We start from the raw sequence: 111586 nt of genomic DNA, 5'->3' as shown, positions 1-111586 counted from the left end.
GTGGACGCGGCGGCAACCGTAGGTCCCGCGTGAGGTGACGTTCTCTTCCCGGATCAACCCGGTCAGCCACCGCCGGCGCAGCGCGGACTGGGTCACGGGCTTCCGTTTGACGCGGTAGGAGTGCTGCCGGGCGACTCCGAGGTCGCGGCAGCAGTAGTCGATCGGGAGCCCGGGATCGGCGGGGCGGTCGATCACCGGGAAGAGTATTTTGGACGGAGACGCTCCTTGTCGGGGAAGCTTCGCCGCTTGCCGGACGATCAGCAGCTCAGTCCCGAGCTCTCGGATGCGACGTTTCGCTACCGAAGCTCAGCCGATTCCGGCGATGGGACACCGGATCGCCGGCCGTTGTCGATGTCGTCCTGGCGGATTCAGTTCGAGAGCGCGACAGCGCGAGCACGAAACTCCGACGGATAGGGACGTGGCATGAGGATGAGCCTTCCGGATCAGGTCACCAGCCAGCCACCGAAACTGGAACCCCTTCCGTGGAGCAGGACAAGATGTCACCTCTCCGTGCATCAGACCCGAACGCCGACTTGACCGTTGTCCTGAGGCGCGAGTGGGATTCCAGTATGGTCGGGCAAGAAAAGCACGGCCACGAGCCCGAGCGTCGTCATCCCGGAGAGATATACGGTCACGGCAAGCGTCGACCCCGTAGCTTGGACGAGGGCTGTGGCGATCATAGGAGCGAATGCTCCGCCGAGGATCGACCCCAATGCATACGAGACGGAGGCACCCGAGAAGCGCACCCGTACGGGGAAGAGTTCCGCGAAGAAGGACGACAGAGGGCCGTAGATGATTCCGTTTCCGATCGACAGGAACGCCAGGGCAACGACGAGTCCGCCGAGCGTGGCCGTGTTCAACAGGGGGAACAGAGCCAGGACGCCGACGAAGAGAGCGACCGATCCGATGGCCATGGTCCGACGGCGGCCGAGTCGGTCGCTGACCCACCCGCCGAACAGCGTCGACAGCAACCAGACCACCGAGGACACCGCTACCGCCCACAGCACCGGTCCACGCTCGAGCGCCACCGGCCCATCGGGGTTGGTCGCATAGTTCTGAACGAACCCGCCCGTGGTCATGTAGCCCACGGCGCCGGACCCGGCGAACACGACAGCTGCCAGGATCACGGTGCCCGAATGCCGCCGGAAGAGCGTGATCAGCGGCGTGCGAACCTGATCCTTGCGCTGCGCGAGCGCGGTGAAGACAGGGCTCTCCTGCACGCCGCGGCGAACGAAGTACCCCACCGCGATGAGTGGCACGGAGATCAAGAAGGGCACGCGCCAACCCCATTCGCTGAACGCGTCCCCCGGCGCGATGGCGGTCATCGCGGCCATGACCGCCGAAGCCGCCAGCAATCCCAGAGGCACCCCGACCTGCGGAGACGATCCGTACAGCCCGCGGCGCTTGACGGGAGCGTGCTCCACCGACATCAGGGCGGCGGCCCCCCACTCCCCGCCCGCGGAGACGCCCTGGAGGATGCGGAGCAGAACCAGGAGGATCGGCGCGCTCACCCCGATCATCTCGTATGTCGGCAACAGCCCGACCAGCGTGGTGGCCGCGCCCATGAGGACGAGCGTGAACGTCAGCACGATTCGGCGGCCGTAGCGATCGCCGAGCGATCCGGCGAGGAACGCGCCGAGGGGGCGGAAGAGAAAGGAGACTCCCACCGTGGCGAACGCGAGGAGCGTGGCCGCCGCGGATCCCGCGGGGGCGAAGTACAACTGACCGAACACGAGGCCCGCCGCCGCTGCGAAGATGAAGAAGTCGTACCACTCGATCGTCGTTCCGATGACGGTGGCAGCGACGACGCGGCGTCGCTCGGATGGCTTCGTCGTCGCCGGATAATCGATGTCCGTCATCGATGCCGAACTGTCAGGAGAGGTCATTCTCAGGCCTTTCGTATACGCGGGTTGGCCCGTGCTGTCTGGTCTGACGTCGATGTCAGCGACGTTCCTCGTCTTTGAGGTCGCTTCGGCACGGGTGGCGCAGTCCACACTCCCCGCGATCCGCCGACGAATATAGAACTCTGGTGCCAGAACGTGTCATATGTGTGCCCGGTCAGCGGGCCCCGAGCGCGAGTCTCAACTGCTGTGCACGCCCGAGGTGCGCCCCGCACTCATCCCAGGCATCGGCGACCTCCGTCACCCATCCGCCGTCCTCGGCCGCGAGGGTCGTGGCCTGTACCAGCACCCACGGCGATGATGCCGGTCTCGACGAGAGGTGTGCGGAGAGCTCCAGGGTCGGAACCGCCCGACGTTCTCGGATCACGGCCGAGTAGGACGGCGGAAGAGCGTCGAGGAAGAAGAGCACGGAACGCTGCGAGGCCGGCGTGGGCAACTTTCGTACGCGCATCCAGGCGCACATCATCGCCGTCGGACCGCCATGGTACGGGCGCAGGTCCCCCAGAGGACGCACCTCGACGCTGTCCATGACCGGCGACTTGCCGAGCACGTCATCGTACGGCTCGACAGAATCCGGCGTGGGCACGGCTGGCATCGGGGGAGTGATCTCGACCCCGATCGGCTGCGGTGGTCCGAAGGTGGCTGTCGCAGTCACGCACAGACCATCGGGGCTCGTGGCTGCACACTCCACGGATTGTGCGCTGCGGCCAGCCCGTACGACGCGGGACGATAACGCGAGCTTCTCGCGCACAGCACGGTGAAAGTGACCCGTGATGCCGCGCAGCGCCAGACCGGGCGCCTCGCGAGCGGCCGACGCCGTCATCAGCGACAGCGTCAAGCCGCCGTGCAGGCCACCGAACCCCCACATCTCCGGCGAGACGGCGATCTCCTCCGCGGGATCGCCGAAGATCAGTCTCGCCAACTCGCCGGTGCTCGCGAGGTGCGAGTCGGATGCATTCATGTCGAGCTCCCCGTCATCCTCGTGTCGCCACACGCGCTCCGCCGCAGGTGGGGCCAGGATATCGAGAGGGGTCCGATGCCGGGTAGGACCAAGGCGTCGCGCGCCGGGATCGCGATGCCAGACGCGAGGATGGTGCGCGACGACGGTGCGCGACGGACCCAGGCAGTGGCCGCGGGCCGAACGTGGCGCGCGGGTAGAAGAGTTCTGCCAGCTTCTGGTACTGAAATGCCGCCATCGCCGGTCCTCGGTTGGGGTGCTGTGGCCCTGGTTAGGGTTTGTCGCGATCTAGTTCATCGAGGAACAGCGCGACTGTCGGGGCGTGTGAGACCCTCCAGATCGTCCGCCTCAAGTAGAGAGGTGTGGAATGAGTTTGCTGCAGACGATGGATGCGACCGTCGACATGTCGATGGGGTATTCGGTGGGAGAGCGACCGATCCCACCGCAAGACGTGGAACGTCGCCTCGTTCCGCTCGAGATCACGACGATCGATCCGACCCGCCGTACCCTCACCACGACGAGCGGGGATCTCGGCGACCTGCTGGTGACGGACTGGGTCTGCACGGCGAGCGAGGGGACGGTGTGTGCCGACCGCCTTGCCGATCAGGCCGAGTCCCTGCTGGTGCTCGCTCCCCTGGCCGGGCGGCAGCACCTGCGCACCGGCGACGAGACCTTCGTCCTGCAGCCGGGGAACATCCTGTTGCTGAACAACCGAACCGCCGCGGCGTTCACGATTCCCGACCATCTCACCAAGCGGACGATCAAGGTGCCTGCCGTGGCGCTTTCGGGATTCGGCCTCACGCATCGACTCCCGGATCACTTGCTGCTGGAGACAGCCTCGTCCCCGCTGACCCTCGTCTTCTATGACTTCCTGATGAGCGTCAATCGACGACTCCCGGGGATGTCCGGGGGAGAGATCGAGAGCACACGTTCTGCGCTCCTGGCATTGCTTGCCGGTCTGATCAGCGGTACCCGCACCGACACGGCTTCCAACGACCTGCTGTCGGTCCTGCGCCGGCAGATGGAGCAATGGATCGCCGAGCACCTCGATAAAGGCCCCATCCGTCTGGCCGACATGGCGCGGGCGCACAATGTCGCGCCGCGAACCGTCCATCGGGCGTTCTCCTCGACGGGCGACACCCTGGGCGAGGTCGTGCGCGCACGACGGCTCGCTGCAGCACGCGACGATCTGGTCCGTAGCGCGTCGACGATCTCGGCCATCGCCCACCGCTGGGGCTATTGCGATGCCAGCCATTTCGGACGCGAGTTCCGGCGCGGTTTCGGCTCGGCGCCCGGAGCCTACCGCGAGGCCTTCGGCACCCCCCTCGCGCAGGCGGCCGGGCGGAGCCGTCGCACCCACTCCGCACGCCGGGCGCGAACGTCGTGATCCTGAGTGAACGGGTCGCGGATGTCGCGAGCGCAAGCTCCTCGGGGGCGTCCCGACGGGCCCCGCGGAGGCGATCACGAAAACGACTGCCGGCTGCGAGCGATCACCGCCTGCCCTGCTGACCTGGTCGGACGGTTCGAGTTGCACCCGCTGCTCGATCGGATCCCGCGAAATGCCGCCCGGCTGCTCAACTGCCGCTCGGGCTCCGTCTGTCTCGTTGACGAGGATGCGGGCACCTGCACCAAGCACGTGGATTTCGGTGTGGGGTGCCAGGAGGTGCAGACGTTCTCGCTCGAGGAAGGAGCGACCGGTGCGGTCGTGCGGAGCCGCGGAGCGGTGATCGCCGAATTGTGTCCCTCCATCGCCGGAAGTCACATTCCGCCACGTGATCCCCGCTACCTGTGCCCCGTGATCGGGGTGCCGATCTGGTGGGCCGATCAGCTCGTGGGCGCGTGTGTGATCGTCCGCGATGAGCCCGGGGAATCGTTCACCGCGGCGGACGTGCAGATCCTGGATCTCTTCGCGCGCCACGCCGCGATGGCGATTGAGACAGCGCAGCTGCACGCCCGAGCGACGGCCCGCGAACGCGAACTGGCGGTGGTCAACGTGCGCGAGCGCGCCGTGAGCGACATCTACAACACCATGGGCCGATCCTTGAAGTCGGTCGTCCGTCACATCGGTGATGGGCGACGACGGCTCGGCGACGGTCATGACGTGCAGATGCATCTGCAGGCAGTATACGACGGTGCCATCGAAGCTCTCTCCGACGCACGGCTCGCAGCATCGGGCCTTCCACGCCGGAAGGCCGCACGCACGAGCAGGGCCTGGTGCTCGAGCTTTACCGGGCTGAGGCGGAGGCTCGACTCAATACGGACCTCACGGTGAGCGGCGAGGTACATGATGTCTCGAGCGAGATCGCGCTTCACATGTGCTGAGTCACGCAGGAGTCGTTCGCCAGCGTCGTCGCGCATGCGCAAGCGAGCCTCGTCCCGCTCGGGTTCATCTACGGTTCGCGGATTTATCACCCTGCTGGTCGATGACAACGGGCGTGGTTTTGTGATCCCCGGTGACCAGCGCAGCGAGGGTTCGAGCGATGCGCAAGAGCATTGTACTGTGCGGCATGACCTCGCGTGGGATGCACGTGGGCGCGAAATCTCGATCGAGTCGATCTCTCGTTGGGGTACGAAGATCAGGGCGGTATTCTCCGACGAGGATTCGGCGGCGCGGTGCGCGCGATCGCATCGCGGTCGAGCAAAGTCGCCGTCGTCTCCGGAAGCGTGGCGGGGCACTACCCGGCGTTTACCGGGGTGGATCGGCCAGGGGCTGCTTGTCGGGGCCGTGACGGACAACATCTTCTCCTCGCCCAGCGCTTCGCCGCCAAGAGGATCGTCGAGGGTGGCGCGGGTAGTGTCACGCATGGATGCCACGAGCATCGAAGCTCGGTGACCTGGATGCGATCGCCAGCGATGGAGACCACGGCATCGGGATGACCCGCGGCGCTGCTGTCGCAGACCGAGCAGACGTGGCGCTCGGCGGAGAGCGCGGCGGCCGTGGCGAGTGAGATTGCTCAGGCGACGGCGGTCCTGACGTCTCGTTTCGGGCGTGCTCGGGTGCTCTCGCAACGATCCATGGGTCACTTCGAACCCGGCGCCGTCCTGTCCGCGTTGGCGGCTCGGGCGGCGGCGGAGGTCGCCGTCGGTGCCTAGAATCGGCGCGGCTCGCATAACCGATGAAACCTCGCACCTCGGTGAGGGAGATCCCTACGCCACGGACCTTCTGCCGCCTGGATCCTCGAGTGTGGCGCATCGATCCTCATCCATGGCGTCGATGTTCTACGCGCCCGTGGCCTCCCGAACTTACCTTGGCTTCCTACCTACCGGCGCGTGTGCCGGGCGGACCAGCGATGACGCTGGCAGTCGCGAGAGGAACCCGAAATGCCGTACTTCAAAATCAGCACGCCCATCGGCGCGTATACCGACGAGGACAAACAGGCCATCGCAAAGGCGATTACGGACGCATGCACCCTCTACGTGCAGATCCCCGCGTTCTTCGTGAACGTCTACTTCGACGAGATCGCGCCCAACAACACCTATACGGGCGGTGAGTCGCGCGACAACTTCGTGCGCATCATGGCCGACACGTCGGCCCGTCAGATGCCGACGGCGGAGATGCGTGCAGGTGCGATGTCCGTCCTCGTTGAGGCAATGCGCCCGTTCATCCAAGACCGCGGGTATCACAGCGAGATCAATCTGGACGAGACGCCGCTCGATCTGTGGCGGGTGGACGGTATCGTCGCGCCGGTCGATTCCCCCGAGATCTTCGACAGGTGGATCAAGGAGAACCGCGCCGTGCCGTGGGAGGTGCCCCAGACGGCCTGATCGAAGCGCTCTCATCATGGCCCGGCGGTCTGCCGAGCGTCGGGCGATGGTGAGATATCCGCCCGCCACCTCCTCTCCCTGCGTTCCCACACAACACCTGAGGAACAGACGAGTGCCATCACCAAGCTCCAGCCCGCGGCCGCCTTGGGTTCGGCTCACTACGACGCAGACGGACTGGTGCGAAGCCGATCCGCACCTGTCAACCGCGATGTTCGCCCAGATCCACCTCGTACCCACCTTCGAGGAGGCGGTGCTCGTTCGCGCCGGCCAGGGCCTCATCAACGACCCGGCCCACTCCAGCGTCGGTCAGGAGGCGGCCCCGCCGGCTCGATCCGCTCGCTGACGGCCGCGGATAAGGTCAACTGTTCGCACCGTGGACACCATCAGTTCTCGGCCAAGACGTTCGGTGCCGTTGTCTCGGAGGGTCCTGCGGCGCAGCCTGTCGGAGATCCGAGGGCTCGCGGACCGGCTACGGCTCGCAGCAATCGATGGACACCGCCGGTTTCATGGCGACCTCCGCCGGATGAGGAATCGCTCCGCCTTCCACGCCGATGGATTGCATCGGAATGATGAACACCGCGCTGCGCAGGGAGGACCCGATCGACGTGCTGGAGAACGACGCGGACTTGTATCGCACGGAGGGGCCGTTCCACTGACCGATCGCGCCTTCTTCATCCCGATCAGCAAGGCGGCCGTGAGGCGCGAGGGTGCGGTGGTGACCGTCCTGGCCTTTCTGTCGATGGCTCAGGCGTCCGTGGACGCGGCCGAGGCCTAATGAGGAGGCCGTCGACCTGCGATGGCTAAATCTCGTGAGCATTGACTGGGTGACCGTCGAGGCGAACGTGGAGAAGAGCAACCGAGTGCTGATCGTCGAGCAGGGATTGCAGCAGATCTCCTACGGCGTAGTCCTGGCCTACGCGATCCGGCGTCGACTGTTCGAGCGACTCGACGCGCCCCTGGAACGTTTCGTCGGTGCCGAGGTGCCGCCGAGCGTCAGCCGTGTTCCGGAGACCACAGCGCTCGCGAACACCGACTCCGTGAGGGCTGCACTTGTCCCGATCACCTCTGACGGTCATGGGGCGCGCTGATGGCGACGATCGTGCGTATGCCCAGGGCGACGGCCGACGCCACTGAGGCGGCGCTCGTGGAGTGGACGATGGAGGTGGGGTCGACGCTGCAAGCCGGTGACGCGATTGCCGTCGTAGAGACCCAGAAGGCCAACGTTGACGGAAACGGTTATCCCCCCCCATTCCCGAACGCGTCGCGCGATCGCTTCGGTGCTCGTAACGAGAGAGCAGACGGTGCCGCACGTCTCGTTGAGTGCCACTTTGCGCGTCGATGCGCACCTTGCTCTGCGCTCGCAGATCAACGCAGTGGCGCCGATCAAGGTCTCCATCGACGACCTCCTCGTCAAGGCGGCCGCGCATGCGTGCCCTTCCGTGCCGGGCATGAAGGTGAGGTGGGCCGCCGATGCGGTGCGACGCTTCGAAAGCGTGGGCATCTCGGCGGTTATCGGCTCCGATCGTGGTCTGGCCACTCCGCTGGGGAGGGGGCGATAGATGGAACGCGACGAACATTGGCCGGCTCGTGCGCGACTTCGCGCAACGTGCGGACGCGGGGGCGCTGAGGCAGGACGAGATCGTCGGCGGATGCTTCACGATCTCGGACTTCGGAGTGTGCGGCGTTGAGAGCTTCTCGGCCATCATCAATCCGCGGCAGGTGGGTATCTTGGCGGACGGAGCGGCCGTCGAGGGCCCAGCGATCGCGGACGTACGAGTGGAGATCCGGACACATGTCTCGGTGACTGCGTCCTTCGATCATCGACGCGTCGACGGGGTGCTCGACGCTGACTGGCTCGCAGCCTTCCGATTCCTGGTCGCTCGCCGTCGTAACGCGACCCGAAGAGAGGCGAGTGCGTCGCGGGCGCGGCGCACGTGTCCCACTCGCGGACGTGGTGGTTCTATCCACAGGACCGCCGTCTTCGTAGCGTGGGGAATGACACATAGTCCGACCCCACGATCCGGAGGCACATATGCCCAATCTGCCGTCAGCCGTCACTCCTCCTCCCTCGTTGCGTGCAACCGTCTTCCAGGGAGAGTGGCCGCGCATCCCGTCAGAGCCTGGCGAGGTTCCCGAGGGGACCTTCGGCCCGGCCAACGCGACCCTCATCAGCGGCCCGTCTGAGATCGTCCTCATCGACGCCGGTCATCTGAAGAAGGACGTCGAGTCGCTGGGAGACCTCATCGAGAGCACGGGAAAGACGCTCACAACGATCTATGTCACGCACGACCACGCCGACCACTATCTCGGCATCGGTCCGCTCCTGGAGCGCTTCCCGGGAGCCAAGGCCGTGACGCTCCCCTCTGTCCTGGCGTCGATGAGAGAGACCTGGGAGGCACAGCGAGCACAGTGGAAGATGTTCTTCGGTGACCGCTGCGTCGAGCACGGACCGATGCCTGAGGAGCTCGTGGGTAACACACTCTTTGTCGACGGCTACGAGGTCGAGATCATCGAAGTGCCCCAGGCCGATATCCATCCGACGAGCATCGTCCACGTCCCCGAGCTCGATCTCGTGGTCGCTGGCGACGGCATCTACAACGAAATCCACCCGATGCTGGCCCTCGGGACCCCGGATGAGTGGAAGGACTGGCTGCGGACCATCGACATCGTCGAGGCTCTCAAACCGCGAATGATCGTCGCAGGTCACCGTCGTCCCGACAGCGACGATCGCGCGGTCGAAGCCATGATCTCCCAGACGCGTTCCTACATCAAGGACTTCGCGGCGGCGTATGAGGCATCCACAACGATCGAGGAGCTCATCGGAACGATGATGGCGAAGTACCCGACCCACGGGAACTTCTGGAGCCTGCAGGTCTCTGCCGCGGCTGCGCTGGCCCGACGGAGCGACGAGGGCTGAACCCGCCCGTCCTGACGCCCAAACGGCCGATCCCCTCACTCATGGACGTGAGGGGGATCGGCCGTTTCGTCAGCGGTTTTCGACCTCGGTGACGAACGCGTCGATGAGCATGGCCGTCTCCCGTGGGTGCGAGACATACGGAGAGTGACCCGAGGGCAGGTGCTCGACGCGGACGTCCGGGATGTGTCTCGCCAGCTCGGCCTCCCATCCGGGCTCGAGCAAGCGGTCGTGATCTCCGACGACGAGCATGGTGGGGCGGGTGCCCGCCGCCAGGGCCTCGGGGAAGTCCCATGAACGGGCATCCTCGGGTGCGGCCGGATTGCGCAGAGAGGGAGCCATCATCGACTCCCAGTGTCCGGGGCGCATGCTGCTCTCCAGTCGCGCCCGCGAGTGCTCCTCGTCCTCGACTCCGGATGGCAGGATCCACGCGTCGATCCGGCGTGCATCTTCGATACTCGGTGTGTAGGTAGCCATGTCAGCGGCGGCCTCCGGGATGCGAAAGGGCCCACCTGTTCCCGAGATGCTCGTGACCGACCTCATGCGCCACGCGGTCTCCTCGCGGATCGACATCCGCAACGCCATCCCGCCTCCGAATGAGCTCCCGACGACGTGAATGTCGCGAAGGTCGAGGGCATCGAGGAAGGACGCCAGGTGACGCAGGCGTGGCTCATAGGGGTTCTCGCCGAAGAAGACGGCCTTGTCAGTGCCGCCGAACCCCAACATCTCGGGAATGACCAGGCGGAATCCCGAGAGCGGTTCGATCATGCGGTGGTAGGTGTTCTCGGCGTCGCCGCCGTATGCGCCCTCGTGTAGCAGTACGATGATCGGTCCGTCGTCGGAGCCCTCGTCGAAGTACCGAGTCCGGACCGGTCCCAATTTTATTCGGCGCGCAGCCATCATCTCGTTTTCCCTCCGGTGAAGCGACGCTGATCGCGCCTGTCCACACGTTAGGAGGGCCCGACCAACCGACCTAGAACGATTGCGACCGCGGGTGGTACCCGCACGCCCGGTGTGTGTGGGTGGCGCGAGCGTACCTCCACGGGGCGCGGGCGTTCTATGGGGGGTGGCCGCAGGCGCGCATCCTGGAGGGGTACCACGATCCAACGAGACCGGAGATGACCATGGCACGTGAAGACATCGAGTTCCGAGGCGAGGGCGGCGCACTTCTTCGCGGGTGGTTCTACCCGGCGGAGGGCGTCCAGGGCCCTGCACCGGCCATCGTGCTCGCGCACGGCCTGTCGGCCGTCAAAGAGATGCACCTCGACTCGTTCGCACGGTATTTCGCTGCGGCCGGGTTCGCGGTTGTCGCCTACGACCACCAGAACTTCGGGGCCAGTGAGGGCACCCCCCGTCAGGAGGCCGACCCGGTCTTGCAGTCGCGTGACATACGCAACGCCATCACCTACGCAATGACGCGCGATGAGGTGGATGCCGATCGGATCGGGATCTGGGGATCGAGCTTCGCCGGTGGTCAGGTCATCATGGTGGCCGCAACGGACCGCCGTGTGAAGGCTGTCGTGGCGCAGGTTCCCGGCGTCTCGGGATCCGCCATGCTCATGCGCAATCTGCGGCCCGACTTCGTCTCGCACGCGCTGGCACAGCTGGACGCGGACCGCATGCACCGCTTCAACGGCGGTGAGCCGAACGCGATGCCCGCCGTAGCGCCGAACCCGTTCGATCAGGCCGTCATGCCGCAGACCGAGACGTACGAGTGGTTCACGGAAGCGGCCAAGTCGGCCCCCAACTGGCGCAACGAGCTCACGGTCCGCTCCATGGAGTTGGTCCTGGGCTTCGAGCCCGGTTCGTACATCTCACGCGTGTCGCCCACACCTTTGATGATGGTCGTCGCCGACAATGACACCGTCGCACCGTTCCAGATCGCACTCGACGCATACCACGAGGCGCGCGAGCCGAAGGATCTTCGCCTCTTCCACGGCGGGCACTTCGACGTGTACGAGGGCGAGGGTTTCGACTTCGCCGCCGGGGCAGCGCGCGAGCACTTCCTCACGCACCTGAAGTGAACGCGATGCTGACATCCGACATCGATCGGTTCATCAAGGACGGAGAGCTCATCCCGTTGCTGTGCGCGGTCGCGGAACTGACGGGTGACCGCGAGCTCATCGACCCGTCGTTCCGCCCCCGGCTGGAACGGGAAATGGTCACCATACCCGAGCATGCGGGCCTAGATCCTGAGACCGCCCGCACCGCCTACGCGCGCGCCGCACACGCGCTGCGTACCTATTTCGACAGTGGCGCCGCTGCCGCCGAAGCCATTCCCGCCGAGAAGATCATCGACTTCCTGACGGCGGGCGATGGTGACCATGCCGAACTGATGCGGCATGAGCTCGGGGATGTCGAGGAACCCGGCTGGGCGAAAGCCGAGGCGGCCCCCGGCCGTTCGTTCGTCGTGGGGATCGTGGGCGCCGGCCAGTCGGGACTCGCGATGGCTTCGTCCCTCCGCCGCCTGGGAATCGACTTCGTCATGTTCGAAGCCGCCGACCGGGTGGGCGGGACATGGCGCTGGAACGCGTACCCCGGGTGCCGTCTCGACACGAGCACACTCGCCTACAGCTTCTCATTCTTCCAGCGCAACGACTGGAATCAGCACTTCGCGGTGCGCGAGACGTTGGAGGATTACTTCTCGGAATTCGCCGATCGCGAAGGGCTGAGCGGTAGTGTGCGCTTCCGCACGCGGGTCACGCGGGCGACCTGGCTCGATGGACAGTGGCAACTGGCGGTCGAAAGCCTGGACTCGGGCGACATCTCGACCGTCCGGGTGGATGCGCTGGTCAGCGCGGTTGGATTCCTCAACCAGGCGAAGATCCCAGACTTCCCGGGACTTGACGATTTCCGTGGCGAGACGGTCCATTCGGCCGAATGGCACCCGGATGTCGAATATCGGAACAAGCGCGTCAGCGTCATCGGGACGGGCGCGAGCGCTTACCAGATCGCCCCCGCGATCGTCGATGAGGTGAGTTCGCTGACGATCTACCAGCGAAGTGCGCCTTGGATGCTCCCGGCGCCGCTCTACCAGGCCGAAGTCACCGAGGGGCGACGCTGGCTCATGGAGAACGTCCCGAGCTATCATCGGTGGTTGCGCCTGTGGGAGGTGTGGCACTCGACGATCGGAAAGTACGCCCTAGCGAAGGTCGATCCGGATTGGACGACGGAGGGGTCGGTCTCGGAGCCGAACCAGCGGTTCCGAGACGCTTTGGTGGCCAATGTCCGGAGCCAGTACGAGGGCCGCGAGGATCTGCTCGACGCCGTGATCCCCACGTATCCGGTCGGGGTGAAGCGGATGCTCCGCGACAACGGCGTGTGGGCCCGAACGCTGAAGCAGTCGCACACTGAGCTCGTCACGGCGGGAATTGAGTCTTTCGACGCGGACGGCATCCGGACCGTCGACGGTGTGCACCATCCAGCCGACCTCGTGGTCTTCGCGACGGGCTTCTACGGCACCAATCACCTCGGGACGGTCGAGGTGATCGGCCGCGACGGACAGAGCCTGCGAGAGTTGTGGGGCGATGAGTCCCGGGCCTACAACGGCATCACGGTGCCCGGCTTCCCGAACCTGTTCTGCCTCAACGGGCCGAACACCGGATTGGTAGCGATCGGCAGCCAGACCTTCATGACCGAGAGTGCTCTGCATTACGTGTCCGAGTGTCTGCGACTGCTGCTGGAGACCGGCTCGGAGTCGATCGAGCCGACCGAGAAGGCCTACCGCGAGTACATCGACTGGATCGAGGAAGGGAACCGTCAGATGGCGTGGGGTTCCGGCTCCGAGCGCAGCTGGTATCGCAACGCTCGCGGCACGAACACCGTGGTCTGGCCGTATTCCCTCCTGACGTACTACGAGATCACCCGCCACGTTTCGCCGGAGGACACCGTCCTCGTGGAGCGGCCCATCCGGGCGGTGTCTGCGTGAGCCCGAATTGGCGAGGGTACTTCGCCGCCGCCCCGACGCCATTCGATCGCGAGGGAGCCCTGGACACGGGGCGCCTGCGCGCGGTCCTGGCGTGGTTCCTGGCGCAACGCGCACACGGAATCGTCGTCAACGGTACGACGGGCGAATGGGTCGCACAGTCGATAGACGAGAGGCAGAGGGTGCTGCGGGTTGCGCGTGATGCCGTACCCGCCGATGTTCCGCTGCTGGTCGGGATCGGTGCGATCCGGGCGGAGGAGTCCGTCGCGCTCGGCAGGCATGCCGCGGACAGCGGTGCGGATGGCGTCATGCTCACGATCCCGCCGGCGCGGTGGCTCCGCGACGACGAAATCGTCACCTTCTATACCGAGATGGCCCGGCAGATCCCGCTGCCCATGCTGGTGTACAACGTCCCGGTCGTCACAGGCGTAGATCTGCCGGTTCCGCTCATGACACGATTGCTTCGCATAGACGGAGTCGTCGGTATCAAAGACAACACCCCGTCGCTCGAGCGGCGATCTCAGACGCTCAGGGATCTGGGTGCGGACAGCGAGATCTTCTCCGACGTCCTCGACCCCGATACGTTTCCCGTTTTCGCCCGGGAGCATCGGGGCCGGGGTCAGATCGGCAGCGGAATGCCACTTGGCGGGAGGCTATCGGACGCGTTCGAACATGTCTGGGCCGGACGGGTCGATCAGGCACAGCCGATCGTCGACGACTTCGCCGAGTTCAAGAGATCGGTGCAGGGCGTTCTCGGCCCCGGACAGCCGTGGCATGCGCAGAGCAAGGCGCTGATGGTGGCGGCTGGTGTCGATGCCGGTTATCCCCGCTTTCCCGCCGCATCCATCCGAGACGACGCGCCCGCGATGGGCCGGCTGATCGACATCGTTCACGAATACCTGAGGTCCTGATGAATGCTATCGCCTACACTGCTTCCCGCCCGGAGGGCTCCCCGACCATCGTGCTCGCTTCATCGCTGGGCACCGACCGCACCATGTGGCGTGACCAGCTCGAGCTGTTCCCGAGCGATTGGAACGTCGTCGCATTCGATCTTCCGGGCCACGGCGAGTCCGCGCTCAGTCCGTCCACACCGACCATCGACGATTTCGCGGACGGCGTGATCTCGGTGGTCGACGAACTCGGAGTCGACACCTTCGCCTTCTGCGGTCTTTCGATCGGTGGCGCGATCGGACAGAGCCTCGCGGCACGCTACCCGGCGCGAGTGGACTCGCTCATCCTCGCATCTACGGGCCTGACGATCCTCACCCCGACGGGCCTGCGTGACCGTTCGGCGAGGGTCCTGCGGGAAGGCACCGGGTGGATCGCCGACCTGTCGGGCACCCGATGGTTCGCCGAAGCATTCCAGCAGAGCCACGAAGAGACGGTCGCCGCGCACCTCGATCATCTACGCCGTATGGATCCGCGCGCGTACTCCGACGCGTGCCTTGCTCTCGCGGGTTTTGACGGCAGCGACTATGCGGCCGCCATCACCGCATCGACTCTGGTCATTGCGGGGGAGGTGGACCATGCCACGCCCCCGGAGAAGAGCGAAGAACTCGCGGCGAGTATTTCCGGCGCACAGTTGCGCCTCATCCCGGGTGCGGCCCACATCTGCAACGTCGAGAAGCCGGTCGAGTTCACAGAGCTGGTCCGCGATCACATCGTCCGGAGCCGATGAGGCGGTCCGATCGACGGTAGTCCCTTCCGCAGCCTCCCCTCACCAGAAAGACCGAACAATGACGTCCACACCCCTCGCTGCGCGCGCTGGCGCGCCTCGACCGAAGACGGTCCTCGATCTTCTCGAGGCCCGGGCGAGCGATTCGCCGACCGCGCCTGCATTGTCGTGGTTGGATGGCGATGAATTGCACACCTCGACCTGGGCGGAGTATGCCGACGCCGTGACATTGGTCGCTCGAGGACTCCTCCAGCTTGGGGTCCAGCAGGGTGGGACGGTCGCTCTGCTCGTCGGAAACACCCCGGAGCACGTCATCGCCGATCTCGGTGCCGTCTCGTGTGCCGCCGCGACCGTCAGCTTGTACCCGACGATCGCCGACGAGCAGCTCGAGCAGATCCTCGTCGACGCGCGCCCGACGGTGGTTGTCGTGCCAGATCGCGTTCAGGCCGAGCGCGTGCGGAATCTCGGGCGGGGACTCGATCTGAAGACGATCGTGTTGTCCGGGGTCGACGGCCCCGAGATGACGTGGGGTGCGCTGCTGGACCTTGGGCGGTGTGCGCCACCCGAGAGCGCGCAGACTCTCCGAATCCGCCGCAAGGCGATCGCCGGCGACGATGTCGTCACGTGCATCTACACATCGGGCACGACCGGGGCGCCCAAGGGTGTCCTCCTGACCCATGCCAACGTCCTCTGGCAACTCGGCGCGTGGGATGCGATGGGCATCTTCCGATCGGCCTACCGCGCCGTGTGTTATCTGCCCCTGGCTCACATCGCCGAGCGGTTGTGGAGTCTCTACTTCCCCCTCGCCGCGGGCGGGCACGTCTACTTCTGCGCCAACGCGAGCGACCTGATGGACAGCCTCGTGCGTCACCGACCGAGCTACTTCATGGGCGTGCCGAGAATCTGGGAGAAGTTGGCGGATGCGTGGCGGCAGACCGTGGAGGGCCCGGAGTTCGACTCGCGCAGCGACGAGATCGAGCGCGACCGGGCGTCGTTGTTGGCGTACTGGGAGGCCGTGAGACGCGATGAGATCACCTCGCCGCGCCTGCGGGCGGACGCGATCCGTGCGAGGGAAGGTGTGCTCCGCGAGGTTCTGGCGGTGCTGGGTCTCGACAAAGTCACCACAGCCACGTGCGGCGCGGCGCCGCTCTCCGACGAGGTCAAGCGCTTCTTCGCCTCGGTGGGTATATCGCTCGCAGAGGCCTACGGTCTGACCGAGACCACGGGCATCGCAACGTGGGAGCGCCACGACGGCACGGTACCGGGCAGTGCGGGTTTCCCGCTTCCCGGTTGCGAGATCGCCATCACGGACGAAGACGAGATCTTGGTGCGCTCGCCGGGAATCACACCGGGATATCGGAACGTGGATCGGGCGAAGGATGCCTCTTTCCGGGGTGATTGGCTCGTCACGGGAGACATCGGCCGAATCGGCGACGATGGTCGACTCTACGTCGTCGATCGCAAGAAGGAAATTATCGTCACAGGGTCGGGCAAGAATATTGCACCGACCGCGATTGAACCGCGCATCGCACTTCGTGGATTGGTTGACCAGGTCATGGTCGTGGGCGACGGCCGCCCCTACTTGGTTGCAATCATGACGCCGAATACTCGGGCGCTCGCGGCTTTCGCCGCACAGCGGGAGATTTCCGGCGACATACACGAACTTGTGCAGCACCCCGAGGTCCTGGCCGAGGTCGAACGTCAGGTGGACGAGGCGAACCTCGCCCTGTCGCGGCCCGAGCAGATCAAGCGGTTCACGCTCCTCGGTCACACCTGGTCAGTTCAGTCGGGAGAGCTCACGCCCACCCTAAAGCTGCGCCGGAAGGTCGTTGAAGCCGCATACGCGCCGCTCCTTGATTCTCTTTACGGTAGTTGAGAAGCGGCTTCGATTGCGACGAACACCTCGGACCAGAGCTCCGAGGCATCCCGCGGTAGGGAACACGGAGCCACCTTCGATGGACAGGAGGATGGTGGCTGCGGTCTTGGCCCCGCGACTCCTGGCATCGGGCTCTTCAAAGCCACGCGAAGAGGGAGCGCGTCGACCAGCTCCTCGGCCTTAGTTCAGGGCCGTGACGCGAGAGTGATCGTCTCTGCAGCGGCGGTGTCGATCAACGCGACCACGGACCGCCTACCCAACGCGTCGAAGATCACATCGATGAACGTGTCGACGCCGCGGTGGCTGCTCCTGCGTGCCAAGTTCGTTCCTCGCGCTCGTCCTGCTTTGGCGAGTGCGGTACGAAGAAGTCTTCGCTCTCACGAGCGGGGTCGCGTCCATATCAGCAGCCCCCCGACGTGTCGCTGCGGTCGGTGACAACACCCCGGATCATGCGAACGACTGGGCGCGACAGCCAGGCCGACCACAGCGGCCAACCACGGCGACCGGGGTCACCCAAGAGAATAGTGGGTGCGGCGCGCACGCGCGCCGCACCCACTGAAGATCTCATCGAGCCAGGATCGGCTCGACGTCATACCACGGCACGGGCTTGTTCTCGCGGTACCACAGCTCTGCGGCTTCGGTCCCCTGATCGGGGGCGATCAGGCCCTGTACGCGCCAGAGATCGCGCGGTGTCTCGTCGAAATGAAGTTCCCAGTCGTACCCCTTGTCCTTGATGAACGGAGCCAGGAATGCCTCGGTTCCGCTCATGGCCGCGGCACGCATCTCGGTCGTCGGCATGGCCACGGCAATGGTGTCCGTCACTATGCGGATGAAGTTTGTTGTGACCTTCCCGCCGACGAACATCGTGCCTTCCGGCATCTCGTGGAAGAAAACGTTCACGAAGAACCTCGGGATGTGGACGAACTCGTGATTGGACTCGGTTATCGCGTTAGCGATGCCCTCGCGATCTTCTTGCGTGAGCGAGTTCTCGGGATGAAAGATGCGCCACAACGGCATGGCCTGCTCCTTCGTTGGAACGGGTGGAAAATGGACTACCATCAGTGTAGAATTTGCGAGCGGCGGCTCATAGGACGTGCCTGACTACGGTGCGGGACCATGGTGCCAACACTTGTCGCGAGGCTCACCTCGCAGCTGGGCCGATCGCCATGCTCCCCCTGATCGACTCGGTTGAGCCGTCGTGCGCTTCGCTGTACATGGCGTCCACGAGGTGCGCGTAGCGCTCTGTCACGATCTTCCGCCGTAGCTTCATGGTGGGCGTGAGCTCGCCCGAATCGACCGTCCACTGCCGCTCGAGAAGAAGGAAGCGCTTGATCTGCTCCGGCCGGGAGAGACGCTGGTTCCCTGCGTCGACGAGACGTGAGGCCTCCTGCAGGATCTCGGGGTGTCGCACCAGGTCGGCGAGGTCGCCCTCGATTCCGCGTTCGCGAGCGAACGAATGCAGAAGGTCGGGGTTCACGGTGATCAGACTGACGAGGTACGGACGGCCGTCACCGATCACAATGGATTGGCTGAGGAAGCCTTTGCCCGTCACCTTCTCCTCGACCCAGGACGGCGCGATGTTCTTTCCCGCCCCGTTGACGATGATCTCCTTCTTGCGGTCCGTCACATACAGCCGGCCGGCCTCGTCAAGGTGACCGATGTCACCGGTGGAGAACCATCCGTCCTCGCTGATGCCGGACTCGGCAGCGCTGAGTCCTCGATAGCCCGGTGTGATGGTCGCGCCGCGCACCAGGATCTCGCCGTCGTCGGCGATGGCGACCTCGCACCCGGGGGCGGCGAAACCGGAGCTCCCACGGTGGCTTCCACCCATGCGCTCCCAGACGGCGACCGCCGTCGTTTCGGACAGGCCGTAAGCGTTGATGAGGTACACGCCGAGAGACGCCCAGAAGTCTCGGAGGTCGTCCGATAGGGGTGCCGCGCCGCTGCCAGGATTCACCGCCCATTCCAACCCGAGGTCACGGCGGATGTCGGCGAGGACACCCTCTCGTGCCTGCATCTCGCGGATCTCCTGCTCTGCAGACAGGGGACGATCCTGCTTCTGAGCCCAGCTCTGCGCCAGTACGGCGCGGTCCGCCTCGATCTCGGTCGCGCGTGACAGATAGGGTTCGCTCGCAAGCATCGTGTTCACCCGATCGCGTAGCTTCTCCCAGATCCGGGGGACGCCCATGAAAAACGTGGGGCGCTGCATGTGGACATACTTCTCCAGGTTCCTCTGATCGGGGCACAGCAGCACCGAGCCCCCGCTGGCAAGGGGGAAGTAAAGGCTCCAGAGCCGCTCGGCGACGTGCGCGAGCGGAAGGTAAGAGACCGTGCGATACCCGCCGCGGAAGAACCCCATCCGGTCGAAGGAGTCGATCTGCGAGAGCAGGTTCCGATGTGTCAAAGTGACGCCCTTCGGCATTCCCGTCGTGCCGGAGGTATATACGTACACCGCCGGGTCATCGTCGCCCCGCTGACATCGTCGCGCCTCAAGCTCGGAGCGCGCGGACACCACCTGTTCCTGGGTGCCTCCGCCGAGCTCGGCCCACGCGATGTAGGCAGACTCCGCCCCTTCGGCCACCGACTCGAGGCACACGATCTCGCACTGCAGGTCGCCCGGGAGCGATCGAGCGATACGCTCGGCGTCTGCTCGGGTGGCCGTCACCACGACGGATGGACGCGCGTCGCCCAGAATGTGCGCCAGCTGATCCTCGGCCAGGGTGGGGTAGAGGCTGACGGTGGCGGCGCCGCAGGAGAGAGCTGCGAGGTCGGCCACGTAGTGTTCGACGACGTTGGGCGCGAGTAGGGCTACCGTGTCGTCGGAGCGTACGCCCAGACCGAGGAAACCGGTGGCCACGAGTTCCACCTGTGAGCGATACTGCTCCCACGTGAGGCTGCGCGTGCCGTCCGGGTCGATCCACGAGATCGCCACGTGCTGGGGCACCCGGGCCACCTGCTCGTCGAGGAGTTCGAGAACATTGCGGCGGGTGAGCGGTGCTGTCATGAGATGTTCCTTCGTCGCGTCATCAGGGCCCGGGCATACGCCGCGGCGGTCAACCTCTTTGCTCGATCTCGTCGAAGAAGCGCCGCAGGATCGCGGCCGTTTCGACGGGATGCACGATGTTCGGTGCGTGGCCCATCGGCACCCGCTCGACGCGCACGTGCCGCAGGTGCGCCGCGATGCGGGTCTCCCATCCTGACTCGAACATCTTGTCGAGGCTGCCCGCCACGAGGAGGGTCGGGACTCGGCTCTGAGAGAGGGATTCGGGGTAACCGTCGGGGGCAGGTGCGTGCGCGACGGGGCTCTGCAGCGTTCCGGCCGTCATGGCCTCCCACTGCCCCGGACGGAGGCTGCTCTCATAGCGGTCGCGCGAGTGTGCTTCGTCCGTCGTGCCAGGGTCGAGGACCCACTCGTCCGCACGGCGGGCTCCTTCGATGCTCGATTCGTACCGTGAGGTGTATCGCACGGCCTCCTGGGTGCGATAAGGACCGCCGGTGCCAGAGATGCTCGTCGCCGAAGCCATTCGCCACGATTCCTCTGGGTCGATCGACAGGCGAAGCACGATGCCCCCGCCGAACGAATTCCCGACGAAGTGCGCGTGCCTCACATCGAGGGCGTCCAGGAACGACGACAGGTGTCGCAAACGCGGGGCATAGGGGCTCTCGCCGAAGAAGACCGCCTTGTCAGTCCCGCCGAAGCCCAGCATCTCCGGCAGGAGCATGTGGTAGTCCTGTTCCAGGTGCTCCGTCATCCGTCCGAATGTGTTCGGCGCGTCGCTGCCGAAACCGCCCTCATGGATGAGCACCACTGTGGGGCGCTCCGAGTCACCTGCCTCGAAATAGCGGGTGCGCACAGGGCCGAGTTTGATGTTTCGTTCGAGCACGGAGTAGCAGACTTCCAAGTTCCAGGCGGATGAGATGTGGGTGGCGACCGTCACAGAATTGACGGTCGTTAGCGATGCTAGAACGCAAGGTCGGGCCCGAGGTAGGACGAGCGCGACTGGTCGCGTGGAACCTCACTGCCAGCGCACTCGCCCCGGACGAGACGTCCGCTACGCCGACGCGGGCGTCAGCAGGATCCGTCCCATTGTCGCGGGATCCTCCAAGGCGGAGAAGTGGCCGGTACGGGCGAGCGTGATCACTTCCACGTTTCGCAAGGCCTTCGCCACTCGTTCCCGCTCGTGCGGCTTCGACCAGTCGTTCTCGCTGTAGACGAGCGTGACGGGGGTCGAGATCCGTCCATAACGCTCCCGCGCCCGATCGAAACTCTCGAGACTCCGAAAGATCGCCCGCGACACGCGCCAGTAGTCGTGTCGGCGACCGCTCCGGGAGAGTTCGTCCACGAAGTGCTCCGGCAGCTTGGACGTGTCGACATAGCCACCGCGAAGGATGTCCCGCAGGATGTTCCGTGGTTCCATACGCCCGGCGATCGCCCCGAGCACCGGCGCGCGAACCGCGGTCATCACCGCTCGCGCTATGCCATTGCCTCGCATCCCTCCCTCGGGGTAGTCATAGCTGTTGAACGCCACTATTCTGCTCGTTCGGTCCTCGAGATCGATCGACGCCGTCAACGAAAGGGCGGCGCCCAAAGATTCCCCGGCGAGCGTCACATCGCGAAGGTCCAGTCCGGTGACGAACTCCACGAGGGCCGCCCGCAGCTGCGGTTCCTCGTAGCGGGCTCCGGGCACGATGTCCGACCAGCCCATCCCGGGCAGATCGAGTGCGTAGACGGTGTAGTGATCCCAGAGCAACGGAATCACCCGTTGGAAATAGTCGAGCTGGCCGCGCACCGTGTGCAGCAGCACGAGTGGGCGGCCGGTGCCGGCGACCAGGTAGCGCAGTCGGGATCCATCAGATCTTGTGAAGAATCGGACCTCACCTCGTCCTCCCGCCCACGTTCTCGTGTATTGGTCGTCGGGTCGGCTGTCGTTGCTCATTTCTCTCCTTCAGGGCCATTCGTAGAGTGAAACCGATCGGTACACCTCAACTATACACCGATCGGTTTCCACTCGTCTCGCATCGGGCTATCATGTACGCATGACCGCTCAGGATCGCTCGACCAGGGAGCGGCTGCTCGAGGCCGCGGCGAGACTGACTTACGAGAAAGGGTTCGGAGTCGGCATCGCCGAGCTGTGCAGCGCTGCAGGAGTGTCGAAGCGGTCGATGTATCAGATGTTCGAGAGCAAGGATGAACTCCTCGCCGCGAGCTTGCGCTGGGGAGCGGCAGCGTATGTGGCCGACCTCCTCCCGCGGTCAGACGACGAGATGACGCCGCGCGATCGCATCCTGCACGTCTTCGACCGGCTCGAACTGCAGGCGTCGAGGCCGAGCTTCTTCGGCTGTCAGTACCTGGGGGCGCAGATTGAACTGAAAGACCCGGAGCACCCGGCGCGCAGGGTCGCGGGTGACGTGAAACAACAGCTGACGGACTTCATCCGTGACGAGGCCTCGCGAGGAGGTGCAGAGGACCCCGATCTCGTGGCACGACAACTCAGCATCGTTTTCGACGGTGCCAGTGCGCGTGCGGGGGTGCGCGCCGACGTGCTCACCGGGCTCGTCCGGCCCACCGTCTCTGCCCTGCTCGACGCCGCGGGCGTGGACTGAGGTCGTTCGGCCGCTCAGCCGAGTGAGGCCCGGAGATGAGCGAGGCGGACGAGCGCCTCGTCTCGCCGACGGAGCAGGGTCTCGCGCTCCGCGGGGTCGACGCTCCGCAGCCCTCCCCCCGATTTCAGACCCACATCCCCCGCTTCGACTCGCGCGATCAGAGACGGGGGTGGTGCGAACCGGGCGCCGTAGACCGCCTCGAGCGATGCGAAAGCCGCGGCGTAGACGTCGAGTCCCGCCATATCGCCGGCGAGCAGGGGGCCGAGAAAGGGAAGGCGCATCCCGAACGACGCCGTGACCACTGCATCGACTGTCGCCGCGTCGACGAGACCCTCTTCGACGATGAGAGCCGCCTCCCGATACAGCGCGAGTTGTAGACGGTTGCCGATGAAGCCCGACACGGCCGGAACGCGCAGAGGGAGCTTGCCGATCCCGGTCAGCACGACTTCGGCGCGGACGGTCGCATCTTCTGATCCGCCCGCCACCTCGACGAGCGGAACGAACGGCGCCGGGTTGAACCAATGAGCGGCGAGCATGTGGTCCCGCCCGCCGATCGCGGCGAAGAGGGGGTCGAGCTCGATGGCTGACGTGTTCGTGGCGATCACGGCGTCCGCGGATGCCGCGGCGATCGCGCCCAGCACCTCGCGTTTGAGATCGATGGATTCCGGTACGGCTTCACTGATGTAGATCACGCCGTCAACGGCTGCCCGGATGGAGGGAGTCGGCTCGATCAGGTCACCCGCGTTTCGTGCATCGGAGATCTGGCCCGACGCCACGTACTCCCGCAGCTGTCGACGGGCTCTCTCGACGGAATGCGCGGTGCGCTCCGGATCCGCGTCGACCAGGCGTACCGGATGCCCCGCCAGTGCGAACGTCTGGGCGATTCCCACCCCCATGTAGCCCCCGCCGATCACGGCCACCGGATCCTTCGTCATGAGCGTCTCCTCAACATGCCGTATAGCCCCCGTCCACGCGCAGGGTGTGACCCGTGACGAGCCCGGCGGCGTCGCTCAGGAGGAACGCGACCGGCCAGGCGACGTCATCCGCTTCGCCGAATCTTCCGAGGGGGATCCGATCGAGCAGGCGAGCTGCGCGGACGGGATCTGCAAGCGTCGATTCGGTCATGTCCGTGCGCACGAACGTCGGTGCGACGGCGTTGACGCGGATGCGATGGGGCCCCCATTCCAGCGCCAGTACCTTTGTCACCTGGTCGAGTCCGGCTTTGCTGGCGCCGTAGGCCGCGCGATCCGCGACGGCAACGACGCCGGCCTGGGATGTCACGCTCACGACCGCAGCTGCGGTGCCCTCGGCGATCCAGCGTCGACCGAACGCTCGCGTGAGAAGGAACGTGCCGCGGAGGTTGGTGTCGAGAACCGTGTCCCAATCGATCGCCGATACGTCGGTCGCACGTCGAGGTATGTTCACTCCCGCGTTGTTGACGAGGAGGTCCACGTCGAGTTGCGATGCGAGGGGTTCGAATGCCGACGTGTCCGCCAGGTCCAGGACGATGCCAGTCGTTCCCCGCCGTTTCCCGATCTCGTCGGCTGCGTCGCGGGTGCGAGCGGTGCCGTACACCTCGGCACCCAGTTTCACCAGGGTTCGCGCGATTTCCGCGCCCAGCCCGCGCCCGGCGCCGGTGACGAGCGCCCGGCGCCCATCGAGGCGGAGCGGATCGGGCATGCTGCTCACACTCTCCTTCGAGTACAACCGGGATGGATACTCGAACGTATACGTATACACTCAGGCTCGCAAGCACCAACATCTCGCCGACGACTCACGATGGGAGTGAAGATGGTCCCTTCCGGCCGCGAAGACGGCGTGAAGAGCGCACTAGCAAGCGATGACGAAACCCCTGTGTTCGACCTGTACAGGGAGGATCACCCCGGTGCCCGGGGAACGGCTGTTCTGCTGCACGGCTGGCCCGGCGATCACGGCGACTGGCGACAGGTCGTGCACGGGCTCGCGGGTCGGGTTCGTACGGTCACACCCGACCTCCGCGGGTTCGGACGGACGCGTCCGGTCGGCGCGGTTTCAGTCGAGGCTTTCGGTGTTCAGGGGCAGGCGGACAGCGTGATCGGTCTGATCGAGAGCCTGGGAGGTGCTCCGGTCGTGCTCGGCGGCTACGACATCGGCTCGCGCATCGCCGTGCGGGTCGCGACGATGCGGCCGGACCTGGTTCGGGGGCTTGTGCTGGCGCCACCCCTCCCGGGAGCGGGAGCGCGTGTTCTCAGTCCCACGGCCCAACCGAACTTCTGGTACCAGACGTTTCATCAACTCGATCTCTCGGTCGATCTGCTCGACGGGTCGCCGGCGGCCGTTCGCCGCTATCTCGCGCACTTCTGGGACGGCTGGTCCGCCCCGGATTTCTCGCTTCCGAGCGAAGAGCTGGACCGCCTGGCCGCTCTCTACGCCCGCCCCGGCGCTTTTCGGGCATCCGTCTCGTGGTACCGGGCCGGTGCCGGAACCGTGGCGACGTCACCCGGCGAGATCCTCCCTCCGCTGGCGGAGCGCCTCGCGACGCCCTCGAAGATCCTCTGGCCGGACTGCGATCCTCTCTTCCCGTCGGCCTGGTCCGATCGGCTGGACGGCTGGTTCGTCCAGGCCGACCTTCGGCATGTCGAGGGCGCCGGACACTTCCTTCCCCGGGAAGCGCCCGGCGCATTCGTCGAAGCGGTCCTCGAACTGATGGATTCGGCGTGCTGACGGCGCCATCGGATGCAGCGGGCCGGTGCCTGCCGCGGGCGGCTCCACGGCAGGACGTCAGGGGTGCGGCGAGCTTCGTAGTTTCGAGGGCGTCGTCTGAAACCATCGGCGAACTGCTCGCGTCAGACTGGATTGCTCGCGCATGCCCAACCGGATGGCGACCTGTGCGAATGGGAGTTCGGTCTCGGTAATCAGATGGACGGCTCGTTCCCGGCGCACCTCGTCCAACAGGCGGGTAAGTGTGGTGCCTTCCGCGGCGAGCAGCCGTTGCAGCGCGCGTGGGTGGAGGTCCAGCGCAACCGCCACCGCGGCGAGATCCACGTCGATCGCGCCGAGCTGGTCGACGATCGCCGCTGACGCGAGCCGTGACATCGGTGGGCGCAGGTCGCCGAATCGCGCCTCGAGATGCTCGATCGCGAGCTTGCGGATCATCGGGTTCCCGCCGGGCACCGTCGCCGACAGTCCGGCGGTGTCTGCCCGCAGAACCGTGTGCGGCATCTCAAACATGACGGCCGCACCGAAGAATTCCCCGTATGCCCAGGAAGACGCCAGGGGAGGGTGTGGCAGGTGTACGCCCCGCAAGCCGTATGGCGATCCGCCGTTCACATGGATCAGGAACCTGTGAACGATTCCGACGCCGTAGTCGATCGACTGAGTGAACGCGGCGCCCGCGCCCGGCGATACCGCGTAGCGGAATGCCGTGACGTGGGGATCACCCTCAGGGTCGTCCACCTCGTAGAGGGCGATCGAGGGACTGTAGATGGATAGGTATCGACTCACGGACTGTATCGCTTCGGCCAGGCTTCGAGAGTGGATCATCGCCAGCGAAAGCTCGTCCAGGATCGTCGGTTCCTGCCGCTCGGCGAGTCGTAGACCGAGGTCCGGGATCGAGAACCTGCGCGCGCAATCGTCCAAGATCTCTGCCACCTTTCGGTAGCTCAAAAAGGTGTCTCCCGCGAGGATCTGCTCGGGAGAGCAGCCCTGGGATCGCACGTAGCCGTCGCCGTCGCCCCCGGCGGCGTCGACCATCTCGGCAACACCCCTCAAGATCGAGGACCGGATCGGCATGGCGCTATTGCTCATCGCATGGGCCGCTCACGACGCGAGCGGCGTGCTCCCTCGTACGAGAAGTGTGGGCTGGAAGCTCCGCCGACGCGGCGGTAGCGCCGGGTCGTTGACCCTGTCCATCAACATCTCCACTGCTACGGCGGCCATCTCACGGATCGGCTGCCTGACCGTGGTGAGGTCGAGCGTCTCCCATGACGCCATCGCGACGTCGTCGTAGCCGACCACCCAACACTCCTCGGGGGGGAGGGCGCGGCGAACCCGCGTATCCAGCGCCCCGAACGCCATGAAGTCGTTGGCGCAGAAGATCGCGGACGGCCGCGGTAGGCGCCCGAGTAGCTTGTCGGCGACGTGTGCGGCTGCATCGTGGGAGAAGCTCGCCTCGGCGACGAGGTGCTCGGGGAGGGGATGCCCGAGCTCGGCCATGCGGTCGACGAACCCCCGGGATCGATCCTGAGCGGTCTTCGCCTCGGGCAGGCCTCCGATGAAAGCCACGTCGGTGCGGCCGTTGCCCACGAAGAAGTCCGCCACCGCCGCAGCGCCCGCGTAGTTGTCGCTCACGATCCGGTCGCTGTCGAGGCCCTCGACTTCGCGGTTGACGAGCACTACGGGTCGGCGTCTGTCGACCGCCGCCGCCAGCTCCACGCTCGACGACGTTGCCGTGGTGAAGATCAGGCCGTCGATGGCGGAGGTGCTGATGGATTCGAGCGCCGCCGTGTGATTGCTGCTGGCACTGCTCCAGATCACCACCTTCTGTTCGACGCGTTCCAGGGCCTCGACCAGCTCGCCCAGAAGCTCAGTGTAGAAGGGATTCGAAAGGTCGGCGACCACGACTCCGACGGTGTTGGAGCGCCTCGTCTTCATGGCGCGAGCGCCCGAGTGCGGTGAGTATCCGAGCGAGGCGGCCGCTGCCATGACCTTCACGCGAGTCTCCGTGGCGACGGAATCCGGCGACGAAAGCGTGCGTGAGACCGTCGCCTGGGACACGCCGGCCAGGCGTGCGACATCTCTACTCGTGGGCATGGCGCCTCTCCCGCCTCGACGGCGACCTAGGGACCGCGGACATCAATGGCAACAGTACCCGCCATCCTGCGCGCGTTCAGCGCTTGCATGCGAAGATGTATACGTATACAGTGGTTTGATCATCGTCGATCTACTGGAGTTCTCATGGCCGTCGGACCCGTCCCGCACTACATCAAAAGAAGAATCGCGAGCCTGCGAGAGGCGGACGGGGACCGATTGCGGAAAGTTCGAGAGACGGTCCTCGAGGTCATCGCCGACGTGCGGGAGCGTGGCGACGTCGCTGTACGCGAGTACTCGGAGAAATTCGACAAGTGGTCGCCGGAGAACTTCCGACTGAGCGAGGACGACATCGAGCGGATCGTCCACGGCGTCCCCTCGCAGGTGATCGAAGACATCACGGCGGTGCAGCGACGCGTCCGTAACTTCGCGCAGCATCAAAGGGACTCCTTGCGGGACTTCGAGGTCGAAACGGAGCCCGGGGTCCATCTGGGTCAGAAGAACATCCCGGTCGGTTCGTCCGGAGCGTACGTACCCGGCGGGCGCTACCCGCTCACCGCCTCCGCTCACATGACCGTAGTGACGGCGAAGGTGGCCGGGGTGGAACACGTGACGGCCTGCACGCCGCCGATCCGCGGCGAAGTCCCGGCCGCGACGGTCGCCGCCATGCACCTCGCCGGTGCCGACGAGATCTTCCTGCTCGGAGGCACCCAGGCAGTTGCCGCGATGGCAATCGGGACCGAGACGATCCGCAAGGTCGACATGCTCGCCGGCCCGGGCAACGCTTTTGTCGCTGAGGCGAAGCGCCAGCTCTTCGGTGAGATCGGAATCGATCTGCTCGCCGGTCCGACTGAGACGATGGTGATCGCGGACCACACCGCTGACCCGTTCCTCGTTGCAGTCGATCTGCTCAGCCAGGCGGAGCACGGACCCGATTCGCCGTGTGTGCTGATCACCACCTCGGCGTCGGTAGCGCAGCGTGCGCTCGCGCACATCGACGAGATCCTCGTCGGTATGCCCACGGCGGATTACGCCGGACCCGCGTGGGCCGATCACGGCGAGGTCGTGGTGGTCGAGGACCTGGACGCCGCATACGCGCTCGCGAATGACTACGCATTCGAGCACGTTCAGGTGCTCACTGCGAATCCCCGCGATGCCCTTGCGAAGATGCGCAACTATGGGGCGCTCTTCCTGGGAGAGGGTACGTGCGTGTCATATGGCGACAAGGTGATCGGTACGAATCACACGTTGCCGACGCGGGGTGCGGCGAAGTACACGGGGGGCCTGTGGGTTGGAAAGTACCTCAAGACGGTCACGTATCAGGAGGTCACCGATCCGGCTACGAGCGCTGCGCTCGGCGAGTTGTGTGGTCGAGCGGCGCGAGTCGAGCAGTTCGAGGCGCACGCTCGTTCCGGCGACCTGCGCGCTCACAAGTTCGCGGGCGCGCCACTGGCGTGGGCGCCCACGGGTGTGTGACCGGCATCGAATTCGGAGGTGGGCACCTGAGGACAAGAAGTGGCACCTGAGGGCAAGAAGTTGTCACGCTGCGACGTGATCGACCTGCTCCTCATGAGGAAGGATGACCGCGTCGACCGGTTCTGATGTTCGGGCTGTTCGGCCAATCCTGGGAAAGGACAAAGACGTGACGACTGGGAGGCTGGTGGATCAGCGACGATCCACTGACGACACCACCAATGCTACAGCGGGCCGGCGAAACGGGGAACGCCACCTCGCCGCCGTGGGCGGCCATCGCGCCGGAGGGGGACAGCGTCCGCCGGGCGAGCGCACGCGCACGCTCGGGGATGTGAGCGTGATGAATTCCGTAGCCCCGCGCGTCGCCTCGGGGCGTTCTCCGCATCTCCCGGCAGACGAGGAGGAGTCCCTCCTCGTCGTCACCATTGCCGAGGGACGGCAGATCGTGGAGGCACCACAGGGAACCCTTATCGCAAGGCCGGCGAATCTGCTGCTGATAACGTCCCGGCACGCGGGCAGAATCGGTTCCGACCGAGACGTGAAGAAGCGTGTCGTGCACATTCCGTTGCAAGCTCTCCGGACGTTGGACACCGGGGGTGCAGTGCCGGACGTCCTGTTGCTGGATACACAGGAGAACGTTCTGGCCGCGCTGACGATGGATTACCTCGCCGGAATGGACAACTGGCTCGGGGCGAGGTCGTCGGCCGAGACGGATGCTGCGCGCAACGCGCTCATGGTCCTAGTGGCCGGATGCATCCGTTCTGCGCGCACGGACATCTCCGGTCCTTCCGATCTCTTGCCGCTCCTGCGGCGGCGACTTGAGTCGTGGATCGTCGCGCACCTCTCGGACGGATCCATCAAGGTTGCAGAGCTCGCCGCGGCTCATAACGTCGCTGTGCGGACGGTGCACCGCGCGTTCGCCTCGACCGGTGACACGGTCGGGTCGGTCACACGCGCCCACCGCATCGCGGCGGCGCGCCAGGACCTCGTGACAACCTCACTGCCCGTCACAGCGATCGCGCATCGTTGGGGCTTCTGCGACCCGAGCCACCTCGGTCGACTGTTCCGTGAGGTCTACTCCATGTCGCCCGGCGACTACCGCGAACGGTTCGCGGAGTCGGCGATGCGAGAGGAGCGGATGCCATGGGGCGCATGAGCGGAAAGCGGGTCCTCATCACCCAGACGAGCGCGTTCATGGGAGCCGACCTCGTTGAGACGTTCCGCGCGGAAGGCGCTGAACTCATCCTGGATGATCGGGACCTTTCGGTTCCGGGGGCGGCGACGGCACTGATCGAGGGTGCGGGCCGGGTGGATGTGCTACTCGCCAATCTGGCTGCGGAGCAGCCGCGAACGACGGTGCTCGAGACGGACGACGACGTATTCCGATCCATGTTCGAGGCGCTCGTCTTCCCTTTGCACGCTCTCGTGCTGGGTGTCCTGCCTCAGATGATCGAACGACGAGCGGGGAAGATCGTGGTGATGGGCAGCGCCTCGGCTCTTAAGGGGATGCCGAAGTACTCCGCATACGGGTCGGCACGCGGTGCACAGTTGTCCTACGTGCAGGATGTGGGTGTGGAGGTCGCCCCGCACAATGTCCAGGTCAACGCGATCGCACAGACCTTCGTCGAGAACCCGACCTATTTTCCACCCAGCTATCAGGCAACCGAAGAGTTCGCGGAGCGCATCAAGGGCGCTCCGATCGGTCGTCTTGCACACGGCTGGGAGTCCGCTGCGCTCGCGCTCTTCCTCGCCGGCAAAGAGAGCGACTTCTTCGTGGGCCAGGTCGTTCCGTTCGCGGGTGGCTGGGTCACCCGATAGCGCGGGTCTGGTGCAGGAGCGCCTGCTCGGCGCCGTGAACGCCGACGTCACACGCGACGACGGCGAGCACGGCGCCTCTCCACGACTCGTCTGAACAAGACAGGCCGCCGGAAGAATCTGTCACGACTCGTGACGCCACGCACGGTCATTGTCGTCGGAGCAGCAGTCATCATGGCCACACGAAGATGACTTTGCCGTCGCGCGCCGAGCGTGCGGCGTGGGTGAGGGCGTCTTCGTAGCGATCTATGGGGTACGAGGCCTCGACAGGTGCATGCAGATGTCCGCTCGCGACGAGCGGCACGAGGTCCGCGTATGCCGCAAGCACCTCGGCGCGAGGTGCGGTCTGCACCCATGCCTTCTGCCAGAACCCGCGCAAGTGGATGTCGCGGAAGATCAGGTCGGCCGGGGAGATCACGGCGGGGGACCGGCTGAGAGCCGCATAGCTCACAACGGTGCCGCCATCCTCGAGGCGCGACACGAGCCCCGTCTCGCCGCCGACCGCGTCGAGGACGAGCGCGAGCCGACGCGTGCCCAGGACGGAATCGATCTGGGCGCCCAGATCCGCCCCGGCCACCACGACGGCATCCGCTCCGGCCGCGATCAGCGGGGAGGCCGCTTCCGGACGGCGCACGACGTTGAGCGTGCGGACGCCGGCGCGTCGGGCCAGAGCCACGACGTATCGTCCGACCGCGGAGTTTGCCGCTGTCTGGCCGATCCACGCGCTCGGCGGGAGCGAGACGAATCGAGTGAGCAGCAGGTGCGCGGTGACGGGATTGATCCCCAGCATCGACAGCTGCTGAGGGTCGCCGGTGCCGTCGACCGGCACCGTGCCCTGCTCGTCGACGATAACGCGATCCTGCCACGTCCCGTGTTCCAGCGTCGGCAGAATCATGACGCGGTCGCCGACGCGATCTGGATCGACCCCTGGACCGACATCGGCGATACGCCCCACGCCTTCGGTTCCCAAGGTGTGCGGAAGTCGCGGCTGGTGGCCGTATCGACCCGCGATCAGCAGCAGGTCGGACGGATTGATGGGCGCCGCCTCCATCGCGACCGAGACCTGTCCCGCCGCCAATGGAGTGGGTTTCGTCCGTACGAGCCCGACCGATTCTTCGGGCGAGCCGAAAGCGTTCAACCGCAGCGCACGACCTCGGGTCGCGCTCATGGCGCCGCGCCCGGCACAGGCAATCTCAGCTGGCGAGCGGACGCGAGATGGGTCCCCAGCTCGTCCCAGATATCAATCGTCTCCGAGCCCCACCCGTCGTCGACCTCTCGAGTCGAGCGCGCCCGGACCAGCACCCATTCCGTCGCCGGCGCCGGGCCCGCGAAATGGGCCGAGAACTCCACGGTCGGCACCGGAGTGCCCCTCTCCATGAACGCGGTGTGAGAAGGGGGGAGCACGTCGAGGAAGAAGGCGAGGCTCGCGACGCTGGGAGGGGCGCTCTGAGCCTTCAGACGTACCCATGCCATCAGGCTCGAACGGTCGTCGGGGGAGTCCGCCGCCGCGGTGTCGACGAGTCTCACCTCGACGTCCTGCAACACGGCGACCGGGATCGTCCAGTGCTTCTCGGCATGGTCGAAGGGAGGATGCACCGTGGGTGGGATGGGCGCACGATTCCGCGTCTGATCGCCAACCGCGGCCAGCCCGGCAGATGTGCCCAGAATGCTCGTGATCGTCGCGCAGGGGCGAGCGCGGTCCGTGATCGTCGCCTCGAACATGGCCACGCGTCGACCAGCATGGGTGCGGCGGACATCCAGTGCGAACGATTCTCGGATGGGTCGATAGAGCTGGCCGGTCACCGAGCGGAGCACGTACCCTGGCAGAGCGCGTTGCGCCGCTGCTGCGGCGACGGACATCGCGAGACCCCCGTGCAGGCCCCCGTACCCCCAGACGCTTGTGGGGATGCTGAACGATGACGGCGCGTCGAGGCCGAGCAGAGTCTCCAGGTCGGGGACCCGGGGTTCCGTCGAATCCGTGGTCACCTGCTTACCGTCCGACGAACGTGACAGGACCACCGGGCTCCCGGAACGATGCGATGCCGGCCTGGCCGTCGACTGAGGTGAAGGAGTCCCTCGCGCGCAGAAGCATCTCGATCTCCGCCGCTGCCTCTCCTTCGCGTACTGCGCGGCGCGCATTCTGCAAAACACCGCTGATCGCGAGGGGCGCCTGCCGTGCGATCTTCTCCGCGATCTGCATCGCTCGGGTGAGGTGGTCACCTTCGTCGACGATCTCTTGAACGACCCCGATGCGGTACGCCTCCTGGGCGTCGTACTCATCCGCAGTCAGGAGCCAGCGCATGGCATTGCCCCACCCCGCGCGCTGTGGCAGTCGGATCGTGCCGCCGCCGAAGGGGAACAGCCCCAGACTGGGTTCGAGGGTGGCGAAGCTCGCCGTGGAGGTGCATACGACGACATCGGTCGCCAAGATGAGTTCCACGCCGAGCGTCAGACATTTGCCGTGCACAGCGGCGATGACGGGCTTGCGCAGCTTTCGGCCGGACACCTGCCAGGGATCGATCCCACCGGTCGCGACCAGCGACTCGCCCGACTGCACCAGCGGGGCGACTTCTCGGAGGTCCATCCCGCCCGTGAAGTGGCGTCCGACTCCGTGAATCACCCCGACGCGGATCGACTCGTCGTCGTCCAGCTCAGCGTATGCGAGTGAGAGCTCCCGGAAGGTGGCGATGTTGAACGCATTCGCCTTATTGGGCCGATTGATCCCGATGATCATCACGGGCCCGACCCGCTCGACGCGGATGTACTCGTAGCTCATCGCCGTACTCCTTCGTTCGTGTTCCGAGATGAACGCCGCTGTGCCTCGCTCATTGGCCGCGGAAGGCAACGAGCGAGCGATCGGCCATGAATTCGCGCGAGCCCGCTGTCTGAATCACATCGATCGCGGTCTGCATGTCGGAGGTCTCTACCAGCGCCGGCGCAAGCTCCAACACGCGGGCGTCGGCCTTGGCCAGTCCCTGCGTCTGGGCCGTGCGCAGGACCTCCTTCGTTACGCGATGAGCCGCCGTGGGACCGTGAGCGAGCATGTGCGCCAGCGCCCGCGCTTTGTCCTCGAAGTTGTCGGCGTCGACCACCTGGGTAACGATGCCCCATGAGGCGAAGGCGTCGGCGTTGTACAGGGCGCCGGAATAGCTGATGTCGAGGGCCCTCGATGAGCCGCACCGCTCAGCCAACCGCGCGGTGCCGCCGATGAAGGTGGCACCGCCGAGGCGAGCCTCCACCTGACCGAACATCGTCCCCTTCTTGGCGACGATGAGGTCGCAGGCGAGGCTCAGCTCGAGCCCGCCGCCCAGACACATGCCATGCACGGCCGCGACGGTCGGTACCGTCAGGCTCTGGACCTCGTGGATCACGGCCATAAAGCCCGTGAACATCTTCCGCGCTTCGGCCTCGCTGATTCCTTTGAGATCGGCGGCGTCCGCGCCGGCTAGGAAAGCCGGCCCCACGGCGCGAATCAGGAGTCCACGGCAGTCGTCCTTCCGGGCGTGTTGAACCTGCTCGAGCAGTTCGGCCATGAGTTCACGGCTGATCACCGGCGCCTTGTCATGGACGATTGTGAGCACAGCGAGCGCGCCGTCGAAATCGTAATCAACGTGGGGCATGGGAGCAAACCTTTCACAGAGGAGATGCGAAACACGCCTGCCGGCAGTTCTCCGTCGCACAGGCGCCCTGACTTCAGGCTAGGAAGATCTCACGGCGCAGACCTAGGACGAACGCGACGCCCACTCGTATCCCTGTGCCTGGAGCGGATGATTCCTTCAGCGCGTGCGGAGGCTGGTGACATCCATCTGCTGACCGGACCGCGCCATGAGCGCTCAGTGGAATATGGGCTGTCGCTTCGCCAAGAAGGCATCGACTCCTTCGATGCCATCCGGATGGACGATGGCATGCGCGATCGTCGCCGCCTCGGCCTCCATCTGCTCATTCATCGTCCGTCGACTCGAGTCGAGCAGAAGGCGCTTGGTCTCGACGATGGCGTCGGCCGCGCCGCCGCGGAGGTTGCCGACGACGGCATCGACCTCGGACGGCAGGTCCTCGCCTGCGACGGCGCGGCTAACGAGGCCCCACTGGGCCGCTTCCATTCCAGTGAGAACGCGGTTGGTGAGAGCGAAGTCCATAGCACGTGCCGCAGGCAGCACATGCGGAATCACCCAGCTCAGCCCGCAATCCGGTGTCAGACCCGCCGCCGTGTAGGCCACCACCAACCGAGCTTCGGCGGCTGCGATCACGATGTCGCCTACGAGCGCGACACCGAGCCCCGCCGCTGCTGCTGTTCCGTCGATCACCGACACGACCGGCACGTCTAGCGCGCGGAGCGTCGTAAGCCCCGCGTGCAGACGGCCGGCGGTCGCGGTGACCTGGCCGCCGCGATCTGGGGACCCGGCGAACTCACTCAGATCCCCGCCGACGCTGAACAACTTGCCCCGCGCGCTGACGACGACGACGCGGACGCCGCCGCTCGCAGCATCTCGTGTCGCGCGGTCGGCAGCATCGCACAGTGCCTCGGCCATGAGCTGGTCAAGACTATTCACCGGCGCGTGTGCCAGTTCAATGCGTGCTACGCCGTCGACGACGTCGTAGTCGATCCGGTCGCTGATGTTCACAGAGGCCTTCTCCTGCCGTTGAAAGCGGTCAATCGGTTGGGACAGGGTTAAACGGGAACCTCCCAGGGAATGGGGCGATTCTCCTTGACCCACTGTGCGAAAAGCTCGGGATGGTTCACCGGAGCGACCAGGCCATTCACGCGCCATAGTTCAATCGGGGTCTCGTCGAGATGGATCTCCCAGTCGAAGCCACGATCCTTGATGTGGGGGGCGATGGCATCTTCGATCGCTTCCATGCATGCCGCGCGTTCTTCCGACGTGGGCATCTCGTGCGCAATCGTGTCGGTCACGATTCGCACGAAGTTCTTCGTCGGTTCCCCACCGAGGTAGATCGTGCTCTCGGGCATCTCCTGATACCGCACGTTCACGAAAAAGGCGGGAATTCCAGTGAAGGCGATGCAAGCCTTCGTGATGGCTTTGGCCAGCGCCTGACGCTGATCGTCGGTGTACGCCCCCACGGGCGTGAATACTTCCCAATACGGCATCTCATCTCCCAAATGTGACCAGCTACTCTGCTGGATGGTCCAGCGGTCCTCGCTGGCGGGATCAGGATAGAACGGCGTACAACCCGTCTCTCAGGACCATCACGTCTAAGTGAGGTACCTGCGTGCCATCACCACCTTGCGGGGAGCTACGGAACGCTTCGACCTCGACGTCGTCCCGCATGGGCTTCAGACCGCGCCGGGATGGCGATCCTTGCCAGTGAAAAGTCCCCGATACTCGCCGGGTGACATGGAGTACGTGTCGCGGAACAGCCGCCCGAGATGGCTCGGGTCGCAGAACCCCCATCGATGGGCGATTGCTGTGATGGGAAGTGATGTGTTGACGAGATCATGGCGCGCCGCGGCCAGACGGTGCGCACGCACGACGGATCCCACTGTGTCGCCCGACGCCGCGAACGCTCGATGCACCGTGCGTACCGCTACAGAGTGGGCGTCGGCGAGCTCGGAGACCTTGATGGAGCCCTCGGTAAGGTGTCGAACGATCCAGGTTTCAAGGCGTTGCCGAAGGCGTTGCAGTGGATGTTCTCCCGAGGTGGCATCTACACGAGCGGTCCTGATCGCACCCGCCACGAGAACCAAAAGAGCGCTCCGCGCGCTGTCGATCTCGCCCGCAGCCATGGCATCCCTCGTGATGTCAAGGTCTCCTACGAAGCTTCTCGCTAAACCGGCCAGCGCGTTCTCGTGTGGGTCAAGCAACAGGATGTCCGGGATCGGTCCTGCCGTGTCGAAGCGTGCCATGCCCTGGAGCGGGATCCTCACAACGCGCTTGTCGAGTCCGGCCGGCGCGACGACTCGGCCAGTCAAGCGAGTCGTCACGAGAAGCAACTTGTCGCGTGTTGCGACGACGGTTCCTTCATCGCCTTCGACGATCTGGGTGCCGGAGGAGGCGGAGACCACCAGCAGGGCCTGCTCCCCGGAAGCCGCTAGCTGCGCAGATCGAGTACCTGTGAAGGGACCGCTCTGCCAATCGTAGATCTGAAGGTCGCCGAATGAGCGAACGCGCAGGGTTGGGTTGAGGGAGGCGGTGCCATCCATAGTCTGGATGTCGAGCGCAGCAAGTCGACGCTCTGCATCTTGCCAATTGTCTGCGCGATCGGATGTAACCGGCTTCCTTGAAGACGGTGCAGGGATGCTGATAGTCACGTCATTGTCCTTCCCAGCGGTTCGGCCCCGCCCGCCGCTCTTCTGGAGCCAGCGGGGCACTGTCACAGTGTCCGCGGAACTCGCCTCGGAGTATTGGCTGTGGGTAACACAGATTTGTCTTTGGATGCCATGCTGTGACTCGGTGCTGTTGCCTTGCCAGATCGATCTCGGCGCTCGCGGGCTCGCCGGCCGGCAGGTTCGGGCTTTCGCCAGTGCGGCACTCAGGTACGCAACCGAGGCGCGCCCGTCCTAGTCGTGGGTATCGCCGAGTGCGTATTGTGGTTCGAACCCGCGCGATCAGTCCCGTCTCAACGGACGTTCCAGATCGCCTACCGGGTGCATGCGCGGCCGCCACTGGCGTTGTTCCGCGACTAGCATCCCTTCGAGATTGACGTGGATTCGGGAGTTGGAAGAGAATTGAGCGCAGCAACGGCACGTCGTGTGAGAGCGTATTCGCGTGGCGGCATGACATTCGACGTCGCCGACACCGGCCCGCTGGACGGCGAAGTGATCGTGCTTCTGCACGGATTCCCGCAACGAGCGTCGTCCTGGGCAAAAGCAATGGAGCGCCTCAACGCTGCTGGATACAGAACAGTGGCTCCTGACCAGCGCGGTTACTCTCGACGGGCTCGGCCTCGCGGCCGGTATCAGTATCGGGCAGCGGAGCTGTTCGAGGACGTCGTCGCTCTCATACGCGCCATAGACGTTGGGCCCGTGCACCTCGTCGGACATGACTGGGGCGCAGGAGTGGGGTGGGGAGTTGCCGCGCGGCATCCAGATCTGATTCGTTCGTGGACGGCATTGTCTCTCGGACACCCGTCGGCGTTCTTTGCAGCGATGTTGCGTAGCAAGCAGCTCTTCTCTTCTTGGTACTTCGGTCTATTCCAATTTCCAGCCATCCCCGAGGCGATGCTCGCTCGCACGGTCAAGAAGGGACGTGCGCCTCTGTTGCGTAGAGCGGGTATGGATGATGAGATGCTAGACCGCTTTTCCAAGGAAATCGTCCAGGATGAGGCGCTTTCCGGCGCGTTGGGATACTACCGCGCGCTGCCGTTCTTGGGTCACACCCCTGTTGTGCGAGTCCCCACAACCATGATTTGGAGCGACGGGGACAACCTTCTCGGACGCACATGCGCGCAACTGAGCGCTCGCTATGTGGATGCACCCTATGACTTCGTCGTACTGACGGGAGTCAGTCATTGGATTCCCGATCACGCCCCGGAAGCGTTGGTAGAGCTCGTGATCGCACGGGCCGACTCGGTCAGGGGAGACGCGTAGAGCCCGGTACTCCCGTAGTTGACGTCGTCGGCGGTCGCGACCGCGACGCGGCATTGTGTGCGGACGCTGAGATCGGGTCCGTCGGCTGGGATGTGGTAATTGGCCGCGGACGTGTTGATTGAATCGCCCCGGGGTTAGCGGAGAGCGGGTTGTCCCAGCGGCGGTTGTCGCTGGGAGGTGTTCTCACGGTAGTACTCGTTCTCCTTCTCGATCGGGGTGAAGTAACCGATCGAGGAGTGCAACCGGTTCTCGTTGAACCAGCAGACCCAGGACAGCGTCGCCAGTTCGAGGTCGTCGGCGCTGCGAGGCGACCCGTCGATCTTGACGCACTCGTTCTTGTAGAGCCCGACGACCGTCTCGGTGAGGGCGTTGTCGTAGCTGTCACCGACGGTCCCGATCGACGCGACAGCGCCGACTTCGGCGAGCCTGTCGGAGTAGCGCAACGCGGTGTATTGCGACCCGGCATCCGAATGCTGGATGACGCCGATGACGTCTTCGCCAGCCCGATCTCTGACCCATAGCGCCATCTCGAGCACGTCGAGCGGCAGCTCGGTCTGCATGCGCGACATCGTCCGCCAGTCGACGATCCGTCGCGCGCACACGTCGGTCACGAACGCCCTGAACGCCACTCCCGACCAGGTAGACATATACGTGAAATCGACGACCCAGAGCTCGTTCGGACGGTCCGCACGGAACTGGCCCTGGAGCTGATTCGGCGGCCTCAGCGCGGTCTCGTCAGGTCTGGTCGTGACGAACCGCTTCCCGCGCCGGATGCCACGTCGTCCCTGCCGGCGCATGAGGCGTTCGACGATGCAGCGGGCGACCTCGATGCCCTCGCGGCGCAGCGGACGCCAGACCTTCCGAGCTCCGCTGATCCCGCGGCCGAGTTTCCGGTCCCAGAACACCCGCTCGATCTCGACGACCAGCTCATCGTCGCCGACAGCCCGCGCGGAGACGGGACGTGTCTTGAACGCGTAGTACCCGGACGGAGCGATCTGGACGCCGTGCTCGGTGAGCACGCGGCAGATCGGCTCGACCCCGAACCGGTCGCGATGATCATCGATGAACTGAATCACCATGACAGCCGCGGGTCGAGCTCCCGCGCGAAGAACGACGTGGCCGCCAGCAAGATCTCGTTGGCGCGCTTCAGCTCGCGCACTTCCGCCTCGAGCCCTTTGATGCGCTGGGCATCATTCGTTGTCGTCCCGGGCCGTTCGCCGGCGTCGATCGCGGTCTGCTTGCACCAGCTTCGCAACGTGTCGGCATTCACGCCGGTCCGCTGCCCGATCCGGTCCACGGCCGCGTTCAGCGACAGCTCCGGATCTTCCTTCCTGGCCTCGGCGACAAGCCGCATCGCGCGCTCACGAAGCTCCGGTGGATACTTCCTCGGTGCTGGCATAGTCATCATCCCCTCGGGGAATCAAACCCTCCACCAAACCCGGGGCGATTCACCGCTGAATGCTCCGAGCCGGTCGAACACCAGGTGCAGCACCGTGCGGATTTGTTCGGCTCGGTGCGGGCTGAAGGCGCTGGCTCCGTAGGTCGCTTTCTGTCGCCCAGGGCGTGTCATTCCGCTTGCTGCTGCGGTCTGCGAGCCGGTTGCGGTGTCAGCGTCGCGCGGTCACGGTCGGCGTGGCCGTGCAGTGGTCGCACCCGGAGTCAGCGAGCATGCGAGGCCGACCGTGCGGACAGACGGCGCGGTGCCGCTGAGCATGCCCACGAGCAGTTCCGCGGCGGCTCTGCCGCTCTCGGCGAATGGCTGCGCGATGGTCGTCAGCCGGAGCGCATCGGCGAGCGCGCCGCCGTCGTATCCGGTCACCGAGAAGGTACCGGGCACTTCGACACCGTGTGCGGCGGCGAACCGCAGCAGTTCGGCCGCGAGCGCATCATGGTTCGCGACGATCGCCGTCGCGCCCATTTGCTCGGCGACTGCGAGCACGCCGTCGTCGAGCAGCACCGGCTCGACGGTGCCGCCGGCTGCCGTCATCGCCGCGGCAACCCCGGCGAATCGGCGCATGCCGGCGGAGACGTAGTCGTCGGAGACCTGCCCCTCGTGGGCGTACAGAGCGGTGCGGTGGCCGAGCTCGACGAGATGCGTGCCGAGCAGGCGGCCGCCGTGGGCGTCGTCGACGGTGACCGTCGGCAGCACCTCGCTCATGGCGTCGACGAGCACGGTCGGCGTGCCGCCGCGCTGGATCGACTCCTCCGCGTCGGCGCTGAGGGGCGTGCCCATGATGATGACGCCGTCGAGGTCGCCGCGTACGGGCAGCGCGTCGAGCAGCGGCGCCTCGACTTCGTTCGGCGACGGGAGATCGTGCACGAGCACCTCGACGCCGGCTCCCGCGCAGTGCGCGAGCACGCCGTCGAGCCGTGCGTAGTAGCTCGGCCAGGAGGAGAACGGGGCGGCCACGGCGATCGTCCGCAGCCCTGCGCGCGGGCCGCCGCCGCGACTCCGGTAGCCCTCCGCGTCGGCGGCCTCCGCGACGCGCCTGCGTGTGGCGGCGCTCACACGCTGTGGCTGGTTGATTGCGAGTGACACTGTCGAGATGCTGACGCCTGCACGCGCCGCGACGCTGTAGATCGTCGGCTTCGTCCCTTGCCCCGGCATGGAAGAGAGCTTAGCTCGGCGGCGCTTGCCGGACGCGGTGTTTCGATCTATGCTCATCGCTACCGAAGTGCTTCTATCGAAGTGCTTCGATCTGAATATGTCATCACGGTTCGACGGGGAGCCCATGCTCGACAGCGGTCTCGGCACCGCCGAATGGCTCGCACTTGAAGCGCAGCTCCGCGAGCGTTGGGGGGTCCCCACTGCCGAGGGAACGATCGCCGATCAGCGCGATCGCGCACGGCGGCTCGCCGACACCCTCGCGGGCGCCACCGCCGTCGCGCCCGCGTCCGCGTGCCGCATCCACGAGATCGAGATCGATGCCGACGCACTCGGCACCTATGCGCGCGTCTATGAGCCGCTCGACCGTGGCGCCGCCGTGCCGTCCCAGCTGTTCCTCCACGGCGGCGGCTTCATCCACGGCAGCCCGCGCGAACTCGTCAACGAGAGCATGCTCTCCTGGCGCGCCGTGCGGACGGGCGTGCGCATCGTCTCGATGGCCTACGCGCTTGCGCCCGAGCATCCGTTCCCCGCGGCGCGCGACCAGACGATCAGGGTGCTCGCGGAGCTGCGCGTCCGCGCATCCGAGCTGCGCATCGACATCGATCGCCTCGGTCTCGGAGGCAACTCCGCCGGAGCCTCGATCGCCGCGAGCGCGACGCTCGAGCTCGCACGCCGCGGAGCGTCGGACCTCCACCACCTCTCCCTCGAGGTTCCCGCCGTCTCGCTGCGCGGACTCCACGATCTGCTCGTGGATGCACCACAGGCCCAGCGCGACGAGATCGACACGCTGTTGGAGGCGTACCGCCCGGATACGGACGGTGCCGCGTTCGCGGCCGACGCCGCCGACCTCGGGGGATTCCCGCCGACGCTCGTCGTGGCCGCCGAGCATGATCCGCTGCGCCAGGGCGCGGCACTGCTCGCCGATCGCCTGCGAGCAACGGGCGTCGACGTCGCCGAGCACGTCGTGCCGGGCACCCTTCACGGCTCCCCAGGCATCACGCGCAGCTCGACGAGCGCGCAGCGGTGGCAGCGCCTCGTGGACAGGGCACTGCAAGACGCGTACGGAACTGAGGAGACGAGCGGATGACCATCGACCCAGAGATCCTGCGTCTGCTCGCCGCCGAACGTGCAAGCGCGAAGCGGGAGCGCATCAGAGGCCCAGAACATCGCCGCAGGGTCGCGGCGGCCGTCGCCGAACGCGTCTGGGAACGCGTCGGCCTGCCCATCCCCGACGTCGCGATCGATCGAGTCAGGGTGCCCGTCGAGGGTCATCCCGAAGTGTCGATCCGACTTCATCGTCCGCATGGCGCCGGCGGCGCACTCCCCGCTGTCATCACCTTCTTCGGCGGTGCCTTCCGCCAGGGGGCCAACGACTTCGCCTCGAACCGGTGGATGCACGCGCAGCGCGCGATCGACGCGAACATCATCGTCATCGCGGTCGATTACGCCCAGGCCCCCGAGCATCCGTTCCCCACTGCCATCGAGCAAGGGCTCGCCGTACTTGATTGGACGATGGCCCACGCAGCCGAGCACGGCATCGATGCGGCGCGGATCGCGGTCGGTGGGCAGTCGTCCGGCGGGGCGATCGCGGCGGGCGTCGCGCAGTGGAACCTCGACCGGCACCGGCATCCGCTGCGACTGCAGCTGCTCGAAGTGCCCGCGCTCGATCTGACCGCCGGTCACGCCGACTTCGCGGCGCTGCGTGAGCTGCGCGTTCCGAGGTTCCTGATGATGCGTGAGTTCCGCTCGCTCGCCCGCGACTACCTCGGCGGCACCCGCCGCGCAAAGGACCCGCGGGTCTCGCCGCTGCTGCGTGACGACCTCACCGGGCTGCCGCCCGCCGTCATCCTCGCCGCCGAGCACGACGTGCTGCGCGGCGACGCCGCCGCGTACCACGTACGACTGCGCGCGGCGGGCGTGCCGTCGAGCACGACGATCGCGCTCGGCCAGACCCACGACTCCGGCGGCATGGTGGGCGTCCTGCTGGCAGCGCGGCAGTGGCACGCCGCCGCCGTCAGCGCTCTGAGGGCACTGCACGAAGCCACGAACTCCTGACCACCGACGCGGAAGGCGACGCCGATGTCGACCAACACCCAGCGCACCCACCCGCTCAACGGCGATGAGATCATCGGGACCGGACAGAGTTGGCCGTTCCTGCCGCTGCTCGTGATCGCATGGTTCGGCGCGGGCGTTGTCAACGGCGCGATCGTGGGCGCCTCCTTGCCCAAGCTTCTCGCGCTGCTCGACGAGAGCGCGAAGGAGACGAACCTCGCGATCGTCTCGACGGTCGGGGGCATCATCGTGATGCTCGCGACGCCGCTCATGGGCAGACTCAGCGACCGCACGACGCTGCGCATGGGCATGCGCAAGCCCTGGTACCTCGGCGGACTCATCGTCGGCACGATCGGCTGCGTCCTGCTCGCCGCCGCGACGAGCGTGCCTGCGATCGTGCTCGGCTGGGTCGTCGTGCAGCTCGGCTACGGCGCCGTGCAGATGGCGAACCACACGCTGCTCGCCGACCAGGTGCCCGCGCGCATCCGAGCCCGCGTCTCTGCGGCCGTCGGCGTCTCGACGGGCATCGCCACGATCGTCGCGACGGCGATCGTCGCAGCCCTGCCGATCGACGCGAGTTGGACCTGGTTCTTGGCGCCAGGCGCACTCGGTCTCGTCACGGTGCTGCCGATGCTCGTCGGCTACCGCGACGCCGTGCGCACCGACCGCCCCGCGCCATTGCGAGCGGCGGATCTCGTCTCGACCTACTGGCTGCATCCGGGGAGGTATCGCGACTTCGCATGGGCGTGGATCAGCCGATTCTTCATGACGATGTCGATCTTCTCGATCTCGCTGTTCCTGTTCTTCCTCATCATGGACACGCTCGGCTACACGGCAGAGGAAGCTGGCGGCGTCCAGACCCTCGCGCTCGCGTACTTCTTCGTCGGCAACATCGTCGCCACCATCCTGTTCGGCTGGCTGAGTGACCGGCTCGGCCGCCGCAAGGGCATCATCTGGCTCTCCGGGCTCTGCTCCGCCGCGGGCATCGTCGTGCTCATGACGAGCGACGGCACGCAGGGCTTCCTCGTCGGCACGGTGATCGTCGGCTTCGCGCAGGGCGCCTACATCGCCGTCGACGTCGCGCTCATGACCGAGGTGCTGCCCAGCCGTGAGGATGCGGGCAAAGACCTCGGGATCGTCGCGCTCGCCTACCAGCTGCCGCAGGTCATCGCGCCGGTCATCGCCGCCACCGTCATCGCGCTCGCAGGCGGCACGTACACCGGGCTCTTCGCCTTCTCGATCGTCTGCTCCGCGCTCGGCGGCCTCACGATCATCCCTGTTCGCGGGGTGCGATGAAGGGCCACCTCGGCCAGAGCGCCATCGGAGGAGCGCGGATTCGAGCTGACGTGTCGGCGGGGACGAACCCCACGATGAGGAGGTGACCGTGCGTTGCGGATATACGGACAAGCGGTGGGGTGATTCTCGAGCACGCTCCCCTGAAGTCCACCGAGAATTCCTGATGATCAGGGAGCGTTTCGTATCATCGCTCCTCTCTCAGCCCCGATCCGGCCGCCTGCGGCTGCGCTTGATGTCGGAGCGCTGGCGCTTCGCCTCGAGGCGGCGCCGGCGCGAGCCCCTCGTGGCCTTCGTCGGCCGTCGGACGGCGGGAGGCATGACGGCCTCGCGGAGCAGGTCCGCGAGCCGCTGCCGGGCGGACGTGCGGTTCTGCCGCTGCGAGCGGTGCTCCGACGCGCTGATCATGAGGACGGTGCCGGCCAGGCGCGGGGCGAGCTCGTCGAGCACGCGCCGGCGCTGAGCGTCGTCGAGGGCCGTCGTCGTGCCGAGATCGAGGCTCAGCTGCACGCGCGAGTCGGCGGTGTTGACGCCCTGGCCGCCCGGGCCGGACGAACGCGAGAACTGCTCGATGAGCTCGCCCGCGGGGACGACGAGCCCACGAGGCGCGCCCGGGCCCGGCGCGACGCGCAGGTCGCCCGTCATGCGCGGTGTCGCCGCGGGGGCGCGCCGGCCGGCGGCGTCGAGGGATCATCAGGCACATCCCCGATTGTGCCGTACGCGCCGGGCGCCGCCGAGGTGGGAGGATCGCAGGATGACGGCGACTCTCGTGGCGAGCGGCCTGGCCGGCGGATACGGCCACCGCACCCTCTTCGATGCGCTCGACCTCACGGTCGCGCCCGGCGACGTCGTCGGCGTCGTGGGCCCAAACGGGGCGGGCAAGTCGACCCTGCTGCGCCTGCTGGCCGGCGTCGACCGGCCGCAGGACGGCACGATCGCGCTCGCGCCGGCCGACGCGTTCGTCGGCTGGCTGCCGCAGGAGCACGAGCGGATGGACGGCGAGACGGTCGCCGCGCACATCGCGCGGCGCACGGGATGCGCCGCGGCGACGCGCGCGATGGGCGAGGCCGCCGCCGCGCTGGGCGACCCCTCGCTCGCGGCGGGCGGCGTGGATCCCGGTGACGCCTACGCGTCGGCGCTCGATCGCTGGCTGGCCAGCGGAGCGGCCGACCTCGACGAGCGGATCCCCGTCGTGCTCGCCGAACTCGGCCTCGACGCCGGAGGGATCGACGGAGCGCTCATGACGTCGCTGTCCGGGGGACAGGCCGCCCGGGTCCGGCTCGCGGCGCTGCTGCTCTCGCGCTTCGACATCGCCCTGCTCGACGAGCCGACCAACGACCTCGACCTCGACGGGCTCGAGCGACTCGAGGCCTTCGTGCACGGGCTGCGCGGCGGCGTCGTGCTCGTGAGCCACGACCGCGAGTTCCTCGCGCGCTGCGTGACGCGCGTCGTCGAACTCGACCTCGCGCAGGGCACGAACCGCATCTACGGCGGCGGATACGACGCGTACCTCGAGGAGCGCGCGACGATCCGCCGCCATGCCAGGGAGCAGTACGACGAGTACGCCGACAAGCGGGCCGACCTCGTCGCGCGGGCGCGGACGCAGCGGGAGTGGTCGAGCCAGGGCGTGCGCAACGCGATGCGCAAGGCGCCGGACAACGACAAGAATCGCCGGCGCGCGATGACGGAGTCGAGCGAGAAGCAGGCGCAGAAGGTGCGCCAGATGGAGAGCCGCATCGCCCGCCTCGAGGAGGTCGAGGAGCCGCGCAAGGAGTGGAGGCTGCAGCTCGCGATCGGCGCCGCGCCGCGCTCGAGCTCCGTCGTCTCGACGCTGAGCGGAGCCGTCCTCCGGCAGGGGCCGTTCACGCTCGGACCCGTGTCGCTGCAGGTCGATGCGGGCGATCGCATCGGCATCACGGGGCCGAACGGCGCGGGCAAGTCGACGCTGCTGCGCGCGCTGCTCGGCCGGCAGCGGCCCGATGAGGGATCCGCGAGCCTCGGCGCGAGCGTGCAGATCGGCGAGATCGATCAGGCGCGCTCGCAACTGGCCGGGGCGGCACCGCTCGCCGAGGCGTTCGAACAGCTCGTGCCTGAGATGACCTCCGGTGAGGTGCGCACCCTGCTGGCGAAGTTCGGGCTGCGCGCGGACCACGTGACGCGCGCCGCCGGCGACCTCTCGCCGGGGGAGCGGACGCGCGCGGGCCTCGGCCTGCTGCAGGCCCGCGGCGTGAACCTCCTCGTCCTCGACGAGCCGACGAACCACCTCGACGTCGAGGCGATCGAGCAGCTGGAGCAGGCGCTGGAATCGTATGACGGGGCGCTCCTGCTCGTCACACACGACCGGCGCATGCTCGACACGGTGCGCACCGACCGGCGCTGGCTGGTGGAGGCGGGGCAGGTCACCGAGCGCTGACGGCGTCGCGGCCCGTCCGCGCCGCCCCGCGGATCCGGCGCCGTCCCGGCCGGCGCGGACGTCAGCGCCAGAGCGTGAGCTTGTCGGGATTGCGGACGATGAAGACGTCGGTGATCCGCTCGTGCGCGACCGCGATCGAGACGACGGAATCGGGCTGCCCGTCGACCGACGCGAGGAACGCGAGCCCGCCTGGCGCGATCGCGGAGGCGATGCGGGTCCCGGGCTGAAGGTGCGGCAGCCCCACGAGGAAGCGGGCCACCCGGTCCGCGCCCACGACGGGTCGGCGGGCGGCGGAGGCCTTGCCGCCGCCGTCGGAGCGGAGCACGACATCAGGATCGAGGATCCTGATGAGCCCTTCGAGGTCTCCTGTCGTCGTCGCCTCGGCGAATGCACGCGCGACGGCATCGTGCCGCTCGCGCGTGGCGAGGCCGTCCTGGCGCTCACGGACCTTGCGGCGCGCCTGCGAGGCGAGCTGGCGAACCGCCGCGGGGGTCCTTCCCACGGTCTCGGCGATCTCGGCGAACGGAATGGCGAACACGTCGTGCAGCACGAACGCCACGCGTTCGGCGGGGGTCAGCGAATCGAGCACGACCATCAGAGCCATGCTGATCGAATCGTCGTGCGACACCTGAGCCGCCGGATCCACGGGCGGAGCGCCGGCGATCGGCGCGTCACCGGGGATCGGTTCGGGGAGCCATTCGCCGACGTACCGCTCGCGACGAGCGCGGGCCGAACCGAGCATATCGAGGCACACCCTGCTCACGACGCGTGTCAGCCAGGCCGCGGGGTTGCGCACCTCGGCGCGCTCGGCTTCCGACATCCGATACCAGCGCACATACGTCTCCTGCACCGCGTCCTCGGCGTCCGTGACGGTGCCGAGCAGTCGGTAGCCCACGGCGAGAAGCGCGTCGTGTTCGAGCGTGCGTGCGGTGTCGACGATCAACGGTTCTTCTGCCATCCCTGGAGGTCGTTCGCTTCGGTTGCTCACATTCGACGCGCCTGCGTCGTCGGAGAGGTATGAGCATGATCCTACGGCGCATCCTGTTGGCGACGACCGCGGCCATCGGCGTCTTCGTCGGAGGATGGGCGGCGGTATGGCCGGCCTCCTTCTACACGTCGTTTCCCGGACTAGGGAGGGTTTGGATCGCGGTCGATGGCCCGTTCAACGAACACCTCATCCGTGACGTCGGCGCGCTCTACCTGGCACTCGCCGTCGCGAGCATCGCTGCCGCGTTCTGTCGACGGTCGGAGCCGGGGCGCGTGGTCGGGGTCGCCTGGGCGGTGTTCGGACTGCCGCACCTGATCTACCATGCCTCGCACTTCGCGGAGATGCCGATCATCGACGTGGTCGGCAACGCCATCTCGCTCGGAGGCAGCCTGCTGCTGGGGATCGTGCTCATGCTGCCGGGGCGCCGCGTCGATCGACACGACGCCGACAGAATCGACGTGACGAAGGAGAATCATCGATGAAGATCGCAGTCGCCGGGGGCACCGGCGTCGTCGGGGCCCTGACCGTCGGGGCGGTACGCGCCGCCGGTCATGAGGCCGTGGTGCTGAGTCGATCGCAGGGGGTGGACCTCCTCAGCGGACGAGGACTGGACGACGCACTGACGGGCGTCGACTCGGTGATCGACGCGGCGAACATCTCGACGCTGAAGGCCGATGCCGCGGTCGAGTTCTTCACGACCGCCACCGGCAACCTCATCAGCGCGGCGTCGCACGCCGGCGTCGGCCATCTGGTGCTGCTGTCCATCGTCGGCATCGATCGTGTGCCGCACGACTACTACGCGGGCAAGGTCGCGCAGGAGTCCGTGGTCGAGGCCTCGCCGGTTCCGTGGACCATCCAGCGGGCCACGCAGTTTCACGAATTCGCGGCGCAGATGTTCGCTCGGGCGAAGGCCGGGCCCCTGCACCTCGCGCCGCGAGCGCGGATTCAACCGATCGCCGCGCGAGAAGTCGGCGGGCGTCTTGCAGCGCTCGCCGCGGGCCGTGCTCAGGGCAGGGTCGTGGACATCGCCGGCCCGCAGGAGGAGGCGCTCGACGCCATGGTGAAGGCGTATGCCCGCTCCGAGGGATATCGCGGCTGGGTGCCCTCGGTCAGCCTGCCCACCCCGCAGATGAAGGGCATGCGGGCCGGTCTCGCGCTGCCCGCCCGCGACGCCGATCGTCTCGGAGCTCCTTTCACGGAGTGGCTCGCCTCGCGCTGATACCGCCTTCGGGCTCCATTCGCTCGCGCCGTCGCCGCCGACTCCGGCGGCGCCCTGCTGTTCGCCGTGCTCGACGGGGTCGCGCCCGGGATCCTCGGCGCCGCGCTCACGCTGATCGGCATCGGGATCGGGTTCGCGAACGCGCCCCTCACGAGCACGGCGCTCGCGGGCCTCCCGTCCGCCCGCGCCGGCGTCGCGGGCGGGATGGCGTCGACGGCGCGCCAGCTCGGAGTCGCCGTCGCGACGAGCATCGTGGTGGGTGCGGAGGCCGCGTCATTCGCCGCGGCCGCCGTGCCGATCGTGGGGGTGATCATCGCGTGCGGCGCCGTCGTGCTGGCCGTGGCCGCGCTCAGCCCACACCGGCGCGCCGTAGCCTGAGGGCGCCTACCCCGTCCGCACCTCGCGGCGGTGGAAGCCCACGAGTGCGAGCGCGAAGAGCGCCGCAGTGATGGCCGCGAGCACGATCGGCGGCACGATGTCCGCGTCGTCGAGGAACGCGCCGGAGACGCCGTGGAAGGGCGAGAGCCGGAGGACGGCGTCGGGCAGCTCGAAGAGCGGCCCGAACATCCCGATCGCGAAGGCGACGGCGAGCACCGCCCACGCGGCGCCCGCGGCGCGGGGGACCCACGCGTACAGCGTGGCCGTCGCGGCGAGGAACACGAGCACGGCGGGGGCGGTGAACGCCAGCACGCGCGCGAAGTCGGCGACGCCCGGATCCTCGATCCCGACCACGACGACGCCCGCCCAGAGGGCGCCGATCGACACGGCGATCACCGCGAGCGCGCCGAGGGCGGCGACGGCGAGCTGCGCGGCGAACCAGCCCGCGCGCGAGACGGCGGACGCGGCGACGAGCTCGAGGCGTCCCGACGCCTCCTCGCCGCCCGGGCGCAGGCCCGCGCCGATCGCATACGCCGCCGCGCATATGCCGGCGAAGAGCGCCATGACGCCGAGAAAGCTCGCCGTGAAGGCGGTCGGATCCTCGCCGAACATCGCACCGAACGCCGCGTTCGACGCGACGAGCTCGGACATCATGTCGTCGAGCGTCGACATCATCGTCCCGGCCCCGAACCAGAGCAGACCGAGCCCCGCGGCCGTCCAGGCGAGCGCGGCGCGCTGCTGGCGCCAGGCGAGGGCGAACGGCGAGGAGAGCGCGCGGCTCGCGGCGGCGCGCCCGCGACGGGCGGGGAGGAGCCCGGCGCCGACGTCGCGTCGGGAGGCGATCACCGCGGCGAGGGCGAGCAGAAGCGCCGTCGCGGCGAGGCCGAGCGCGATCGGCCACCAGCGCAGGTCGACGAACGGGCGCGTCTGCTGTGCCCAGGCGATGGGCGAGAACCACGACAGAGGGGATCCGCCCGTCTCCTGCAGGTCGCCCGCCGCGCGGATGACGAAGAAGACCCCGAACACCGCGAGCGCGAGCCCGCTCGCGGCGCGCGCGTGCTCGCTGATCTGCGCCGTGACGAGTGCGACCGCGCCGAAGACGAGCGCGGACACCGCCGATCCGAGCATGAGCGCGACCGCGTCGGGCACCGGCACCTCGTCGCCGAGGGCGACGAGGGCCGCGGCACCGAGCGCCGCGATCACGATCAGGTGGGCCGCGAGCGTCACGAGCGCGGCCACGGCCGCGGCGTGCCGGCCGACGGGCGCCGCGCGGATGAGCTCGGCGCGCGCGCTCTCCTCCTCGGCGCGCGTGTGCCGGACGACGTGCGCGATGCTCATGATCGCGAGGGCGAGGACGATCCAGGTGATCCCCTCGTTCGCGATCGCGACGGGCGCCGTGTAGTCGTCCAGCCCATAGCCCGGCCCGCCCATCACGATGCCCGACGGGGTGCGCATGACGGCGGCGCGCGCCGCGAGCGCGGCGGCGTCGAACACCGTGGTGAGCGCCACCGCGAAGTAGGCGATGAAGGCGGCGATCGACAGCGCCCACACGGTCATGCGCACCCGGTCGCGTCGCACGATGTGTCGGATCAGTGCGCCGACGCCCGTGAGGGTCCCGGGACGCGCGACGGGGCCGCGCAGCGGGAGCGTGTTCGCCGCGAGGGTCATGATGCGAACTCGCGCTCGGCGTCGAGCTCGTCGCCGTAGTGACGCAGGAAGAGGTCCTCGAGCGACGGCGGTGTGGCGGACAGCGACGAGATGCCGTGCTCTGTGAGCGTGGCGAGCACGTCGCCCATCCGGTCATCCTCGACCGTGAACGTCAGCCGCGTGCCGCCCTCGACCCGAGCGACCTCGACGTCGTGCACGCCGGGCGTGGAACCGAGGTCGATGGGGTGCCGCACGACGGCGACGACGCGCGAGCGCGTGAGGTGCCGCAGCTCGGCGAGCGTGCCCTGCTCGACCGACGTTCCCTGGCGGATGATCGTGACGGTGTCGCACACCTTCTCGACCTCGCTGAGGATGTGACTCGACAGCAGCACCGAGGCTCCGCGCTCCTTCAGCCGCCGCACCTCCTCGGTGAAGACGGCCTCCATGAGCGGGTCGAGGCCGCTCGTCGGCTCGTCGAGGATGTACAGCTCGGCGTCGCTCGCGAGGGCCGCGACGAGCGCGACCTTCTGCCGGTTCCCCTTCGAGTAGGTGCGCGCCTTCTTCGTCGGATCCAGCTCGAAGCGCTCGAGCAGCTCGCCGCGGCGCGCCGGATCCACGCCGCCGCGGAGGCGCGAGAGGTAGTCGATCGCCTCCCCGCCCGTGAGGTTCGGCCACAGCGACACATCGCCCGGCACATACGCGAGGCGGCGGTGCAGCGAGACGGCGTCGCGCCACGGATCGCGGCCGAACAGCCGCGTCGTGCCGCCGTCGGCGCGCAGCAGGCCGAGGAGGACGCGGATCGTCGTGGACTTGCCGGCCCCGTTCGGCCCGAGGAAGCCGCGCACCTCGCCGGTGGCGAGCGTCAGGTCGAGCCCGGTCAGGGCGCGGAACGATCCGAAGCTCTTGTCGAGGCCCTGGATGTCGATGGGGTTCATGACTCGTCCTCCCTGTGCGCCAGGTACTCGTCGAGCACCGTGCGGCTCGTGAGCATGCCCTCCGTGTACAGCTCGAGCATGGGGAGCGTCGTGTCCTCCTGCAGGCGCCGACTGACCGCGGCGAGATCGCTCGTGTCGTCGACGGGGCGCAGCAGGAGGGAGAGGAGGAATGTGCCGAGGCCGCTCATGACGAGGAAGCGCACGCGCGCCTTCTCGTCGCGGCTCGGGCGCACGACGCCGCGGGCGACGGCCTCGGCCGTGTACACCTCGGCGTCGGCGATCATGTGCTCGACGAAGTCGCGGCCGAGCTGGCCGCCCTCCATGACCGAGTGCATGACGTAGACGAGCAGGGGGGCGTATTCGTCGGTCGTGGCGAGCGAGGCGAGCAGCTGCCCGTTCGCCGCCGCCTGCATGTTCTCGGCCTTCACCCGCCGGATCCAGGCGAGCACGTAGTCGTCGCACGCGGCGCGCAGCCCGTCCTTCGAGGCGAAGCGCTTCATGATGAGCGCGGCGCTCACGCCCGCGTCGGCGGCCACCTGCCGCAGGGGCGCGGAGAAGCCCTCCCGCGCGAAGCGATGCACGGCGGCGAGGACGATCGGATCCGGATCCGCCGTCGGATCGTCAGAGAGAGGTGAACGCGTGTTCATGCCTGACATGTAAACACGCGTTCACCCCGGGCGCAAGGCCCCCGGCTCAGTCCAGCCCGAGGTCCTTGCGGATGCGGGCGACGTGGCCCGTCGCCTTCACGTTGTACTTCGCGAGGGCGATGTCGCCGCGCTCGTCGACGACGAAGGTCGAGCGGATGACGCCCTCGATCACCTTCCCGTAGTTCATCTTCTCGCCCCACACACCGTAGGCGCGGTGCACGGCGGTGTCGGGATCGCTCAGCAGGGGATAGGTGAGCGCGTCCCGCTCGGCGAACCGCTTCAGCTTCGCGGGCTCGTCGCGCGAGATCCCGATCACCTCGTAGCCGGCGCCCTGGAGCGACGCGAGCGAGTCGCGGAAGTCGCACGCCTCGGTCGTGCAGCCCGGCGTCATGGCCTCGGGGTAGAAGAAGATGACGAGCTTCCTCCCACGGAGGTCGGCGAGCGAGACGGCCGCGCCGTCCTGATCGAGGAGGGTGAAATCGGGGGCGGGGGATCCGGCTTCGAGGCGCGTTTCTGTCATCCCTCCAGGGTATCGGCGGGCGCGCGCAGGGGGCTCACCGCAGAACTCCACCTCAGGGTGGATGCCGCCGGTGCGCCCCGCCCGTAGCGTGGAGGGATGATCGATTCGCCGGATCCTCGCGTCGGCGCCGACGGCGCCCCACTCGTCCTCTCGCTCCGGGGCCTGCGCAAGCGGTTCGGGCAGTTCGTCGCCGTCGACGACCTGTCGCTCGACGTGCCCGCGGGCGCGATGCTCGGGCTGCTGGGGCCGAACGGCGCGGGGAAGACGACGACGCTGTCGATGGCGACAGGCGTGCTGCGCCCCGACGCCGGCACCGCGACCGTGCTCGGGCACGATGTGTGGGCCGATCCCGCCGCCGCGAAGGGGCGCATGGGCGTCCTGCCCGACGGTGTGCGGATGTTCGATCGCCTCACGGGATCCGAACTGCTGCGCTACACGGGCCTTCTGCACGGCATGGCCGACGCCGACGTCACCGAGCGGGCGGGCGAGCTCCTCGAGGCGCTCGGCCTGTCGGGCGCGGACCGCACGCTCGTCGTCGACTACTCGGCCGGCATGCGGAAGAAGATCGGCCTCGCCTGCGCCCTGATCCACGCCCCGCGCCTGCTCGTGCTGGACGAGCCGCTCGAGGCCGTCGACCCCGTCTCGGGCGAGACGATCCGCCAGATCCTGCGCGCCTTCGTCGCGGGCGGCGGCACCGTCGTGATGTCGAGCCACGTCATGGAGCTCGTCGAGTCGCTCTGCGATCGCGTCGCCGTGGTCGCCGCCGGTCGGATCCTCGCCCACGGCAGCCTCGACGAGGTGCGGTCCGGCTCGTCGCTGCAGGACCGCTTCCTCGACCTCGTCGGACGTCACGAGCTCGGGGAGGAGACTCTGGCATGGCTGCGCTCCTCGTAAAGCTGCGGATGCGGCAGCTGGGCCACCAGCTGTCACGGAACCCGTGGATGATCGTCTCGCTCGTCATCGGCATCATGACCGCGCTGGGCCTCCTCGCCGCTCTGGCATCGGGCCTCGTCGCTCTGCGGATGTTCGCGCCCGCAGACGCCGTCACCTCGGTGGTGATCGCGGGATCCGTGCTCACGGCCGGCTGGTGGATCGGCGCGCTCGTCGTCGGGGCGGACGACCTCATGGCGCCCGAGCGCTTCGCCCTGCTCCCCGTGCGCGCGGGCCGCCTGCTGCCGGGCCTCGTGGCCGCGGGCGCGGCGGGGATCGGCGGGATCGCCACGACGGTCGCGCTGCTCGTCACGCTCGTCGGATGGTCGGTCGATCCGCTCGCGCTCCTCGCCGGTGCGATCCTGATCCCGGTCGCGCTCGCCACGTGCATCCTCGGATCACGCGTCGTCGGAGGGCTCGCGGCCCGGTGGCTGGCGGGCCGGCGCACGCGCGACCTCTTCGTCATCGCGGGCGCGATCCTGGTGACCTGCTCGGGCCTGATCATCAGCTCCCTTCTGAACACGGCCATCGTCTTCCGCGGTGTCGGCGCCGGTGCGGCGGCGGTCGCGGACGCCCTGGCCTGGACGCCGATCGGGGCCGCGTACGGGGTGCCGGCGGCGCTCGCGTCCGGCTCGTGGGGCGCCGCCATGATCCGGCTCGCGATCGCCGGGGCGACGCTCGCCGCGCTCTGGCTCGCCGCCCGCGCGATGCTCGCCGCGCGCCTCGTCGCGCCGATCGCGCATCGGGGCGGCGGTCAGATCCGCGGCGGTGCGATCCTCGACCGGATGCTCCCGTCGACGCCCGCGGGCGCGATCGCCGCGCGCGTGCTGCGGTATCGGCGTCGGGATCCGCGGCACATCATCAACGTCGTCACGATGCTCCTGCTGCCCGTGCTGCTGAGCATCCCCCAGCTCATGTCGATGATGCGGGGAGAGTCCGCGGGTCTCGCGCCGGCCACGATCCTGCTCCCCGCGACCGTCGCCGTCATGGTCGCGACCATCGTGCAGATGGACATCGCCTACGACCACGACGCCATCACACTGCACCTGGCGGCGGGCGTGCGCGGCGTCGACGACCGTGCCGGCCGCGTGCTGGCCACGGCGATCATCGCCGTGCCCGCGACGGCGATCCTCTGCGTCCTCGCGTGCCTCGCGGTGGGGGACTGGTCGCTGCTGCCGGCCAGCCTCGGCGCCTCGATCGGCCTCGTGCTCGTCGCGCTCGGCGCGGGCGCCGTCGTCGGACCGTGGCTCCCGGGGCGCGCCCCCGCACCGGAGGCGAACCCGCTCGGCCGCGGCTCCTCGGGTGGCGTGCAGTCGTTCGCCGCCCTCGCCATCATGGCGCCGTCGACGCTCATCGTCGGCGCGCCCGCCCTCGGCTTCGGCATCGCGGGCATCTGGATGCCCTGGGCGGGCTGGGCGAGCCTCGCCTGCGGCCTCGTGATCGGCGCCGCCGCGGCCTGCGCGGGCGTCGTCTGGGGCGGACGGATCCTCGACCGCCGCTGGCCCGAGGTGCTCATCGCCGTCACGAGCGAGGCGTAGGGAAGGGCGCGGGAAGATCCTGCGGACGGCGAAGCCGGATCCGTCACCGACCGAATGAATCCTCTCGCCCCGCGAAGGTGTCGAGGAGTCCGCGGAGGGACGCGAGGCGCGCGGGGGAGATCCGCTCGTCCCGCGCGGCGTCGTCGAGGGCGCAGTCGGGCGCGTCCGCGAGGTGAGTGCAGCCGCGCGGGCAGTCGGCGGCCGCATCGTCGAGGTCGGGGAAGGCCGTGAGGATGTTCGCGGGGTCGACGTGCCCGAGGCCGAACGAGCGCACGCCGGGGGTGTCGATGACCCAGCCGGAGCCCGCCTCGCCGCGGTAGCGCAGCGAGATCGTCGACGACGAGGTGTGGCGTCCGCGGCCCGTGACCTCGTTCACGTGCCCCGTCGCGCGATCGGCGTCGGGCACGAGCGCGTTGACGAGCGTCGACTTGCCGACGCCCGAGTGCCCGACGAACACGGTCGAGTGCCCTGCGAGCGCGGCATCGATCTCGGCGAGGGGCGGCGCGTCCTGCGCTGAGAGGAACACCCGCAGGGCGTCGAGGCCGTCGAAGTGCGCGAGGAAATCGGCCGGATCTGCGAGGTCGGTCTTCGTCACGACCATGAGCGGGCGGATCCCCGCGTCGAGTGCGGCGACGAGGTAGCGGTCGACGAGGCGCGGGCGCGGCGGCGGATCCGCGGCGGCGACGACGACGAGCATCTGGTCGGCGTTCGCGACGATGACGCGCTCGACCTGGTCCGTGTCGTCGGCCGAGCGGCGGAGCAGGCTCGTGCGCTCCTCGATCCCGACCATGCGGGCGAGGGTGCCCTCGCCGCCCGTCGTGTCGCCGACGATGCGCGCCCTGTCGCCGGTGACGATCGCCGTCTTGCGCAGCTCGCGCGCCCGCACGGCGGTGATCTCGTGCTCGCCCGGCGCGTCCTCGTCGATCAGGACCCGGTATCGGCCGCGATCGACGCCGAGCACGCGGCCCGTGACGGCGTCGTCGTGCGCGGGACGGCGCTTCGTGCGCGGCCTGTTCGCCTTCGGGTTCGGCCGCACGCGCACATCGGCCTCGTCGAAGAGGTCGTCGTCATCGTCGTCATCGACGTCGTTCCACCAGCTCACACGAGGATCCGCCCGCTCACGCGTCGAGCATGTGCTGCCAGAGCCAGGCGAACTGCGGCATCGTCTTGCCGGTCGTGCCGATCTCGTCGATGACGACGCCGGGCACGCGCAGGCCGACGAGCGCGCCCGTCGTGGCGATGCGGTGGTCGTGGAACGCCTTCCACGTGCCGCCGTGCATCTCGGCGGACGGGATCACGCGGATCCCGTCGGGCAGCTCCTCCGCGCCGCAGCCGACGGCGCGCAGGTTCTCCACGAGCGCCGCGATACGATCCGTCTCGTGCTGGCGGATGTGGCCGATGCCCGTGAAGGCGGACGGCGAGTCGGCGAACGCCGCGAGGCCGACGAGGGTCGGGGTGAGCTCGCTGACGGCCGAGAGGTCGAGGTCGACGCCGTGGATCGTCTTGCCCGCCGTCACCGTGACGGCGCCGCCGCGGCGCGTCACGCGGCCGCCGAGGAGCGAGAGGATCTCGGTGAGGTGGCCGCCGGGCTGCGTCGAGTGCGCGGGCCACGACGGGATCGTCACGGAGCCGCCCGCCACCATGGCGCCGGCGAGGAACGGCGCCGCATTCGACAGATCCGGTTCGATCGAGATGGTCTTGCCGCGCGGGAGCGTCGCCGGCACGATCCACTCATGGGGCGAGGGACGCTCGACGTGCACCCCGCGGTGCGCGAGCGACTCGAGCGTCATCTCGATGTGCGGCATGCTCGGCAGGCGCGGGCCGGTGTGCTTGAGGTGCAGGCCGACGTCGAAGCGGGGCGCCGCGAGCAGCAGGCCCGACACGAACTGGCTGGACCCGGACGCGTCGATCTCGAGCTCGCCGCCGCGGATGTGGCCGTGCCCGTGCACCGTGAACGGCAGGCTCCAGTGCCCGCCGTCGTCGATGTCGACGCCGAGGTCGCGCAGGGCCTTGATCATCGTGCCCATCGGCCGGTGGAGCGCGTTCTCGTCGGCGGTCATGCGCACATCGCCGTCTGCGAGGCCGAGCAGCGGCGCGACGAATCGCATGACGGTGCCGGCCTGGCCGCTGTCGATCTCGCAGCCGCCGCGGAGTTCGCGCGACGGCGTGATCTCGACGTCGTCGCCGAACGGGCTTGCGCCCGGCACACGCTCGATCTGCACGCCGAGCGCGCGCAGCGCGTCGCCCATGCGGTGCGAGTCGGCCGAGTGCAGCGGCGCCTCGATGCGCCCAGGCCCATCGGCCAGGGCGGCGAGGATCAGCTCGCGGTTGGTCAGGGACTTGCTCCCGGGCACCGTCACGGTCGCGCTGAGCGGCGTCTTCGCCGTCGGCGCGTCGAACGGACCCCGGGGCGCGTCGGTCGGGGCGGTGGACGTGGGGGAATACCCTCGCGTGGTCATCGCGTTCCACCCTAGTGAAGGATCGAGACGAGGTGACGGATGATTTCCACGGCGTGTGTTGCGGACGCCCCGCACGTGCAGTACGCCCCCGCCCGCGTAGGCTGGTCGGTGATGGACGACGCCGACGAGATCTCCCCGCCTTCTGACCCTCGGGCGCAGTTTGAGGAGCAGGCCCTTCCGTTCATGGATCAGCTGTACGGCGCGGCCATGCGCATGGCGCGCAACCCGCAGGACGCCTCCGACCTCGTGCAGGACACGTTCGTCAAGGCGTTCTCCGCGTGGCACACGTTCCGCCAGGGCACGAACCTCAAGGCGTGGCTGTACCGGATCCTCACGAACACGTACATCAACGGGTATCGCAAGCGCCAGCGCGAGCCCTACCAGAGCGCCATCGACGACCTGGAGGACTGGCAGCTCGGCGGCGCGGAGTCGACCACCGCGTCGAGCCACCGCTCCGCCGAGGCCGAGGCGATCGATCACATGCCGGCGTCGGCCGTGAAGGACGCCCTGCAGGAGCTGCCCGAGGATTTCCGGATGGCCGTGTACCTCGCCGACGTCGAGGGCTTCGCCTATCAGGAGATCGCCGACATCATGAAGACCCCCATCGGCACCGTCATGAGCCGTCTGCACCGCGGCCGGCGGCTGCTGCGCGAGAGCCTGCGGGGATACGCCGCGGAACGAGGGATCGCCGCGGCGAGAACAGGAGTGGACAAGTGAGCGACTGCGGCTGTGAGAAGACGCGCGCCGACCTCGAGGCCTTCGTGAGGGGCGAGATCGACTGCTGTCAGACGGCGCATACCGAGATCCGGGAGCACATCGCGAACTGCCCCGAGTGCCAGGACGAGGCGACCGTCGCGCGCACGCTGACGACCGCGGTGCACCGCGCCTGCAGCGAGGAGTCGGCCCCGGTCGATCTCCGCCTGCAGGTCATCGCGAAACTCCGCGACGTGCAGTCTGAGCCTCATTAGGCGACGTACTCTGCATAGGCTGGGCGGGTGAGCATTCTCGACGCACGCACCGTGCCCGCCGACCCGATCTCCCGCGACCGCCTCGGGGAGGAGGGCCTCGACTATCGGGTGATCTCCGGCGACGAGCTCGCCGATCAGCTGCGCGCCGAGCACCGCGGATTCCTCGGCGGTGAACCGTCCGAGGAGGAGGTGGACGACGAGCTGGCGTTGCAATCGGAGCGCCGAGTCATCGCCGTCTACGACCGCGACGCACTGCAGCCGCTCCCCGTCGCGACCGAGTGCTCGTGGGTGACGCCCCTCACGGTCCCGGGCGGCGAGATCCCGATGTGGGCCATCAGCGGCGTGACGGTCGCGGCGACGCACCGCCGCCGGGGGATCGCGCGGGGGATGCTCGAAGGCGAGCTGCGCGCCGCCGCGGACGCCGGACTCGCGATGGCCGGGCTCACCGTCAGCGAGGCGACGATCTACGGCCGCTACGGCTTCGCATCCGCCATCCCCGTCGCAGGCGTGACGATCGACGCGAAGCGCGCCGGCTGGGGGCCGCATGAACCCGCCGCGCGGATCCGGTTCGTCGACCGCGAGCAGCTCGCCGATGACCTCGGCACGCTGCACGAGCGCACGCGCGGACAGCGACTCGGCGACATCGAGGCATGGCCGCGCCGCTGGCGGCAGTCCGCGGCGCTCGTTCCGGGCGCCGAGAAGCCGGGCCACGTGCGCGGCGTGCGGGCGATCGACGCCGACGGCGAGCTCGTCGGATCCCTCGCCTTCCGCGTCGAGGAGGGCACGGACTTCTCCCATCACACGCTGCGCGTCGAGCAGCTCATCGCCGCGACCCCCGACGCACGCGCGGCCCTCTGGCGCTTCGCGATCACCTACGACCTCGTCTCGACCGTCCAGGCGAGCCTGCAGCCGATCGACGACCCGCTGCCGTGGCTGGTGCGCGATCGCCGCGCCATCACCCAGGCGGTGCACGACCACGGCTGGCTGCGCATCCTCGACGTGCCGGCCGCGCTGTCCGCTCGCTCGCTCGCGGGTGCGTTCGGCGTGCGCCTGCGGGTGACGGATCCGCTCGGGATCGCCGCCGGAGCCTGGACCGTCGCGAAGCTCGGCGCCGAGGGCGTCCGCGTCGAATCGCTCGGCGACGGCGAGCGCGCCGAGGTGACGCTCGACGTCGGAGCCCTGTCGGCGGCCTACCTCGGATCCGTCTCGCTCGGGACGCTCGCCGCGGCGGGCCGGGTCACGGGCGATGCCGCGAAGATCGCGGCCCTGTCCGACGCGCTCCGTGTCGCCACGGCGCCGCACCTGTCCATCTGGTACTGAAGACGTATGCCTTCCGTTCTCGCCGTCTGCGTGGTGCATCAGCTCATAGCGGATCCCGGATCCGTCGGGACGACCGCGATCGACAAGCGCCCGGTGTCGGGTCGCGTGCGCGTCGGCCCGCTCGGCGTGTACGGCGATGTGCAGGCGGATCGGAAGAACCATGGCGGCGAGGACAAGGCCGTCTACGTCTACGCGCAGGAGGACGCCGAGTGGTGGGCGGCCGAGCTCGGCCGCGAGATCCCCTTCGGCACCCTGTTCGGCGAGAACCTCCGCACGGAGGGCATCGACGTCTCGGGCGCGCGCATCGGAGAGAGGTGGCGCATCGGCGACGTCGAGCTCGAGGCGACGATGCCGCGCAGCCCCTGCATGACGTTCGCACGCCGCATGGGGCTCGAGCGCGACGGCTGGGTCAAGCGCTTCGCCGACGAGCGACGCCTCGGCACCTACTTCCGCGTGATCCGCAAGGGCGCGCTCGCCGCGGGCGACGCGATCGAGCGCGTGCACGTCCCGGCCGACGCGCCGACCGCGCGGGAGATCTTCCGCGCGGCCAGCTGATCCGCCGGCCGCGCTCGCTCGCGGGTGCGAAACGGTCGCTCCGTCGCGCGAGAACGACCCTTTCGCACCCGTGAATCCTGTGCCGCGCGTCAGCGCCGGCGGGAGCGCTCCGTCGCATCGTGCACCTCGCCGACGAGCTCCTCGAGGATGTCCTCGAGGAACAGCACCGAGACGGTGCGGCCGTCCTCCGCGCGCACGCGGGCGAGGTGTCGTCCCTGCTGACGCATGAGGGCCAGCGCGTCCTCGAGGTCGGTCGTGCGGCTCACGGGCACCATGTGGTGGATCCGCTTCGCGGGGATCGGTGCCCGCACCTTGTCTTCGTCGTCGTCGCCCGCATCGCGCAGGACGTCCTTGAGGTGCACGTAGCCGATCGGATCGGCGTCGTCGTCGACGATGACGTACCGCGAGTATCCGTGCATCGCGACGGCGCGTTCGATCTCCGCCGGCGTCGCCGACTCGGGAAGCGTGACGAGCCTGTCGAGCGGCACGGCGACGTCCGCCGCGACCTTGTCGGTGAACTCGAGCGCCGCCGCGACCGTGCCGGACGCGTCCGCGAGGACGCCCTCGCGCCGCGACTGGCTGACGATCGTCGCGACCTCGTCGAGGGTGAACGTCGACGCGGCCTCGTTCTTGGGTTCGACGCCGAACAGTCGCAGCGCCGCGTTGGCGACGCCGTTGAGCACCCAGATGACGGGGCTGAACAGCTTCGACACCCAGACGAGCGGCGGCGCGAGCAGCAGCACGGCGCGGTCGGGAACGCTGAACGCGAGGTTCTTCGCCACCATCTCGCCGAACACCACGTGCAGGTACGACACGATCACGAGGGCGATGATGAACGCGATCGTGTCGATCGCGGCCTCCGCCAGCCCCGTGAGCTCGAGCGGCGCGAGCAGCAGGTGGTGCAGCGCGGGCTCCGAGACGTTGAGGATCAGCAGCGAGCAGATCGTGATGCCCAGCTGGCTGGTCGCGAGCATCGCCGTCGCGTGCTCCATCGCGTACAGGGCCGTCCTGGCCGCGCGTGATCCCTTCTCGGCCCGCGGCTCGATCTGCGATCGCTTCGCGGAGATGACGGCGAACTCGGCGCCGACGAAGAAGGCGTTGCCGATCAGCAGCACGACGAGCCACGCGAGTCCCGCCCAGTCGCTCATCGCGCACCTCCATCGGATCCGGCCTCGGCGACGTCGTCCGAGGGGAGGGGATCGGCGATGAACCGCACGCGGTCGACGCGGCGGCCGTCCATGCGGACGACCTCGAGGGATCCGTCGTCTGTGCGCACAGTGTCGCCGACGGACGGGACGCGTTCGAGGACGCTCATGATGTATCCGCCCACGGTGTCGTAGTCGTCTGATTCGGGCACCGTCACGGCGGCGCGCTCGCGCAACTCGTCGGGTCGGAGCTGGCCGGGGAAGGTGACGGAGTCGCGGTGGCGGACGACGCCGACGCGGCGGCGGTCGTGTTCGTCGGCGACCTCGCCCACGATCTCCTCGACGAGATCCTCGAGCGTGACGACGCCCGCCGTCCCGCCGTACTCGTCGACCACGACCGCCATCTGGTAGCCGCGGCTGCGCAGCTCGGAGAGCATCTGGTCGAGGTGCACCGTCTCGGGGACGCGAAGCGGTTCGGTGCGCAGCGCGCCCACGGGAACCTCGCGGCGCTTCTCGCGGGGCACGCTGACGGCGGCCTTGAGGTGCACGACGCCGATGACGTCGTCGAGGTCGTCCTCGTAGACGGGGAAGCGGCTGTGCCCCGTGTCGCGCGCGCGCCGGATGACCTCGTCGGCCGGCTCGCCGACGGCGATCGCATGCATCCGCGGGCGGGGGGTCATGACGTCGCCCGCGGTCAGGCGGGCGAAGTTGAGCGAGCGGTCGAGGAGCGTCGCCGTGTCCTCCTCGAGGACGCCGGCCATCGCGCTGCGGCGCACGAGGCTCGAGAGCTCCTCGGCCGTGCGGGCGCCGGACAGCTCCTCCTGCGGCTCGACGCCCATGGCGCGCAGGATCCCGTTCGCGCTGCCGTTCAGGCCGGCGACGGCCGGGCGGAAGACGGCCGTGAAGGCGATCTGCGCGGGTGCGACGAGGCGTGCCGTCGCCAGCGGAAGCGCGAGCGCGAAGTTCTTGGGGATCAGCTCCCCGAGGATCATCGAGAGGATCGTCGCGATCGCCATGCCGACCACGGTCGCGATGGCGGCGACGCCGGCCTCGGGAAGCCAGCCCGCGAGAAGCGGCGAGAGGAGACGCGAGAGCGCCGGCTCCATCGTGTAGCCGGTGAGGAGCGTCGTGAGGGTGATGCCGAGCTGCGCGGACGACAGGTGCGTCGACGTGTGGCGCAGGGCGGAGATCGTGAGCGCCAGCCGCGGCTCGCCGCGTGCCTGCCTGGCCTCGAGGTCCGCGCGGTCGAGATTGACGAGGGCGAATTCGCTGGCGACGAAGATCCCTGTTCCGAAGATGAGGGCGAGTCCCACGCCCAGCATGGTCCAGTCCATCACGACCGCGTCACACCGACCTGTCGATCGGGGCGCGCGTGAAGACGCGGATCCAGGGGCGTGGGTCTGTTACTTGGAGGGTCGTCCATGATCTCTCGATCATAGAGCACCGCAGACCCGCGTCGCCGTGAGAATACGCGCGTGCGCTGGGATACGCTGGACGGTGGAATGCGCGGACGTTCTGCCGCGTGCGGTGAGCATCATTCTTCGATGAAAGTGGGCGATCTGACCGTGTCGAGTCAGGTGACGGGTGTCGGTACGTCGAGCGATGGGGAGTTCGGGGCCAATCAGTGGCTCGTCGACGAGCTGTACCAGCAGTACAAGGTCGACAAGAACGCGGTCGACAGGGAATGGTGGCCTGTGATGGAGCAGTACGCCGCGCAGAACGGCGCCGCCGCGGCTCCTGCGGCAGCGCCCGCGGCGACGGAAGCCCCGGCCGTCACGAAGCCGGCGACAGGGACGCCGCCGGTGGCGAAGACGACGGCGAAGCCCGCGTCCGCCGCGCCGATCCCCGCTGAGCCCGAGGCGAAGAAGTCCGAGGCGCCCGCGGAGGAGCCCGCGGAAGACAAGGTCACCGCGCTCAAGGGCATGCCCAAGACGCTCGCCAAGAACATGGACCAGTCGATCTCGGTCCCGACGGCGACATCGGTGCGCACGATCCCGGCGAAGCTGATGATCGACAACCGCATCGTCATCAACAACCACATGTCGCGCACCCGCGGCGGCAAGGTCTCGTTCACCCACATCATCGGCTGGGCGCTGATCCAGGCGCTCAAGGCGTTCCCGAGCCAGAACGTGTACTACGCCGAGATCGACGGCAAGCCCAGCGTCGTCGCCCCCGCGCACATCAACCTCGGCATCGCGATCGACCTGCCGAAGCCCGACGGCACGCGCGCCCTCATGGTGCCGAGCGTCAAGAACGCCGAGTCGCTGACCTTCAACCAGTACCTCCTCGCGTACGAGGATCTCGTGAAGCGCGCGCGCGCGAACAAGCTCACGGCGGCCGACTTCGCCGGCACGACCGTCTCGCTCACGAACCCCGGCGGCATCGGCACGGTGCACTCCGTGCCGCGCCTCATGAAGGGCCAGGGGTGCATCATCGGCGCTGGCGCGCTCGACTACCCGGCCGAGTTCGCCGGCGCGAGCCCCAAGACCCTCAACGAGATGGCGATCGGCAAGACGATCACCCTCACCAGCACGTATGACCACCGCGTCATCCAGGGCGCCGGGTCGGGCGAGTTCCTGAAGATCGTCAACGAGCTGCTGATCGGCAAGAACAGCTTCTACGAGGACATCTTCTCCGCGCTGCGCATCCCGTACGCACCGATCCACTGGAACGCCGACGTCTCGGTCGACCTCGCCGAGCGGGTGGACAAGACGGCTCGCGTGCAGGAGCTCATCAACGCCTATCGCGTGCGCGGCCACCTGATGGCCGACATCGACCCGCTGGCCTACACACAGCGCGAGCACCACGACCTCGAGATCGAGTCGCACGGGCTGACGTTCTGGGACCTCGAGCGCGAGTTCGTCACGGGAGGGTTCGGCGGGAGGCGCCAGGCCAAGCTCCGCGACATCCTCGGCGTCCTGCGCGACACGTACTGCCGCACGATCGGCATCGAGTACATGCACATCGCCGATCACGAGCAGCGCGAGTGGTTCCAGCAGCGTCTCGAGCGCCCGTACGAGAAGCTCGACCACGACGAGCAGCTGCGTGTGCTCGGCAAGCTGAACCAGGCCGAGGCGTTCGAGACGTTCCTGCAGACGAAGTACGTCGGCCAGAAGCGCTTCTCGCTCGAGGGCGGTGAGTCGCTCATCCCGCTGCTCGACCGCATCATCGACGGCGCCGCCCGTGAGGGCCTCGAGGGCGCCGCGATCGGCATGGCTCACCGCGGCCGCCTCAACGTCCTCACGAACATCGCGGGCAAGACCTACGGCGAGGTGTTCAGCGAGTTCGAGGGCGCGCTGCCCGGCAACAAGCGCGGATCCGGCGACGTCAAGTACCACATCGGCACCGAGGGCACGTTCCGCGGCACGGACGGCAACGAGATCGACATCTACCTCGCGGCCAACCCATCGCACCTCGAGACGGTCGACGGCGTGCTCGAGGGCATCGTCCGCGCGAAGCAGGACCGCTTCGAGAAGGGCACCTTCCCCTGGCTGCCGGTGCTCGTCCACGGCGACGCGGCCTTCGCGGGCCAGGGCGTCGTCGTCGAGACGCTGCAGATGTCGCAGCTGCGTGCCTACCGCACGGGCGGCACGGTGCACATCGTCGTCAACAACCAGGTCGGATTCACGACGCTGCCGCAGGACGGGCGATCGTCCCGCTACGCGACGGACGTCGCCAAGACGATCGCGGCGCCGATCCTGCACGTCAACGGCGACGACCCCGAGTCGGTCATCCGGGCGGCCGAGCTCGCCTTCGACTACCGCCAGAAGTTCCAGCGCGATGTCATCATCGACCTCGTCTGCTACCGCCGCCGCGGGCACAACGAGGGCGACGACTCGTCGATGACGCAGCCCCTCATGCACGGCCTCATCGAGGCCAAGCGCTCGGTGCGCCGCCTGTACACCGAGTCTCTCGTCGGTCGCGGCGACATCACCGAGGAGGAGTACGAGGCGGCGAAGGCCGACTTCCAGAACCGCCTCGAGGTCGCCTTCGCCGAGACGCATGCCGCCGAGACCGGGTCGATCCCCGTCGTGAGCCCCGAGCAGCTCAAGCCCGAGCTGGAGGGTGAGCCCGACGTCACGGGCGTCGGCACCGAGGTCCTCGCGCAGATCGGCGACGCGCACGCCAACAAGCCGGGTGGCTTCACGGTGCACAGCAAGCTGCAGCAGCTGCTCGACAAGCGCCTGCAGATGAGCCGCGAGGGCAAGATCGACTGGGCGTTCGGCGAGCTGCTCGCGTTCGGATCCCTGCTGCTCGAGGGCACGGCCGTGCGCCTCGTCGGTCAGGACTCGCGCCGCGGCACCTTCGTGCAGCGCCACGCCGTGTTCCACGACCGGGTCAACGGCCAGGAGTGGCTGCCCCTGTCGAACCTGTCGGAGAGCCAGGCGCGCTTCAGCGTGTACGACTCGCTCCTCAGCGAGTACGCCGCTCTCGGCTTCGAGTACGGCTACTCCGTCGAGATGGAGAACGCGCTCGTGCTGTGGGAGGCGCAGTTCGGCGACTTCGTCAACGGCGCGCAGTCGATCATCGACGAGTTCATCTCCGCGGCCGACCAGAAGTGGGGCCAGGAGTCGGGCGTCGTCATGCTCCTCCCGCATGGCTACGAGGGCCAGGGCCCCGACCACTCGTCGGCCCGCATCGAGCGCTTCCTGCAGCTGTGTGCGCAGGACAACATGACGGTCGCCCGCCCGTCGACGCCCGCGTCGTACTTCCACCTGCTGCGCCGCCACGCCTACTCGCGCCCGCGTCGCCCCCTCGTCGTGTTCACGCCGAAGGCGATGCTGCGCCTCCGTGGCGCGACGAGCGAGGTCGCCGACTTCGCCGAGGGCACCTTCCAGCCGGTGCTCGACGACGATCGCGGGCTCGACGCGGCGCAGGTCACGCGCGTGCTCGTGCATGCGGGCAAGATCCACTGGGATCTCGCATCCGAGCTGCAGCGCACCCCCGACGAGAAGACGGCGCTGGTGCGGCTCGAGCAGTTCTACCCCGCGCCGGTCGACGAGCTCAAGCGCGTCCTCGCGCAGTACCCGAACGCCGAGATCGTGTGGGTGCAGGACGAGCCCGAGAACCAGGGCGCATGGCCGTTCATCCAGCAGTGGCTGAGCGGTGCGGCGGTCGGTCGCGACTTCAGCGTCGTGTCGCGCCCGGCGGCGGCGGCGCCGTCGACGGGATCCTCGAAGGTGCACGCCGTCGAGCACACCGACCTGATGAAGCGCGCCCTCGGCCGCTGATCACACGACGACGCGGCCGGCACCCCTCGGGGTGCCGGCCGCGTCGTCGTTCTCCTCAGGCGCGAGTGAGGGCGGGGGAGGGGGCGCGGTAGCCGCGGATGTACTGCGGCGGCCAGATCGAGGGCGGGTCCTCGCCGAGCTCTCCCGCGGCGCGGAGCGCGAAGTGCGGGTCGCGCAGCCACTCGCGCGCGGCGAAGATGACGTCGGCCTGGCCCGAGGCGAGGATCTCCTCCGCCTGCGCGCCGCTCGTGATGATGCCGACGGATCCCGTCAGCGCCCCCGTGATCTCGCGGATCCGCGCGGCGAACGGCACCTGGTAGCCCGGGCCGACCTCGATCCGCTGGTGGGCCACGAGCCCGCTCGTCGAGATGTCGAAGAGGTCGGCGCCCGCGTCGCGCGCCCATGCGGCGACCTGCGCGACGTCGTCGACCTCGAGGCCGCCCGGCGCCGAGTCGGTGGCCGAGAAGCGCACGAACACCGGGAGGTCCTCGCCGACCTCCGCGCGCACGGCGCGGACGACCTCGATCGTGAACCGGGCGCGGTTCTCGAGGGATCCGCCGTACTCATCGTCGCGCTGGTTCGTCAGCGGCGAGAGGAACTCGTGCAGCAGGTAGCCGTGCGCGGCGTGGATCTCGAGCACTTCGAAGCCGGCGTCGACCGAGCGGCGCGCGGCGATCCGGAACGCGTCGACGACCTCGGCGATGCGCTCGACGCTCATCGCCTCGGGCTCGGCGAAGCCCTCGTAGGCGACGGCGGACGGCGCCTCGGTCGTCCACCCGCCCTCGGCGAGCGGGACGGATCCCTGCGCGTCGGCGAACGGCGAGTGCGTCGACGCCTTGCGGCCCGCGTGGGCGAGCTGTATCCCCGCGACGGATCCGCGGTCGCGGATCGAGCGCACGATCGGCCGCCACGCGTCGGTGTGCGCATCGCTCCAGATGCCGGCGTCGTCGGGGGAGATGCGGCCCTCGGGGACGACCGCGGTCGCCTCGGCCACGACGAGCCCTGCGCCGCCCGACGCGAACTGTGCGAGGTGCACGTGATGCCAGTCGTTCACGATGCCATCCGAGGCGCTGTACATGCACATGGGCGACACCCAGAGGCGATTGCGGAGCGTGACCTCGCGGATGGCGAGCGGCGAGAAGAGCTGGCTCATGGTGACCTTTCCTCAGGATGACGGCCCGGGCGCGGCGATAGTCTGACCGCATGCCCGGCGGACACGAATGGCACGACGACGAGTGGACTGCCCACGACGCGAGATCCGTTCTCCGCGTCCCAACGCGAGATGACCACAAGTATTCCCGGGGTTCCGTCGTGTTGCTGACGGGAAGTCCCACCTACCCCGGCGCCGCCGTTCTCTCGGCGGAGGGCGCGTGGCGCGCAGGAGCCGGCATGGTGCGGTGGATCGGCGACCCGGACGTCGGCCGGCTCGTGCTGCAGCGCCGCCCCGAGACGGTCGTCGGCGGGGGCCGGATCGACGCGGGCGTCGTCGGCAGCGGGATCGATGGGCGCACACGCAGCGACGAGGTGAGGGAGATGATCCTCTCGCTGTTCGCCTCGCCCGCGCCGCTCGTGATCGACGCCGGCGCGCTCGATCTCGCGTCTCGCGCGCACGGGCCGTTCGTCGTGACGCCGCACGCGGGCGAGCTGCGCGAGGTGCGGATCCCGCTCGGGCTCGGCGTCGACGACATCGACGTGGATCCGCTGCAGGAGCGCCTGGCGGGAGACTTCCGCGAGCGGGTGCTCGTGGTGCGCGAGACGGCCGTCGCACTCGGCGGCGTCGTGCTCCTGAAGGGCGCCGACACCATCGTCGCGACGCCAGGCGGCTGGTGGACGGTCGTGCGCTCGGGCACGCCGTGGCTCGCGACGGGCGGCACGGGCGACGTGCTCGCCGGCGCGATGGGCGCGCTCCTCGCGGGCGCCGTCGCCGGGCGTCCGGCCTCGGAGATCGATGTCGAGGAGCTCGGCCCCATCGCCGCGACGGCGGCCTGGCTGCACGGTGCCGCCGGCCGCCTCGCGTCGGGCGGGGAGCGGCCGATCACGGCACTCGACGTCGCGGCCGCCCTGCCGCACGCCTTCGCCGAGGCGACCGCGTGACGGCCGTGCGCCCGGCGCGGAGGTCGATCGCACCCGTCGTCGCCGTCTGGGCGGCCTTCCTCCTCGCGCACGGCTCCTCGACGGCACTCGGCTGGGTGTGGCCGAACCAGCCCATGGGCGACACGTACCTCGTCTACGAGCCGTGGAGCGACCTCGCGCTGAGCGGCCAGGCCATCATGGGCGTCACGGACGCGTGGGTGTACCCGCCGCTCGCGCTCGCGCCGATGGTGATGGCCCGCGCGCTCGTGTGGTTCTCGTCGTATTCGCTCGCCTGGGCGGTCCTCGTGACGGCGCTCGACGTCGTCGCCTTCGCCCTCCTGGTGCGGCGCGGATCCTCTCGAGGGCGCCTGGCCGCGGCGTGGTTCTGGGCGGCGTTCGTGCTCGCACTCGGGCCGATCGCGCTGTTCCGGCTCGACGCCGTGACGGTGCCCATCGCCGTCGTGGGCCTGCTGCTCGCAGGTGCGCATCCGCGGATCGCGGGCGCGCTCGTCGGGGCGGCGACATGGATCAAGGTGTGGCCGGCGGCACTGGTGGCGGCGCTCGTCATCTCCCTGCGATCCCGCGGGCATGTCATCGTCGGGGGCGCGGTCTGCTCGGCGGTGATCGTCGGCGTCGTCGCGCTCGCAGGCGGGACGGAGCACCTCCTCGGATTCGTGACGACCCAGGGCGAGCGGGGCCTGCAGATCGAGGCCGTGGCGGCGACGCCGTTCATGTTCGGCCTCGGCGGCGCCGAGGTGTACTACGACCAGGTCATGCTCACGTACCAGCTGACGGGCGCGGGCGTCGACGCCACGGCCGCGGCGCTCGGGCCGATCATGGCGGCGTGCGTGGCCGCCATCTGCGCGCTCGGCGTCTGGCGCGTGCGCCGGGGATCCCCGCGCACGCGGATCCTCCCTCCTCTCGCCCTCGCCCTCGTCGTCGCGCTCATCGTCTGCAACAAGGTCGGATCCCCGCAGTTCCTGACCTGGCTGATCGCGCCTCTCGTCGCGTGGATCGTGTGGGACCGCGCCCGCGCGTGGGGTCCTGCGCTCCTCGCGCTCGCGACCGCGCTGCTCACGCACATCGTCTACCCCGTGGTCTATGACCAGATCCTCATGACCGATACCGTGGCGATCACGGTCCTCGCGCTGCGAGGCGCGCTCGTCGTCGCGCTCGGGATCTGGGCCGTCGTGCGCCTCGCGCGCACGCCCACCCCCGCGAGAGAACAGGTTATGCGCGATCGCACATGACATTTCATGCGCGCTCGTGAGTACCGTGTGCTCTCGCGAACGATCGAAAGGTTCCCCCATGCTCGTCGCCTTCTCCGTCGCCCCGTCCGGCACCGGCCGCGAGGACGGATCCGTGCACGATGCCGTCGCCGCGGCCGTCCAGGTCGTGCGCGAGTCCGGCCTGCCGAACCGCACCTCGTCGATGTTCACCGAGATCGAGGGGCCCGACTGGGACACGGTCATGGACGTCGTCAAGCGGGCGACGGAGGCCGTCGCGCCGTTCGGATCCCGTGTCTCGCTCGTGCTCAAGGCCGACATCCGCCCCGGATACTCCGGCGAGATCGATGGCAAGCTCGAGCGCCTGGAGCGCGCGATCGGGGAGTAGGGTCGCAGCCCACCGCTCCCCACGCTGAACGCCCCCGCCTGGTGCGGGGGCGTTCAGCGTGGGCGGGGAAGTCGGCGGATGTCGAGATTGTGGGTATTGACAACAATTAGGGGGTGGCGTACGCTTCTGGGTGTCCCGGAGTTTATCGAAAAACTCTCCTGAAGCCGGGACGCACAGACCATCTCAACGAGGAGAATCATGGTTCGATCCACACGGAGGACACCCTGGGTTCGCACGATCGCGGCGGCCGGAGTCGCCGCGAGTCTCGTCGCGACGAGCGCGTGCAGCGGCGGAGGTGATGGGGCCGAGATCGACGTCGAATCGCAGTCCGTCGGCGCGATGGAGGGCTTCGCGGCCGATGAGCAGTTCACGGCGTCCGAGCCGTTCGAGCTCTCGATGCTCTGGACCGACTGGCCGGAGACGCCCGTCACCGACGACTGGCAGGTCTTCGACGTCATCGAGGAGCGCACGGGCGTCTCGATCGACCTCACGCACATCCCCTTCAGCGATGCGACGGAGAAGCGCAGCCTGCTGATCTCTGCTGGCGACGCGCCGTCCGTGATCCCGCTCGTGTACACGGGCGAGGAGGACTCGTTCGTCTCGTCGGGTGCCGTGCTCCCGATGAGCGACTACGTCGAGCACATGCCGAACTTCCAGAAGTACGTCGAGGAATGGGACCTCGGCGACATGGTCGAGCGCCTCAAGCAGTCCGACGGGAAGTACTACATGCTGCCGGGGCTCCAGGAGGTGTCGGTTCCCGTGTTCTCGCTCATCATCCGCAAGGACGTCTTCGACGAGGTCGGCGCGCCCGCGCCCGAGACCTGGGAGGACCTCCGCACGGGACTCGAGCTCATCAAGGAGAAGTATCCCGACTCGCAGCCGCTCGCCGACGGCTTCGAGGGCCAGGCGATGCTCAACTACGCGGCGCACGCCTTCGGCACGCAGGCGGGCTGGGGATTCGGCAACGGCACGATCTGGAACGACGCCGCGGGCGAACTCGAGTACGCCGGCACGAACGACGGCTACCGCGACATGGTCGAGTTCTTCCACGGGCTCGTCGAGGACGGCCTCCTCGACACCGAGTCGTTCACCGCGGCGGACGCGGGCGGCGGAGCCGCCGACGTCGCGGAGAAGTTCGCGAACGAGCGCGTGTTCGCCGCCTCCGGCGCGGGCGGAACGGTCAACGAGTTCGCCACAGCCCTCGACGAGACCATCGGCGACGGGAAGTACGAGCTCGTGCAGATCGCGCCTCCCGGAGGCGAGGCCGGAATGCTCGTGGAGCCGAGGAACTTCTGGAACGGCTTCATGCTGAACGCCGACGTCGCGAGCTCGCCGAACTTCATCGCGACGCTGCAGTTCCTCGACTGGCTCTACTACAGCCCCGAGGCGCGCGAGCTGCTGCGCTGGGGCGTCGAGGGCGAGACCTACACGAAGGACGCCGACGGCAGGATCACCCTGAACCCGGAGCACTCGTACGACGCGTTCAACATCAACCAGGGCGCTCCCACCGACATCAAGACGGACCTCGGGTGGGGCAACGACGTGCTCCCGGACTCCACGGAATCGCGCGCGCTCAAGGAGTCGTACAACTCGGAGCAGTTCGTCGAGTACCTCGACACCGTCCTCTCGACGCGCACCCCGAGGGACCCGAGCCCGCCCGCGCCCCTCGACGAGGGGGAGCTCGAGCAGGCGGCGCTCCTCTCGACGCCGCTGTCGGACTCCGTGCGGACCGCGACGCTGCAGTTCATCCTCGGCGACCGCGACCTCTCGGAATGGGACGCGTACGTGGCCGAGATCGAGGCGGCGGGCATGCCGCGGTACCTCGAGCTCATCGACGGCGCGCGCGAGCGCTTCGCGGAGCAGAACGGCTGACCTCGCCCCGGGCCGCTCCATGCGGCCCGGGACCCGGTCGAGGAATGGAATCCTGATGTCGACGACGACACGTTCGGTTCTCGCGCCGAGCCCTCACGCCGGACCGCCGTCCGGCACCGCCACGGAGACGCTGACGACGCACAGGCCGCGGCGCACCCGGCGCGACGGGCGCCTGCCGATGCGCACAGCGCTCCGGCGCGACTGGCAGCTGTACGCGCTCGCGCTGCTCCCGCTGATCTTCTTCGTGATCTTCCGATACGGCCCGATGGTCGGCAACATCATCGCCTTCCGCCGGTTCCGGCCGGGCGGCAGCATCTTCGGCGAGGAATGGGTCGGCCTGCGCTACATCGAGATGTTCATCAACGACCCCGCCTTCTGGCAGGTGTTCGCGAACACGGCGATCCTCGGCGGGCTCACGCTCGTCGTGACCTTCCCGCTGCCGATCGTGCTGGCGCTGCTGCTGAACGAGGTGCGCAAGCACGCGTTCAAGCGCGTCGTGCAGTCGATTTCGTATCTCCCGCACTTCCTGTCGATCGTCATCGTCGTCGGCATGGTCATGCAGCTGCTGTCGCTGCAGGGCACGGTGAACCAGATCATCACCGCGATGGGCGGCGAGGAGATCCCCTTCCTGCAGCGCCCCGAGTGGTTCCGGTTCGTCTATGTCGGATCCGAGGCGTGGCAGACGGTCGGGTGGGGGACGATCCTCTATCTCGCCGCGCTGACGACCATCGATGAGTCGCTCTATGAGGCGGCGCGGATCGACGGCGCGAACCGGCTGCAGCAGACATGGCACGTGACGCTCCCCGGCATCCGGCCCACCATGATCACCCTCCTGATCCTCAACATCGGTGCGTTCCTCAACGTCGGCTTCGAGAAGGTGCTCCTGCTGTACAACCCCCTGACCTATTCGACGGGCGACGTCATCTCGACGTATCTCTACCGAGTGGGCCTGGTCTCCAACAATCTCAGCTACGCCGCCGCGATCGGCCTGTTCCAGGCGATCATCGGGCTCGTCATGGTCCTCGGCGCGAACTATCTGTCACGTCGAATGGTGGGAACGAGCCTGTGGTGAGCACAACAGCGCGGATGCCCGAGCCGCGAACGACCCTGGGCCGCCGTGACTCGGCAGGCTACCGCGCCTTCACGATCGTCAACACCGTGATCCTCATCGGCGTGTGCCTCATCATGCTGTACCCGTTCGTCACCGTGATCGCGCAGTCGTTCAGCTCGACGGGGGCGATCAAGGCCGGGCTCGTGAGCTTCTGGCCCGTCGGGTTCAACATCGACACCTATGTCGCGGTGAGCGGGAACGGAATGTTCTGGCGCAACTACGGCAATACGGTGCTCTACACCGTCGTCGGCACGGCGATCGCGATGGCGCTCACGACGACCTACGCGTACGTCCTCTCGAAGAAGCACCTGCGCGGACGCGGCGTGCTGATCGGCATCGCGGTCTTCACGATGTTCTTCAACGGCGGCCTCGTGCCGAACTACGTGCTCATCTCGTCGCTCGGGATGAAGAACACGATGTGGGCGGTGATCCTGCCGGGCGCGATCTCGGTGTTCAACCTGCTCATCATGAAGTCGTTCTTCGAGAATCTCCCCGTCGAGCTCGAGGAGGCCGCGCAGATCGACGGCCTCAGCTGGTTCGGCATCTTCACCCGCATCGTGCTGCCGCTGTCGAAGGCGGTGATCGCCACGATGGTCCTGTTCTACTCGGTGGCCTACTGGAACGACTGGTTCAACGCGTTCCTCTATCTCGACAAGAACGAGCTGTTCCCCGTCACGCTGTTCCTGCGGAACCTCATCGCGGGGGCGTCGACGACGGCGACCGAGAGCGCGGCTGCCGGCGGTGCCGACGAGATCTCGTCGAACATCCAGTCGGTGACGATGATCCTCACGGTCATCCCGATCCTGTGCATCTACCCGTTCGTGCAGAAGTACTTCGTCTCGGGCGTCATGCTCGGCTCCGTGAAGGGCTGAGTCGCCGCCGTCGCCGCACCCCGTAGACTCGAGGGGTGACTTCCTCGACTCCTGAGTCGAGGGGTGCGGCGACGATGGCGCTCCTCTCCATGGCCATCGGCGCATTCGGCATCGGCATGACCGAGTTCGTCTCGATGGGGCTGCTGCCCGTCATCGCGGGCGACCTGCTGCCCGCCGTGCATGCGGCGAGCCCCGAGGGCGCCGTCGCGCGCGCCGGGATCCTCATCAGCGTCTACGCGCTGGGCGTCGTCGTCGGCGCCCCGACGATCGCGGCGATCGTCTCGCGCTTCCCCCGCAACCGCGTCATGATCGCGCTCGTCGCCGGGCTGCTGCTCGGCGGGATCCTCACGGTCGCGGCGCCGACGTTCGAACTCCTCGTGCTCGCGCGCTTCCTCGCGGGGCTGCCGCACGGAGCCTTCTTCGGCATGGCGGCGGTCGTCGCCGGCGAGCTTCTCGGCCCGAGCCGCCGGGGCTGGGGTGTGGCGATGGTCATGTCGGGCCTCACGATCGCGAACCTCGTGGGCGTGCCCGGCGGCACGTTCCTCGGCCAGCACCTCGGCTGGCGCGCCGCGTATGTCGTCGTCGCCGTCGTCTTCGCGCTCGCGCTCGTCATGTGCGCACGGTTCATCCCGGCGCGGCCCGGGGATCCGAGCCGGTCGTTCGTGCGCGAGCTCGGCGTGTTCCGGATCCCGCAGGTGTGGCTCACGATCGCGATCGGGGCGATCGGCTTCGGCGCCTTCTTCTCCGTGTACAGCTATGTCTCGACGCTCGTGACGGAGGCCGCGGGCGCGCCCGCGTGGGCCGTGCCGGTCGCGCTCGTCGCGCTCGGGCTCGGCATGGTCGTCGGCAACATCATCGGAGGGCGCCTGGCCGACATCAGCGTGCCGCGCACGCTCGTGGCGGGCCTCGGCGCGGTGGCGGCCGCCTCCGTCGTCGTCGGCGTCCTGTCGAACTGGTCGATCGCACTCATGCCCGCACTGTTCCTGTTCGGGGTCGCCGGGCAGGCCGTCACGCCGTCCGTCCAGCTGCGCCTGCTCGACGTCGCGGGCGACTATCAGGCCATCGGCGCCGCCCTCAACCACTCGGCGCTCAACATCGGCAACAGCATCGGCGCGGCGCTCGGCGGGGTGGTCATCGCGGCGGGTCTCGGCTACGTCGCACCGGCGTGGCTCGGCGCGGTGCTCGCGTCGGCGGGCCTCGTCATCGCCGCCGCCGCCTTCGCGCTCGAGCGGCGCCGCATGGCGCTCGCCGCGTAGAGCGCGCGATTCGCCGCCGCCCCCGGCACCGCTCTACTCCGACAGCAGCGTGCGCAGGTGGTAGCCGAGCACGTCGGCCTCGATGAGGAAGCCGTCGTGGCCGTAGTCGCTCGTGATGACGATCGCGTCGTCGCCGTGGATCGTCGGGCCGACGCCCTTCGCGATGCGGTGCTGGCCCTCGACGGGGAACAGGCGATCGGTGTCGATGCCCACGACGAGGGAGCGGGCGGTCACGCGGCGCAGCGCGTCCTCGATGCCGCCGCGGTCGCGCCCCACATCGTGCGAGTCCATCGCCTCGACGAGCCGGATGTACGTGTTGGCGTCGAAGCGCCGCGTGAACTTGTTGCCGTGGAAGTCGAGGTACGACTCGACGGCGAAGCGCCCGCCGTGGCCGAGCGGGCTCACGTCGGACTGCCACGAGCGCTGGAAGCGCTTGTTGAGCTCGACGATGCCGCGGTAGTTCAGCATCGCCATGCGGCGCGCGAGCGCGAGACCCCGGTGCGGGCCCTCGCCCGGGCCGGCATCGTAGTACTCGCCGCCCGAGAACCCAGGGTCGATCTCGATCGCCTCGAGCTGCGTCGAGTTGAGCGCGATCTGGTCGGCCGTGTTCGCCGGCGGCGCGGAGATGACGGCGAGCCGCGCGACGCGCTCCGGATGCGTGACCGCCCACTCGAGGGCATGCATCCCGCCCATGGACCCGCCGATCACGGCGTGCCAGCGCTCGATGCCGAGGTGATCCGCGAGGATCCGCTGCGCGTCGACCTGGTCGCGGATCGTGACGTACGGGAACCGCGACGCCCACGGATCCCCGTCGGGATGGATGCTCGCCGGGCCCGTGGATCCCTGGCAGCCGCCCAGCATGTTCGGCGCGACGACGAACAGCTCGTCGGTGTCGACGGGGCAGCCGGGGCCGACGATGTCCTCCCACCAGCCGGAGGTGGGATGCCCGGGGCCGGCGTCGCCGCGCACGTGGCTGTCGCCCGTGAAGGCGTGCAGCACCAGCACGGCATTCGACCCGTCGGCGTTCGGCTCGCCCCACGTCTCGAACGCGAGCCGCATGTGCGGGAGCGTGTCGCCGCGCTCGGTCGTGAACGCGCCGAGCCAGGCGAACCGGCGGTGCCCCGAAGGATCGCCGTCCTGCCACGCGCCGGACGCGGGCGGCCTGCCCGCCATCGAGCGCGCGTCGGCCTCCGTCACGGGAGCCGACGGCACCGTGTCCTCGGAGATCTGCCAGTCCATCGGATCCATTCTGCCGGGTCGAGCGCCAAACCTTCATTTCTGGCACATCTCTTGCGCTGTGCGCTGCGGAGATGTGCCAGAAATGAAGAGAAGTCGGGGCCCGCCCGCCTCAGCCGCGGGCGGCGGCGAAGGCCTGGTCGAGGTCGGCGACGAGGTCGTCGATGTTCTCGAGGCCGACCGAGAGGCGCACGAGGCCGGGCGTGACCCCCGCCGCGAGCTGCTCCTCGGGGGAGAGCTGCGAGTGGGTCGTCGACGCGGGGTGGATCACGAGGGAGCGCACGTCGCCGATGTTCGCCAGGTGGCTGAACAGCTCGAGCGAGTTCACGAACGTGCGGCCCGCGTCGACGCCGCCCTTGAGCTCGAACGAGAGCACGGCGCCGACGCCCTTGGGCGCGTACTGTCCGGCCCGCTCGTGCCACGGCGACGAGGGCAGGCCCGAGTAGTTGACCGACGCGACGAACGGGTGGGCCTCGAGCCACTCGGCGATCGCCTGCGCGTTCTGCACGTGGCGCTCGATGCGCAGCGAGAGCGTCTCGATGCCCTGGATCAGCTGCCACGCGTTGTTCGGCGCGACGGCGGATCCGAGGTCGCGCAGCAGCTGCACGCGCGCCTTCGTGATGAACGCGACCTGGTCGCCCAGCACGCCCGTGTAGCTGACCCCGTGGTACGACGGGTCGGGCTCGGTGAGGCCGGGGAAGCGCTCCGCGTGCTCGGACCAGGGGAAGGATCCGCCGTCGACGACGACGCCCGCGACGACCGTGCCGTGGCCCGCGAGGAACTTCGTCGCCGAGTGCACCACGATGTCGGCGCCGTGCTCGAACGGGCGGATCAGGTACGGCGTCGCGATCGTGTTGTCCACGATGAGCGGCAGCCCGTTCTCGTGGGCGACGCCGGAGACACCGCGGACGTCGAGCACGTTCGCCTGCGGATTGCCGATGGTCTCGGCGAAGAACAGCTTCGTGTTCGGGCGCACGGCCCGGCGCCACTCGTCGAGGTCGTCCTGGTTCTCGACGAACGTCGTCTCGATGCCGAGCTTCGCGAGCGTGTACTTGAAGAGGTTGAACGTGCCGCCGTAGATCGAGCTGGAGGAGACGATGTGGTCGCCCGCCTGCGCGATGTTGAGCACCGCGAAGGTCTCGGCGGCCTGGCCGCTCGCGACGAGCAGCGCGCCCGTGCCGCCCTCGAGCGCCGCGATGCGCTGCTCGGCGACGTCCTGCGTGGGGTTCATGATGCGGGTGTAGATGTTGCCGGGCTCCGCGAGTGAGAACAGGTTCGCCGCGTGCTCGGCGTCGCGGAACACGTACGCCGTCGTCTGATAGAGCGGCGTCGCGCGGGCGCCCGTCGTCGGGTCGGGCTGCGCACCGGCGTGGATCTGCTGGGTCTCGAAGCGCCAATCGGACGTCTCGGTCATGATGCCCCCTGAGGCGGTCGTGGGTCATGCATCGGCTGGGTTCGCCTCGACAGTACGACGCGCGAAACCGGGTGCCAACCATCCGGAAACCCGGCGTCACATCGGCGCAGTAGTCTGGCCCCATGAGGCGAGCGGTTGTCACGGGGGCGAGTTCGGGCATCGGGCGGGCGAGCGTGGTCGCTCTGCGAGAACGCGGCTGGGAGGTCATCGGCGTCGCGCGCCGCGCCGACCGGCTGGAGAAGCTGGCGGCCGAGACGGGGGCCGAGGTGTTCGCGGCCGACCTCACCGTCCAGGCCGATGTCGACGCGCTCGCCGAGTTCACCGGATCCGCCCCGCTGCACTCGCTCGTGCACGTCGCGGGAGGCGCGCTGGGCACCGATCGCGTCGAGGACGGCGACAGCGACGACTGGCTGCGCATGTACGAGATGAACGCGCTTTCGGCGCAACGGCTCGCGAAGGCGCTCCTGCCGCAGCTGCGGCGCGCGTCCCGCGACGAGGCCACCCACGCGGACCTGCTGTTCCTCACCTCGACGGCGGCCCAGGTCGCGTATCCCGGCGGCGCCGGATACAACGCGGCGAAGGCGGCCGAGTCGATGGTGCCGCAGGCGCTGCGCCAGGAGCTCGCGGGCGAGCCGATCCGCGTCATCGAGATCGCGCCCGGCATGGTCCGGACCGAGGAGTTCGCGCTCGTGCGCCTCGGCGACGCCGCCGCGGCCGACGCCGTCTACGAGGGCGTCGAGGATCCCCTCACGGCGGAGGACGTCGCCGACGTCATCGCATACAGCCTCAGCGCACCCGGGCATGTGAACCTGGATCTCGTGACCATGCGCCCCGTCGCACAGGCGGCGCAGCACATCGTGCACCGGGGCCGGCTCTCGCCGCGTGCCTGAGACCGCGCCGCGCACCAGAGAACACACACAGAGAGATCCCGATGGCAGACGAATTCATCGAGCGCGAGACGCTCACATGGGACGGCTTCGGCCGTGCGACCCGCGACCTGGCGCGCGAGATCGTCGCGAGCGGCTTCGCCCCGGAGGTCGTGGTCGCGATCGCCCGCGGCGGCCTGCTGCCGGCCGGCGCCATCGCGTACGGCCTCGGCGCGAAGAACTGCGGCGCGATCAACATGGAGTTCTACACGGGCATCGGCACCGTGCTCGACGCTCCCGAGGTGCTGCCGCCCGAGCTCGACATGGCCTACCTCGACGGCCGGCGGGTGCTGCTCGTCGACGACGTCGCCGATTCGGGGCGCACGCTCAAGATGGCCGTCGAGATGCTGCGCGAGAAGGGCGCGGAGGTGCGCTCCGTGACGATCTACACGAAGCCCTCGACGATCATCCACCCCGACTTCTCCTGGAAGGACACGGGGCACTGGATCGACTTCCCGTGGTCCGCCGACGGCACCGTCATCGAGGAAGACGCCGGCCTCGATCCGAGCGCGTGATGCCCGGCAGATCGCTGCCCGAGCTCGCAGGCGCCGGCGTCATCGACGCGAGCTGGGCGGCCGCTCTGGCGCCCGTCGCGGGCGACATCGCCGCGCTCGGCGAGCGCCTGCGGGCCGAGGGACAGCCGTATCTGCCCGAGGGATCCCGCGTCCTGCGCGCCTTCCAGCGGCCCCTCGACGAGGTGAAGGTCCTCATCGTCGGGCAGGATCCGTATCCGACCCCCGGCCACCCCATCGGGTTGTCGTTCGCCACGTCCCGCGACGTGCGGCCGCTGCCGCGCAGCCTGGGCAACATCTACCGCGAGCTGCAGTCCGACCTCGGCATCGCGCCCGCCGAGCACGGCGACCTGTCGAGCTGGGCCGACCAGGGCGTCATGCTCCTCAACCGCGTCCTCACGGTCGCGCCCGGGCAGCCGGCATCGCATCGCGGCTGGGGGTGGGAGGGCGTCACGGAGCACGCCATCCGCGCGCTCGTGGGCCGGGAGCGCCCGCTCGTCGCGATCCTCTGGGGAGCGCAGGCGCGCAGCCTCGCGCCGCTGCTCGGAGGCACGCCGCGCATCGAGTCACCGCACCCGTCACCCCTGTCGGCGAGCCGCGGCTTCTTCGGATCCCGCCCATTCTCGCGCGCGAACGATCTCCTCGCCCAGCAGGGCGCGGATCCCGTCGACTGGCAGGTGGTGTGAGCGCATGCTTCCCGAGGAGTACCAGAAGCGCCGCCGCCTCCCGCGCCACCTGCGCCGGGGGCCCGAGCCCGAGCAGCCGTTCACCTATGAGATCCGCCGGGCCGAGAAGCGCGACATCCCCGACATCCGCGAGATCTACAATTACTACGTGACCAACTCGGTCGTGACCTTCGACGAGAAGAAGTGGTCGCACCGCCAGTGGGTCGAGAAGTTCGATCACCTCGCCAAGCTCGGCCTGCCGTTCCTCGTGGCCGAGTCGCCTTCCGGCCAGATCCTCGGCTACGCGCTCGTCTCGCCCTGGTCAGGCAAGTCGTCGTACCGGTACACGGCCGAGAACTCGATCTATCTCGGACCGGGCGCGACCGGCAAGGGCCTCGGCGACGCCCTCCTCGGCGCGCTCGTCGACGCGAGCGAGGAGTTCGGGCTGCGCCAGATCGTCGCGGTCATCAGCGACCGGGGCGCCGAGGGGTCCGTCGCCCTGCACCGCAAGCACGGCTTCGAGGAGGTCGGGCGCATGGGGCGCGTGGGCTTCAAGTTCGGCCGCTGGCTCGGCGTGATCCACATGCAGAAGCAGCTGAAGCGGCGCCGCACGGGCCTGTTCGGCCGCCGCTGACGGGGCGGCGCGCGCCGATCCGGGGACCGGCGCGCGCCGCGCGCCTCAGTCGATGCGCACCGGCTCCGACTCGGCGGTGACGCCGGCGCCCGTGACCTCGACCGCGATGTCGACGCCCTTGTACGCGCCCGTCAGGTGGAAGCGGTCGGCCGTCGCGCCGGCGATCGGCTCGCCTTCGGCCAGCCACCGGTAGGAGAACTCCGTGCCGGCGGGCCAGGATCCCTCGTCGACGGACAGCCACGCGCCGGGCTTGATGCCGCGGTGGTGCTCCGAGACGATCTCGGGGGTGCCGGGGACGATCTGCTCGTCGGTCGCGCTCGCGACGAGCGGGTTCGGGATCGTCACCTGGCGCAGCTGCTCATCGCTCGCGAAGTCGCGCGCCGTGACGACGAGGCGGTCGCCGTAGGCGTCGACCGTCAGGCCTCGGTTGATGTCGCGCGTGACGACCTCCGTGATGCCCGCGGTGTCCTCGCCGCGCGCGTCCCACTCGACGTGCATGGCGAGCGTGTTCAGGGCCCAGAATCCGTCGGCGTGGCCGTCGGCCGTGCGACGCTGGACCGCCCAGTCGCCGAGCTCGGCGGGGTAGTGGGTGTGTCCCGACATGACGACCGCGTTCGGGTAGTTGCCGAGGATGCTCGTGAGGCGGTCGTTCATCTGGTGGTGATCGCTGTACCAGGGGATCCAGGTCGCGGACACCGTCTCGCCGAGCGGGAAGTGGGAGAGGACGAGGACCTGCGAGCCCTGCTCCGTCCAGTGGGCGAGGCGCTCCTCGAGGAACCGCACCTGCTCCTCGGACATCGCGACGTCGGACGGGCCGGCGAACTCCTGCCCGAGAGCGATCACGGGCAACTCGCCCGCGGGACCCTCCACGACGTACTCGTCCCACACGCGGTCGCGGCCGGCGAAGGCGAGGAACCGGTCGCGGTTCGCCTCGAAGCCGCCGGCCGCGTAGCGCTCGTGATTGCCGATCGTCGCGATCGTCTGGCGGGGTCGGATGTCCTCCGTCGCGTCCATGACGTCGGAGATCTCGTCCCATTCCGCCTCGGCCCCCGAGTTCACCACGTCGCCGACGATCACCATTGCGTCGGCGTCGGGCGCAAGTCCCGCGTAGTCGCCGAGCGCGTGCTGCCAGTCCTGCGGGTGCCCCTGGATGTCGCTCATGACCCACGCCTGGGTCGGCTCGCCCTGGGCATCCGCGAGCACCTCGTGCACGGCGACGGAGTCGATCGCCCAGAACCGCGACGCCCCGTCTCCCGTGAGGTTCCACGAGAAGACGGCCTCGCGGGCGCCCGACGGCACGTCGACCACGACATCCTGCGCGCCGTTCATCTGCCGGGCGTCGTAGCCGTCCGCGACGCTCGCGCTGTCGAGGCGCAGGATCTCGCTCGTCTCGCCGCCGTCGAATCTCACCGATACGGTCGCCGCCTGGTTCGCGGATCCGCGGTAGTGGCTGTCGAAGGCGAGCCGCACGGATCCGAGGCCCGTGACGTCGACGGGGGCGCTCGCGAGCGTCGCGTCGACGGATCCGCCGAGCCCCTGCGGATCGGCGACGGCGATCGTGCCGTCCGCGCGGCCGAAGCGGCTGCGCATCTCGTCGATGTCGGCGGTCCACTCGTCGCGCGTGAGGAATCGCCAGCCGGACGCCGACCAGCCCTCGGCGCCGTCGGCCGTGAACGCCTCGCGCGCGACGATCTCATCGGTGTCGCGGGTCGTCGCCACCGGATCGATCTCGACGGGCGCCTCCGGGTCGCCGGGCTGGGTGACGGACGCGGGCGCGGGGGCCGCGACGGCAGGGAGAGCGGGGGCGGCGAGCGCGGCGACGAGGAGGCCGCCGACGGCGCAGGTGCGGGTGATCTTCATGGGTTCTTCCTGGTGGAGGAGCACGGAACCCGTCGACTCAAACGGATCGGCCTGTCGCGCCGGTGACGGAGCGGTGAACGTCCGCGTGGTTCGTCCGCAGGACCCCGGGGAGGTCCGCGACGGAGTCGAGCACGTGCGTCGCGCCGGCCGCGGCGAACTCGGCGTCGCCGTGGGTTCCCGTGCGCACGCCCGCGACGACGGATGCGCCCGCGCGCAGGCCCGCGAGGATGTCCGAGGCGGTGTCGCCCGCCACGGCGACCTCGCGCACATCGTCGATCCCGAGGCGCAGGACGGCGCTGAGGTTCATGTTCGGGAAGGGGCGCCCGCGCCCCGCGTCGGCGGGGGAGAACGCGGCATCGGGCAGGTCGGACCAGCCGAGCTCCTCGAGGAGCGCATCGCGCGTGTCGGGCGAGAATCCGGTCGTCAGCGTGACCAGGATCCCCGCCTCCTGCAGCGCGCGGATCGTGTCCTCGGCGCCCGGAAGCGGTCGGGCGGCGCCGCCGCGGATCAGGTCGAGGTACGCGGACTCGAAGGCGCGGTTCGCCGCGTGCGCGCGATCGTCCGATCCCGTGATCGCGCGGAAGACGTCGATCTTCGACTGCCCCATGGTGTCGATCGTGTGCTGCGTCGCGCGATCGCGCTCGGGCGTGCCGTGCGCGATCCCGACCTCCTCCATCGCCCGGGCGAAGGCGTCCATGACGGCGCCGTCGTCTTCGACCGTCGTGCCCGCCATGTCGAGGCACACCAGGGAGATGCTCATGTCCGCTCGCTTCCGTAGATCTCGTCGATGACCGATTCGCCGAGCCCGAGGCCCGTCGTCATGCCGATGCCCGTCGTGACGGCCGACACCCACACGCCGTCCGCGACGCGCTCGCGGAGGAAGTCCTCCGGCGCCTTCGCATAGACGCCCTGCCAGCGCTCACGCACGTCGACGTGCGAGAGCCCGAAGAGGCGCCGCGCCTCGCGGGCGAGCAGGCCGAACACATGCTCGTCCTGAAACGGCATCGCCGTCGGCTCGGTGCGATGGCTGTCGCCGAGGAACAGGCCCATGCCCGGCGCCTCCGTGTACATCTGGTTGACGTCGAAGTCGAGCATGTCGGGGCGCTCGCGCTGGAAGCGGGCGAGCAGATCGGCGTATGCGGCGGTCTGCCGGAACGCCGAGTACCGCAGCATCGACGACCCCGTGAGCACGGGGAACTCGAGTCCGATCCCGCCCGCGAGCGCCATGTCGAGCGCGCACCTCTCGACGCCGTGGCGCTCCGCGACCTCCGGCAGGACGTGGTCGACGTCGTGGCCCACGCAGAACACGACGTTGTCGGCGCGGATCGTGCCCCGAGACGTATACAGGACGCCGTCCTCGGCGATCATCGCGCTCTCGCGCCAGCGGAACGAGACCCCCTCGCCTTCGAGCCACGTCGCGAACCTCGGACCCATATCGCGCGGGTTCACCTGCATGTCGTCTTTGAGGAGGGCCCCGCCGATCGCGCCCGAGACCGGCGCGAGGTCGGTCACCTCGCGTTCGCTGAGGAGGCGCCCCTCGCCGATCTCGCGCAGCATCTGCATCTCGTCCTCGGCGGTCGCGACCATGAGCGTGCCGCGCCGCGCGAGCCAGAAGCCCGCCCGTGGCGCATAGGCGAGGAAGAGTTCGCGGGCGCGCCGCGCGTATTCGCCGCCCTCGCCCACCTGCATCGTGGTGCCGATGTGTCCGAAGTTGCGCACCGTGGCGCCGCTGATCCGGTCGGCGCGGTCGATGACGACGGTGCGGAGGCCGCGGGCGTGGGCGGCGGCGGCGTGGGCGAGGCCGACGATGCCGGCCCCGACGACGGCGACGTCGAATGTGTCCTTCACCCGTTCACCGTACGCAGGCCGAAATGATGGATACCGTCCACTTCACCTGCCTGTCACCGAGCGTCCGACATCTGTTCACGAAGCGTTCGTAGCCTGCGGACGATGGAACCCGTTCAGCAGATCGCCGACAGCCTCCGGAACGAGATCGCCGGCCTCGAACCGGGGGACAGGCTCCCGAGCGAGAACGATCTCGTGCGGCGGTTCGGCGTGACGCGCACGACGGTCAGGCGCGCCCTCGAGCGCCTCGAGGCGCGCTTCCTCGTGCGCCGGGTGCAGGGCGCAGGGACCTTCGTGCATCGCCGTATCGACTACGTGGTCTCGCCCGATGGCGCGCCGTCGCTGCATCGCATCGTCGAGAGCGCCGGATCCACCGCGCGCACCTTCCTCATCGACGTGGATGAGCGCGAGGCGCCGGAGGACATCCGCGGGTTCCTCGGAAGCTCGGAGGGGGATCCGTGCACGCGCCTCGTGCGCCTCGCCTACATCGACGACCACGTCGCGACGTGTGCGGAGGAATGGATCGCTCCGCGCGTGCTCGCGGATCTCGACGTGAGCCTGCGCGCGATCGAGTCGCTCTCCGAGGTGCTGATCGGCACGCGGCGGGATCCCGTGCGGGCGTGGTCGCGCGTCGCGACCGACTTCGCGCCCGCGCCGATCGCGGCGCGCCTCGAGATCGGGGACGCCACGCCGACCTGGTGCCTCGAGACCCTCACGCGCGACGGCGAGGGCGGACCCGCCCTCATGTTCAGCCGGTCCTGGCTCAGGCAGGACCGGGTGCGCGTCGTGGTCCGATTCGGCGACGCCTGAGCCAGGGCGACGGGAACTTGTCGCCCGAATTCCTCGCCTGTTCACCCGTGGGTTCCCGTCTGTTGTCCCATGGGTGGGGAGCCCGCCAGATGCCGACCGCACGGTGTACCCGTCCCCGCGTCGGCCCGTCCGACGCGCACGAACACACCAGGATGGATGGCACATGATCTCCACGCGCATGAAGCGTGCTTCGCTCGCGGCGGCAGCGGCGGCGGGCCTCATCGCCCTCGCGGGCTGCGCCGGCACCTCCGCCGACGAGACCGCGGACGGCGGGGCCGGAGCCGACTGGCCCGAAACGCTCACGTACGCGATCATCCCGGCCGAGTCGTCCTCGACGATCGCCCAGCAGCAGGACAAGGTGATCGCGGCTCTCGAGTCCGAGCTCGGCCTCGAGGTCGAGATCCAGGAGGCGACGAGCTACGCGAGCGTCATCGAGGCCCTCCGCGCCGGCCAGGCCGACATCGCGGGCCTCGGCCCGTTCTCGTACGCGGTCGCCGTCGACAGCGGCGTCGAGATCACGCCGCTCGGCGCGGTCGTCGACGCGCCCGACCAGGAGCCCGGCTACGTCTCGTACGGCATCGCGAACCCCGACAGCGGGATCGAGTCGATCGAGGACTTCGCGGGCAAGAAGGTCTGCTTCGTCGACCCGACGTCGACGTCAGGGTTCCTCTTCCCGTCCGCGGGGCTGCTCGAGGTCGGCATCGACCCCGAGGAAGGCGTCGAGCAGGTCATGGTCGGCAGCCACGACGGATCCGCCCTCTCGGTCGCCGACGGCACCTGCGACGCGGGCTTCGCATACGACGCGATGGTCGACGAGACCCTCGTCGAGTCGGGTCAGATGGAGGACGGCGCCGTCGACGTCGTCTGGGAGTCCGAGGTCATCCCCGGCAGCCCGTACGTGTCGAACGACGCGCTCCCGCAGGACCTGCAGGACGAGCTCGCCCGCATCTTCGCCGAGGACCTGAACGTCCCGGCGCTCATCGAGGCCGGCATCTGCGACAGCGCGGAGGACTGCCCCGTGCCCGAGGAGGCCGAGTACGGCTTCATCCCCGTCGAGGACTCGCTGTACGACGGCATCCGCGCCGTCTGCGAGGTCACGAAGTCGGAGTCCTGCGTCGCCTGACGCACGCGGCCCACGGCGGGCGGGGCACCGGTTCGGGGCCCCGCCCGCTCGGCACGTGAACGGAGCATGAGGAGAAGACCATGACGAACGTCGCAGACATCCGGCAGGCGATGACCGCCGGCATCCCCGAGCTGACGCCGGATCAGGTGGACGACGCCGTGCGCATGTCCAGCGTCACGAAGCGCTTCGGCCAGGTGACCGCGCTCGACGACGTGACGGTCGACTTCACCCCCGGTGAGATCAACGTCCTCCTCGGGCTCTCCGGCTCGGGCAAGTCGACGCTGCTGCGCCACATCAACGGGCTGCACCTGCCCACGTCCGGCGAGGTCCACACGCTCGGCCTGCCCGTGCACGCCGCGAACCAGCGCGAGCTGCGGACGCTGCGCACCCGGGTCGGCATGATCTTCCAGCACTTCCACCTCGTCGGATCCATGTCCGTGCTCGAGAACGTGTGCACGGGCCGCCTCGGCGCCCTGCGCGGGCCGCGGATCGGGCTGTTCAGCTATCCCCGCGCCGTGAAGGAGCAGGCGATGGCGCACCTTGCGCGCGTGGGCCTCGCCGACAAGGCGTTCCAGCGCGCCGACACGCTCTCGGGCGGGCAGCAGCAGCGCGTCGCGATCGCCCGCGCCCTCATCCAGGAGCCCGTCGTGCTCCTCGCCGACGAGCCCGTCGCGTCGCTCGACCCCGTGTCATCGGGCGGTGTGATGGAGCTCCTGCGGGAGATCTCGTCCGAGCTGGGGCTCACGGTCATCTGCAGCCTCCACCAGGTCGAGCTCGCGATGGAGTTCGGCAACCGGATCACGGGCCTGCAGGCGGGGCGGGTCGTGCTCGACCGCGCCGTGGATCGGCTCAGCAACGAGGACGTCTTCGAGATCTACCACGCTGTCTCGGCCCCGGAAGCGGTCGCGTCGGGCGAGACGGCCGAGGCCTGAGCGTGGCGACGATCGTCCCCGTCGCCCCGCAGCGGAGCGCGCAACGGGGTCTCCCCGTGCCGAAGCGTCCTGCCCCCGCCGCGCAGACGGTCGCGGTGTGGGCCGTCATGCTCGGCTTCCTCGCCGCCGCGATCTGGTCGTTCGTCGAGCTCGACATCTCATTCGCGACGATCGCGAGCGGACTCGAGTACGCCGCGGACTTCATCTCGCGCACGATGCCGCTGGACTTCCCGCCGATCGGCGAGCTCGTCTCCCTCACCCTCCAGACGCTCGCGATCGTGACGATCGCGACGGCGCTGTCGGTGATGCTCAGCCTCCCCATCGCGATCTTCGCGGCGTCCGCGACGACGCCGAGCCGGTGGCTCGGCGGCGCGAGCCGCACCCTCATCGTCGTGCTGCGCGCGATCCCGGATCTCGTGCTCGCGATCATCTTCTTCCGCATGTTCGGCCTCGGCGCCGTGCCGGGGATCCTCGCCATGGGGCTCCACTCCGTCGGGATGGTCGGCAAGCTCTACGCCGACGCGATCGAGGAGCTCGACCGCGGGCCCGTCGAGGCGCTCCGCGCCGCGGGCGCGTCGCGGTGGCAGCAGATCCTCTCGGGCGTCATCCCGCCCCTCATGCCGCAGATCGTCGCGACGGCGCTGCACCGCTTCGACATCAACCTGCGCACATCGGTCATCCTCGGCTACGTGGGCGTCGGCGGCATCGGCCTCGCCCTCGCCGACGCGCTGAACACGATGAACTACCAGCGCGGCATGGCGCTCGCGCTCGTCGTCCTCGTGCTGTGCGTCGTCATCGAGCTGATCTCGGGCGGCATCCGCACGGCGCTCCTCGGCCGCTCGAACGGCCGGCGGCGCGGGATCCTCGGAGCGCTCGACCGCCTGTCCGACGGATGGGTCACGAGGCCCGACGCGACGCACGAGCCGCAGCGCGCGAAGGACGGATCCATCCGCACCGCGCCGCAGTGGGACGGTGAGCGGATCCGCCGCTTCCTCGGCCTGTCGGCCGTCGTCGTCATCGTCGGCGCCGCGATCGTCGGCGCCGAGATCGACCCCGTCGCCTTCGTCGTCGGCCTCGTCGACCTCCCCCAGACCGCCGTGCTGTTCTTCCCGCCGTCCGACGGCGGGCTGTGGGACAAGCTGCTCGACGCGATGATCGTCACGGTGCAGATCGGCCTCGCGTCGACGCTCATCGGCGTCGTCATCGCGATCCCGATCGGCTCGCTCGCGGCGCGCAACGTCGCGCCGAACGCCGCCGTGGCGATGACGTTCCGTGTGCTCATCGTGTGCGTGCGCGCGTTCCCCGAACTGATCCTCGCGATCATCTTCATCGTCATCATGGGCCTCGGCCCCGTGCCCGGTGCGCTCGCCCTCGGGATCGGATCCATCGGCCTGCTCGGCAAGCTCGTCGCCGACTCGCTCGAGGAGAGCGATGTGCGCGTGCAGGACGCGGTGCGCACGGGCGGCGCGACCGGCGTGCAGGTGTACGCGGCCGCGACGCTGCGCCAGGCGCTGCCCGCGTTCGTGGCCCACATCATGTACCAGCTCGACGTCAACATCCGCGCGGCGACGCTGCTCGGCATCGTCGGGGCGGGAGGGATCGGCTTCTACCTGATGCAGGCCCATCGGGTGCTGGAGTTCGACGTGGTGACCTTCATCATCATCCTGATCCTCGCCGTCGTCCTGACGCTCGAGGCGATCAGCGCCTGGGTGCGCCGCGTCGTCATCTGACTCGACAGATCCACAAGTCTCCGCCGAGTCCGCTGCAGTTCGCGGCGGACTCGTTGAAGACCTGTGGACCTGCGGGCCGCACTTGTTGCACAAGTTCGCGACAGGCTACCTGCGGTTTACCTGGCGGTTCATACCGCGTTCACGGGTGGGGCGCGGGCGGGTCACGTGGGGCGGCGACGCTCGAGTCATGACCACGACAGAGCGGACCCCCGCGGAGCGGGCGCGCACGGCGCGCGTGCTCGCGGGCGCGACGGAGGCCGAGCTCGCCGACCTCTGGCGGGCATGGGGCGATGACCGCCCCGACGTCGAGCACCTCCGCGGCCCCGAGGCGGGCCTCGTGATGGTGCAGGCGCGCGCGGGAGGGACGGGCGACCGGTTCCACTTGGGGGAGGCGACCGTCACCCGGGCGACGGTCGCGGTGCGCGGATCCGGCGACGAGGCGATCGGGACGGCGTACGTCCTCGGGAGCCACCCCGAGCATGCGGTGCTCGCCGCGATCTTCGACGGGCTCGCCGGATCCGCGCTGCGCGAGCGCGTGCTCGCCGACGTGATCGATCCGCTCGAGCGGCGCCAGGCCGACGCCGATCGCCGTCGGAGGGCCGACGCCCGCAGCACCGTCGTGGACTTCTTCACGGTCGCCCGCGAGAACGACGGCCCAGACGGCGAGGACGACGAATGAGCGCCTCCGCGGCGGCCATCCGGCACCCGGGGTTCCCCGCGCCGGTCCGCGATGCGCAGCGCGTGTTCCGCACGGCCCTCGACGCGCTCGCCCGCCCGACGCGGCGGCACGCCTTCGACGCACGCGTGACGCCGCCGGCGCCCCTCGGCCCCGAGGCGGGCGCCGTCGTCCTCGCGCTGTGCGACGAGCAGACGCCCATCTGGCTCGACGACGCGCTCCGCCGATCCGGTGAGGTCGAGGCCTGGATCCGCTTCCACACGGGCGCCCGGATCGCGGACGCCGCGGGCGATGCGCTCTTCTGCGTCGCGTCGTGCCCATCGGCGATGCCCGCCCTCGACGAGCTGGCGGCGGGATCCGATGAGGAGCCGCACCTCTCGGCGACGGTCATCGTCGACGCGACGGGCGTGAAGCCGACGGGGTCGTTCGTCGCGACGGGGCCGGGCATCGACGGATCTGCGGAATGGGACGGCGCCGGCCTCCCGGGCGGCTTCCTCCCGGCGTGGCGGGCCAACCTCGCACGGTTCCCGCGCGGCGTCGACCTGATCCTCGCCGAGCGCGGGGCACTGCGCGGACTGCCGCGCACGACGGCGCTGGCCGAGGGGCGGGGCGCCTGATGTACGTGGCGGTCAAGGGCGGCGAGCGGGCGATCGCGAACGCGCACGCGCTCCTCGCGAAGCGCGGGGCGGGCGGGGAAGAGGGCCGCATCGGCCTCGCGCAGCTGCGCGACCAGATGGGCGTGCTCGTCGCGCGCGTCATGAACGAGGGGTCCCTCTGCGATCCGGATCTGGCCGCCAAGGCGCTCCTGCAGGCTCAGGGCGACGTCCTCGAGGCGATCACGCTGCTCCGCTCGTATCGCACGACCCTCCCGCGCTTCGGCGTCACAGAGCCCCTCGACACCGCGGGGCTCCCGAGCGAGCGGCGGGTGTCGGCGACGTTCAAGGACGTGCCGGGCGGCCAGCAGCTCGGCGCGACCTTCGACTACACCCATCGGCTGCTCGCGGACGAGCTGGCGACGCCGCCCGTCCCCGAGCCCGACGCCGACCTCGACGAGCCGATGCCGCGCGTGACCGACCTGCTCGGGCGGGACGCGCTCGTCGAGCCCGACCGGCCGGAGGGCTGGGCCGACCCGGATCCGGGAGACCTCACGCGCGAGTCGACGACGTTCCCGATGACGCGCGCCGAGCGGCTGCAGGCGCTCGCGCGGGGGGACGAGGGCTTCCTCCTCTCGCTGGGCTACTCGACCCAGCGCGGTTTCGGGAACACGCACCCCTTCGTGGGGGAGGTGCGCGTCGGCGAGGTCGAGGTCGTGTTCGACGCGCCCGAGATCGGTCACGAGATCCCGATCGGCCGCATCGAGGTGACGGAGTGCCAGATGGTGAATCAGTTCGTGGGATCCGCCGAGCGGCCCCCGCAGTTCACGCGCGGCTACGGCCTCGCCTTCGGCCGCGCCGAACGCAAGGCGATGTCGATGTCGCTCGTCGACAGGGCGCTGCGGAAGGACGAGTTCGGCGAGCGCGCCGTGAGCCCCGCGCAGGACGAGGAGTTCGTCATCGCGCACAGCGACAACGTGCAGGCGACCGGGTTCGTCGAGCACCTGAAGCTGCCGCACTACGTCGACTTCCAGGCTGAGCTCGGGCTCATCCGGCGGCTGAGGGAGGAACACGATGACTGTCCCTGATCTTTCCCCACACGTCGTATCCGCGACGCGCGGGTCCCCCGCATCCATGGGCCCGCCGCGGATCGTCTACAACGAGGGATACCTCGACGAGCAGACCAAGCGCGTCGTGCGGCGCGCGCTCCTCAAGGGCGTCGCGATCCCCGGCTTCCAGGTGCCGTTCGCCTCGCGCGAGGTGCCGATGCCGCGCGGGTGGGGGACGGGCGGCGTCCAGGTGACGGCCTCGATCATCGGATCCGTCGACAGGCTCAAGGTCATCGACCAGGGCGCGGACGACACGACGAACGCCGTGTCGATCCGTCGGTTCTTCGAGCGCGTCGCCGGGGCCGCCTCGACGACCCGCACCGACCAGGCGACGATCATCCAGACGCGCCACCGGATCCCGGAGACGCCGCTCGCCGAGGGGCAGACGATCGTCTACCAGGTGCCGATCCCCGAGCCGATGCGCTTCCTCGAACCCCGGGAGACCGAGACGAGGCGCCTGCACGCCCTCGAGGAGTACGGCCTCATGTACGTGAAGCTCTATGAGGACATCGCCCGGTACGGTCACGTCGCGAGGACCTACGACTATCCGGTGATGGTGAACGGGCGCTACGTCGCGGCGCCCTCGCCCGTGCCGAGCTTCGACAACCCGAAGATGCACCAGAGCCCCGCGCTCCAGCTCTTCGGGGCGGGCCGGGAGAAGCGCATCTACGCGATCCCGCCCTACACGGACGTCGTCTCGCTCGGCTTCGAGGACGTCCCCTTCGAGCCGCAGACGTTCGAGCGTCCCTGCGAGATCTGCGGATCGGAGGGCGTCTACCTCGACGAGGTCATCACCGACGACTCCGGCGGCGCCATCTTCGTCTGCAGCGACACCGACCACTGCGAGCGCGCCGCACACGAGCGCGAGGGAGCGAGCGCATGATCCCCGAACCTCCCCTCCTCAGCGTGACCGGAGCAGGGCACGCCTACGGCGACCGCTTCGGATGCCGCGACGTGTCGTTCGACCTGTGGCCGGGCGAGGTGCTCGCGGTCGTGGGCGAATCGGGATCCGGGAAGTCGACGCTGCTCGGCATGCTCTCCCAGCGGCTCCAGATCGACGAGGGCGACATTCGCTACCTCCTGCAGTCGGGCCAGCTCGCGGACCTGTCGTCCCTGTCCGAGCGCGAGGTGCGCCGGCTGTGGCGCACCGAGTGGGGCTTCGTGCACCAGAACGCGGCCGACGGGCTGCGCATGCACGTATCGGCGGGCGGGAACGTGGGCGAGCCCCTCATGGCGAACGGCGCGCGGCACTACGGATTCATCCGGCGGCAGGCGGCCGAATGGCTCGAGCGCGTCGAGATCCCGGCGGATCGCATGGACGAGGTCCCCGCGACGTTCTCGGGCGGCATGCGCCAGCGCGTGCAGATCGCCCGCAACCTCGTGTTCGGCCCACGCCTCGTGTTCATGGACGAGCCGACCAGCGGACTCGACGTCTCGGTGCAGGCGCGGCTGCTCGACCTGATCCGCTCGCTCGTCGCCGACCTCGGGCTCGCCGTCGTCATCGTCACCCACGACCTCGCCGTCGCGCGCCTCATCTCGCACCGCACGCTCGTGATGAAGGACGGGCTCGTGATCGAGCAGGGCCTCACCGACCGCGTCCTCGACGACCCGCAGGCGGCGTACACGCAGCTGCTCGTCTCCTCGATCCTCCAGGGCTGACCCATGACAGACGACATGCCCCACGATGCCGCGCTCTCGCTCGACGGCGTCGACAAGGACTTCACGCTGCACCTGCAGGGATCGCAGGTGCTGCCCGTCGTGCGCGACGTGGCCTTCGACGTCCCGAGGGGGCGGTGCGTCGTCCTCGGCGGCGAATCGGGGGCGGGCAAGAGCACGATCATGAAGATGGTGTTCGGCAGCTACGGCGCCAGCCGCGGGCGGATCCTCCTCCGCCACGGCGGATCCGTGCTCGACCTCGCCACGGCCGCGCCGCGCGACGTGATCGCCGCGCGACGCGACACCATGGGGTACGTGAGCCAGTTCCTCCGCGCCGTGCCCCGCGTCGCGGCCGTCGACGTCGTCGCCGAGCCGCTCGTCGAGCGGGGAACCGCCCGTGGGCAGGCGCGCGAACGGGCGGGCGAGCTGCTGGCGCGACTCAGCATCCCCGAGCGGCTGTGGGGCCTCCCACCCGCGACGTTCTCGGGCGGCGAGCAGCAGCGCGTGAACATCGCGCGCGGATTCGCGATCGAGCGCCCGCTCATGCTGCTCGACGAGCCCACGGCGTCGCTCGACGCCCGCAACCGCGGCGTCGTCATCGAGATGATCCGCGAGCGCCTCGACGCGGGCACGGGCATGCTCGCGATCTTCCACGATGCCGATGTGCGCGAGGCCGTGGCGGACGACATCGTCGACGTGCGGCGGTTCGCGCCGGCGCGGGAGGAGGTGGCCGCATGACGAGATACGCGATCTACGGTGTGCCCGGCGCGGAGTCCGGAGCCCCGGAGGCGGCGGTCCGCGTGCGCGAGGCCGCCCTGCGTTGGTTCGCGCGCGACGACGTCAGGGCCGCGACGAGCGAGCCGCGCCGCTACGGCTTCCACGCGACGCTCAAGGCGCCGTTCCGCCTCGCGCCCGGACGCGCGGAGGGGGAGCTGGCAGGCGCGCTCGCGCGGTTCGCGGCGGCGCAGGCGCCCATCGTCCTCCCGGGACTTCACCCCGCCCCGATCGGGAGCTTCCGGGCGCTCGTCCCCACCGAGCAGACGGCGATCGCCGCGCTCGCCGCGCGCATCGTCGCGGAGTTCGAGCTCTTCCGCGCCCCGCTCACGGCGGACGAGGTCGCCCGGCGCCGGCCGGAGCGGCTGAGCGCCCGCCAGCGCGAGCTGCTCGACGCCTACGGCTACCCGTACGTGCTCGACGAGTTCCGGGTGCACCTCACCCTGACGAATGCGCTCGCGGATGGCGCAGCCGGCGCGATCGACGAGCGGATCGTCGAGCACTTCTCCGACGTCGCGGGCGCCGACGTGCCCCTCACCGCGCTCACACTCGCGATCGAACGCGAGCCGGGCGCGCCCTTCGAGATCCTCCGGACGTTCCCCCTCGACGCACAGGAGCCCGCGCGATGACCCACGAGACGATCCTCACGAACGCCCGTATCGTGCTGCCAGGCGAGGTGATCCGCGGGTCCGTCCGCGTCGCAGGCGGCCGGATTGTCGACGTCACGGAGGGCGCGACGCGCGCCGGGGAGGACATGGGCGGCGACCACCTGCTCCCCGGCCTCGTCGAACTGCACACCGACCAGGTCGAGTCGCACTTCCAGCCGCGGCCGAAGCGCTACTGGGATCCGATCCCCGCCGTCGTCGCACACGACGCGCAGATGGCGGCATCCGGCGTGACGACCGTGCTCGACGCCCTGCGCATCGGCTCGGGCCCCGGCGAGAACCGCGTTGCGAGCAGGGCGCCGATCCTCGTCGATGCGCTCCTGCATGCGGCGGAGAGCGGGATCCTGCGCGCCGAGCATTACGTGCACCTGCGCTGCGAGGTCGCGACGCCCGACGTCGTCGAGGTCTTCGACGAGCTCGGCGGGCACGACCGCGTGCGCATGGTCTCGCTCATGGATCACACGCCGGGGCAGCGGCAGTACGCCGACGTCGAGGCGTTCCGCACCTACATGGTCGGCAAGCACGGCATGTCCGCGGCGCAGTTCGCGGAGCATGTGGACCAGCTGCACGCGCTCGCGGCCGAGTTCTCGGACATCAATCGACACCGGCTCGCGGAGCGCGCGGCGGCGCGTGGGATCCGCATGGCGGCCCACGACGACGCGACGCAGGAGCATGTCGACGAGTCGGCGGCGCTCGGCGTGCACATCTCGGAGTTCCCGACGACGATCGCGGCGGCGCGCGCGGCGCGGCGGGCCGGGCAGCTCGTCGTGATGGGCGCGCCGAACATCGTGCGCGGCGGATCCCACTCGGGCAACGTCGCCGCCGCCGACCTCCTCGCGGACGGAGTGCTCGACATCCTCTCGAGCGACTACGTCCCGGCGAGCCCCCTGCAGGCCGTGTTCCGCCTCGTCGACGAGGGCGCCATCGCGCTGCCGCAGGCGGCGGCCCTCGTGAGCGCGAATCCCGCGCGCGCGGCGGGCCTCGACGACCGCGGCGTCATCGCGCCGGGGCGACGGGGCGATCTCGTGCGCGTGCACGCCTACGAGGGCGCCCCTGGCATGACCGCGTCGGTGCCGATCGTGCGCGGCGTGTGGCGCGAGGGACAGAGGGTCGCATGACGGGCGCGTTCGTCGCGATCGTCGGTCCGAGCGGATCCGGCAAGGACACGATCCTCGGATACGCGCGCGACGCTCTCGCGGCGGAGGACGCATTCGTGTTCCCGCGCCGGTGCGTCACGCGTCCGTCTGGGCCGGGGGAGGACCACGAGCCGGTCGCGAGCGACGCGTTCGCCTCGGCGGAGGCGCGCGGCGACTTCGCCCTCACCTGGCGCGCCCACGGTCTCGGCTACGGGATCCCCGCGTCCGTCCGCGGACAGATCGACGCGGGGCGCATCATCGTCGCGAACATCTCGCGCGGATCCGTCGGCGAGGCGCGCGCGGCCTTCGCCCGGGTCGTCGTCGTGTGCATCACGGCGCCGGCCGAGGTGCGCCTCGCGCGGATCCTCGCCCGCGGCCGCGAGGACGAGGCCGCGGCCCGCGCGCGGATCGCCCGCGCGTCGCCGCGTGTCGCGGCCGACCTCGAGATCGTGAACGACGGCACGGTCGACGCGGCCGGAGCGACCCTCGTGGGCTTCCTGCGCGCGCTGCGCTGAGCGCGCTCACTCGAGCACGAACACCGCGATCCTCCGGTCGGTCTTCTTCTGGTACTCGGCGTAGTCGGGCCACACGGCGACGGCGCGCTCCCACCACTCGCCGTACTCGTCGCCCTCGAGCTCGCGCGCGGTGAACTCGCGCGTGACGTCGCCGTCCTGCAGCTCGACGTGGGGGTTCCGTCGGATGTTCCAGTACCAGGCCGGGGGCTTCGGGGCCCCGCCCTTCGACGCGACGACGGCATAGCGTCCGTCGTGCTCGACGCGCATGAGGGCCGTCTTGCGCAGGCCGCCGGTCTTCGCCCCGACGGTCGTGAGCACGATGATCGGCACACCGCGGAGGTCGGCCGCCTCGGCGCCCTGCGACTGCTCGTACGCCTCCGCCTGGGTGCGCGCCCACTCGGATGTGCTCGGAAGGTATTCGCCCTGGAGTGCCATGTCTGCGACGATACCGGCGCCGCGAGGTCAGAGGGTCGGGATCGCGGCGAGCAGGCGCTTCGTGTACGCGTGGGTCGGGCGCTGCAGCACATCCCGGGTGGATCCCCGCTCCACGATGCGCCCCTCGGTCATGACGACGGCCTCGTCGCAGAGGTTCTGCACGACGCCGAGGTCGTGGCTCACGAGCAGGAGCGTCATCCCCTGATCGCGGACGAGCCCGCGCAGGACCTCGAGGATCTGGGCACGCACGGTCACGTCGAGGGCTGACAGCGGCTCGTCGCCCACGAGCACCTCGGGGCGGTGCACGATCGCCCGTGCGAGCGCGATCCGCTGGCGCTGCCCGCCCGAGAACTCGTGCGGGTGGCGATCGGCGGAGTCCGCGGAGAGCCCGACCTGATCGAGCACCTCGCGCACGCGAGCCCGGCGGTCGCCGGGGATGTCGAGCGCCCAGAGCGGCTCGCCGACGATGCGTCCCACGCTCATGCGCGGGTCGAGCGAGCCGTACGGGTCCTGCAGGACGATGCCGGACACGCGGCGCAGCCAGTGCAGCCGACGGGCGCGGGAGGTCGCGTCGACGGGGCGGCCGGCGACCTCCACGGATCCCGTCGTCGGCACGTCGAGCCCCAGGAGCAGGCGGGCGAGCGTCGACTTGCCGGAGCCCGATTCGCCGATGATGCCCAGCGCGGATCCGCGTCGCACCTCGAGGTCGGTCTGGTGCAGCGCCGGCGCCCGGCGCCGACGCTCGAAGATCGTGCGCCGAGGGATCGGGAACGTCCGCGAGAGGCCCTGTGCCCGGACGATCGTGTCAGCCATCGCGCCCCTCCGCCCGCCAGAGGGTCGCGGTCGCATCGCGCAGCAGCCCGCGTGTGACGGGATGCGACGGCGCCGAGAGGAGGCGCGCGATGGGCGCCCGCTCGACGACCCGGCCCCGCTCGAGCACGACGCCGTGCGTCGCGACCTGCGCGAGCACCGCGAGGTCGTGCGTGATGAACACGAGCGACATCCCGCGCTCGTCGACGAGCCGCCCGAGCAGGTCGAGCACCTCGGCCTGGACCGTCACGTCGAGGGCCGTGGTGGGTTCGTCCGCCACGAGCAGATCGGGATCGCATGCGAGGGCCATCGCGATCGCGACGCGCTGGCGCTGGCCACCCGAGAGCTGGTGCGGATAGCGCGAGACGATCGATTCGGGATCCGGCAGGGCGACCCGGCGGGCGAGCTCGACCGCGAGGCGCCGCGCGGCCGGCCGCCCCAGCCCGCGATGGATCCGCGCGGACTCGGAGATCTGCCGCCCCACGGGGCGGATCGGATTGAGCGCCGTCTGCGGCTCCTGGAACACCATGCCGACCTCGTCGCCGCGCACGCGGGCGAACTCGCGGTCGTCGAGGCCGACGAGCTCGCGCCCGTTCCAGCGGATGGATCCGGTCACCTCGGCGCCGTCCGGCAGCAGGCCGAGGATCGCGAGCGCCGTCAGCGACTTTCCGGACCCCGACTCGCCGATGAGCCCGAGGCGCTCCCCGTCGGCGACCGCGAACGAGACGCCGTCGACGACGCGCTCGCCGCGGAAGGCGATGCCGAGATCCGACACCTCGAGGCTCACGCGACCACCCCCGGCGTGTGGGTCTGCGGGCGGCGTCCGCGGCGGGCGAGCACGGGATCCGTCGCCTCGCGCAGGGCGTCGCCGAGGAGATTGAGCGCGAACACGGTCGCCGTGATGGCCAGGCCCGGCCAGAGCACGCTCCACGGGTGGATCGACACGTAATCCTGCAGCTCGCTGAGCAGCAGCCCCCAGCTCGGCTCGGTCACGGGGGCGCCGAACCCGAGATACGACAGCCCCGCCTCGGCGAGCACGGCGGCCGCCATCGACCACGAGAGCTGCACGATGAAGACGGGAGCCGCGTTCGGCAGCAGGTGGCGCGCGAGGATCTGGCCGCGCGTGAGCCCCGAGGCGCGGGCGGCGAGCACGAAGTCGGCGTGGCCGACGCGCCGCAGCTCGCCGCGCGCGACGCGGGCGATGTTGACCCCGTAGCCGATGCCGACGCTCCAGACGACGACCCACAGGGATCCGCCCCACACCGCCGAGATCATCATCGCGATGAGCAGAACCGGAAATGCGATGAGGACGTCGACGATCACCGCGACCGATTCGCGCACAGGCCGGGCCGTGAGCGCGCCGAGCGCCGCGAGCAGGATCCCCACGATCGTCGCGACCGCACCGGCGCCGATCGCGACGAGCACCGTGACGCGGGATCCGGCCATGAGCAGCGACAGGATGTCGCGGCCCGCATCATCCGTGCCGAGCAGGTGCGGCCAGCCGGGAGGGAGCCAGGCCGCGTAGGCATCCGCGTGACGCGGGTCGAACGGCGTCCACACGAGCGCGACGCCGGCGACGGCGAGTGTGCCCGCGACGATGATCGCCGAGATGCGCCCCGCCGGGATCCGCCAGAGCCGCGCGAGCCACAGGGGCGCCCTCATGCGCGCTCCCGCTGTCGAGGGTCGATCGCGTGGTGCGCGAGGTCGACGAGGAAGCCGACGACGAGCACGAAGCCCGTCAGGACGAGCAGCTCGCCCTGCACCTTGACGAGGTCGCGCGCGCCGACGTCGGTGACGAGCATGCGCCCGATCCCGGGGAGCGAGAAGACCTGCTCGATGACGACGGCGCCGACGAGGATCCCCGCGATCTGGAGGCCGAGGACGGTCACGACCGAGAGCCCGACAGTGGGCAGCCCGTGCCGCACGAGGGCGCCCGTGCGGGTGAGCCCCTTGGCCGCGGCCGTGCGGACGAAGTCCTCGCCCGTCGCCTGCAGCGTCGCGCTGCGGACGAAGCGCATGAGCATCGCGCCCTCGACGACGCCGATCGTCACGGCGGGCAGGATCAGGGCGCGCAGCGCGAGCCCCGGATCCCGCCAGCCCGTCCGGGGGAAGCCCTGCGCGGGCAGCCATCCGAGGACGATCGCGAAGACGACGACGAGCATGAGGCCCGCCCAGACGACGGGGACGGCGGCGAGCAGCTGGGCGCCGACGCTGAGGGCCGTGCCGGACGCTCGCCCGCGGCGGACGGCCGAGAGCACGCCGAGCGGGACGGCGAGGGCGAGGGCGATCGCGAGGGCCATCGCCCCGAGAGGGATCGTCACCTGAGCCTTCGCGGCGATCTCGTCGATCACGGGGGCTCCCGTCACGAGCGACCGCCCGAAGTCGCCCGAGGCGACGGATCCGATCCAGTCGAGGTACTGGGCGACGAGCGGCCGGTCGAGGCCGAGATCCGCGCGGATCGCCGCGACCTGCGCCGGTGTCCCCTCGGTGCCGGCGATCATCTGCGCGACGTCGCCCGGCAGGATCCGCAGCGTCCCGAAGATCAGCGCGCTCGCGACGGCGAGACCCAGCGCGAGGAGCAGGATCCTCGTGGCTGCGTAGCGGAGCACGGGCGGGCCGGCCCCGTCAGAAGGCCGCGACGGTCACGCCGGCGAGCGGCAGGCGCGTGCTCGTCGACGAGGCGGGGAAGCGCTGGACGTACGGCGCGGTCGCGACGATGTCGCTGCGCGTGAACAGCCAGTCGGCGGGGTGCTGGGACGCGACCACGCGCGCCGCCTCCGCGAGCAGCGCCGCGGATGCGTCGGGGTCGATCTCGCGCATCGCGTCGTCGTAGAGGTCCTGCACCTGGGCGAGCGCGTCGGCGTCGCCCATCGCGTAGTAGTAGTCGGGATCCGTCCACGTCGCGAAGTCGCGCGCCTCGACGTGGTTGACGTAGCTGAGCTCGTAGTCGCGGTTCGTATACACGTCCTGCAGCCAGGTCGAGAACTCGACGGGGTCCACCTCGAGCGTCACGCCGATGTCGTCGAACATCGACACCAGCAGGGTGGACACGCGGGTCGTATAGGCGGAGGGGATGGTCAGCTCGAGCGAGATGTCGCTCGCGCCCGCCTCGTCGAGCAGCTCGCGCGCGCGGTCGGGGTCGTGCGAGATGGTGCCCGCGAGGTCCTCGTAGCCGGGGTCGAGACTCGGGATCGGCCCGAACTGGGTGTGCCCGGCTCCGACGGCCTCGATGATCGCATCGTGGTCGATCGCGAGGCGCAGCGCCTCGCGCACGCGGGCGTCGTCGAGCGGCTCCGTGCGGCTGTTGAAGGCGAGGATGAACTTGTCGGTCGTGTCTCCCTCGGTGATGTCGAACTGCTCGTCGAGCTGCGGCGCGAGGTCGGCCTCGACGCCCGTGAGCACGTCGAGGGACCCGTCGAGGCCGGCGTTCACGAGGGCGGTCGCCTCGGGGATGTAGGTGAGCACGACCTCCGCGACTCCCGCGGGGGCGCCCCAGTAGCCGTCGAAGCGGGTGAGAACGATGCTGTCGCCCTGGTTCCACCGCTCGAGCGCGAACGGACCTGTGCCGTTCGCGGACGTCTTCATGTCGGTGTCGTCGTCGGCGTCGAAGACGAGGCCGGCGGGGCCCGAGAGGGTGAAGAGAAGGTTCTGGTTCGGCTCGGTGAGGGCGATCTCGACCGTGCGGTCGTCGATTGTCGTGACCGCGTCGATCACCTGCAGATCGGCGTATCCGGACATCGACTCGTCGGATCGGGTGTCGTCGAGCGACGCCACGACGTCGTCGGCCGTGAGCTCGGATCCGTCGTGGAAGCTCACACCCTCCTCCAGAGCGAACGTGTAGGTGCGCCCGTCGTCCGAGACCTCCCACTCGCTCGCGAGCGCCGGGAGGATCTCCTCGCCGTGGCCGCGCCGGACGAGACCCTCGTAGACGTTGTCGATGAGGGCCTGCTCGAGAGCGGCGCCCGCCGTGCGGCGGATGTCGAGGTTCGTCGGTTCGAGCACGAGGCCGACGCGGAGAGTCGCGTCGGGATCCGGCTCGTCGACGGGTCCTGACTCGGCGCTCGGCGCGCACGCGGCGAGGGCGATGCCCGCGGCCGCGACGAGGGCGGAGGACGCGAGCCGGCGGCGGGCGCGGCGCGAGGACGGGGAGCGGGTCATCGGCGATCCTTCCGGGCCGTCAGGCCTGTGCGATGTGGGCGCGCACGAGGCGCGCGAGGTCGATGTGCGCGGTCTCCTGCACGTTGTGCGGGGCGTCGAGGATCGTGACGGGATCCGCGGGGCGCGCCGCCTGGAACGCGCGCACGTCGTCGTCGGAGAGGAAGCCGCGCGAACCGGCGACGAGGGTGACGGGCGCCTCCAGGCTCGTCAGCGCGGTCCAGCCGGCCTCGTGGTCGATCTCTGCGGGGTGCGCCTCGGGCGCCGACGGCGAGAGGAGGCGCGCCATGTGGTGCTTCCACTCGATGACGCCGTCGGCGCGGGCGCGCGTGTTGAGCAGCACGCCGCGACGGGCCTGCTCGCGGGCGCCGCCCAGGCCGAACGCGACCGCGTGGTCGAGCACGGCGTCGACGGACTCGAACTCGAGGCGCTCGTAGAACGGCCCGAGGCTCGCGATGCCGCCGCGCCCCGCGCCGGGCACGATGTCGACGAGCATGAGGTGCGAGACCAGGTCGGGGCGCTGGGCCGACACCTCGATGCCCGCGAAGCCGCCGAGCGAATGGCCGACGACGGCGACGGGGCCGCTCGTCCATTCTTCGATTCCGCGGGCGAGGTCGGGGGCGAGGACCGACGGGGTGTACGCCGCGTCCTCTCGCCACGACGACTCGCCGTGACCTGGCAGATCGATCGCGAGCGCCGGGACGCCGAGCGCGATCGCCGTGCGGTCCCACGTGTGGGCGTTGAGGCCCGCCCCGTGCAGGAGAACCACCCGCGGCGCGCCGTCGCCATACCTCACGGCCGACAGCGTGCGCCCGTCGGGGAGGGGGAGGCGCTCGCGATGCGCGGGCGGCGCGGCGACGCCCTGTGCGCGGGCCTCGTCGGCGAGGAACGCGAACTCGTCGAGATCGGCGTGCGAGATGGTCACGGTGCGGATCCTTGGGAGAGAAATGCCCGACGGCCGTCGAGCTGCCTCTATTCTGGCTGACATGAGCGAACCGCGCGTGCACCTGGCCCGGTCGGCGATGAGCGTGTACCGCTCGCTCGAGGCCTTCTCGAAGGAGGTCGGCCGCATCGCGGCCGAGTACGGCATCGACGATCGCCTGCGCGAGCTCGTCCAGCTCCACTGCTCGCAGATCAACGGATGCGCCTATTGCGTGCGCGTGCACGTCGAGCGCGCGCAGCGGGCGGGGATCACGATGGACGAGCTCGGCCAGATCCCCGTCTGGCGGGAGTCGGGCGTCTTCGGCGACCGCGAGCGCGCCGCGCTGGAGCTGGCCGAGGCGCATACCCTGATCCATCGCGAAGGGGTCTCCGACGAGGTGTATGACCGCGTCGGCGCCGTCCTCACGGAGCGGGAGTACGTGGGGGTGAGCTGGATCGCGATCTCGATCAACGCGTTCAATCGCCTGACGATCGCGGGCCGCTACGCCGTCCCGCCGATCGACGGTTAGGTAAGCCTTCCCTCTTCGAGTATGATGGGGGGATCATGACGGCCCGATCCCTCACCCCAGCCCACGACGACAGCTCGTGCCGCGCCCGGCGCCACGCCCGCGTGCAGCACCTCGTCGTCGCCGACGAGCACGCGCTCGCCGAGGCGGAGGCGATGCTCGCGACGTTGCCGCTGTGCGCCACGGGCCGCGTGTTCCTCGAGGTGCCCGATGCGAGCTGGATCGGGCGGATCGCCGCCCCCGCGCGCATGACCGTCACGTGGCTCGATCGCTCGGTGCGCCGCGGCGCCCCGGGCACCGGCCAGCTGTGCCGCCCGGGAACGGCGATGACGCGCGCCGCGATCGCGTACGCCGATGAGGTTCTCTGCGATGAGGTCGCGCACGAGACGCACGTCACCCTTCTGGGCGGCTTCGTCGCCACGGCCGACATCGTCGAGCACCTGACGATGACGAACGGCTTCGACCGCGAGGCCATCACGGTGCGCGAGTCGCTGTCGGCCTACGTCTGACCAGTCCTGCGTCTGACCAGTCCTGCGTCTGACCAGTCCTGCGTCTGATCAGTCCTGCGCTGATCGGGCCCGCGCCTGATCAGTCCTTCGCGAGCGCGCCGATGATGCGCAGGATCGCGCCCATGTCGTCGACCGCCGCGTCGGGCGAGCGCGGCGCGAAGCCCGAGATCGACGCGCCGGCGAGCGGCAGCAGCCGGCGGATCGTGACGATCGCGTCGACGAGGGCGGACGGCTCGAGGCCGAACGGCTGAGCGTCGGCGACGCCCGACATGTGCGCGGGGTCGAGCACGTCGAGGTCGATGTGCACGTAGACGCGCCGCGCACCGGTCGCCGCGAGCGCGTCGGCGAGCCGCTGTGCGATCTCGTCCGCGGGCAGGTGATGCGCACCGGCTCCGCGCACGTACTCGTCCTCCGCCGGATCCAGCTCGCGGGCGCCCGCGAGGACGACGCGGTCGGGCGTGATCATGCCGGGCGCGAGGCCGAGGCCGTCCGGAGCGCCGCCGAGGACGGCTCGCAGCGCCATGCCCGCGAATGCACCGGATGGCGAGGTGTCGGGGGAGTGGAGGTCGCCGTGCGCGTCGAACCAGACCACGGCCAGGTCGTCGCCCGCGACGTGGCCGATGGCGGGGACGGCGACGCCGCAGTCGCCGCCCACGACCACGATGCGCTCGTGACGGAGGCCGTCGAGCGTCTCGCGTACGTGGCCGGACACGCGGCGGATGGTGCTCGCGCGGAGGACGGCGGTGTCGAGGCTCTCGCCGGCCTCGTACGGCACCTCGACCCGCACGGAGGAGGCGCGGGGGAGGTCCCCCGCGATCGCGTCCGCCCCGTCGATGAGGGCCATGGCGCGCGTGGATGGGGAACCCTGCCACTGGGGTACGACGACGAACCGAGCCATGATCAGATCATCTCTCTTTCGGGGCCGAGGCGGGAGGGGAGGAAGCCGAGAGGCGCCGCCCGCACGGCGGGCGGCGCCTCTCGCAGGGGTCAGCCCGCCGTGAGCGAGCCGGCGGCGCCGCCCGACTTGAGGGCGGCGAGGCGCGCCTCGACCTCGGTGAGCTCGCCGACGTCCTCGAGCTGCTCGAACTGCGCGTCGAGGCTCGACGCGGACAGCTCGGCCTTGCCCTGGGCGAGCGCCTCCTGGCGGCGCACCTTCTCCTCGAAGCGGCCGAGCTCGCTCGTCGGATCCATGACGTCGACCGACTTGACGGCGTCGTGCACCTTGTTCTGCGCATCAGCGACCTTCGCGCGCGAGACGAGCTCGTTGCGCTTGCTCTTGAGCTGCTCGAGCTTGAGCTTCATGCCGTTCAGGCCGTCCTTGAGCTTGTCGACGACGACCTGCTGCTGCTGGATCTGCGGCGCGACCGCCTTCACCTCGTTCTCCGTCTGCACCTGGCGCTGCAGGGCGATCTTGGCGAGGCTGTCGAACTTGTCGGCGCCTGCGGCGTCACCCGCGGCGCGGAGCTCGTCGCCCTTGCGGCTCGCGGCGATCGCCTTGTTGCCCCACTCCTGCGCCGCCTTCTGGTCCTCGGCGTTGTCGCGCTCGAGGAGGCGGAGCTGACCGATCGTCTCGGCGATCGCCGACTCGGCGTCGGCGATGTTGTTCGTGTAGTCGCGGACGAGCTGGTCGATCATCTTCTGCGGGTCCTCGGCCTCGTCGATGAGCGAGTTGATGTTCGCTCGGATGAGCGTCGAGATGCGACCGAAGATGGACTGCTTGCTCATGTGGTGTGCCTTTCGCTGGGTGTCGTGAGGGAGTGGTGTGAAGTCTTCCGGGCCTTGCTATGGACGGGCTCAGGAACGGTGTCCGATCAGAAGCGGCGCCCGCCGCTCCTGCGCCCGCCGCTCGAGCGGCCGATGCGTCCGGAGCGGCCGGAGCTCGACCTGCCGCGGCTGGATCCGCCGAAGCCGCCGAGGCCGCCGCGCGAGCTGCCGCCCCAGCCGGACCCGCGGCGCGAGCCGCCGGCGACGGCGTTGCCGATGAGCCCGCCGATGAGCCCGCCGACGATGTCGCCGCCCAGGCCGCTCGACGAGCGGCGTCCGTAGCCGCCGTAGCCCGACTGCTGATAGCTCTGCACGTCGCGTCGGGCAGATGACAGGGCCTGGCTCGCCGCGTCGCGGGCGCGGCGCGCCTGGACCAGGGCGGCGGCCGGATCCGTGTCGCGCGTGGCGATCGCCTGGTCGAGCGCTGCCTGCGCCTGCGCGAGCTGGGAGCGCGCGCCGCCGCCGATGCCGCCGCGGCGCGTGCCCACGAAGCGCTCGGCGGAGGCGATCGCGCCCTGCGCCTGCGAGACGTTCTGGTCGATCTGCTGGAGCTGCCGCCGCCGGGCCTCCTCGGCCTCGCGCGCGTTCGCGATCACGGCGTCGATCTCATCGTTCGCCGCGTCGAGGGCCTCGGCGGCGCGCAGGGGCGTGCGGCCCGTGCCCGCGAGGTTCTCGCGCGCTGCCGCGATGTGCTCCGTCGTCGCGGCGATGGCGCGCGCGACGCGCCCGTCCGGGTCGGCGAGCGAGCGCGCACGGCCGATGTCGGCCTCGAGCTCGGCGATCATCTCCGCGGCGCGCTTCTCGGCCTCGCCGAATCGCGGCGCGAGTGAGGTGATGGCGTCGACGAGTTCGTCGAGCTGTCCGAGGCCCTGCTCGGCGTCGTGGAGGTCGAGCGCGGCCTCGCCCGTCTCGCCCGCGTCGAGGTGCGCGCGGGCCTCGGCGAGCTCGGCGTCGACGAACGACAGGCGCGCTCGCGCCTCGTCGGCGTTGTCGTCGACGTCGTCGATGGCGGCGGAGGCGTATGTCTCACGCAGCCGTGCCATCTCGGCCGCGATCCGTTCTGGGGCGTCGCCGGCGGCCGCGCGCTGCGCCGTGAGCCGCTCGAGCACCTGCGGCGCGTTCTGCTCGAGCGCGCGCAGGCGCTCGAAGCCCTCCGCCTTCTCGTCGAGAGCCGCGTCAGCCTGCTCGAGCAGGCCGACGATCTCGCCGTACCGCTCGCGTTCCTCCTGCAGCGTCTCGGGCGGCGCGTCGTCGAGCTGCTGCTGGATGCCGAACGACCGATTGAGGGAGGCCCGCGCATCGGCCAGCGCCTTCTCGTAGTCGGCGACGGCCCCGGGGCCGAACTGCGCGACGGCGAAGCCGAGCTCCTGCTCAGCGGTGCGCAGCGAATCGTCCATCTCGACGAGGAGGCCGGATGCGCGCGTGCGGAACTCGTCGACCTCCGCCCGGAGCTTCTCCTCGGCGTCGCGCTGCGCACGCCGCCTCCGCGCGCCGCGGACGAGGGCGAGCGCCGCGACGACGATGAGCGCGAGCACCACGATCGCCCCGAGGACCCACCAGATCGTGTGGTTCGGTGCGGACTGGGCCTCGAGCTCGTCGGCCGCGGCGTCGACGGCGCCCGCCCAGTCGTCGTCGCGCAGGGCGTCGGCGGCCGCCTCTTCGACGGCGATCGCGTCGGAGTCGCCGATGCCGCCCTCGACCGGCGTCGAGAGGAACAGCTGGCGGGTCTCGGTCGCGATCGCGAGCAGGTACTGGTCGGTGCCGAGGCCGTTGAGGTCGGCCGTGGCGTTCGCCCACTCCGCCGAGTCGGCGGGCGAGGTGAACTCGTCGACGTAGACGACCCACATCTCGATGTCGCCGTCGGTCTCGAGGCCCGCGAGCCGCTTGTTCGCGTCGGCCTCCTCGGCCGCGCTGAGCGCGCCTGCCGCGTCGAGTACGTACTCGCCGCCGAGCTGCGGCGGCTCGGCCGCGATGGCGACGAGCGGCGCGAGCGCGAGAGCGGCGCCGATGCCGAGAGCCGTGGCCGCGTGCGTGCGTCGTAGGCGCATGCGTGATTCCCCCTTCGTGGACGGACATCGATCCGTCCCCCTCGATCCTATGGATCGCCACCGACAACGGAAGGGCGAATCACGGGTCCGGCGGCGAAGCGTCGTACGCTCGAGGGGATGTTCGAAGACAGGTACGGATCCGATGTGCTGGCGTCGGGCTGGCGCGACAAGGGCAAGAAGGTGTCGAGGCCGGTCGCCGCCGAGCTCGACCTCGTCGTCGAGGTCGCCGGCGACGGCTGGTGCGGAGCGATCACGGGCGTCGAGGCCGGAAACGTCGAGCTCGAGGACTGGAAGGGGCGGAGGCGCTCGTTTCCGCTCGGCGCGGGGTTCCTCATCGACGGAGAGCCGGTGATCCTCGAGAAGGCGCTGAAGAAGCCGCAGGGCCGCACGCGGACGGCGTCGGGATCCTTCGTCGCGGCCGACGATCGCGCGCGCATCGCGCTGCCGAGCCGGATCCTCGTCGAGGGTAAGCACGATGCCGAGCTCGTCGAGAAGGTGTGGGGCGCCGACCTGCGCGCCGAGGGCGTCGCGGTCGAGTTCCTCGCGGGCCTCGACCTGCTGGACGACCTCCTGCGGGACGAGCCCCCGACGGCGCAGCGGCGGTACGGCGTGCTCGTCGACCACCTCGTCGACGGATCCAAGGAGCAGCGCATCGCGCGGCAGATCCTCCGCGGCCCGCACGGGAAGCACATGAAGATCGTCGGCCACCCGTTCGTCGACGTCTGGCAGTGTGTGCGGCCCGAGGCGCTCGGGATCCGGGCATGGCCGGTCGTGCCGCGCGGTCAGGACTGGAAGACGGGCATCTGCCGTGGCCTCGGCTGGCCGGCCGAGTCGAAGGAGGACATCGGGATCGCGTGGCAGCGGATCCTCTCCCGCGTCACGACGTTCCGCGATCTCGAACCGGCCCTGCTCGGCCGGGTCGAGGAGCTGATCGACTTCGTGACGGTCGGGGAGCAGTGAGCCCCGCCCCGTAATCTGGTGGGCATGGTCGAACCAGGCACACACCGCACGTCCCCGCTCTCGTTCGTCCGCCGCGGCGGGCGGATGTCGGATGGGCAGGAGCGCGCGTGGGAGGAGCTGTCGCCCTTCTATCGCTTCGACGTGCCGCGCGATGCCGCCTCCACCTCCGTGCACCCCGATGCGCGATTCATTCCCGAAGAGGAATACGGGCGGAAGGCGCCCTTCATCGTCGAGATCGGGTCCGGTCAGGGGCACGCGATCGTGAGCGCCGCGGCCTCGCGCCCTGACACCGACTTCCTCGCGGTCGAGGTGTACGTCGGCGGGCTCGCCCGCACGATGCTCGATGCCGACAGGGAGGGCGCGAAGAACCTCCGAGTGATCGAGGCGAACGCGCCCGAGGTGCTCGAGACACTGCTGCCCGAGGGCGCCGCCGACGAGCTCTGGATCTTCTTCTCGGATCCGTGGCACAAGAAGCGCCACCACAAGCGCCGCATGATCAAGGACGGCTTCGGGGCGGTCGCCGGTCGCGCGCTCCGCGACGGGGGCGTGCTGCGCCTGGCGACCGACTGGGAGGACTACGCGCTGCAGATGCGCGAGGTCATGGACGCCGCGCCGGAGTTCGTCCGCGCCTTCGAGGGTGAGTGGGCCGATCGCTTCGACGGACGGGTCATGACGGCGTTCGAGCGCAAGGGGATCGACAAGGGGCGCGATATCCGCGATCTCTCGTATCGACGCGCCGCCCGCTGAGGCAAGCGCGGCCGATCGAGACACGCGCGGCGTGCGGCCCCGCGTGCGGAACGTCCCTCCCGCCCTGATAAGCTCGTCGGGTCCGCCTCCGTAGCTCAGGGGATAGAGCGCCGGTTTCCGGTACCGAAGGTCGGGGGTTCGATTCCCTCCGGGGGCACTTCAGAAGAAGCGGGGCTGGTCAGGATGTTTCTCTGATCAGACCCGCTTTCTCGCGCCGGTGGGCTGGGAACGGATACTGGAGATCAGAGGTGTGATCCCGACTCAGCCGAGTACGTCTTCGCCCCAGTCGGGGATGGGAACCTGTCCCGCGGCGAGGGCCTGGGCGAACGCATGCTCCCGCGCCTCGTGCTCGGCCTCGATCCGGTCCAGCGCCCGCGCGATGCTCGCCCGCTCGATCTCCCGCCGCTCGCGTGCCCGCTCCTCACATCGCGCCTCCTCGGCCTCGCGCCGCTCCTCCCGCGCCTCGTCCTCCGCGGCTTCCGGGGTCTCCTGGAAGAACACCCGGGACACCGGCTCGTCGGTATAGACCATCCCGGCAGGGCTCGTCCACTCGATCACCCCGCCCCCGACCTGCCGCAGCCGCCACCCGGAGTGATGCTTCATCATGTGGTGTGGCTCACACAGCGCGGCCAGGTTCTCGATCGTGGTCGGCCCGCCGCGGGCATACTCCCGCGAGTGATCCAGGTCGGCCTTCCGCGCCGGGGTCGTGCATCCCGGGAACCGGCAGGTCATATCTCGCCCGATCAACGCCCGCCGCTGCGCCTCCGAGGGTCGATACCGGTCGACCGCGACGATCTCGCCCGTCTCGGGTCTCACGAACAGCCTCTCCCACCCGGCCGCGCTCCCGGCGACGATGCGGGCCGTGTCGGGCGAGACGAGCCCGCCGTCATCGGCCCAGGCCGTTCCCTCGTCCGGGTCGAGGATCTGCGTGACCGGGATCGTCACCTGCACCGTTGCCGCGATCCCCGTCAGGGTCGCCCCGGTGCCGGAGGCGTGCAGCTCGTGCCCGGTCGGCTCCGCGGACAGCAGGACATCGGCGATCAGGTCGGCCCGCAGCTGATCCATCGTCCGCCTGTCACTCGCCGCGACGGCGACCGGGTCGGTGCCGTCGAGTGTGCCGGTCACCGGGGCGGCCCATCCGTCTTCGGGCGCGAACCCGTGGTCGCGGTCGAACGCGCGGCGGGCTCGCCGCCGGTCGGTCTTGATGATCTTCGCCATCTCGGTGGCGCGGTCGTAGATGGCGCGCGCCTCGAACGTGGGCAGATACGCCCACAGCTCGCTCATCCCGTCCTCACGATCGGTCACGACGACCCGACGCTCCTCCCGCGCGGCCTGGTGCCGTTCCCGCAGGGATGTCGGGGCGAGGACCGCGGCCTGCTTCTGCGTGATCTTCTCCAGCTCCCGCGGTGTCCGGGTCTCGGCGAACGGCACCGCCAGGGCATCCAGCGACGCCCGCGCGCCCGGGTCGAGACCCGCCCCGGTGGCGGCGATGACGTCGGCGTGCCGCTTCGAGATCCGCCCCGACTTCAGCGCTTCGTGCGTGACGGGGTAGTCGCTTGTGAGGCGTTCGGCCTGCTCGATCCGGTTCTTCGCCGCCGACGGGTGGACCCGTGTCGCGGCCGCGACCTCGGCGGCCATCGCCCGCCGCGCATACTCCGGGCCGTCCGACGCCACCGACCGCCGGCCCTCCGCGTCCGCGATCTCCGCGAGCTGGGCCAGCAGCTCGGCCTTCTCACCCTCGGCCCGCGCGATCGTCCGGTCCCGCTCAACGACCTGTTCGACGAGGCCGCGCACGCGCGCCTGCTCGGCCGGGGTCAGCCCCAGCCTCTCGAGCCGCGTCTCGTGCCGTTCCTCGTCCATGACCCGAGGCTACGAGGGACCACCGACAAACGAAGCGGACACGGAAGATGTCGGCTCCGCCATCCCTCACTTCCCGCTGACGTGCGCCCCCGCCACGTCCGCCCGGATCAGCGAGTACACGACGAGGTCCACGCGCCCCGCGTCCGTGAACCCCG

The 111586-nt window shown here is 69.4% G+C and carries 107 protein-coding genes, 1 tRNA gene, 3 pseudogenes and 1 other annotated feature (1 of these 112 cut by a window edge); of the genes and pseudogenes, 63 read left to right on the top strand and 48 right to left on the bottom strand.

Annotated elements, in window-relative coordinates; genetic code table 11:
* From GB932_RS19390 to GB932_RS06655, 3 genes and pseudogenes are all read right to left on the bottom strand, one after another.
* Positions 1-368, bottom strand: a pseudogene (locus GB932_RS19390) (IS3 family transposase); it reaches 670 nt to the left of the window's first position.
* Between the two features lie 147 nt (positions 369-515).
* Positions 516-1859, bottom strand: a complete 1344-nt coding sequence (locus GB932_RS06660) for an MFS transporter (protein ID WP_156760108.1) — start codon at positions 1857-1859, stop codon at positions 516-518.
* A 199-nt stretch (positions 1860-2058) separates the two neighbouring features.
* Positions 2059-2862, bottom strand: a complete 804-nt coding sequence (locus tag GB932_RS06655) for a thioesterase family protein (protein WP_156759909.1) — start codon at positions 2860-2862, stop codon at positions 2059-2061.
* 364 nt (positions 2863-3226) lie between these two features.
* Between GB932_RS06655 and GB932_RS06650 the strand changes: the two genes are divergently transcribed.
* The 9 genes and pseudogenes from GB932_RS06650 to GB932_RS06610 all read left to right on the top strand — a co-directional run bounded on the left by GB932_RS06650 (position 3227) and on the right by GB932_RS06610 (position 9541).
* Positions 3227-4246: a helix-turn-helix transcriptional regulator gene (locus tag GB932_RS06650; protein ID WP_197517352.1), complete on the top strand. Its 1020-nt coding sequence runs from the start codon at positions 3227-3229 to the stop codon at positions 4244-4246.
* A 141-nt stretch (positions 4247-4387) separates the two neighbouring features.
* Positions 4388-5131, top strand: coding sequence for a GAF domain-containing protein (locus tag GB932_RS06645; RefSeq protein WP_197517351.1), 744 nt, complete (start codon positions 4388-4390; stop codon positions 5129-5131).
* A 665-nt stretch (positions 5132-5796) separates the two neighbouring features.
* Positions 5797-5952 (top strand): DAK2 domain-containing protein, encoded by a 156-nt coding sequence (locus tag GB932_RS20685; protein ID WP_197517350.1) that lies wholly within the window; start codon positions 5797-5799, stop codon positions 5950-5952.
* A gap of 228 nt (positions 5953-6180) precedes the next feature.
* Positions 6181-6624, top strand: coding sequence for a tautomerase family protein (locus tag GB932_RS06635; RefSeq protein ID WP_156759907.1), 444 nt, complete (start codon positions 6181-6183; stop codon positions 6622-6624).
* A 791-nt stretch (positions 6625-7415) separates the two neighbouring features.
* Positions 7416-7712, top strand: a complete 297-nt coding sequence (locus GB932_RS06630; RefSeq protein ID WP_156759906.1) for a transketolase C-terminal domain-containing protein — start codon at positions 7416-7418, stop codon at positions 7710-7712.
* A pseudogene (locus GB932_RS20680) lies at positions 7712-7837 on the top strand (biotin/lipoyl-containing protein); the annotation flags it as partial. The gene GB932_RS06630 and the pseudogene GB932_RS20680, both read left to right, overlap by 1 nt.
* 10 nt (positions 7838-7847) lie before the next feature.
* Entirely contained in the window at positions 7848-8183 is a 336-nt protein-coding gene (locus GB932_RS19585; RefSeq protein ID WP_156759905.1) for a 2-oxo acid dehydrogenase subunit E2, read from the top strand.
* Positions 8095-8490, top strand: a pseudogene (locus GB932_RS20675) (2-oxo acid dehydrogenase subunit E2); the annotation flags it as partial. The gene GB932_RS19585 and the pseudogene GB932_RS20675, both read left to right, overlap by 89 nt.
* Positions 8491-8656: 166 nt before the next feature.
* Positions 8657-9541, top strand: a complete 885-nt coding sequence (locus GB932_RS06610; protein WP_156759903.1) for an MBL fold metallo-hydrolase — start codon at positions 8657-8659, stop codon at positions 9539-9541.
* A 69-nt stretch (positions 9542-9610) separates the two neighbouring features.
* On the opposite strand, the gene GB932_RS06605 is transcribed toward GB932_RS06610, so the two are convergent.
* Positions 9611-10441 carry an alpha/beta fold hydrolase gene (locus GB932_RS06605; RefSeq protein WP_156759902.1) on the bottom strand — a complete coding sequence of 277 codons (831 nt, stop codon included), beginning with the start codon at positions 10439-10441 and terminating at the stop codon, positions 9611-9613.
* Between the two features lie 119 nt (positions 10442-10560).
* Between GB932_RS06605 and GB932_RS06600 the strand changes: the two genes are divergently transcribed.
* From GB932_RS06600 to GB932_RS06580, 5 genes are read left to right on the top strand one after another with little or no spacing between them, the layout of a single operon-like run.
* Positions 10561-11562 (top strand): alpha/beta hydrolase, encoded by a 1002-nt coding sequence (locus GB932_RS06600; RefSeq protein WP_197517346.1) that lies wholly within the window; start codon positions 10561-10563, stop codon positions 11560-11562.
* 5 nt (positions 11563-11567) lie between these two features.
* Positions 11568-13466, top strand: a complete 1899-nt coding sequence (locus GB932_RS06595; protein ID WP_231916064.1) for a flavin-containing monooxygenase — start codon at positions 11568-11570, stop codon at positions 13464-13466.
* Positions 13463-14374 (top strand): dihydrodipicolinate synthase family protein, encoded by a 912-nt coding sequence (locus GB932_RS06590; protein ID WP_197517345.1) that lies wholly within the window; start codon positions 13463-13465, stop codon positions 14372-14374. The genes GB932_RS06595 and GB932_RS06590 overlap by 4 nt, the downstream gene beginning before the upstream one ends.
* Entirely contained in the window at positions 14374-15141 is a 768-nt protein-coding gene (locus GB932_RS06585) for an alpha/beta fold hydrolase (protein WP_156759899.1), read from the top strand. Before GB932_RS06590 ends, GB932_RS06585 begins: the two co-directional genes overlap by 1 nt.
* Before the next feature lie 58 nt (positions 15142-15199).
* Positions 15200-17014 carry an AMP-dependent synthetase/ligase gene (locus GB932_RS06580; protein ID WP_197517344.1) on the top strand — a complete coding sequence of 605 codons (1815 nt, stop codon included), beginning with the start codon at positions 15200-15202 and terminating at the stop codon, positions 17012-17014.
* Between the two features lie 564 nt (positions 17015-17578).
* Here the strand turns inward: GB932_RS06580 and GB932_RS06575 are convergent.
* From GB932_RS06575 to GB932_RS06560, 4 genes are all read right to left on the bottom strand, one after another.
* Positions 17579-18031 (bottom strand): tautomerase family protein, encoded by a 453-nt coding sequence (locus tag GB932_RS06575; RefSeq protein ID WP_156759897.1) that lies wholly within the window; start codon positions 18029-18031, stop codon positions 17579-17581.
* A 124-nt stretch (positions 18032-18155) separates the two neighbouring features.
* On the bottom strand, positions 18156-20018 hold the full coding sequence (locus GB932_RS06570; RefSeq protein WP_156759896.1) for an AMP-dependent synthetase/ligase: 1863 nt from the start codon (positions 20016-20018) through the stop codon (positions 18156-18158).
* Between the two features lie 49 nt (positions 20019-20067).
* Entirely contained in the window at positions 20068-20952 is an 885-nt protein-coding gene (locus tag GB932_RS06565; RefSeq protein WP_156759895.1) for an alpha/beta fold hydrolase, read from the bottom strand.
* 114 nt (positions 20953-21066) lie between these two features.
* On the bottom strand, positions 21067-21951 hold the full coding sequence (locus tag GB932_RS06560) for an alpha/beta fold hydrolase (RefSeq protein WP_156759894.1): 885 nt from the start codon (positions 21949-21951) through the stop codon (positions 21067-21069).
* Between the two features lie 100 nt (positions 21952-22051).
* Between GB932_RS06560 and GB932_RS06555 the strand changes: the two genes are divergently transcribed.
* A complete protein-coding gene (locus tag GB932_RS06555; protein WP_156759893.1) occupies positions 22052-22618 on the top strand; it encodes a TetR/AcrR family transcriptional regulator in 567 nt (188 codons plus the stop codon).
* A 14-nt stretch (positions 22619-22632) separates the two neighbouring features.
* On the opposite strand, the gene GB932_RS06550 is transcribed toward GB932_RS06555, so the two are convergent.
* Entirely contained in the window at positions 22633-23553 is a 921-nt protein-coding gene (locus GB932_RS06550; protein WP_156759892.1) for a 3-hydroxyacyl-CoA dehydrogenase family protein, read from the bottom strand.
* 10 nt (positions 23554-23563) lie between these two features.
* On the bottom strand, positions 23564-24298 hold the full coding sequence (locus tag GB932_RS06545; protein ID WP_156760104.1) for an SDR family NAD(P)-dependent oxidoreductase: 735 nt from the start codon (positions 24296-24298) through the stop codon (positions 23564-23566).
* 111 nt (positions 24299-24409) lie between these two features.
* Here GB932_RS06545 and GB932_RS06540 point away from each other — a divergent pair, with 111 nt between their 5' ends.
* Entirely contained in the window at positions 24410-25321 is a 912-nt protein-coding gene (locus tag GB932_RS06540; RefSeq protein ID WP_156759891.1) for an alpha/beta fold hydrolase, read from the top strand.
* Positions 25322-25378: 57 nt separating this feature from the next.
* Here GB932_RS06540 and GB932_RS06535 read toward each other — a convergent pair whose 3' ends face one another.
* Positions 25379-26404: an AraC family transcriptional regulator gene (locus GB932_RS06535; RefSeq protein ID WP_156759890.1), complete on the bottom strand. Its 1026-nt coding sequence runs from the start codon at positions 26402-26404 to the stop codon at positions 25379-25381.
* 12 nt (positions 26405-26416) lie between these two features.
* A complete protein-coding gene (locus GB932_RS06530; protein ID WP_156759889.1) occupies positions 26417-27409 on the bottom strand; it encodes a LacI family DNA-binding transcriptional regulator in 993 nt (330 codons plus the stop codon).
* A 144-nt stretch (positions 27410-27553) separates the two neighbouring features.
* Between GB932_RS06530 and hisD the strand changes: the two genes are divergently transcribed.
* From hisD to GB932_RS06515, 3 genes are all read left to right on the top strand, one after another.
* On the top strand, positions 27554-28882 hold the full coding sequence (hisD, locus tag GB932_RS06525; RefSeq protein ID WP_156759888.1) for a histidinol dehydrogenase: 1329 nt from the start codon (positions 27554-27556) through the stop codon (positions 28880-28882).
* Between the two features lie 103 nt (positions 28883-28985).
* Positions 28986-30035 carry an AraC family transcriptional regulator gene (locus GB932_RS06520; protein WP_156759887.1) on the top strand — a complete coding sequence of 350 codons (1050 nt, stop codon included), beginning with the start codon at positions 28986-28988 and terminating at the stop codon, positions 30033-30035.
* Positions 30023-30697: an SDR family oxidoreductase gene (locus GB932_RS06515; RefSeq protein WP_156759886.1), complete on the top strand. Its 675-nt coding sequence runs from the start codon at positions 30023-30025 to the stop codon at positions 30695-30697. Before GB932_RS06520 ends, GB932_RS06515 begins: the two co-directional genes overlap by 13 nt.
* 169 nt (positions 30698-30866) lie before the next feature.
* Here GB932_RS06515 and GB932_RS06510 read toward each other — a convergent pair whose 3' ends face one another.
* The 7 genes from GB932_RS06510 to GB932_RS06480 form a co-directional block, all read right to left on the bottom strand.
* Entirely contained in the window at positions 30867-31862 is a 996-nt protein-coding gene (locus tag GB932_RS06510) for a zinc-dependent alcohol dehydrogenase family protein (protein WP_156759885.1), read from the bottom strand.
* Positions 31859-32680, bottom strand: coding sequence for a thioesterase family protein (locus GB932_RS06505; protein WP_156759884.1), 822 nt, complete (start codon positions 32678-32680; stop codon positions 31859-31861). The genes GB932_RS06510 and GB932_RS06505 overlap by 4 nt, the downstream gene beginning before the upstream one ends.
* A gap of 4 nt (positions 32681-32684) precedes the next feature.
* The gene (locus GB932_RS06500) at positions 32685-33470 is read right to left on the bottom strand and encodes a crotonase/enoyl-CoA hydratase family protein (RefSeq protein WP_156759883.1); all 786 of its coding nucleotides are present in this window, start codon (positions 33468-33470) and stop codon (positions 32685-32687) included.
* 49 nt (positions 33471-33519) lie between these two features.
* Positions 33520-34314 carry an enoyl-CoA hydratase/isomerase family protein gene (locus GB932_RS06495; protein ID WP_156759882.1) on the bottom strand — a complete coding sequence of 265 codons (795 nt, stop codon included), beginning with the start codon at positions 34312-34314 and terminating at the stop codon, positions 33520-33522.
* Positions 34315-34527: 213 nt separating this feature from the next.
* Positions 34528-35316 carry an enoyl-CoA hydratase/isomerase family protein gene (locus GB932_RS06490; RefSeq protein ID WP_197517340.1) on the bottom strand — a complete coding sequence of 263 codons (789 nt, stop codon included), beginning with the start codon at positions 35314-35316 and terminating at the stop codon, positions 34528-34530.
* 47 nt (positions 35317-35363) lie between these two features.
* Entirely contained in the window at positions 35364-35801 is a 438-nt protein-coding gene (locus GB932_RS06485; protein ID WP_156759880.1) for a tautomerase family protein, read from the bottom strand.
* Between the two features lie 186 nt (positions 35802-35987).
* A complete protein-coding gene (locus GB932_RS06480; RefSeq protein WP_156759879.1) occupies positions 35988-36962 on the bottom strand; it encodes an AraC family transcriptional regulator in 975 nt (324 codons plus the stop codon).
* A 465-nt stretch (positions 36963-37427) separates the two neighbouring features.
* On the opposite strand from GB932_RS06480, the gene GB932_RS06475 reads away from it, so the two are divergent.
* Positions 37428-38240: an alpha/beta hydrolase gene (locus tag GB932_RS06475; protein WP_156759878.1), complete on the top strand. Its 813-nt coding sequence runs from the start codon at positions 37428-37430 to the stop codon at positions 38238-38240.
* 134 nt (positions 38241-38374) lie between these two features.
* Here GB932_RS06475 and GB932_RS06470 read toward each other — a convergent pair.
* Together GB932_RS06470 and GB932_RS06465 are read right to left on the bottom strand one after the other, a co-directional pair.
* Positions 38375-39639 (bottom strand): IS3 family transposase gene (locus GB932_RS06470; protein WP_438616700.1). Its coding sequence is split into 2 segments (ribosomal slippage): positions 38375-39348 and positions 39348-39639, totalling 1266 coding nucleotides; the frame shifts between segments, so codons are not numbered across the junction.
* Positions 39227-39355: a sequence feature (AL1L pseudoknot), on the bottom strand. Its footprint overlaps the gene before it by 129 nt.
* Before the next feature lie 222 nt (positions 39640-39861).
* Positions 39862-40848, bottom strand: a complete 987-nt coding sequence (locus GB932_RS06465; protein ID WP_197517338.1) for a LacI family DNA-binding transcriptional regulator — start codon at positions 40846-40848, stop codon at positions 39862-39864.
* 97 nt (positions 40849-40945) lie between these two features.
* Here GB932_RS06465 and GB932_RS06460 point away from each other — a divergent pair, with 97 nt between their 5' ends.
* Genes GB932_RS06460 through GB932_RS06450 form a run of 3 tightly spaced genes read left to right on the top strand, consistent with a single transcriptional unit; the run spans position 40946 to position 44196 of the window.
* Positions 40946-41935 carry an alpha/beta hydrolase fold domain-containing protein gene (locus GB932_RS06460; RefSeq protein WP_197517337.1) on the top strand — a complete coding sequence of 330 codons (990 nt, stop codon included), beginning with the start codon at positions 40946-40948 and terminating at the stop codon, positions 41933-41935.
* Positions 41932-42903, top strand: a complete 972-nt coding sequence (locus tag GB932_RS06455) for an alpha/beta hydrolase (RefSeq protein WP_156759875.1) — start codon at positions 41932-41934, stop codon at positions 42901-42903. The genes GB932_RS06460 and GB932_RS06455 overlap by 4 nt, the downstream gene beginning before the upstream one ends.
* A gap of 24 nt (positions 42904-42927) precedes the next feature.
* Positions 42928-44196, top strand: a complete 1269-nt coding sequence (locus tag GB932_RS06450; protein ID WP_156759874.1) for an MFS transporter — start codon at positions 42928-42930, stop codon at positions 44194-44196.
* A 198-nt stretch (positions 44197-44394) separates the two neighbouring features.
* Here GB932_RS06450 and arfB read toward each other — a convergent pair whose 3' ends face one another.
* Positions 44395-44838, bottom strand: a complete 444-nt coding sequence (gene arfB / locus GB932_RS06445) for an alternative ribosome rescue aminoacyl-tRNA hydrolase ArfB (RefSeq protein WP_156759873.1) — start codon at positions 44836-44838, stop codon at positions 44395-44397.
* A 109-nt stretch (positions 44839-44947) separates the two neighbouring features.
* On the opposite strand from arfB, the gene GB932_RS06440 reads away from it, so the two are divergent.
* Positions 44948-46606: an ABC-F family ATP-binding cassette domain-containing protein gene (locus GB932_RS06440; RefSeq protein WP_156759872.1), complete on the top strand. Its 1659-nt coding sequence runs from the start codon at positions 44948-44950 to the stop codon at positions 46604-46606.
* 61 nt (positions 46607-46667) lie between these two features.
* On the opposite strand, the gene sigJ is transcribed toward GB932_RS06440, so the two are convergent.
* Positions 46668-47564 carry an RNA polymerase sigma factor SigJ gene (gene sigJ, locus GB932_RS06435; protein WP_156759871.1) on the bottom strand — a complete coding sequence of 299 codons (897 nt, stop codon included), beginning with the start codon at positions 47562-47564 and terminating at the stop codon, positions 46668-46670.
* Between the two features lie 59 nt (positions 47565-47623).
* On the opposite strand from sigJ, the gene GB932_RS06430 reads away from it, so the two are divergent.
* The 3 genes from GB932_RS06430 (at position 47624) to GB932_RS06420 (ending at position 49191) form a co-directional block, all read left to right on the top strand.
* The gene (locus GB932_RS06430) at positions 47624-48076 is read left to right on the top strand and encodes a hypothetical protein (protein WP_231916038.1); all 453 of its coding nucleotides are present in this window, start codon (positions 47624-47626) and stop codon (positions 48074-48076) included.
* A complete protein-coding gene (locus tag GB932_RS06425; RefSeq protein WP_156759870.1) occupies positions 48073-48813 on the top strand; it encodes an SDR family oxidoreductase in 741 nt (246 codons plus the stop codon). The genes GB932_RS06430 and GB932_RS06425 overlap by 4 nt, the downstream gene beginning before the upstream one ends.
* A 66-nt stretch (positions 48814-48879) precedes the next feature.
* Positions 48880-49191 carry a hypothetical protein gene (locus GB932_RS06420; protein ID WP_156759869.1) on the top strand — a complete coding sequence of 104 codons (312 nt, stop codon included), beginning with the start codon at positions 48880-48882 and terminating at the stop codon, positions 49189-49191.
* 6 nt (positions 49192-49197) lie between these two features.
* On the opposite strand, the gene GB932_RS06415 is transcribed toward GB932_RS06420, so the two are convergent.
* The 4 genes from GB932_RS06415 to bcp are packed head-to-tail and all read right to left on the bottom strand — an operon-like array spanning position 49198 to position 52940.
* Positions 49198-50859 (bottom strand): ABC transporter permease, encoded by a 1662-nt coding sequence (locus GB932_RS06415; protein WP_156759868.1) that lies wholly within the window; start codon positions 50857-50859, stop codon positions 49198-49200.
* The gene (locus tag GB932_RS06410; protein ID WP_156759867.1) at positions 50856-51773 is read right to left on the bottom strand and encodes an ABC transporter ATP-binding protein; all 918 of its coding nucleotides are present in this window, start codon (positions 51771-51773) and stop codon (positions 50856-50858) included. Before GB932_RS06410 ends, GB932_RS06415 begins: the two co-directional genes overlap by 4 nt.
* A complete protein-coding gene (locus GB932_RS06405) occupies positions 51770-52420 on the bottom strand; it encodes a TetR/AcrR family transcriptional regulator (RefSeq protein ID WP_156759866.1) in 651 nt (216 codons plus the stop codon). Before GB932_RS06405 ends, GB932_RS06410 begins: the two co-directional genes overlap by 4 nt.
* 46 nt (positions 52421-52466) lie before the next feature.
* On the bottom strand, positions 52467-52940 hold the full coding sequence (bcp, locus tag GB932_RS06400) for a thioredoxin-dependent thiol peroxidase (protein ID WP_156759865.1): 474 nt from the start codon (positions 52938-52940) through the stop codon (positions 52467-52469).
* Positions 52941-53036: 96 nt separating this feature from the next.
* On the opposite strand from bcp, the gene GB932_RS06395 reads away from it, so the two are divergent.
* Positions 53037-53834, top strand: coding sequence for an ABC transporter ATP-binding protein (locus GB932_RS06395; protein ID WP_156759864.1), 798 nt, complete (start codon positions 53037-53039; stop codon positions 53832-53834).
* Positions 53816-55408, top strand: coding sequence for a hypothetical protein (locus GB932_RS06390; protein ID WP_156759863.1), 1593 nt, complete (start codon positions 53816-53818; stop codon positions 55406-55408). Before GB932_RS06395 ends, GB932_RS06390 begins: the two co-directional genes overlap by 19 nt.
* Positions 55409-55451: 43 nt before the next feature.
* Here the strand turns inward: GB932_RS06390 and rsgA are convergent, their stop codons facing one another.
* Together rsgA and aroA are read right to left on the bottom strand one after the other, a co-directional pair.
* Positions 55452-56510 carry a ribosome small subunit-dependent GTPase A gene (rsgA, locus tag GB932_RS06385; RefSeq protein WP_156759862.1) on the bottom strand — a complete coding sequence of 353 codons (1059 nt, stop codon included), beginning with the start codon at positions 56508-56510 and terminating at the stop codon, positions 55452-55454.
* A gap of 16 nt (positions 56511-56526) precedes the next feature.
* Positions 56527-57867 (bottom strand): 3-phosphoshikimate 1-carboxyvinyltransferase, encoded by a 1341-nt coding sequence (aroA, locus tag GB932_RS06380; protein ID WP_156759861.1) that lies wholly within the window; start codon positions 57865-57867, stop codon positions 56527-56529.
* Positions 57868-57978: 111 nt separating this feature from the next.
* Here aroA and GB932_RS06375 point away from each other — a divergent pair, with 111 nt between their 5' ends.
* From GB932_RS06375 to GB932_RS06360, 4 genes are read left to right on the top strand one after another with little or no spacing between them, the layout of a single operon-like run.
* On the top strand, positions 57979-58584 hold the full coding sequence (locus tag GB932_RS06375; protein WP_197517336.1) for a sigma-70 family RNA polymerase sigma factor: 606 nt from the start codon (positions 57979-57981) through the stop codon (positions 58582-58584).
* Positions 58581-58835 (top strand): anti-sigma factor family protein, encoded by a 255-nt coding sequence (locus GB932_RS06370; RefSeq protein WP_156759859.1) that lies wholly within the window; start codon positions 58581-58583, stop codon positions 58833-58835. The genes GB932_RS06375 and GB932_RS06370 overlap by 4 nt, the downstream gene beginning before the upstream one ends.
* 27 nt (positions 58836-58862) lie before the next feature.
* Positions 58863-60155 (top strand): GNAT family N-acetyltransferase, encoded by a 1293-nt coding sequence (locus GB932_RS06365; protein WP_156759858.1) that lies wholly within the window; start codon positions 58863-58865, stop codon positions 60153-60155.
* Between the two features lie 6 nt (positions 60156-60161).
* Complete coding sequence (locus tag GB932_RS06360) at positions 60162-60710, top strand: MOSC domain-containing protein (RefSeq protein ID WP_156759857.1); 549 nt, start codon at positions 60162-60164, stop codon at positions 60708-60710.
* 89 nt (positions 60711-60799) lie between these two features.
* On the opposite strand, the gene GB932_RS06355 is transcribed toward GB932_RS06360, so the two are convergent.
* Together GB932_RS06355 and GB932_RS06350 are read right to left on the bottom strand one after the other, a co-directional pair.
* Positions 60800-61858, bottom strand: coding sequence for a hemolysin family protein (locus tag GB932_RS06355; protein ID WP_156759856.1), 1059 nt, complete (start codon positions 61856-61858; stop codon positions 60800-60802).
* Positions 61855-63189: a hemolysin family protein gene (locus GB932_RS06350; RefSeq protein WP_156759855.1), complete on the bottom strand. Its 1335-nt coding sequence runs from the start codon at positions 63187-63189 to the stop codon at positions 61855-61857. The genes GB932_RS06355 and GB932_RS06350 overlap by 4 nt, the downstream gene beginning before the upstream one ends.
* 231 nt (positions 63190-63420) lie before the next feature.
* Here GB932_RS06350 and GB932_RS06345 point away from each other — a divergent pair, with 231 nt between their 5' ends.
* Positions 63421-67086 (top strand): multifunctional oxoglutarate decarboxylase/oxoglutarate dehydrogenase thiamine pyrophosphate-binding subunit/dihydrolipoyllysine-residue succinyltransferase subunit, encoded by a 3666-nt coding sequence (locus tag GB932_RS06345; protein ID WP_197517377.1) that lies wholly within the window; start codon positions 63421-63423, stop codon positions 67084-67086.
* Between the two features lie 55 nt (positions 67087-67141).
* On the opposite strand, the gene GB932_RS06340 is transcribed toward GB932_RS06345, so the two are convergent.
* Positions 67142-68239 carry an NADH:flavin oxidoreductase/NADH oxidase gene (locus GB932_RS06340; RefSeq protein WP_156759853.1) on the bottom strand — a complete coding sequence of 366 codons (1098 nt, stop codon included), beginning with the start codon at positions 68237-68239 and terminating at the stop codon, positions 67142-67144.
* Between the two features lie 158 nt (positions 68240-68397).
* Here GB932_RS06340 and GB932_RS06335 point away from each other — a divergent pair, with 158 nt between their 5' ends.
* From GB932_RS06335 to GB932_RS06305, 7 genes are all read left to right on the top strand, one after another.
* Positions 68398-69180: an ADP-dependent NAD(P)H-hydrate dehydratase gene (locus GB932_RS06335; RefSeq protein ID WP_231916037.1), complete on the top strand. Its 783-nt coding sequence runs from the start codon at positions 68398-68400 to the stop codon at positions 69178-69180.
* Complete coding sequence (locus GB932_RS06330; RefSeq protein WP_231916036.1) at positions 69177-70409, top strand: glycosyltransferase 87 family protein; 1233 nt, start codon at positions 69177-69179, stop codon at positions 70407-70409. The genes GB932_RS06335 and GB932_RS06330 overlap by 4 nt, the downstream gene beginning before the upstream one ends.
* 58 nt (positions 70410-70467) lie before the next feature.
* Positions 70468-70773 (top strand): thiamine-binding protein, encoded by a 306-nt coding sequence (locus tag GB932_RS06325; RefSeq protein ID WP_156759851.1) that lies wholly within the window; start codon positions 70468-70470, stop codon positions 70771-70773.
* A gap of 198 nt (positions 70774-70971) precedes the next feature.
* On the top strand, positions 70972-72645 hold the full coding sequence (locus tag GB932_RS06320) for an ABC transporter substrate-binding protein (protein ID WP_156759850.1): 1674 nt from the start codon (positions 70972-70974) through the stop codon (positions 72643-72645).
* Between the two features lie 55 nt (positions 72646-72700).
* A complete protein-coding gene (locus tag GB932_RS06315) occupies positions 72701-73717 on the top strand; it encodes an ABC transporter permease (protein ID WP_197517335.1) in 1017 nt (338 codons plus the stop codon).
* A gap of 14 nt (positions 73718-73731) precedes the next feature.
* Positions 73732-74628, top strand: a complete 897-nt coding sequence (locus GB932_RS06310; RefSeq protein WP_156760101.1) for a carbohydrate ABC transporter permease — start codon at positions 73732-73734, stop codon at positions 74626-74628.
* A gap of 35 nt (positions 74629-74663) precedes the next feature.
* Entirely contained in the window at positions 74664-75884 is a 1221-nt protein-coding gene (locus GB932_RS06305; protein WP_156759849.1) for an MFS transporter, read from the top strand.
* A gap of 33 nt (positions 75885-75917) precedes the next feature.
* Here GB932_RS06305 and metX read toward each other — a convergent pair whose 3' ends face one another.
* Both metX and GB932_RS06295 read right to left on the bottom strand, forming a co-directional pair.
* Positions 75918-77123, bottom strand: a complete 1206-nt coding sequence (gene metX / locus GB932_RS06300) for a homoserine O-acetyltransferase MetX (protein ID WP_156759848.1) — start codon at positions 77121-77123, stop codon at positions 75918-75920.
* Positions 77124-77232: 109 nt separating this feature from the next.
* Positions 77233-78534: a bifunctional o-acetylhomoserine/o-acetylserine sulfhydrylase gene (locus GB932_RS06295; RefSeq protein ID WP_156759847.1), complete on the bottom strand. Its 1302-nt coding sequence runs from the start codon at positions 78532-78534 to the stop codon at positions 77233-77235.
* A 122-nt stretch (positions 78535-78656) separates the two neighbouring features.
* Here GB932_RS06295 and GB932_RS06290 point away from each other — a divergent pair, with 122 nt between their 5' ends.
* The 4 genes from GB932_RS06290 to GB932_RS06275 are packed head-to-tail and all read left to right on the top strand — an operon-like array spanning position 78657 to position 81271.
* Positions 78657-79424, top strand: coding sequence for an SDR family NAD(P)-dependent oxidoreductase (locus GB932_RS06290; RefSeq protein WP_156759846.1), 768 nt, complete (start codon positions 78657-78659; stop codon positions 79422-79424).
* Positions 79425-79465: 41 nt separating this feature from the next.
* Positions 79466-79975: a phosphoribosyltransferase gene (locus GB932_RS06285; protein ID WP_156759845.1), complete on the top strand. Its 510-nt coding sequence runs from the start codon at positions 79466-79468 to the stop codon at positions 79973-79975.
* Positions 79975-80658, top strand: a complete 684-nt coding sequence (locus tag GB932_RS06280; protein WP_156759844.1) for a uracil-DNA glycosylase — start codon at positions 79975-79977, stop codon at positions 80656-80658. The genes GB932_RS06285 and GB932_RS06280 overlap by 1 nt, the downstream gene beginning before the upstream one ends.
* Positions 80659-80662: 4 nt before the next feature.
* The gene (locus tag GB932_RS06275; RefSeq protein ID WP_156759843.1) at positions 80663-81271 is read left to right on the top strand and encodes a GNAT family N-acetyltransferase; all 609 of its coding nucleotides are present in this window, start codon (positions 80663-80665) and stop codon (positions 81269-81271) included.
* 45 nt (positions 81272-81316) lie between these two features.
* Here the strand turns inward: GB932_RS06275 and GB932_RS06270 are convergent, their stop codons facing one another.
* From GB932_RS06270 to GB932_RS06260, 3 genes are read right to left on the bottom strand one after another with little or no spacing between them, the layout of a single operon-like run.
* Positions 81317-83131, bottom strand: a complete 1815-nt coding sequence (locus GB932_RS06270; protein WP_231916035.1) for a metallophosphoesterase family protein — start codon at positions 83129-83131, stop codon at positions 81317-81319.
* A gap of 37 nt (positions 83132-83168) precedes the next feature.
* Complete coding sequence (locus tag GB932_RS06265; RefSeq protein ID WP_156759842.1) at positions 83169-83891, bottom strand: phosphonatase-like hydrolase; 723 nt, start codon at positions 83889-83891, stop codon at positions 83169-83171.
* Positions 83888-84979 (bottom strand): TIGR03364 family FAD-dependent oxidoreductase, encoded by a 1092-nt coding sequence (locus GB932_RS06260; RefSeq protein WP_156759841.1) that lies wholly within the window; start codon positions 84977-84979, stop codon positions 83888-83890. The genes GB932_RS06265 and GB932_RS06260 overlap by 4 nt, the downstream gene beginning before the upstream one ends.
* Before the next feature lie 102 nt (positions 84980-85081).
* Between GB932_RS06260 and GB932_RS06255 the strand changes: the two genes are divergently transcribed.
* The 13 genes from GB932_RS06255 (at position 85082) to phnN (ending at position 96695) form a co-directional block, all read left to right on the top strand.
* Positions 85082-85786: a GntR family transcriptional regulator gene (locus tag GB932_RS06255; protein WP_156759840.1), complete on the top strand. Its 705-nt coding sequence runs from the start codon at positions 85082-85084 to the stop codon at positions 85784-85786.
* A 163-nt stretch (positions 85787-85949) separates the two neighbouring features.
* Positions 85950-86909, top strand: coding sequence for a phosphate/phosphite/phosphonate ABC transporter substrate-binding protein (locus tag GB932_RS06250; RefSeq protein ID WP_156759839.1), 960 nt, complete (start codon positions 85950-85952; stop codon positions 86907-86909).
* A gap of 80 nt (positions 86910-86989) precedes the next feature.
* Positions 86990-87841, top strand: coding sequence for a phosphonate ABC transporter ATP-binding protein (gene phnC / locus GB932_RS06245; RefSeq protein ID WP_306769938.1), 852 nt, complete (start codon positions 86990-86992; stop codon positions 87839-87841).
* Positions 87842-87843: 2 nt separating this feature from the next.
* The gene (gene phnE, locus GB932_RS06240) at positions 87844-89571 is read left to right on the top strand and encodes a phosphonate ABC transporter, permease protein PhnE (RefSeq protein WP_231916033.1); all 1728 of its coding nucleotides are present in this window, start codon (positions 87844-87846) and stop codon (positions 89569-89571) included.
* Positions 89572-89758: 187 nt separating this feature from the next.
* Positions 89759-90250, top strand: coding sequence for a phosphonate C-P lyase system protein PhnG (gene phnG, locus GB932_RS06235; RefSeq protein ID WP_156759838.1), 492 nt, complete (start codon positions 89759-89761; stop codon positions 90248-90250).
* Positions 90247-90864, top strand: coding sequence for a phosphonate C-P lyase system protein PhnH (gene phnH / locus GB932_RS06230; protein WP_156759837.1), 618 nt, complete (start codon positions 90247-90249; stop codon positions 90862-90864). Before phnG ends, phnH begins: the two co-directional genes overlap by 4 nt.
* Positions 90864-91928 (top strand): carbon-phosphorus lyase complex subunit, encoded by a 1065-nt coding sequence (locus tag GB932_RS06225; RefSeq protein ID WP_156759836.1) that lies wholly within the window; start codon positions 90864-90866, stop codon positions 91926-91928. The genes phnH and GB932_RS06225 overlap by 1 nt, the downstream gene beginning before the upstream one ends.
* Positions 91915-92832, top strand: a complete 918-nt coding sequence (locus tag GB932_RS06220; protein WP_306769937.1) for an alpha-D-ribose 1-methylphosphonate 5-phosphate C-P-lyase PhnJ — start codon at positions 91915-91917, stop codon at positions 92830-92832. Before GB932_RS06225 ends, GB932_RS06220 begins: the two co-directional genes overlap by 14 nt.
* Positions 92829-93608 (top strand): phosphonate C-P lyase system protein PhnK, encoded by a 780-nt coding sequence (gene phnK, locus GB932_RS06215; protein WP_156759835.1) that lies wholly within the window; start codon positions 92829-92831, stop codon positions 93606-93608. The genes GB932_RS06220 and phnK overlap by 4 nt, the downstream gene beginning before the upstream one ends.
* 3 nt (positions 93609-93611) lie before the next feature.
* Positions 93612-94343, top strand: a complete 732-nt coding sequence (gene phnL / locus GB932_RS06210) for a phosphonate C-P lyase system protein PhnL (RefSeq protein WP_197517334.1) — start codon at positions 93612-93614, stop codon at positions 94341-94343.
* Positions 94340-95008, top strand: a complete 669-nt coding sequence (locus GB932_RS06205; RefSeq protein WP_156759834.1) for a DUF1045 domain-containing protein — start codon at positions 94340-94342, stop codon at positions 95006-95008. Before phnL ends, GB932_RS06205 begins: the two co-directional genes overlap by 4 nt.
* The gene (locus tag GB932_RS06200) at positions 95005-96162 is read left to right on the top strand and encodes an alpha-D-ribose 1-methylphosphonate 5-triphosphate diphosphatase (protein ID WP_156759833.1); all 1158 of its coding nucleotides are present in this window, start codon (positions 95005-95007) and stop codon (positions 96160-96162) included. The genes GB932_RS06205 and GB932_RS06200 overlap by 4 nt, the downstream gene beginning before the upstream one ends.
* Complete coding sequence (phnN, locus tag GB932_RS06195; RefSeq protein ID WP_156759832.1) at positions 96159-96695, top strand: phosphonate metabolism protein/1,5-bisphosphokinase (PRPP-forming) PhnN; 537 nt, start codon at positions 96159-96161, stop codon at positions 96693-96695. The genes GB932_RS06200 and phnN overlap by 4 nt, the downstream gene beginning before the upstream one ends.
* A 6-nt stretch (positions 96696-96701) precedes the next feature.
* Here the strand turns inward: phnN and GB932_RS06190 are convergent, their stop codons facing one another.
* The 7 genes from GB932_RS06190 to GB932_RS06160 are packed head-to-tail and all read right to left on the bottom strand — an operon-like array spanning position 96702 to position 103020.
* Entirely contained in the window at positions 96702-97130 is a 429-nt protein-coding gene (locus GB932_RS06190) for a nitroreductase family deazaflavin-dependent oxidoreductase (RefSeq protein ID WP_156759831.1), read from the bottom strand.
* Positions 97131-97157: 27 nt separating this feature from the next.
* The gene (locus tag GB932_RS06185) at positions 97158-97943 is read right to left on the bottom strand and encodes an ABC transporter ATP-binding protein (protein WP_156759830.1); all 786 of its coding nucleotides are present in this window, start codon (positions 97941-97943) and stop codon (positions 97158-97160) included.
* Positions 97936-98727 (bottom strand): ABC transporter ATP-binding protein, encoded by a 792-nt coding sequence (locus GB932_RS06180; protein ID WP_156759829.1) that lies wholly within the window; start codon positions 98725-98727, stop codon positions 97936-97938. The genes GB932_RS06185 and GB932_RS06180 overlap by 8 nt, the downstream gene beginning before the upstream one ends.
* Complete coding sequence (locus tag GB932_RS06175) at positions 98724-99602, bottom strand: ABC transporter permease (RefSeq protein WP_156759828.1); 879 nt, start codon at positions 99600-99602, stop codon at positions 98724-98726. The genes GB932_RS06180 and GB932_RS06175 overlap by 4 nt, the downstream gene beginning before the upstream one ends.
* On the bottom strand, positions 99599-100549 hold the full coding sequence (locus GB932_RS06170; protein WP_156759827.1) for an ABC transporter permease: 951 nt from the start codon (positions 100547-100549) through the stop codon (positions 99599-99601). The genes GB932_RS06175 and GB932_RS06170 overlap by 4 nt, the downstream gene beginning before the upstream one ends.
* 16 nt (positions 100550-100565) lie before the next feature.
* On the bottom strand, positions 100566-102098 hold the full coding sequence (locus tag GB932_RS06165) for an ABC transporter substrate-binding protein (protein WP_156759826.1): 1533 nt from the start codon (positions 102096-102098) through the stop codon (positions 100566-100568).
* 19 nt (positions 102099-102117) lie between these two features.
* Positions 102118-103020: an alpha/beta fold hydrolase gene (locus GB932_RS06160; protein ID WP_231916032.1), complete on the bottom strand. Its 903-nt coding sequence runs from the start codon at positions 103018-103020 to the stop codon at positions 102118-102120.
* A gap of 61 nt (positions 103021-103081) precedes the next feature.
* On the opposite strand from GB932_RS06160, the gene GB932_RS06155 reads away from it, so the two are divergent.
* Complete coding sequence (locus GB932_RS06155) at positions 103082-103546, top strand: carboxymuconolactone decarboxylase family protein (RefSeq protein ID WP_156759824.1); 465 nt, start codon at positions 103082-103084, stop codon at positions 103544-103546.
* Between the two features lie 35 nt (positions 103547-103581).
* Positions 103582-104052: an SIP domain-containing protein gene (locus tag GB932_RS06150; RefSeq protein ID WP_156759823.1), complete on the top strand. Its 471-nt coding sequence runs from the start codon at positions 103582-103584 to the stop codon at positions 104050-104052.
* 79 nt (positions 104053-104131) lie between these two features.
* Here the strand turns inward: GB932_RS06150 and GB932_RS06145 are convergent, their stop codons facing one another.
* The 3 genes from GB932_RS06145 to GB932_RS06135 all read right to left on the bottom strand — a co-directional run bounded on the left by GB932_RS06145 (position 104132) and on the right by GB932_RS06135 (position 107864).
* Positions 104132-104950, bottom strand: coding sequence for an arginase family protein (locus GB932_RS06145; RefSeq protein WP_156759822.1), 819 nt, complete (start codon positions 104948-104950; stop codon positions 104132-104134).
* 89 nt (positions 104951-105039) lie between these two features.
* Positions 105040-105777: a PspA/IM30 family protein gene (locus GB932_RS06140; RefSeq protein WP_156759821.1), complete on the bottom strand. Its 738-nt coding sequence runs from the start codon at positions 105775-105777 to the stop codon at positions 105040-105042.
* A gap of 86 nt (positions 105778-105863) precedes the next feature.
* Positions 105864-107864 (bottom strand): TPM domain-containing protein, encoded by a 2001-nt coding sequence (locus GB932_RS06135; protein ID WP_156759820.1) that lies wholly within the window; start codon positions 107862-107864, stop codon positions 105864-105866.
* Between the two features lie 117 nt (positions 107865-107981).
* Between GB932_RS06135 and GB932_RS06130 the strand changes: the two genes are divergently transcribed.
* The 3 genes from GB932_RS06130 (at position 107982) to GB932_RS06120 (ending at position 109728) form a co-directional block, all read left to right on the top strand.
* On the top strand, positions 107982-108824 hold the full coding sequence (locus tag GB932_RS06130; RefSeq protein WP_156759819.1) for a DUF3097 family protein: 843 nt from the start codon (positions 107982-107984) through the stop codon (positions 108822-108824).
* Positions 108825-108848: 24 nt separating this feature from the next.
* A complete protein-coding gene (trmB, locus tag GB932_RS06125; RefSeq protein WP_231916031.1) occupies positions 108849-109571 on the top strand; it encodes a tRNA (guanosine(46)-N7)-methyltransferase TrmB in 723 nt (240 codons plus the stop codon).
* An 84-nt stretch (positions 109572-109655) separates the two neighbouring features.
* Positions 109656-109728 (top strand) — tRNA-Arg (locus GB932_RS06120).
* A gap of 104 nt (positions 109729-109832) precedes the next feature.
* On the opposite strand, the gene GB932_RS06115 is transcribed toward GB932_RS06120, so the two are convergent.
* On the bottom strand, positions 109833-111431 hold the full coding sequence (locus tag GB932_RS06115) for an HNH endonuclease signature motif containing protein (protein WP_156759818.1): 1599 nt from the start codon (positions 111429-111431) through the stop codon (positions 109833-109835).
* Between the last annotated feature and the right edge of the window lie 155 nt (positions 111432-111586).

The sequence above is a fragment of the Microbacterium karelineae genome (assembly GCF_009745985.1).
Lineage (GTDB): Bacteria > Actinomycetota > Actinomycetes > Actinomycetales > Microbacteriaceae > Microbacterium > Microbacterium karelineae.
The sequence above is the reverse complement of the archived record's forward strand: the minus strand, read 5'-3'. Positions and strand labels throughout refer to the sequence as shown.

What these genes read in the sequence shown, in the direction of transcription:
- GB932_RS06655 (WP_156759909.1), bottom strand. Translation starts at nt 2,862, where the DNA reads ATGAATGCATCCGACTCGCACCTCGCGAGCACCGGCGAGTTGGCGAGA.
- GB932_RS06510 (WP_156759885.1), bottom strand. Translation starts at nt 31,862, where the DNA reads ATGAGCGCGACCCGAGGTCGTGCGCTGCGGTTGAACGCTTTCGGCTCG.
- GB932_RS06225 (WP_156759836.1), top strand. Translation starts at nt 90,864, where the DNA reads ATGTACGTGGCGGTCAAGGGCGGCGAGCGGGCGATCGCGAACGCGCAC.
- GB932_RS06290 (WP_156759846.1), top strand. Translation starts at nt 78,657, where the DNA reads ATGAGGCGAGCGGTTGTCACGGGGGCGAGTTCGGGCATCGGGCGGGCG.
- GB932_RS06390 (WP_156759863.1), top strand. Translation starts at nt 53,816, where the DNA reads ATGGCTGCGCTCCTCGTAAAGCTGCGGATGCGGCAGCTGGGCCACCAG.
- GB932_RS06140 (WP_156759821.1), bottom strand. Translation starts at nt 105,777, where the DNA reads ATGAGCAAGCAGTCCATCTTCGGTCGCATCTCGACGCTCATCCGAGCG.
- GB932_RS06570 (WP_156759896.1), bottom strand. Translation starts at nt 20,018, where the DNA reads ATGACAGCACCGCTCACCCGCCGCAATGTTCTCGAACTCCTCGACGAG.
- GB932_RS06455 (WP_156759875.1), top strand. Translation starts at nt 41,932, where the DNA reads ATGACCATCGACCCAGAGATCCTGCGTCTGCTCGCCGCCGAACGTGCA.
- GB932_RS06280 (WP_156759844.1), top strand. Translation starts at nt 79,975, where the DNA reads ATGCCCGGCAGATCGCTGCCCGAGCTCGCAGGCGCCGGCGTCATCGAC.
- GB932_RS06475 (WP_156759878.1), top strand. Translation starts at nt 37,428, where the DNA reads ATGACATTCGACGTCGCCGACACCGGCCCGCTGGACGGCGAAGTGATC.
- GB932_RS06545 (WP_156760104.1), bottom strand. Translation starts at nt 24,298, where the DNA reads ATGCCCGATCCGCTCCGCCTCGATGGGCGCCGGGCGCTCGTCACCGGC.
- GB932_RS06425 (WP_156759870.1), top strand. Translation starts at nt 48,073, where the DNA reads ATGAAGATCGCAGTCGCCGGGGGCACCGGCGTCGTCGGGGCCCTGACC.
- GB932_RS06375 (WP_197517336.1), top strand. Translation starts at nt 57,979, where the DNA reads ATGGACGACGCCGACGAGATCTCCCCGCCTTCTGACCCTCGGGCGCAG.
- GB932_RS06485 (WP_156759880.1), bottom strand. Translation starts at nt 35,801, where the DNA reads ATGCCGTATTGGGAAGTATTCACGCCCGTGGGGGCGTACACCGACGAT.
- GB932_RS06185 (WP_156759830.1), bottom strand. Translation starts at nt 97,943, where the DNA reads ATGGCTGACACGATCGTCCGGGCACAGGGCCTCTCGCGGACGTTCCCG.
- GB932_RS06205 (WP_156759834.1), top strand. Translation starts at nt 94,340, where the DNA reads ATGACGAGATACGCGATCTACGGTGTGCCCGGCGCGGAGTCCGGAGCC.
- GB932_RS06155 (WP_156759824.1), top strand. Translation starts at nt 103,082, where the DNA reads ATGAGCGAACCGCGCGTGCACCTGGCCCGGTCGGCGATGAGCGTGTAC.
- GB932_RS06500 (WP_156759883.1), bottom strand. Translation starts at nt 33,470, where the DNA reads ATGAGCTACGAGTACATCCGCGTCGAGCGGGTCGGGCCCGTGATGATC.
- GB932_RS06340 (WP_156759853.1), bottom strand. Translation starts at nt 68,239, where the DNA reads ATGAGCCAGCTCTTCTCGCCGCTCGCCATCCGCGAGGTCACGCTCCGC.
- GB932_RS06635 (WP_156759907.1), top strand. Translation starts at nt 6,181, where the DNA reads ATGCCGTACTTCAAAATCAGCACGCCCATCGGCGCGTATACCGACGAG.
- GB932_RS06190 (WP_156759831.1), bottom strand. Translation starts at nt 97,130, where the DNA reads ATGGCACTCCAGGGCGAATACCTTCCGAGCACATCCGAGTGGGCGCGC.
- GB932_RS06285 (WP_156759845.1), top strand. Translation starts at nt 79,466, where the DNA reads ATGGCAGACGAATTCATCGAGCGCGAGACGCTCACATGGGACGGCTTC.
- GB932_RS06265 (WP_156759842.1), bottom strand. Translation starts at nt 83,891, where the DNA reads ATGAGCATCTCCCTGGTGTGCCTCGACATGGCGGGCACGACGGTCGAA.
- GB932_RS06255 (WP_156759840.1), top strand. Translation starts at nt 85,082, where the DNA reads ATGGAACCCGTTCAGCAGATCGCCGACAGCCTCCGGAACGAGATCGCC.
- hisD (WP_156759888.1), top strand. Translation starts at nt 27,554, where the DNA reads ATGGCCGTCGGACCCGTCCCGCACTACATCAAAAGAAGAATCGCGAGC.
- GB932_RS06595 (WP_231916064.1), top strand. Translation starts at nt 11,568, where the DNA reads ATGCTGACATCCGACATCGATCGGTTCATCAAGGACGGAGAGCTCATC.
- GB932_RS06520 (WP_156759887.1), top strand. Translation starts at nt 28,986, where the DNA reads ATGACCGCGTCGACCGGTTCTGATGTTCGGGCTGTTCGGCCAATCCTG.
- GB932_RS06405 (WP_156759866.1), bottom strand. Translation starts at nt 52,420, where the DNA reads ATGAACACGCGTTCACCTCTCTCTGACGATCCGACGGCGGATCCGGAT.
- GB932_RS06440 (WP_156759872.1), top strand. Translation starts at nt 44,948, where the DNA reads ATGACGGCGACTCTCGTGGCGAGCGGCCTGGCCGGCGGATACGGCCAC.
- GB932_RS06295 (WP_156759847.1), bottom strand. Translation starts at nt 78,534, where the DNA reads ATGACCGAGACGTCCGATTGGCGCTTCGAGACCCAGCAGATCCACGCC.
- GB932_RS06175 (WP_156759828.1), bottom strand. Translation starts at nt 99,602, where the DNA reads ATGAGGGCGCCCCTGTGGCTCGCGCGGCTCTGGCGGATCCCGGCGGGG.
- GB932_RS06560 (WP_156759894.1), bottom strand. Translation starts at nt 21,951, where the DNA reads ATGAGCAACGACAGCCGACCCGACGACCAATACACGAGAACGTGGGCG.
- GB932_RS06495 (WP_156759882.1), bottom strand. Translation starts at nt 34,314, where the DNA reads ATGCCCCACGTTGATTACGATTTCGACGGCGCGCTCGCTGTGCTCACA.
- metX (WP_156759848.1), bottom strand. Translation starts at nt 77,123, where the DNA reads ATGGACTGGCAGATCTCCGAGGACACGGTGCCGTCGGCTCCCGTGACG.
- GB932_RS06355 (WP_156759856.1), bottom strand. Translation starts at nt 61,858, where the DNA reads ATGAGCGACTGGGCGGGACTCGCGTGGCTCGTCGTGCTGCTGATCGGC.
- GB932_RS06360 (WP_156759857.1), top strand. Translation starts at nt 60,162, where the DNA reads ATGCCTTCCGTTCTCGCCGTCTGCGTGGTGCATCAGCTCATAGCGGAT.
- GB932_RS06320 (WP_156759850.1), top strand. Translation starts at nt 70,972, where the DNA reads ATGGTTCGATCCACACGGAGGACACCCTGGGTTCGCACGATCGCGGCG.
- GB932_RS06325 (WP_156759851.1), top strand. Translation starts at nt 70,468, where the DNA reads ATGCTCGTCGCCTTCTCCGTCGCCCCGTCCGGCACCGGCCGCGAGGAC.
- GB932_RS06315 (WP_197517335.1), top strand. Translation starts at nt 72,701, where the DNA reads ATGTCGACGACGACACGTTCGGTTCTCGCGCCGAGCCCTCACGCCGGA.
- phnK (WP_156759835.1), top strand. Translation starts at nt 92,829, where the DNA reads ATGATCCCCGAACCTCCCCTCCTCAGCGTGACCGGAGCAGGGCACGCC.
- GB932_RS06415 (WP_156759868.1), bottom strand. Translation starts at nt 50,859, where the DNA reads ATGACCCTCGCGGCGAACACGCTCCCGCTGCGCGGCCCCGTCGCGCGT.
- phnL (WP_197517334.1), top strand. Translation starts at nt 93,612, where the DNA reads ATGACAGACGACATGCCCCACGATGCCGCGCTCTCGCTCGACGGCGTC.
- GB932_RS06610 (WP_156759903.1), top strand. Translation starts at nt 8,657, where the DNA reads ATGCCCAATCTGCCGTCAGCCGTCACTCCTCCTCCCTCGTTGCGTGCA.
- sigJ (WP_156759871.1), bottom strand. Translation starts at nt 47,564, where the DNA reads ATGGCAGAAGAACCGTTGATCGTCGACACCGCACGCACGCTCGAACAC.
- GB932_RS06275 (WP_156759843.1), top strand. Translation starts at nt 80,663, where the DNA reads ATGCTTCCCGAGGAGTACCAGAAGCGCCGCCGCCTCCCGCGCCACCTG.
- phnH (WP_156759837.1), top strand. Translation starts at nt 90,247, where the DNA reads ATGAGCGCCTCCGCGGCGGCCATCCGGCACCCGGGGTTCCCCGCGCCG.
- GB932_RS06535 (WP_156759890.1), bottom strand. Translation starts at nt 26,404, where the DNA reads ATGAGCAATAGCGCCATGCCGATCCGGTCCTCGATCTTGAGGGGTGTT.
- GB932_RS06460 (WP_197517337.1), top strand. Translation starts at nt 40,946, where the DNA reads ATGTCATCACGGTTCGACGGGGAGCCCATGCTCGACAGCGGTCTCGGC.
- GB932_RS06130 (WP_156759819.1), top strand. Translation starts at nt 107,982, where the DNA reads ATGTTCGAAGACAGGTACGGATCCGATGTGCTGGCGTCGGGCTGGCGC.
- GB932_RS06220 (WP_306769937.1), top strand. Translation starts at nt 91,915, where the DNA reads ATGACTGTCCCTGATCTTTCCCCACACGTCGTATCCGCGACGCGCGGG.
- GB932_RS06465 (WP_197517338.1), bottom strand. Translation starts at nt 40,848, where the DNA reads ATGCCGGGGCAAGGGACGAAGCCGACGATCTACAGCGTCGCGGCGCGT.
- GB932_RS06395 (WP_156759864.1), top strand. Translation starts at nt 53,037, where the DNA reads ATGATCGATTCGCCGGATCCTCGCGTCGGCGCCGACGGCGCCCCACTC.
- bcp (WP_156759865.1), bottom strand. Translation starts at nt 52,940, where the DNA reads ATGACAGAAACGCGCCTCGAAGCCGGATCCCCCGCCCCCGATTTCACC.
- trmB (WP_231916031.1), top strand. Translation starts at nt 108,849, where the DNA reads ATGGTCGAACCAGGCACACACCGCACGTCCCCGCTCTCGTTCGTCCGC.
- GB932_RS06145 (WP_156759822.1), bottom strand. Translation starts at nt 104,950, where the DNA reads ATGGCTCGGTTCGTCGTCGTACCCCAGTGGCAGGGTTCCCCATCCACG.
- phnC (WP_306769938.1), top strand. Translation starts at nt 86,990, where the DNA reads ATGACGAACGTCGCAGACATCCGGCAGGCGATGACCGCCGGCATCCCC.
- GB932_RS06115 (WP_156759818.1), bottom strand. Translation starts at nt 111,431, where the DNA reads ATGGACGAGGAACGGCACGAGACGCGGCTCGAGAGGCTGGGGCTGACC.
- aroA (WP_156759861.1), bottom strand. Translation starts at nt 57,867, where the DNA reads ATGACCACGCGAGGGTATTCCCCCACGTCCACCGCCCCGACCGACGCG.
- arfB (WP_156759873.1), bottom strand. Translation starts at nt 44,838, where the DNA reads ATGACGGGCGACCTGCGCGTCGCGCCGGGCCCGGGCGCGCCTCGTGGG.
- GB932_RS06450 (WP_156759874.1), top strand. Translation starts at nt 42,928, where the DNA reads ATGTCGACCAACACCCAGCGCACCCACCCGCTCAACGGCGATGAGATC.
- phnG (WP_156759838.1), top strand. Translation starts at nt 89,759, where the DNA reads ATGACCACGACAGAGCGGACCCCCGCGGAGCGGGCGCGCACGGCGCGC.
- GB932_RS06150 (WP_156759823.1), top strand. Translation starts at nt 103,582, where the DNA reads ATGACGGCCCGATCCCTCACCCCAGCCCACGACGACAGCTCGTGCCGC.
- GB932_RS06575 (WP_156759897.1), bottom strand. Translation starts at nt 18,031, where the DNA reads ATGCCGTTGTGGCGCATCTTTCATCCCGAGAACTCGCTCACGCAAGAA.
- GB932_RS06250 (WP_156759839.1), top strand. Translation starts at nt 85,950, where the DNA reads ATGATCTCCACGCGCATGAAGCGTGCTTCGCTCGCGGCGGCAGCGGCG.
- GB932_RS06165 (WP_156759826.1), bottom strand. Translation starts at nt 102,098, where the DNA reads ATGACCCGCTCCCCGTCCTCGCGCCGCGCCCGCCGCCGGCTCGCGTCC.
- GB932_RS06580 (WP_197517344.1), top strand. Translation starts at nt 15,200, where the DNA reads ATGACGTCCACACCCCTCGCTGCGCGCGCTGGCGCGCCTCGACCGAAG.
- GB932_RS06515 (WP_156759886.1), top strand. Translation starts at nt 30,023, where the DNA reads ATGGGGCGCATGAGCGGAAAGCGGGTCCTCATCACCCAGACGAGCGCG.
- phnN (WP_156759832.1), top strand. Translation starts at nt 96,159, where the DNA reads ATGACGGGCGCGTTCGTCGCGATCGTCGGTCCGAGCGGATCCGGCAAG.
- GB932_RS06530 (WP_156759889.1), bottom strand. Translation starts at nt 27,409, where the DNA reads ATGCCCACGAGTAGAGATGTCGCACGCCTGGCCGGCGTGTCCCAGGCG.
- GB932_RS06650 (WP_197517352.1), top strand. Translation starts at nt 3,227, where the DNA reads ATGAGTTTGCTGCAGACGATGGATGCGACCGTCGACATGTCGATGGGG.
- GB932_RS06310 (WP_156760101.1), top strand. Translation starts at nt 73,732, where the DNA reads ATGCCCGAGCCGCGAACGACCCTGGGCCGCCGTGACTCGGCAGGCTAC.
- GB932_RS06550 (WP_156759892.1), bottom strand. Translation starts at nt 23,553, where the DNA reads ATGACGAAGGATCCGGTGGCCGTGATCGGCGGGGGCTACATGGGGGTG.
- GB932_RS06555 (WP_156759893.1), top strand. Translation starts at nt 22,052, where the DNA reads ATGACCGCTCAGGATCGCTCGACCAGGGAGCGGCTGCTCGAGGCCGCG.
- GB932_RS06200 (WP_156759833.1), top strand. Translation starts at nt 95,005, where the DNA reads ATGACCCACGAGACGATCCTCACGAACGCCCGTATCGTGCTGCCAGGC.
- GB932_RS06350 (WP_156759855.1), bottom strand. Translation starts at nt 63,189, where the DNA reads ATGGACTGGACCATGCTGGGCGTGGGACTCGCCCTCATCTTCGGAACA.
- GB932_RS06585 (WP_156759899.1), top strand. Translation starts at nt 14,374, where the DNA reads ATGAATGCTATCGCCTACACTGCTTCCCGCCCGGAGGGCTCCCCGACC.
- GB932_RS06270 (WP_231916035.1), bottom strand. Translation starts at nt 83,131, where the DNA reads ATGAAGATCACCCGCACCTGCGCCGTCGGCGGCCTCCTCGTCGCCGCG.
- GB932_RS06605 (WP_156759902.1), bottom strand. Translation starts at nt 10,441, where the DNA reads ATGATGGCTGCGCGCCGAATAAAATTGGGACCGGTCCGGACTCGGTAC.
- GB932_RS06660 (WP_156760108.1), bottom strand. Translation starts at nt 1,859, where the DNA reads ATGACGGACATCGATTATCCGGCGACGACGAAGCCATCCGAGCGACGC.
- GB932_RS06410 (WP_156759867.1), bottom strand. Translation starts at nt 51,773, where the DNA reads ATGAACCCCATCGACATCCAGGGCCTCGACAAGAGCTTCGGATCGTTC.
- GB932_RS06135 (WP_156759820.1), bottom strand. Translation starts at nt 107,864, where the DNA reads ATGCGCCTACGACGCACGCACGCGGCCACGGCTCTCGGCATCGGCGCC.
- GB932_RS06430 (WP_231916038.1), top strand. Translation starts at nt 47,624, where the DNA reads ATGAGCATGATCCTACGGCGCATCCTGTTGGCGACGACCGCGGCCATC.
- GB932_RS06540 (WP_156759891.1), top strand. Translation starts at nt 24,410, where the DNA reads ATGGTCCCTTCCGGCCGCGAAGACGGCGTGAAGAGCGCACTAGCAAGC.